Annotated in this window: 97 protein-coding genes, 1 tRNA gene and 1 pseudogene (2 of these 99 cut by a window edge); 47 read left to right on the top strand and 52 right to left on the bottom strand. The window is 75.9% G+C overall.

The genetic code is table 11. The annotated features are described in order from the left end of the window. Window positions 1–530: the end of a protein kinase gene (locus ACIGW2_RS15045; protein ID WP_399843875.1), read on the top strand. It extends 1,372 nt beyond the left edge of the window; only the last 530 of its 1,902 coding nucleotides appear in the window; its start codon lies off the left edge, out of view; it ends in the stop codon at window positions 528–530. A gap of 106 nt (window positions 531–636) precedes the next feature. On the opposite strand, the gene ACIGW2_RS15040 is transcribed toward ACIGW2_RS15045, so the two are convergent. Then, window positions 637–1,668, bottom strand: a complete 1,032-nt coding sequence (locus tag ACIGW2_RS15040) for a LacI family DNA-binding transcriptional regulator (RefSeq protein ID WP_391654920.1) — start codon at window positions 1,666–1,668, stop codon at window positions 637–639. A 145-nt stretch (window positions 1,669–1,813) separates the two neighbouring features. On the opposite strand from ACIGW2_RS15040, the gene ACIGW2_RS15035 reads away from it, so the two are divergent. Together ACIGW2_RS15035 and ACIGW2_RS15030 are read left to right on the top strand one after the other, a co-directional pair. Beyond that, a complete protein-coding gene (locus tag ACIGW2_RS15035; RefSeq protein ID WP_399843873.1) occupies window positions 1,814–2,761 on the top strand; it encodes an ROK family protein in 948 nt (315 codons plus the stop codon). Window positions 2,762–3,882: 1,121 nt separating this feature from the next. Continuing rightward, window positions 3,883–4,974, top strand: coding sequence for an NUDIX domain-containing protein (locus ACIGW2_RS15030; RefSeq protein ID WP_399843871.1), 1,092 nt, complete (start codon window positions 3,883–3,885; stop codon window positions 4,972–4,974). A 27-nt stretch (window positions 4,975–5,001) separates the two neighbouring features. Here the strand turns inward: ACIGW2_RS15030 and ACIGW2_RS15025 are convergent, their stop codons facing one another. From ACIGW2_RS15025 to ACIGW2_RS15015, 3 genes are all read right to left on the bottom strand, one after another. Beyond that, the gene (locus tag ACIGW2_RS15025; RefSeq protein WP_399843869.1) at window positions 5,002–5,553 is read right to left on the bottom strand and encodes a hypothetical protein; all 552 of its coding nucleotides are present in this window, start codon (window positions 5,551–5,553) and stop codon (window positions 5,002–5,004) included. A 55-nt stretch (window positions 5,554–5,608) separates the two neighbouring features. Further along, window positions 5,609–6,346: an MBL fold metallo-hydrolase gene (locus ACIGW2_RS15020; RefSeq protein WP_399843867.1), complete on the bottom strand. Its 738-nt coding sequence runs from the start codon at window positions 6,344–6,346 to the stop codon at window positions 5,609–5,611. 99 nt (window positions 6,347–6,445) lie between these two features. Next, window positions 6,446–7,810, bottom strand: coding sequence for a dipeptidase (locus tag ACIGW2_RS15015; RefSeq protein WP_361582805.1), 1,365 nt, complete (start codon window positions 7,808–7,810; stop codon window positions 6,446–6,448). A 170-nt stretch (window positions 7,811–7,980) separates the two neighbouring features. Between ACIGW2_RS15015 and ACIGW2_RS15010 the strand changes: the two genes are divergently transcribed. After that, window positions 7,981–9,354 carry a geranylgeranyl reductase family protein gene (locus tag ACIGW2_RS15010; protein WP_391654925.1) on the top strand — a complete coding sequence of 458 codons (1,374 nt, stop codon included), beginning with the start codon at window positions 7,981–7,983 and terminating at the stop codon, window positions 9,352–9,354. Window positions 9,355–9,427: 73 nt separating this feature from the next. Here ACIGW2_RS15010 and ACIGW2_RS15005 read toward each other — a convergent pair whose 3' ends face one another. Next, complete coding sequence (locus tag ACIGW2_RS15005) at window positions 9,428–9,913, bottom strand: nitroreductase family deazaflavin-dependent oxidoreductase (RefSeq protein WP_391654926.1); 486 nt, start codon at window positions 9,911–9,913, stop codon at window positions 9,428–9,430. Window positions 9,914–10,110: 197 nt separating this feature from the next. Between ACIGW2_RS15005 and ACIGW2_RS15000 the strand changes: the two genes are divergently transcribed. The 3 genes from ACIGW2_RS15000 (at window position 10,111) to ACIGW2_RS14990 (ending at window position 13,037) form a co-directional block, all read left to right on the top strand. After that, a complete protein-coding gene (locus ACIGW2_RS15000) occupies window positions 10,111–10,815 on the top strand; it encodes a TetR/AcrR family transcriptional regulator (RefSeq protein WP_399843864.1) in 705 nt (234 codons plus the stop codon). Between the two features lie 87 nt (window positions 10,816–10,902). Then, window positions 10,903–12,231: a sensor histidine kinase gene (locus ACIGW2_RS14995; RefSeq protein WP_399843863.1), complete on the top strand. Its 1,329-nt coding sequence runs from the start codon at window positions 10,903–10,905 to the stop codon at window positions 12,229–12,231. 140 nt (window positions 12,232–12,371) lie between these two features. After that, window positions 12,372–13,037, top strand: a complete 666-nt coding sequence (locus ACIGW2_RS14990; protein WP_391655120.1) for a response regulator — start codon at window positions 12,372–12,374, stop codon at window positions 13,035–13,037. Between the two features lie 4 nt (window positions 13,038–13,041). Here ACIGW2_RS14990 and ACIGW2_RS14985 read toward each other — a convergent pair whose 3' ends face one another. Together ACIGW2_RS14985 and ACIGW2_RS14980 are read right to left on the bottom strand one after the other, a co-directional pair. Further along, window positions 13,042–13,800, bottom strand: a complete 759-nt coding sequence (locus tag ACIGW2_RS14985) for a maleylpyruvate isomerase family mycothiol-dependent enzyme (protein WP_399843861.1) — start codon at window positions 13,798–13,800, stop codon at window positions 13,042–13,044. Window positions 13,801–13,808: 8 nt separating this feature from the next. Beyond that, on the bottom strand, window positions 13,809–15,167 hold the full coding sequence (locus ACIGW2_RS14980; protein WP_399843859.1) for an MFS transporter: 1,359 nt from the start codon (window positions 15,165–15,167) through the stop codon (window positions 13,809–13,811). Between the two features lie 148 nt (window positions 15,168–15,315). On the opposite strand from ACIGW2_RS14980, the gene ACIGW2_RS14975 reads away from it, so the two are divergent. From ACIGW2_RS14975 to cpt, 3 genes are all read left to right on the top strand, one after another. Further along, window positions 15,316–16,548, top strand: a complete 1,233-nt coding sequence (locus ACIGW2_RS14975; protein WP_356064956.1) for an ROK family protein — start codon at window positions 15,316–15,318, stop codon at window positions 16,546–16,548. Between the two features lie 113 nt (window positions 16,549–16,661). Then, window positions 16,662–17,462, top strand: coding sequence for an SAM-dependent methyltransferase (locus ACIGW2_RS14970; RefSeq protein WP_399843857.1), 801 nt, complete (start codon window positions 16,662–16,664; stop codon window positions 17,460–17,462). 276 nt (window positions 17,463–17,738) lie between these two features. Then, window positions 17,739–18,263 (top strand): chloramphenicol phosphotransferase CPT, encoded by a 525-nt coding sequence (cpt, locus tag ACIGW2_RS14965; RefSeq protein ID WP_391655121.1) that lies wholly within the window; start codon window positions 17,739–17,741, stop codon window positions 18,261–18,263. Window positions 18,264–18,275: 12 nt separating this feature from the next. Here the strand turns inward: cpt and ACIGW2_RS14960 are convergent, their stop codons facing one another. Then, complete coding sequence (locus ACIGW2_RS14960) at window positions 18,276–18,860, bottom strand: DUF4865 family protein (RefSeq protein WP_399843855.1); 585 nt, start codon at window positions 18,858–18,860, stop codon at window positions 18,276–18,278. Between the two features lie 23 nt (window positions 18,861–18,883). After that, entirely contained in the window at window positions 18,884–19,456 is a 573-nt protein-coding gene (locus ACIGW2_RS14955; RefSeq protein WP_399843853.1) for a TetR/AcrR family transcriptional regulator, read from the bottom strand. Window positions 19,457–19,655: 199 nt separating this feature from the next. Between ACIGW2_RS14955 and ACIGW2_RS14950 the strand changes: the two genes are divergently transcribed. From ACIGW2_RS14950 to ACIGW2_RS14940, 3 genes are read left to right on the top strand one after another with little or no spacing between them, the layout of a single operon-like run. Beyond that, window positions 19,656–19,961, top strand: coding sequence for an SHOCT domain-containing protein (locus tag ACIGW2_RS14950; RefSeq protein WP_391654934.1), 306 nt, complete (start codon window positions 19,656–19,658; stop codon window positions 19,959–19,961). Continuing rightward, window positions 19,958–20,767, top strand: coding sequence for an ABC transporter ATP-binding protein (locus ACIGW2_RS14945; RefSeq protein WP_399843850.1), 810 nt, complete (start codon window positions 19,958–19,960; stop codon window positions 20,765–20,767). Before ACIGW2_RS14950 ends, ACIGW2_RS14945 begins: the two co-directional genes overlap by 4 nt. Further along, window positions 20,764–23,349 carry an FtsX-like permease family protein gene (locus tag ACIGW2_RS14940; RefSeq protein WP_399843848.1) on the top strand — a complete coding sequence of 862 codons (2,586 nt, stop codon included), beginning with the start codon at window positions 20,764–20,766 and terminating at the stop codon, window positions 23,347–23,349. Before ACIGW2_RS14945 ends, ACIGW2_RS14940 begins: the two co-directional genes overlap by 4 nt. A gap of 111 nt (window positions 23,350–23,460) precedes the next feature. On the opposite strand, the gene ACIGW2_RS14935 is transcribed toward ACIGW2_RS14940, so the two are convergent. Beyond that, window positions 23,461–23,982: an ATP-binding protein gene (locus tag ACIGW2_RS14935; protein WP_399843846.1), complete on the bottom strand. Its 522-nt coding sequence runs from the start codon at window positions 23,980–23,982 to the stop codon at window positions 23,461–23,463. 197 nt (window positions 23,983–24,179) lie between these two features. Further along, window positions 24,180–24,470 carry a hypothetical protein gene (locus tag ACIGW2_RS14930; protein WP_391654937.1) on the bottom strand — a complete coding sequence of 97 codons (291 nt, stop codon included), beginning with the start codon at window positions 24,468–24,470 and terminating at the stop codon, window positions 24,180–24,182. 215 nt (window positions 24,471–24,685) lie between these two features. Between ACIGW2_RS14930 and ACIGW2_RS14925 the strand changes: the two genes are divergently transcribed. After that, a complete protein-coding gene (locus ACIGW2_RS14925; RefSeq protein ID WP_391654938.1) occupies window positions 24,686–25,804 on the top strand; it encodes a PLP-dependent cysteine synthase family protein in 1,119 nt (372 codons plus the stop codon). On the opposite strand, the gene ACIGW2_RS14920 is transcribed toward ACIGW2_RS14925, so the two are convergent. From ACIGW2_RS14920 to ACIGW2_RS14910, 3 genes are read right to left on the bottom strand one after another with little or no spacing between them, the layout of a single operon-like run. After that, the gene (locus ACIGW2_RS14920; protein ID WP_399843843.1) at window positions 25,764–26,264 is read right to left on the bottom strand and encodes an SRPBCC family protein; all 501 of its coding nucleotides are present in this window, start codon (window positions 26,262–26,264) and stop codon (window positions 25,764–25,766) included. The genes ACIGW2_RS14925 and ACIGW2_RS14920 overlap by 41 nt on opposite strands. A gap of 52 nt (window positions 26,265–26,316) precedes the next feature. After that, entirely contained in the window at window positions 26,317–26,754 is a 438-nt protein-coding gene (locus tag ACIGW2_RS14915) for an SRPBCC family protein (RefSeq protein ID WP_391654940.1), read from the bottom strand. Continuing rightward, window positions 26,751–27,629 carry a DeoR/GlpR family DNA-binding transcription regulator gene (locus tag ACIGW2_RS14910; protein ID WP_399843841.1) on the bottom strand — a complete coding sequence of 293 codons (879 nt, stop codon included), beginning with the start codon at window positions 27,627–27,629 and terminating at the stop codon, window positions 26,751–26,753. Before ACIGW2_RS14910 ends, ACIGW2_RS14915 begins: the two co-directional genes overlap by 4 nt. 197 nt (window positions 27,630–27,826) lie before the next feature. On the opposite strand from ACIGW2_RS14910, the gene ACIGW2_RS14905 reads away from it, so the two are divergent. Next, window positions 27,827–30,241, top strand: a complete 2,415-nt coding sequence (locus tag ACIGW2_RS14905) for a hypothetical protein (protein WP_399843839.1) — start codon at window positions 27,827–27,829, stop codon at window positions 30,239–30,241. Here ACIGW2_RS14905 and ACIGW2_RS14900 read toward each other — a convergent pair. The 5 genes from ACIGW2_RS14900 to ACIGW2_RS14880 form a co-directional block, all read right to left on the bottom strand. Continuing rightward, window positions 30,211–32,643, bottom strand: coding sequence for a right-handed parallel beta-helix repeat-containing protein (locus ACIGW2_RS14900; protein ID WP_391654943.1), 2,433 nt, complete (start codon window positions 32,641–32,643; stop codon window positions 30,211–30,213). The two genes, ACIGW2_RS14905 and ACIGW2_RS14900, sit on opposite strands and share 31 nt — an antisense overlap. A 149-nt stretch (window positions 32,644–32,792) precedes the next feature. Then, window positions 32,793–33,401, bottom strand: a complete 609-nt coding sequence (locus ACIGW2_RS14895; RefSeq protein WP_391654944.1) for a hypothetical protein — start codon at window positions 33,399–33,401, stop codon at window positions 32,793–32,795. 171 nt (window positions 33,402–33,572) lie between these two features. Further along, a complete protein-coding gene (locus ACIGW2_RS14890) occupies window positions 33,573–34,418 on the bottom strand; it encodes an MOSC domain-containing protein (protein ID WP_391654945.1) in 846 nt (281 codons plus the stop codon). Window positions 34,419–34,455: 37 nt separating this feature from the next. Continuing rightward, window positions 34,456–34,995, bottom strand: coding sequence for a DUF6643 family protein (locus ACIGW2_RS14885; RefSeq protein ID WP_361582740.1), 540 nt, complete (start codon window positions 34,993–34,995; stop codon window positions 34,456–34,458). 396 nt (window positions 34,996–35,391) lie between these two features. Then, window positions 35,392–36,567 carry a glycosyltransferase gene (locus tag ACIGW2_RS14880; RefSeq protein ID WP_399843836.1) on the bottom strand — a complete coding sequence of 392 codons (1,176 nt, stop codon included), beginning with the start codon at window positions 36,565–36,567 and terminating at the stop codon, window positions 35,392–35,394. A 58-nt stretch (window positions 36,568–36,625) separates the two neighbouring features. Between ACIGW2_RS14880 and ACIGW2_RS14875 the strand changes: the two genes are divergently transcribed. The 6 genes from ACIGW2_RS14875 (at window position 36,626) to ACIGW2_RS14850 (ending at window position 43,674) form a co-directional block, all read left to right on the top strand. Beyond that, window positions 36,626–37,414 (top strand): glutamate racemase, encoded by a 789-nt coding sequence (locus tag ACIGW2_RS14875; RefSeq protein WP_399843834.1) that lies wholly within the window; start codon window positions 36,626–36,628, stop codon window positions 37,412–37,414. A gap of 59 nt (window positions 37,415–37,473) precedes the next feature. Beyond that, entirely contained in the window at window positions 37,474–38,049 is a 576-nt protein-coding gene (locus tag ACIGW2_RS14870) for a hypothetical protein (protein ID WP_391654949.1), read from the top strand. Between the two features lie 153 nt (window positions 38,050–38,202). Continuing rightward, the gene (lnt, locus tag ACIGW2_RS14865; RefSeq protein WP_399843831.1) at window positions 38,203–39,846 is read left to right on the top strand and encodes an apolipoprotein N-acyltransferase; all 1,644 of its coding nucleotides are present in this window, start codon (window positions 38,203–38,205) and stop codon (window positions 39,844–39,846) included. A 69-nt stretch (window positions 39,847–39,915) separates the two neighbouring features. Further along, window positions 39,916–40,398, top strand: coding sequence for an NUDIX domain-containing protein (locus ACIGW2_RS14860; RefSeq protein WP_391654951.1), 483 nt, complete (start codon window positions 39,916–39,918; stop codon window positions 40,396–40,398). Between the two features lie 81 nt (window positions 40,399–40,479). Beyond that, entirely contained in the window at window positions 40,480–42,369 is a 1,890-nt protein-coding gene (locus ACIGW2_RS14855) for a helix-turn-helix domain-containing protein (RefSeq protein ID WP_399843829.1), read from the top strand. A gap of 102 nt (window positions 42,370–42,471) precedes the next feature. Continuing rightward, on the top strand, window positions 42,472–43,674 hold the full coding sequence (locus ACIGW2_RS14850; RefSeq protein WP_391654953.1) for a CaiB/BaiF CoA transferase family protein: 1,203 nt from the start codon (window positions 42,472–42,474) through the stop codon (window positions 43,672–43,674). A gap of 226 nt (window positions 43,675–43,900) precedes the next feature. Here ACIGW2_RS14850 and ACIGW2_RS14845 read toward each other — a convergent pair whose 3' ends face one another. Further along, window positions 43,901–44,845: a serine/threonine dehydratase gene (locus ACIGW2_RS14845; RefSeq protein WP_391654954.1), complete on the bottom strand. Its 945-nt coding sequence runs from the start codon at window positions 44,843–44,845 to the stop codon at window positions 43,901–43,903. A 156-nt stretch (window positions 44,846–45,001) separates the two neighbouring features. On the opposite strand from ACIGW2_RS14845, the gene ACIGW2_RS14840 reads away from it, so the two are divergent. Then, window positions 45,002–47,431: an MFS transporter gene (locus ACIGW2_RS14840; RefSeq protein ID WP_399843826.1), complete on the top strand. Its 2,430-nt coding sequence runs from the start codon at window positions 45,002–45,004 to the stop codon at window positions 47,429–47,431. Window positions 47,432–47,460: 29 nt separating this feature from the next. Here ACIGW2_RS14840 and ACIGW2_RS14835 read toward each other — a convergent pair whose 3' ends face one another. From ACIGW2_RS14835 to ACIGW2_RS14815, 5 genes are all read right to left on the bottom strand, one after another. Then, window positions 47,461–47,829: a BlaI/MecI/CopY family transcriptional regulator gene (locus ACIGW2_RS14835; protein ID WP_391654956.1), complete on the bottom strand. Its 369-nt coding sequence runs from the start codon at window positions 47,827–47,829 to the stop codon at window positions 47,461–47,463. A gap of 751 nt (window positions 47,830–48,580) precedes the next feature. Then, window positions 48,581–49,372, bottom strand: a complete 792-nt coding sequence (locus ACIGW2_RS14830) for an NUDIX hydrolase (RefSeq protein ID WP_399843824.1) — start codon at window positions 49,370–49,372, stop codon at window positions 48,581–48,583. Continuing rightward, complete coding sequence (locus tag ACIGW2_RS14825) at window positions 49,369–50,142, bottom strand: hypothetical protein (protein ID WP_391654958.1); 774 nt, start codon at window positions 50,140–50,142, stop codon at window positions 49,369–49,371. The genes ACIGW2_RS14830 and ACIGW2_RS14825 overlap by 4 nt, the downstream gene beginning before the upstream one ends. A gap of 133 nt (window positions 50,143–50,275) precedes the next feature. Next, complete coding sequence (locus tag ACIGW2_RS14820; protein WP_399843822.1) at window positions 50,276–50,737, bottom strand: hypothetical protein; 462 nt, start codon at window positions 50,735–50,737, stop codon at window positions 50,276–50,278. Beyond that, window positions 50,734–51,537 (bottom strand): YqjF family protein, encoded by an 804-nt coding sequence (locus tag ACIGW2_RS14815; RefSeq protein ID WP_399843820.1) that lies wholly within the window; start codon window positions 51,535–51,537, stop codon window positions 50,734–50,736. Before ACIGW2_RS14815 ends, ACIGW2_RS14820 begins: the two co-directional genes overlap by 4 nt. Window positions 51,538–51,740: 203 nt before the next feature. On the opposite strand from ACIGW2_RS14815, the gene ACIGW2_RS14810 reads away from it, so the two are divergent. The 7 genes and pseudogenes from ACIGW2_RS14810 (at window position 51,741) to ACIGW2_RS14780 (ending at window position 57,734) form a co-directional block, all read left to right on the top strand. Further along, window positions 51,741–51,828 (top strand) — tRNA-Leu (locus tag ACIGW2_RS14810). Window positions 51,829–51,994: 166 nt separating this feature from the next. Beyond that, window positions 51,995–52,807 (top strand): annotated as a pseudogene (locus ACIGW2_RS14805) (Tat pathway signal sequence domain protein); the annotation flags it as partial. After that, window positions 52,790–53,227: a discoidin domain-containing protein gene (locus ACIGW2_RS14800; RefSeq protein ID WP_391655122.1), complete on the top strand. Its 438-nt coding sequence runs from the start codon at window positions 52,790–52,792 to the stop codon at window positions 53,225–53,227. The pseudogene ACIGW2_RS14805 and the gene ACIGW2_RS14800, both read left to right, overlap by 18 nt. A 69-nt stretch (window positions 53,228–53,296) precedes the next feature. Continuing rightward, window positions 53,297–54,118: an arylamine N-acetyltransferase gene (locus ACIGW2_RS14795; protein WP_399843818.1), complete on the top strand. Its 822-nt coding sequence runs from the start codon at window positions 53,297–53,299 to the stop codon at window positions 54,116–54,118. Between the two features lie 189 nt (window positions 54,119–54,307). Then, window positions 54,308–54,685: a hypothetical protein gene (locus ACIGW2_RS14790; protein ID WP_399843817.1), complete on the top strand. Its 378-nt coding sequence runs from the start codon at window positions 54,308–54,310 to the stop codon at window positions 54,683–54,685. A 41-nt stretch (window positions 54,686–54,726) separates the two neighbouring features. Then, on the top strand, window positions 54,727–56,481 hold the full coding sequence (locus ACIGW2_RS14785) for a cation acetate symporter (protein ID WP_399843815.1): 1,755 nt from the start codon (window positions 54,727–54,729) through the stop codon (window positions 56,479–56,481). After that, the gene (locus ACIGW2_RS14780; protein WP_391654964.1) at window positions 56,478–57,734 is read left to right on the top strand and encodes a sensor histidine kinase; all 1,257 of its coding nucleotides are present in this window, start codon (window positions 56,478–56,480) and stop codon (window positions 57,732–57,734) included. Before ACIGW2_RS14785 ends, ACIGW2_RS14780 begins: the two co-directional genes overlap by 4 nt. A gap of 28 nt (window positions 57,735–57,762) precedes the next feature. Here the strand turns inward: ACIGW2_RS14780 and ACIGW2_RS14775 are convergent, their stop codons facing one another. From ACIGW2_RS14775 to ACIGW2_RS14765, 3 genes are all read right to left on the bottom strand, one after another. Further along, window positions 57,763–60,804: a hypothetical protein gene (locus ACIGW2_RS14775; RefSeq protein ID WP_399843812.1), complete on the bottom strand. Its 3,042-nt coding sequence runs from the start codon at window positions 60,802–60,804 to the stop codon at window positions 57,763–57,765. Then, a complete protein-coding gene (locus ACIGW2_RS14770) occupies window positions 60,804–62,690 on the bottom strand; it encodes an HSP90 family protein (protein ID WP_356073746.1) in 1,887 nt (628 codons plus the stop codon). The genes ACIGW2_RS14775 and ACIGW2_RS14770 overlap by 1 nt, the downstream gene beginning before the upstream one ends. Before the next feature lie 90 nt (window positions 62,691–62,780). Beyond that, a complete protein-coding gene (locus ACIGW2_RS14765) occupies window positions 62,781–63,755 on the bottom strand; it encodes a hypothetical protein (RefSeq protein WP_399843809.1) in 975 nt (324 codons plus the stop codon). 279 nt (window positions 63,756–64,034) lie between these two features. On the opposite strand from ACIGW2_RS14765, the gene ACIGW2_RS14760 reads away from it, so the two are divergent. The 3 genes from ACIGW2_RS14760 to ACIGW2_RS14750 all read left to right on the top strand — a co-directional run bounded on the left by ACIGW2_RS14760 (window position 64,035) and on the right by ACIGW2_RS14750 (window position 66,796). Continuing rightward, window positions 64,035–65,708 (top strand): sigma-70 family RNA polymerase sigma factor, encoded by a 1,674-nt coding sequence (locus ACIGW2_RS14760; protein ID WP_399843807.1) that lies wholly within the window; start codon window positions 64,035–64,037, stop codon window positions 65,706–65,708. Window positions 65,709–65,786: 78 nt separating this feature from the next. Further along, window positions 65,787–66,404, top strand: a complete 618-nt coding sequence (locus ACIGW2_RS14755; RefSeq protein ID WP_399843805.1) for a DUF998 domain-containing protein — start codon at window positions 65,787–65,789, stop codon at window positions 66,402–66,404. A gap of 38 nt (window positions 66,405–66,442) precedes the next feature. Further along, the gene (locus tag ACIGW2_RS14750; RefSeq protein WP_356073757.1) at window positions 66,443–66,796 is read left to right on the top strand and encodes an MmcQ/YjbR family DNA-binding protein; all 354 of its coding nucleotides are present in this window, start codon (window positions 66,443–66,445) and stop codon (window positions 66,794–66,796) included. Between the two features lie 85 nt (window positions 66,797–66,881). Here ACIGW2_RS14750 and ACIGW2_RS14745 read toward each other — a convergent pair whose 3' ends face one another. Beyond that, window positions 66,882–67,688: an aminotransferase class IV gene (locus ACIGW2_RS14745; RefSeq protein ID WP_391654969.1), complete on the bottom strand. Its 807-nt coding sequence runs from the start codon at window positions 67,686–67,688 to the stop codon at window positions 66,882–66,884. A 119-nt stretch (window positions 67,689–67,807) separates the two neighbouring features. Between ACIGW2_RS14745 and ACIGW2_RS14740 the strand changes: the two genes are divergently transcribed. Beyond that, window positions 67,808–69,247 carry an amidase gene (locus ACIGW2_RS14740; RefSeq protein WP_391654970.1) on the top strand — a complete coding sequence of 480 codons (1,440 nt, stop codon included), beginning with the start codon at window positions 67,808–67,810 and terminating at the stop codon, window positions 69,245–69,247. Continuing rightward, on the top strand, window positions 69,237–70,022 hold the full coding sequence (locus ACIGW2_RS14735; RefSeq protein WP_391654971.1) for a crotonase/enoyl-CoA hydratase family protein: 786 nt from the start codon (window positions 69,237–69,239) through the stop codon (window positions 70,020–70,022). Before ACIGW2_RS14740 ends, ACIGW2_RS14735 begins: the two co-directional genes overlap by 11 nt. Before the next feature lie 541 nt (window positions 70,023–70,563). Here ACIGW2_RS14735 and ACIGW2_RS14730 read toward each other — a convergent pair. From ACIGW2_RS14730 to ACIGW2_RS14695, 8 genes are all read right to left on the bottom strand, one after another. Then, a complete protein-coding gene (locus ACIGW2_RS14730; RefSeq protein ID WP_391654972.1) occupies window positions 70,564–71,772 on the bottom strand; it encodes an NADase-type glycan-binding domain-containing protein in 1,209 nt (402 codons plus the stop codon). A gap of 5 nt (window positions 71,773–71,777) precedes the next feature. Further along, complete coding sequence (locus ACIGW2_RS14725) at window positions 71,778–72,347, bottom strand: phage tail protein (RefSeq protein WP_391654973.1); 570 nt, start codon at window positions 72,345–72,347, stop codon at window positions 71,778–71,780. Continuing rightward, window positions 72,344–74,359: a putative baseplate assembly protein gene (locus ACIGW2_RS14720; protein ID WP_391654974.1), complete on the bottom strand. Its 2,016-nt coding sequence runs from the start codon at window positions 74,357–74,359 to the stop codon at window positions 72,344–72,346. Before ACIGW2_RS14720 ends, ACIGW2_RS14725 begins: the two co-directional genes overlap by 4 nt. A gap of 10 nt (window positions 74,360–74,369) precedes the next feature. Then, a complete protein-coding gene (locus tag ACIGW2_RS14715; RefSeq protein WP_356073778.1) occupies window positions 74,370–74,768 on the bottom strand; it encodes a GPW/gp25 family protein in 399 nt (132 codons plus the stop codon). Between the two features lie 10 nt (window positions 74,769–74,778). Further along, window positions 74,779–76,593 carry a VgrG-related protein gene (locus tag ACIGW2_RS14710; protein WP_399843801.1) on the bottom strand — a complete coding sequence of 605 codons (1,815 nt, stop codon included), beginning with the start codon at window positions 76,591–76,593 and terminating at the stop codon, window positions 74,779–74,781. Then, entirely contained in the window at window positions 76,590–77,330 is a 741-nt protein-coding gene (locus tag ACIGW2_RS14705; RefSeq protein WP_391654976.1) for a LysM peptidoglycan-binding domain-containing protein, read from the bottom strand. The genes ACIGW2_RS14710 and ACIGW2_RS14705 overlap by 4 nt, the downstream gene beginning before the upstream one ends. Before the next feature lie 2 nt (window positions 77,331–77,332). Then, a complete protein-coding gene (locus ACIGW2_RS14700; protein ID WP_361582646.1) occupies window positions 77,333–77,770 on the bottom strand; it encodes a phage tail protein in 438 nt (145 codons plus the stop codon). Window positions 77,771–77,853: 83 nt separating this feature from the next. Continuing rightward, the gene (locus tag ACIGW2_RS14695) at window positions 77,854–78,039 is read right to left on the bottom strand and encodes a hypothetical protein (RefSeq protein ID WP_391654977.1); all 186 of its coding nucleotides are present in this window, start codon (window positions 78,037–78,039) and stop codon (window positions 77,854–77,856) included. A gap of 91 nt (window positions 78,040–78,130) precedes the next feature. Here ACIGW2_RS14695 and ACIGW2_RS14690 point away from each other — a divergent pair, with 91 nt between their 5' ends. Continuing rightward, a complete protein-coding gene (locus ACIGW2_RS14690) occupies window positions 78,131–78,577 on the top strand; it encodes a hypothetical protein (protein WP_399843799.1) in 447 nt (148 codons plus the stop codon). Between the two features lie 2,285 nt (window positions 78,578–80,862). Here ACIGW2_RS14690 and ACIGW2_RS14685 read toward each other — a convergent pair. The 4 genes from ACIGW2_RS14685 to ACIGW2_RS14670 form a co-directional block, all read right to left on the bottom strand. Further along, window positions 80,863–81,018, bottom strand: a complete 156-nt coding sequence (locus tag ACIGW2_RS14685) for a hypothetical protein (protein WP_361582637.1) — start codon at window positions 81,016–81,018, stop codon at window positions 80,863–80,865. After that, window positions 81,015–81,473: a hypothetical protein gene (locus ACIGW2_RS14680; RefSeq protein WP_391654979.1), complete on the bottom strand. Its 459-nt coding sequence runs from the start codon at window positions 81,471–81,473 to the stop codon at window positions 81,015–81,017. The genes ACIGW2_RS14685 and ACIGW2_RS14680 overlap by 4 nt, the downstream gene beginning before the upstream one ends. Before the next feature lie 4 nt (window positions 81,474–81,477). Continuing rightward, a complete protein-coding gene (locus tag ACIGW2_RS14675) occupies window positions 81,478–81,921 on the bottom strand; it encodes a phage tail protein (RefSeq protein ID WP_356075924.1) in 444 nt (147 codons plus the stop codon). Between the two features lie 121 nt (window positions 81,922–82,042). Next, the gene (locus ACIGW2_RS14670; RefSeq protein ID WP_399843796.1) at window positions 82,043–83,689 is read right to left on the bottom strand and encodes a phage tail sheath family protein; all 1,647 of its coding nucleotides are present in this window, start codon (window positions 83,687–83,689) and stop codon (window positions 82,043–82,045) included. A gap of 306 nt (window positions 83,690–83,995) precedes the next feature. Here ACIGW2_RS14670 and ACIGW2_RS14665 point away from each other — a divergent pair, with 306 nt between their 5' ends. Continuing rightward, window positions 83,996–85,594, top strand: coding sequence for a peptidoglycan-binding protein (locus ACIGW2_RS14665; RefSeq protein ID WP_399843794.1), 1,599 nt, complete (start codon window positions 83,996–83,998; stop codon window positions 85,592–85,594). Between the two features lie 75 nt (window positions 85,595–85,669). On the opposite strand, the gene ACIGW2_RS14660 is transcribed toward ACIGW2_RS14665, so the two are convergent. Genes ACIGW2_RS14660 through ACIGW2_RS14650 form a run of 3 tightly spaced genes read right to left on the bottom strand, consistent with a single transcriptional unit; the run spans window position 85,670 to window position 89,111 of the window. Beyond that, on the bottom strand, window positions 85,670–87,766 hold the full coding sequence (locus tag ACIGW2_RS14660; protein ID WP_399843792.1) for an ATP-binding protein: 2,097 nt from the start codon (window positions 87,764–87,766) through the stop codon (window positions 85,670–85,672). Next, window positions 87,763–88,383, bottom strand: coding sequence for a DUF4255 domain-containing protein (locus ACIGW2_RS14655; RefSeq protein WP_356075916.1), 621 nt, complete (start codon window positions 88,381–88,383; stop codon window positions 87,763–87,765). The genes ACIGW2_RS14660 and ACIGW2_RS14655 overlap by 4 nt, the downstream gene beginning before the upstream one ends. Then, the gene (locus tag ACIGW2_RS14650; protein WP_391654983.1) at window positions 88,383–89,111 is read right to left on the bottom strand and encodes a response regulator transcription factor; all 729 of its coding nucleotides are present in this window, start codon (window positions 89,109–89,111) and stop codon (window positions 88,383–88,385) included. Before ACIGW2_RS14650 ends, ACIGW2_RS14655 begins: the two co-directional genes overlap by 1 nt. 295 nt (window positions 89,112–89,406) lie before the next feature. Between ACIGW2_RS14650 and ACIGW2_RS14645 the strand changes: the two genes are divergently transcribed. Beyond that, window positions 89,407–90,030: a TOPRIM nucleotidyl transferase/hydrolase domain-containing protein gene (locus tag ACIGW2_RS14645; RefSeq protein ID WP_399843789.1), complete on the top strand. Its 624-nt coding sequence runs from the start codon at window positions 89,407–89,409 to the stop codon at window positions 90,028–90,030. 62 nt (window positions 90,031–90,092) lie between these two features. Here ACIGW2_RS14645 and pucL read toward each other — a convergent pair whose 3' ends face one another. Further along, complete coding sequence (gene pucL / locus ACIGW2_RS14640) at window positions 90,093–91,013, bottom strand: factor-independent urate hydroxylase (RefSeq protein ID WP_399843787.1); 921 nt, start codon at window positions 91,011–91,013, stop codon at window positions 90,093–90,095. 394 nt (window positions 91,014–91,407) lie between these two features. Here pucL and ACIGW2_RS14635 point away from each other — a divergent pair, with 394 nt between their 5' ends. The 4 genes from ACIGW2_RS14635 to ACIGW2_RS14620 all read left to right on the top strand — a co-directional run bounded on the left by ACIGW2_RS14635 (window position 91,408) and on the right by ACIGW2_RS14620 (window position 97,824). Beyond that, window positions 91,408–92,004, top strand: coding sequence for a PadR family transcriptional regulator (locus tag ACIGW2_RS14635; protein WP_391654986.1), 597 nt, complete (start codon window positions 91,408–91,410; stop codon window positions 92,002–92,004). 123 nt (window positions 92,005–92,127) lie between these two features. Beyond that, entirely contained in the window at window positions 92,128–93,852 is a 1,725-nt protein-coding gene (locus ACIGW2_RS14630; RefSeq protein ID WP_399843785.1) for an acyl-CoA dehydrogenase family protein, read from the top strand. 123 nt (window positions 93,853–93,975) lie between these two features. After that, window positions 93,976–96,087, top strand: a complete 2,112-nt coding sequence (locus ACIGW2_RS14625; protein ID WP_399843783.1) for a hypothetical protein — start codon at window positions 93,976–93,978, stop codon at window positions 96,085–96,087. 336 nt (window positions 96,088–96,423) lie between these two features. Then, window positions 96,424–97,824 (top strand): APC family permease, encoded by a 1,401-nt coding sequence (locus ACIGW2_RS14620; protein WP_391654989.1) that lies wholly within the window; start codon window positions 96,424–96,426, stop codon window positions 97,822–97,824. A 69-nt stretch (window positions 97,825–97,893) separates the two neighbouring features. On the opposite strand, the gene ACIGW2_RS14615 is transcribed toward ACIGW2_RS14620, so the two are convergent. Further along, window positions 97,894–100,362, bottom strand: coding sequence for a SpoIIE family protein phosphatase (locus tag ACIGW2_RS14615; protein ID WP_399843781.1), 2,469 nt, complete (start codon window positions 100,360–100,362; stop codon window positions 97,894–97,896). Continuing rightward, window positions 100,359–102,587, bottom strand: a complete 2,229-nt coding sequence (locus ACIGW2_RS14610) for a SpoIIE family protein phosphatase (protein ID WP_391654991.1) — start codon at window positions 102,585–102,587, stop codon at window positions 100,359–100,361. Before ACIGW2_RS14610 ends, ACIGW2_RS14615 begins: the two co-directional genes overlap by 4 nt. 155 nt (window positions 102,588–102,742) lie before the next feature. Here ACIGW2_RS14610 and ACIGW2_RS14605 point away from each other — a divergent pair, with 155 nt between their 5' ends. Both ACIGW2_RS14605 and ACIGW2_RS14600 read left to right on the top strand, forming a co-directional pair. After that, window positions 102,743–103,489, top strand: coding sequence for a hypothetical protein (locus ACIGW2_RS14605; RefSeq protein WP_391654992.1), 747 nt, complete (start codon window positions 102,743–102,745; stop codon window positions 103,487–103,489). Between the two features lie 98 nt (window positions 103,490–103,587). Beyond that, window positions 103,588–104,373: a hypothetical protein gene (locus tag ACIGW2_RS14600; RefSeq protein ID WP_399843780.1), complete on the top strand. Its 786-nt coding sequence runs from the start codon at window positions 103,588–103,590 to the stop codon at window positions 104,371–104,373. 98 nt (window positions 104,374–104,471) lie between these two features. Here the strand turns inward: ACIGW2_RS14600 and ACIGW2_RS14595 are convergent, their stop codons facing one another. Further along, window positions 104,472–105,566: a chemotaxis protein gene (locus ACIGW2_RS14595; RefSeq protein WP_399843778.1), complete on the bottom strand. Its 1,095-nt coding sequence runs from the start codon at window positions 105,564–105,566 to the stop codon at window positions 104,472–104,474. Window positions 105,567–105,715: 149 nt separating this feature from the next. Further along, window positions 105,716–106,276 (bottom strand): RNA 2',3'-cyclic phosphodiesterase, encoded by a 561-nt coding sequence (gene thpR, locus ACIGW2_RS14590; protein WP_391655123.1) that lies wholly within the window; start codon window positions 106,274–106,276, stop codon window positions 105,716–105,718. Window positions 106,277–106,513: 237 nt separating this feature from the next. Between thpR and ACIGW2_RS14585 the strand changes: the two genes are divergently transcribed. The 4 genes from ACIGW2_RS14585 (at window position 106,514) to ACIGW2_RS14570 (ending at window position 110,729) form a co-directional block, all read left to right on the top strand. Then, window positions 106,514–107,434 carry a Rieske 2Fe-2S domain-containing protein gene (locus ACIGW2_RS14585; RefSeq protein WP_399843776.1) on the top strand — a complete coding sequence of 307 codons (921 nt, stop codon included), beginning with the start codon at window positions 106,514–106,516 and terminating at the stop codon, window positions 107,432–107,434. Window positions 107,435–107,559: 125 nt separating this feature from the next. Then, a complete protein-coding gene (locus ACIGW2_RS14580; RefSeq protein WP_391654996.1) occupies window positions 107,560–107,850 on the top strand; it encodes a hypothetical protein in 291 nt (96 codons plus the stop codon). A 343-nt stretch (window positions 107,851–108,193) separates the two neighbouring features. Next, on the top strand, window positions 108,194–109,828 hold the full coding sequence (abc-f, locus tag ACIGW2_RS14575) for a ribosomal protection-like ABC-F family protein (RefSeq protein ID WP_399843773.1): 1,635 nt from the start codon (window positions 108,194–108,196) through the stop codon (window positions 109,826–109,828). A 148-nt stretch (window positions 109,829–109,976) separates the two neighbouring features. Then, entirely contained in the window at window positions 109,977–110,729 is a 753-nt protein-coding gene (locus ACIGW2_RS14570) for a D-Ala-D-Ala carboxypeptidase family metallohydrolase (RefSeq protein ID WP_391654998.1), read from the top strand. Here ACIGW2_RS14570 and ACIGW2_RS14565 read toward each other — a convergent pair. The 3 genes in view from ACIGW2_RS14565 to ACIGW2_RS14555 are tightly spaced (each overlapping or abutting the next) and all read right to left on the bottom strand, a layout consistent with a single transcriptional unit that may run on beyond the window. Next, on the bottom strand, window positions 110,699–111,535 hold the full coding sequence (locus ACIGW2_RS14565) for an ABC transporter ATP-binding protein (protein WP_399843771.1): 837 nt from the start codon (window positions 111,533–111,535) through the stop codon (window positions 110,699–110,701). The genes ACIGW2_RS14570 and ACIGW2_RS14565 overlap by 31 nt on opposite strands. Continuing rightward, complete coding sequence (locus tag ACIGW2_RS14560; RefSeq protein WP_391655000.1) at window positions 111,532–112,563, bottom strand: FecCD family ABC transporter permease; 1,032 nt, start codon at window positions 112,561–112,563, stop codon at window positions 111,532–111,534. Before ACIGW2_RS14560 ends, ACIGW2_RS14565 begins: the two co-directional genes overlap by 4 nt. Beyond that, window positions 112,560–113,505: the 3' portion of an ABC transporter substrate-binding protein gene (locus ACIGW2_RS14555; protein WP_391655001.1), read on the bottom strand. The gene runs 137 nt beyond the window's last position; 946 of the gene's 1,083 nt are visible here — the last part of the coding sequence; its start codon lies off the right edge, out of view; its stop codon occupies window positions 112,560–112,562. The genes ACIGW2_RS14560 and ACIGW2_RS14555 overlap by 4 nt, the downstream gene beginning before the upstream one ends.

Raw genomic sequence — 113,505 nt, 5'->3', positions numbered from 1 at the left:
ATCCCGGCCGGGTCCTCGACCCGGGCGCGCCCGGCGGGGGAGCGAGCACCGCGGGGAGCCCGTCGGCGACCGCGACGCCCTCGCGGGACGGCGCCCGCCCCACACCCTCCCCGTCCACGCCCGCGGACTCCGCGCCGCCCGCCCCCTCGGCCCGGCCCGGCACCGGGACGACCGCGGCCCCGGCCCCCGGTCGGACCGCGGGCGGCACGAGCGGCGGTGCGACCACCGCACCGCCCGCGACCGCGGGAGGCGGCTGCACCCCGAAGGGCGGCGGGAAGTACGACTGCCAGGTGTGGCGCACGGAGAAGACGTACCGTCACGACGGCGGCGAGATGGGCGTCCTGAACGCCGGCACGAACTACTTCTACTGCCAGGTCGACCTCGGCCGCCGCGAGACCTACGGCCAGTGGACCAACACCTGGTGGGCCAGGACCGACGACGACAGCGGCAACACCAACGTCTACTTCAGCGTCGTCTACATCAAGGGCGGGGACAACGACCAGCCGGTTCCCGGCCTGCCGGTCTGCTGACCCGGCCGCCGTCGGCCGCGCCGCGCCGGCGGAACCACGCCCGGGCCGGCGGCCGGCGGCCGGCTCACCGGCCCGCGGGTCCAAGGCCGCGGACGCCGCCGCGGCCTCAGGCCGGGGGAGCGATCTCGCCCGAGCCCCGGGCGATCAGCCGGGTCTCCAGGACCACGGTCTCCGGCGCCCCGGCCACCCCGTCGAGGCGCCGGAAGAGACGCTCCGCCGCCGTGCGGCCCAGCGCCGCCGCGTCCTGCGCGATGACCGTGATGCCGAGCAGGTCGGCCAGCTCGATGTCGTCGAACCCGACCAGGGCGACCGGCCGTTCGCGCCCCGCGAGCTCCCGGACCGCCGTCACCGTCACCCGGTTGTTGCCCGCGAACAGCGCCGTCACCGGCTCCGGTCCCGACAGCATCTCCGTCACCGCCGCCGCGACCCGCTCCGGGTCCGTCGGCCCGAGCGACACCCACGCCTCGGCCACGTCGAGCCCCGCGTCCTCCATCGCCGCCCGGTAGCCGCGCAGCCGCTCCTTCGCGGTGTGGATGCGCGGCCGGTCGCCGACGAAGCCGATCCGGCGGTGTCCGTGCGCGATCAGGTGCGCCACGCCCGCACGGGCCCCGCCGAAGCTGTCCGAGAGGACGGTGTCCGCCTCGATCCGGCCGGCCGGGCGGTCCACGAAGACCGTGGCCACGCCCGCCCGCATCTCCGGCTCCAGATAGCGGTGGTCGCCGCCGGCCGGGATGACGATGAGCCCGTCCACCCGGCGCGCGCACAGCGCGAGCGCCAACTCCTGCTCGCGGTCCGGGTCCTCGGCGCTGGACCCGTTGATGAGCAGGGCGCCGTGCGCCCGCGCCACCTCCTCGACGGCCCGGCTCAGCGGCCCGTAGAAGGGGTCGGCCAGGTCCTCCAGGACCAGGCCGACCGAGGCGGTGCGGCCCTTGCGCAGCACCCGCGCGCTGTCGTTGCGGCGGAAGCCGAGGGACTCGATGGCCTCCTGGACCCGCCGCTCGGTGTCGGGGGTGACGCCCGGTTCGCCGTTGACGACCCGCGAGACGGTCTTGAGGCCCACGCCCGCGCGGGCGGCGACGTCCTTCATGGTGGGCCGATTGCCGTAACGGTGCTCGGGGCGGCGGGCGATGTCGGCCACGGTGCGCGGATCCTCCGTCAGGTGTGCGATCGGGCGCTCAGGTGCGTCTCGATCTCGTTGCTGACGAGCATAGGCCCTGGACAACGTTGTCAGAGGCGGGAAGACTGTAGGTCGCAACCACCGTCCCCACGGAGATCCGGAGCCCATGCGCACTGACCTCGTCGTCGCCCTCGACATCGGCGGCACCAAGATCGCCGGAGCGCTGGTCGACGCCGGGGGCCGGATCCGGCTGCGCGCCCAGCGGCCGACGCCCGCGCGCGAGGACGGCGAGACGGTGATGAAGGCCGTGACGGCGGTGCTCGACGAGCTCGCCGGGTCCCCGCTGTGGGCCGCGGCGGGCGCGGTCGGCATCGGCAGCGCGGGCCCGGTCGACGCCTCGGCCGGCACCGTCAGCCCGGTCAACGTGCCCGGCTGGCGTGCGTTCCCGCTGGTCGAGCGGGTGCGGCAGGCGGTCGGAGGCCGGCCCGTCACGCTGGTCGGCGACGGCGTGGCCATGACCGCCGCCGAGCACTGGCAGGGCGCCGCGCGCGGCCACGACAACGCACTCTGCCTCGTCGTCTCCACCGGCGTCGGCGGCGGCCTCGTCCTCGACGGCCGGCTCCACACCGGCCCCACTGGCAACGCCGGCCACATCGGCCACATCAGTGTGGACCTGGACGGCGAGCCCTGCGCCTGCGGTGGACGCGGCTGCGTCGAACGCATCGCCAGCGGCCCGCACATCGCCCGCCGCGCCCTCGCGGCCGGCTGGCGGCCCGGCCCCGACGGCGACGCCACCGCCGCCGGAGTGGCCGCCGCCGCCCGGGCGGGCGACCCGGTGGCCGTCGCCTCCTTCGAGCGCGCCGCCCAGGCCCTGGCCGCCGGCATCGCCGCGACCGCCTCCCTGGTCGAGATCGACATCGCGGTGATCGGCGGCGGAGTGGCCGGCGCCGGCGAGGTCCTCTTCGCCCCGCTGCGCCGCAGCCTCCGCTCGTACGCCACGCTCTCGTTCGTCCGCGACCTCACGGTCGTCCCCGCCCTCACCGGCACCGACGCCGGCCTCCTCGGCGCGGCAGCGGCAGCGGCCCCGCGCGGGGCGGAGGGGGAGGTCCTGTAGGGGCGCGGAGGGCCGCGCCCCCCGGCAGCTGCCGGCCTGGCCGCCGACGACCGCGGTCGGTCCGTTCCGCGCGGCCCCTGCCCGCGCTGCCGGGCGCCCTGTCCGACCCGAACTCGGCCCGCTCGCCACTGCGTTCGGCGCCACGGCATCGCCGTGCGGGCCTGCGGCCCGAGGGCGGCGGGGGTGGGGCCGGGAAGATCGACGTCCCGTGCACGGCCCCCGCGCCGAAGCCGGCGCGATGCGGCGCCGGTGCGGTACGGCTCCGGGTGGTGCCGGGCCCGCCTGGGGCGGGGTCCTGGAGGGCGCTGCGGCGCGGCGGCTTCGTCCGGAGGAGAGGGGGTGGCGACCGCCGGTGCACGGGCCCGCGCCGGTGCGGTACGGCTCCGGGTGGTACCGGGCCCGTGTGGGGCGGGGGCCTGGAGGGCGCTGCGGCGCGGCGCTTCGTCCGGAGGAGAGGGGCGGTGGCGACCGCCGGTGCACGCGGGCCCCGCGAAGCCCTGCCCGCCCCGGGACGGGTATGCCCGCGCGGACGCCGTTGCGATGCGGCGCCGGTGCGGTACGGCTCCGGGTGGTACCGACCCCGCGCGGGGCGGAGGGTCGGGAGGGGACCACCTCGTAGGGCGCTGCGGCGCGGCGCTTCGTCCGGAGGAGAGGGGCGATGGCGACCGCCGGCGCACGCGGGCCCCGCGAAGCCCTGCCCGCCCCGGGACGGGCATGCCCGCGCGGACGCCGTTGCGGTACGGCTCCGGGCGCACCGGGCCCATGGGTGCGGCGCGCGCCGGCGGCGGTTGCCGGCGGGGCGGGCCCCCGGGGGCGTACGCGGGGCGCACGGGCTGTGCGCGGGCGCGGAGTGGGCCCGGAGGCGCGCCCCCGGTCCCGTACCACCGGCGCGTCCGGCGAGGTCCGGCGAGCCGTGCCGCGCGATGGCCGGGCGCGCATCGGGTGGCCGGGCATCGCGCCCGCCGTGCCGGCGGCGGCCGGCCGTGCGGCGGCCCGCGAGGGTCCGCGCGCGGGCGTGCCACGGTTCACCGGGGGCGGCGCCCCCGGGCCCCCGCCGCCCGGGGGTTTCCGTGGCAGGGTGGTGCGGGCAAGCCACCTGGGGCCGACGATGAGGGGGAATCGTGATCATCTGGATCAACGGGGCGTTCGGCGCCGGGAAGTCCAGCACCGCGCGCGAACTGGTCGAGCTGATCCCGGACAGCACGCTCTACGACCCCGAGACCACCGGTGGCGCGCTGCGCCGGATGCTCCCGCGCAAGCGCCTCGCCGAGGTCTCCGACTTCCAGGACCTGCCGATCTGGCGCCGCCTCGTGGTGGACACCGCCGCCGCCCTGCTCGCCGAGCTGGGCGGGGGCCTCGTGGTGCCGATGACCCTGCTGCGGCAGGAGTACCGGGACGAGATCTTCGGCGGCCTCGCCGCCCGCCGGATCGAGGTGCGCCATGTCGTCCTCACTCCCGATGAAACGATCCTGCGCAACCGGATCGAGGGCCGCGCCGCCCTCGTCGGCGCCGCCGACCTCGCCGAGGCGAGCGCCACCGCCAAGGTCACCGGCGAGACCCCGGCCCAGGCGGCGGCCCGCGCGGGCCACTGGTGCCTCGGCCAGGTCGACCGCTACCGCGCCGCCCTCGACGGCTGGCTCGCGGCCGACGCGTACCCGGTCGACAACTCCGTGCTCACCGCCGCCGAGACGGCCCGGCTCGTCGCCGACGCCGTCCGCAGCGGCCGCGCCACCCCCTGCGGCATCGTCCAGACCCCCGAACCGACCGGCGAGACCCTGGCCGCCGGGGTGCTCCTCTTCGACGAGGACGACCGCGTCCTGCTCGTCGACCCCACCTACAAGCCCGGCTGGGAGTTCCCCGGCGGCGTCGTCGAACCCGGCGAGGCACCCGCCCGGGCCGGCATGCGCGAGGTCGCCGAGGAGATCGGCCTGCACCTCGACACCGTGCCCCGGCTGCTCCTGGTCGACTGGGAACGCCCCCAGCCGCCCGGCTACGGCGGCCTGCGCCTGCTCTTCGACGGCGGCCGGCTCCCCGCCGCCGACGCCGGGCGCCTGCTGCTGCCCGGCGCCGAACTCCGCGCCTGGCGCTTCGTCACCGAGACCGAGGCCGCCGACCTGCTCCCGCCGGTCCGCTACGCCCGCCTCCGCTGGGCCCTGCGGGCCCGCGAACGCGGCACCGTCCTCAACCTGGAGGCCGGCGTCCCGGTGGGCTGAGACCGGCGGGGCGCGGCCACCCGGCCGTCAGCGCCGCCCGTGCCCGCGGGCGGCGATCCGGGACGCCACCAGCCGTACCGTCTCGGGCATCCCGGAGTCCCCCGCGGTCTCCAGGACCGCGAGCACCGCGCCCCCGCTCAGCACCCGCAGCCCCGGGCCGTCCGCCTCCAGGACCACGCGGTCATAGGGCCGCTCCCACAGCAGGCCGGTGCCCTCCCAGAGCTGCAACCGCCGGGTGGTCGTGCGCAGGAGGCACGGGGCCGCGTCGGGCCGGTTGGCGCGGCTCGGCGGCGGGGCGGGCGCGGGCCACACCCCGTACTCGTTGAGCACGGTCTCGCCCGGCTCCAGGGAATCCGCGCGCACCCGGTGCTCACGGCCGAGCCGTGCCCCGCCCCATGCGCCGGCGACGGTGGCGGCGACCGCGAACGGCGCCACCGACCACCAGGGGAAGCCCCCGGCAACGGCGTTCGCCGACTCGACGCCCATGACCACGCAGCCCACCGCGGCCCCGATCACCCCGCCGGCCATCCCGGCCCGGCGGACCCGCCGCGCCCGCTCCTCGTCGCTGGACTCGATCATGTCCACCGTCCTGTTCCCCCTCGTCCCACCGGAACGGACGCCCAACCGGCCCCCGTCAGTTCCCCGAGGTGAAGACCGGTACGGCCGGGGCCAGTTCCGCCGCCTTCGCGAGGCGGGCCGCCGTGTCCCGCGTCACCGGCTCGCCGTGGCCGCAGCACAGCACCGAGGGCCGCAGCGCCGCCAGCCGGCGCATCGAGGCGAGCGCGCCCGCCCGGTCGACGTGCATCACGCCGAACATCACGTCCGGCACCGAGGCCACCGTGTCCCCGGCGAACAGCACGCCGTGGCGCGGCAGATGCACCCCGATCGAACCGGGCGTGTGACCGGGCGCGGGCACCACCACCGCGCCGTCGCCGAAGTCGAGCGCCTCGCCGTCGGCGAGCTCCCGGTCCACCCGGGTCGGCGGCGCCTCCGGGGTGGTGAGCCCGTGCGCCATGATCGGGCGCTCCCAGTCCAGCAGATCGGGATCGGGGACGGGGAGTTCGCCCCGCACGTACGGGGCGTCGAGGGCGTGCGCCAGGATCTCGGCGCCGTGCCGCTCGGCCAACTCCCCGGCCGCGCCCACGTGATCGCGGTGGCCGTGGGTGAGCACGATCCGGCGGATCCGGGCCGGATCGAGGCCGCCGCCCCGCAGGGCCGCCTCGATCCCGTCCGCCGCACCGGCCCAGCCGGCGTCGACCAGGGTGAGGTCCTCCCCGTCCCGCCAGACGTACGCCTGGCCGACGGGGAAGCGGAGCATGTGCAGGCGGGGGCCGATCTCCACGAGTTCCACGGCGGTGTCCACGAGGTCCATGCCGCGAACGTACGCCCGGCACCCCGCCCCGCGGACCGGACTACGCTCTGGGCGAGTTCCGCCCAGAGCGTGACCGGGGAAGCCGTTCCCGAACGACCACTACGCCTTGGAGCGCGCGTAGTTGACCAGGAAGTGCGCCTCGGCCACCGACAGGCGCTCCAACTCGTCCGGCGACACCGACTCGTTCACCGCGTGGATCTGCGCGTCCGGCTCGCTCAGGCCGATCAGCAGGATCTCCGCCTCCGGGTAGAGCGAGGCCAGCGTGTTGCACAGCGGGATCGAGCCGCCCATGCCGGCCGTCTGCATCTCCTGGCCGGGGTACGCGATCCGCATCGCCTCCGCCATCGACGCGTACGCCGGGCTGGAGGTGTCCGCCTGGAACGGCTGGCCCTGGCCGACCTGCTCCACGGAGACCCGCGCGTTCCACGGAGTGTGGTTCTCGATGTGCGCGATCAGCAGCTCGGTCGCCTTCACCGCGTCCTGGCCGGGCGGCACCCGCAGGCTGAGCTGGGCGCGGGCACCGGCCGGGATGGACGGGGTGGCGCCGGCCACCGGGTGGGCGTCGATGCCGATGACGGTCACGGCCGGGCGGGCCCAGATCCGGTCGGCCACGGTGCCGTTGCCCGGCAGGTCCACGCCGTCGAGCACCTTCGCGTCCTTGCGGAAGTCCTCCTCCGGGTACTGCAGGCCCTCCCACGAGGCGTCCGCCGGCAGCCCGTCGATCACCGTGGAACCGTCCTCGGCGCGCAGCGAGTCCAGGATCCGGATGAGCGCCGCCAGCGCGTCCGGCGCGGCACCGCCGAACTGGCCCGAGTGCAGATTGCCCTGCAGCGTGTCGACGGTGACCCGCACCATCGTCATGCCGCGCAGGGTCGCCGTCACCGTCGGCAGCCCGACCCGGAAGTTGCCGGCGTCGCCGATCACGATCGTGTCCGCCGCCAGCAGCTCGGGGTGCGCCTCCGCGTACCGCTCCAGGCCGCCGGTGCCCTGCTCCTCCGAGCCCTCGACGATCATCTTGACGGTGACCGGCACGCCGCCGTTCGCCTTCAGCGCGCGCAGCGCGAGCAGGTGCATGATGAAGCCGCCCTTGCAGTCCGCCGCGCCGCGCCCGTACCAGCGCCCGTCCTCGCGCTCGGTCAGCTCGAAGGGCGGGGTCAGCCACGCCGACTCCACCAGCATGGGCTGCACGTCGTAGTGCGCGTAGAGCAGCACGGTCGGCGCGCCCGCCGGGCCGGGCAGCACGCCGTACACCGACTGGGAACCGTCCGGAGTGTCCAGCAGCGCCACGTCCTGGAAGTCCTCGGCGCGCAGCGCGTCGGCCACCCAGTTCGCCGCGGCCTCGCACTCGCTGCGCGGGGCGACCGCCTCGTCCGCGACCGACTGGAAGGCCACCAGCTCCGTGAGCTCCGCCTTGGCGCGGGGCATCAGGGATGCGACGGTCTCGGCGATCGGATTCGCGGTCATGGGCACGCTCCTGGTGGGTGCGACGTTGTAGGGACGGCGCCGTGTGTCGGTGGTACGGCGAACGCACGGTCGATCCTACGGCTCGGGGCGGCCCGGCCGGGCCTCGCTACCGGGCCGTAGGATGCGGGCAGAGCAGGAACCACGGGTCGGATCAGGAGCAGAAGCACATCGTGAGCAGCGAGAACGCAGACGCCGGAGCGGCAGAGGGCACACCGGAGGCCGGTCCGGAGCCGGTGGGCCCGGGCGGGGAGCGGCAGGTCTGGGACGTGGTCGTGGTCGGCGCCGGCCCGGCCGGCGCCTCGGCGGCCTACGCGGCGGCCGTGTCCGGCCGCCGGGTCCTGCTCCTGGAGAAGGCCGAGCTGCCCCGCTACAAGACCTGCGGCGGCGGCATCATCGGCCCGTCCCGCGACGCGCTGCCGCCCGGTTTCGAACTGCCCCTGCAGGACCGGGTGCACGCCGTCACCTTCCAGCTCGACGGGCGCTTCGCCCGCACCCGCCGCTCCCGGAAGATGCTCTTCGGGCTCATCAACCGGCCCGAGTTCGACGCCCGCCTCGTCGAGCACGCCCAGAAGGCCGGCGCCGAGCTGCGCACCGGCGTGACCGTCAGCCGGGTCGAGCAGCACGGGCCCTCCGTGCCCGACCGGCGCACGGTCGCCGTGGTCCTCGCCGACGGAGAGACCGTCCTCGCCCGCGCGGTGGTCGGCGCCGACGGCAGCGCGAGCCGGATAGGGGCGCACGTCGGGGTCAAGCTCGGCCAGGTCGACCTCGGCCTGGAGGCCGAGATCCCGGTGCCGGCCTCGGTCGCGGAGGACTGGAAGGGCCGGGTCCTCATCGACTGGGGCCCGCTGCCGGGCAGTTACGGCTGGGTGTTCCCCAAGGGCGACACGCTCACCGTCGGCGTCATCTCGGCGCGCGGCGAGGGCGCCGCCACCAAGCGCTATCTGGAGGACTTCATCGCGGGCCTGGGGCTCGCCGGCTTCGAGCCGGCGATCTCCTCCGGCCATCTGACCCGCTGCCGCACCGACGACTCGCCGCTCTCCCGCGGCCGGGTCCTGGTCTGCGGCGACGCGGCGGGTCTGCTGGAGCCGTGGACCCGCGAGGGCATCTCCTTCGCGCTGCGCTCCGGGCGCCTCGCGGGGGAGTGGGCGGTGCGGATCGCCGAGGCGGGCGACGCCGTGGACGCGCGCCGGCAGGCGCTCAACTACGCCTTCGCGGTCAAGGCCGGCCTGGGCGTCGAGATGGCCGTCGGCCGCCGGATGCTCGCGGTCTTCGAGCGCCGCCCGGGGCTGCTGCACGCGGCGATCACCGGTCTGCGCCCGGCCTGGCGGGCCTTCGCGGACATCACGCGCGGCGCGACGACGCTGGCGGGCCTGGTCCGGGGCAACGGACTGGCGCGCCGCGCGCTCGACCTGCTCGACCGCTCGATCGACACCTCCGTGGGTGTGGGTCCGGCGGGGCGCGGCGTGACGCCGGCCAAGGGCGGCGAGCCGGCGGCCACGCCCGCGGGCGAGCCGGCAGGTGAGCCGGCGGGCGACGCGTCGTAGCGCCGCGCGAGGAGTTCGGGGGCGGGGTCCGGCCGGGTGGCCGGGCCCCGCCCCTTCTCGTACGGCAGGGTGCTCAGGCGCCCGACGCGGCCCCCGGGCCGCCGGTGACCGGGGTGATCCGGAAGACGGGGTGCCGGGGCGCGACGGCGCGCAGCTCCGCGTCCGTCGAGTCCGGGCCGACGCCCTGGAAGAACACCCCGACCTCGGCCTTCCAGCGCTTGAGGTAGGCGCGCAGCAGCGCCGGCTTCTCGTCGTCGCCGATCTCGACGGCGGTGAAGGGCTGCGCGTGCCGGCCGAGGTGCAGCTCGCCGCCGCCGGCCGCGCGCATGTTGTGGGTCCACTGGACGTGCCCGCGCGGGGCCACGAGGTACTGGGCGCCGTCGACCGTCAGCAGGTTGACCGGGGTGCGGCGCCACTCGCCGCTCTTGCGGCCGCGGACGGCCAGCACCCGGGAGCCCCAGACGCTGATGCCGCGCCGGGTGAGCCAGGCGACGAAGGGGTTCATGACGCGGACGGTGAACCAGCCGGGCTTCATGACGTGGGTGGTGTCGGCGGACATCGGAGCCTCCTGGCTGGCCGGTGGGGCGGGCGGGGACGTACGGGACCGGGTCGTGAGCGCCGATCCGAAGTGTGAGCGGTGCTCTCGCTTGACATCAGTGTGCACGGGTCGGTGCTCCCGAGCAAGAGCGATGCTCTCGTTTTATCTCGGCGCTCTCTTTTCAGTGCGGTGCTCCGATTCATGGCACACTGCTCTCCATGACCACCGTTCGAGGAGTCCGCGCCCGCGCCCGGATCGAGATCACCGCCGCCATCAAGGACGAGGCCAGACGGCAGCTGGCCGCCGAGGGTGCCGCCAAGCTCTCGCTGCGCGCCGTCGCCCGCGAGCTCGGCATGGTCTCCTCCGCGCTCTACCGCTACTTCCCGAGCCGCGACGAGCTGCTCACCGCGCTGATCATCGACGCCTACGACTCCGTCGGCGCCGCCGCCGAACGGGCCCGCGACACCGCCCGGGCCGCCGCCCCAGGCGACCACCTCGCCCACTGGACCGCCGTCTGTCGCGCCGTCCGCGCCTGGGCCGTGGAGCACCCGCACGAGTACGCCCTGATCTACGGTTCCCCGGTCCCCGGCTACGCCGCCCCGAAGGACACCATCGGCCCCGCCTCCCGGGTCGGCCTGGTCCTGGTCGACCTCGTCCGTGCCGCCTTCCGGGACCGGGGCGTCGCGCCGCCGCCGCTCCCGGAGCCGCTGCGCGCCGAGGCCGAGAGCCTCGCCGCCGACCTGGCCCCGGACCTCCCGCCGGCCCTCGCCGCCGCGCTCGTCGCCGGCTGGTCCCAGCTCTTCGGCCTGGTCTCCTTCGAGGTCTTCGGGCAGTTCGACAACATCGTCGAGGCCCGCGAACCCTTCTTCGCCGCGGCGGCGGAACGCCTCGGCCGCGACGTGGGCCTGCTCCGCAAGCCGTGAGCCCCGCACCCGTACTCCCCCGGGAGTACGGGTGACCACCCCGCCCGGCGGACGCCGGCGCGGGCCCGGCGCGTCTAGCGTGGCGGCATGGACGAACAGCCGAGCAGCGGGACGGGCGGCGCGACGGGTAAGGAGGCGCCCGCAGGGCGCGGCCCCCGCCCCGGCGGGACCTGGCCCGGCGACTCCCGGCCCGGACGGCCCGGACGGCCTGGAAGGCCGGGCCGACCGCACGGGCCCGGCTGGGCGCACACGTACGGCCGGGCGGGCTGGGACGGGCACGGCCTGCCCTGGCGGTCCACGCTCGCCGTCGGGGTCTTCGTCCTCGTCGGCTCGGGGTTCGCCGCGCGCGAGCAGCCCGAACGGGTCGCGCTCGACGGGCTCGGCCGGACCCTGCTCGTGCTCGCCGTGCTGCCGCTGCTGCTCCGCCACCGGCGGCCCGTGCCCGTGGTGTTCGGCGTGGCCGCGGTGACCCTCGGCTATCTGGCGGCCGGCTACCCCTACGGGCCGGTCTTCGTCCCGGTCGCGGTGGCCTGCTTCGCCGCCGTCGTGCAGGGCCGCCGCCGCGCCGCCCGGTGGGCGCTCGGGCTGCTCTGGGCCGGGCACCTGCTCCTCGCGCACTGGCTCTACCGGTATCTGCCGCCCGCCGGTGACGGCCCGGCCCCCTGGGGACAGGAACTCCCCATCGCCGCCTTCGTCGTGGCGATCCTCGCCGCCTCCGAACTCGCCCGGACCCGGCGCGAGCAGTGGGCCAGGGAGCGGGCCGAGCGGGCCGCGGCCGAGCACCGCCGGGCCGACGAGGAGCGCCTGCGGATCGCCCGCGAGCTGCACGACGTCCTCGCCCACTCCCTCTCCGTGATCAACGTCCAGGCCGGCGTCGGCCTCGCCCTGCTCGACTCCGACCCGGCCCAGGCCCGCACCGCGCTCACCACCATCAAGGCCGCCAGCAAGGAGGCCCTCGGCGAGGTGCGCCAGGTGCTCGACACCCTGCGCGCCCCCGGCGCCGCGCCCCGCACCCCCGCGCCCGGCCTCGACCGCCTCCCGGAGCTGGTGGAGCAGGCCGCCGCGGCCGGCCTCACCGTACGCACCGAGACCGAGGGGCGGCCGAGACGGCTTCCGCCGGGGACGGAGCTGGCCGCGTTCCGGATCGTCCAGGAGGCGCTCACCAACGTGGTCCGCCACTCCGGCTCGCGCACCGCCACCGTCGTCCTCGGCTACCGCCCCGACACCCTGGAGCTGAGCGTGGACGACGCCGGCCCGGCCACCGGCGGCGACGCCGGCGGCAGCGGCAACGGACTCGCCGGAATGCGGGAGCGGGCCGCCGCGCTCGGTGGCACCATCGAGGCGGGCACCCGGCCTGACGGCGGCTTCCGGGTGCACGCCAGCCTCCCCGTCCGCCCCGAGGAGCCGACCCCGTGAGCCCCGAGACACCGGCGACGCCCGGCACCCCCGGACCAGCGGGAACCCCCGGAATCCCAGGACCGGCAGGAACCTCCGCAATCCCCGGCACCCCAGGACCGGCAGGAACCCCCGGAGTCCCGGAGACCCCGGCCGCGCCGGTGATCCGGGTGCTGCTCGCCGACGACCAGTCCCTCGTACGGGCCGGGTTCCACGCCCTGCTGGCCGCCCAGCCGGACATCGAGGTGGCCGGCGAGGCCGCCGACGGCGCGGAGGCCGTGGACCGGGTGCGGGCGCTGCGCCCCGACGTCGTCCTCATGGACATCCGGATGCCCCGGCTCGACGGGCTCGCCGCCACCCGCGAGATCACCGGCGACCCGGAACTGCGCGCGGTGAAGGTGGTCATGCTGACCACCTTCGAACTCGACGAGTACGTCTTCGAGGCGATCCGCTCCGGTGCCTCGGGCTTCCTGGTCAAGGACACCGAGCCCGAGGAACTGGTGCGCGCCGTGCGGGCGGTGACGGAGGGCGACGCGCTGCTCTCCCCCGGGGTGACCCGCCGGCTGATCGAGGAGTTCGCGGCCCGTTCCAAGGCCCCGGCCGGGACCGTCGGCCTCGGTGAACTCACCGAGCGGGAGCGGGAGGTGATGGCCCTGGTCGGCCTCGGTCTGTCCAACGAGGAGATCGCCCGCCGGCTCGTCGTCAGCCCGCTGACCGCCAAGACCCACGTGAGCCGCACCATGGTGAAGCTCGGCGCCCGCGACCGGGCCCAACTCGTCGTCCTGGCCTACGAGTCGGGCCTGGTCCGCCCCGGCTGGCTCGGGTGAGGCGCTACGACCAGGTGATCGCCGAGGTCTCCCGCCACAGCCGGGCGAGCGCCGGGTCACCGGCCGTCTCGACCGCGTCGAGCGGCAGCCGGTTCCACAGCGTCAGGTAGAGGCGGTCGGCGGGGGCGCTCAGTTCGCAGTCGGCGGGGCCGGCGCCGGGCGCGTTCCGCTCGGTGCGAGGGGCGTCAGGGGACAGGCGCACGTCCCAGACGTCACCGGTGTCCGTGGCCCGGACCCGCAGCAGTGCGGGCCGCTCCGTGCGCACCCGGCTCTTCTCCCGGGCGTGCATGCCGCGCAGCAGCTCGTCCACGCCGTCGGCCGCGAGCCCCGGGTCCACCGGGCCGGGCCCGCCCGGGAGCGCCGACTCGGCGTCCGCCCGGTGCACGGTGGTCTCGTGGGCCTGGCGGCGCGCCCAGAAGGCGAGCGGCGACGGCGCGGGCAGGAAGGTCCAGCACTCCAGGTCGGCCGGGGCCGAGCGCAGCGCGCTCACCAGGCGCTCGTGCCCCTCCTGTACGTACGCGAGGAGCGCGTCGCCGTCGAGCTCGGGCTCGCCACCGTCCGGGTGGTAGGAGGTGTGGCCCTCGACGACGAAGGCGGTGGCCCAGCGGTGCACCGTCGTGGTGTGCCGCAGCAGGTCCCGTACGCGCCAGCCGGGGCAGGTGGTGACCTCGGCGTCGGGCCCGGCCGCCGCGGCGGCCGTCAGGAGCGCCTTGCCCGCCGCGTCGAGCGCGTCGATGTGCCGGTCGATGCTGAATGTGTCCATGCCGTGGATTATGACGAGCGGTGGGTTCCGGTGCGGCCGGGCCGCCCGGCCGCCGTCACCGGCTCCACCGGCGCCACCGGCTCCGCCTCGGACGCCCGCCGGGAGCGGCCCCGGTCGTGGTCCTGCTCGCCGTCGTGGTGCCGGTGCCGGTCCCGGGCCGCCCAGCCCATCACGGCGGCGCCCGCCGCGAGCGCGGCGACCGTGGTGAGGGCGACCGGGAGCGAGAACCAGTCGGCGAGGAAGCCGATGGTCGGCGGTCCCAGCAGCATGCCGCCGTAGCCGAGGGTGGACGCGGTGGCCACGCCGCTCGGCCCGGCGAGGGCGCCGGCGCGGGCCACGGCCACCGGGAAGATGTTGGCCAGGCCCAGACCGGTCACGGCGAAGCCGAGCAGGGCCGCCCACACGGTCGGCGCGAGCGCGCCGAGCAGCATCCCGGCGGCGGCGGTGAGCCCGCCCGCGACCAGGGTGCGGGTCTGTCCGAGGCGTTCGAGCAGGGCGGTGCCGGAGAGCCGGCCGGCGGTCATGGTGAGGGCGAAGAGCGAGTAGCCGGCCGCCGCCGTGCCCGGGTGCGCGGACAGGTCCTGCGCCAGGTGCAGGGCGCCCCAGTCGGCGAGGGCGCCCTCCCCGTACGCCGTGCAGAGTGCGATCACGCCGAAGACGACCACGGTCCGGCGGGCCCCGGCGGCCCCGACGGCCCCGGCCGGACCGCCCGCGGCCCGCGGGCGCGCGGGCAGCGTCTCGGGCGGGGCGGGGGAGGGGTGCCGCAGGAGTACGGGGCCGGCGGCGGCCGTCAGGAGCAGTCCGGCGACCGTGAGGCCGAGCAGATGGGCGGTGGGGGAGAGGGAACCGGCCACCAGTCCGCCGAGTCCGGCGCCGAGCATGCCGCCGAGGCTGAAGGCGGCGTGGAAGCTCGGCATCACCGGGCGGCGCAGCGCGGCCACCAGGTCGACGGCGGCGCTGTTCATGGCCACGTTGATCCCGCCGTACGCGGCGCCGAAGACCAGCAGGACCAGGCCGAGGGCGAGCGGGGAGCGGGTCAGCGGCGGCAGGGCGATCGAGAGGGAGAGCAGGGCGCCCGTCACCACGGTGACGAGGTGGCTGCCGTACCGCCGGCACAGGCGCCCGGTGAGCGTCATGGTGACCACGGCGCCCGCGGACACGCCGAGCAGGGCGAGCCCGAGGTCGCCGGCGGAGGCGCCGGTCTGCTGCTTGATGGCCGGGATGCGGACCACCCAGCCGGCGAAGAGGAATCCGTCGAGGGCGAAGAACAGGGTGAGGGCGGTGCGGAGGCGGGTCAGGGGGAGGGTGGCGGTGTCTCCGCGGGTTCCCCCCGATACGGCCGTCCGTACTTTGTTTAGTAGCGGCACAAACTCAGGATAGGGGCGACCGCCCCCCGGATTCAACCCGCGGCTCCGCGCCCGGCCCGGGGCCCCGCGGCGCCCCCGGGGCGTGCGGAGCCGGCCAAAGAGGGACGGCGGCGGTTCCGGGGCGGGCGATCATGGGACACTCGGGGCCATGAACGGCAAGGCGACGACGACCCGGACACGACTGGACAGGGGGCGCAGCGCGCTCGGACCCGCGCTCGAACTCGTGCACACGGGCCGGGCGCCCACGCGTGCCGTGCTCACCGCCGAGCTCGGTGTCACCCGCGCCACCGCCGGCGCCGTCGCCGCCGAGCTGGAGGCCCTCGGCCTGATCCGGGTCGACTCCAACCCGGGCGCCGCCGCCGGCTCCCAGGGCCGGCCCTCGCACCGGCTCACCATCGACGAGAAGGGCCCGGTCGCGCTGGCCGCCCAGGTGCACGCCGACGGCTTCCGGGCCGCCCTGGTCGGCCTCGGCGGCACCATCGAGGCCACCGTCCCCGGCTGCGTGACCGTCTCCGCCGACCCCGCCCAGGTGCTCGGCGCCGTCGTCGAGGCCGGGGCCGCGATGCTCCGCGCCAGCGGACGGCGCTGCGTCGGCGCCGGACTCGCGGCGCCCTCCGCCGTCGCGGAGCCCGAGGGGACCGCGCTCAACCCGCTGCACCTCGCCTGGCCGGCCGGCGCGCCGGTGCGCGAGATCTTCGCCGAACAGGTCCGCGCCGCCGGCATCGAGGGCCCCGCCCTCACCGGCAACGACGTCAACCTGGCCGCCCTCGCCGAGCACCGGCACGGCGCCGGCCGCGGCGCCAAGGACCTGCTGTGCGTGGCCACCGGCCACCGCGGCGTCGGCGGCGCCCTCGTCCTCGACGGGCGCCTGCACACCGGGAGTTCGGGCCTCGCCCTGGAGGTCGGCCACCTCACCGTCAACCCCGAGGGCCGCCCCTGCCACTGCGGCTCGCGCGGCTGCCTCGACGTCGAGACCGACCCGCTGGCCTTCCTCACCGCCGCGGGCCGCGAGCCCGGCCCCGAGGTCTCCCTGCTCCAGCAGGCCCGCGACCTCCTGCGCGACCACCCCGACGACCCCGGAGTCCGGGTCGCCACCGGGGAGTTGATCGACCGCCTCGGCCTCGGCCTCGCGGGGCTCGTCAACATCCTCAACCCCGACCGCATCATCCTCGGCGGCCTCCACCGCGAACTCCTCGACGCCGACCCGAGCCGCCTGCGCGCCGTCGTCGCCGACCGCAGCCTCTGGGGCCGCAGCGGCGGCGTCCCGATCCTCCCGTGCACCCTCGACCACAACAGCCTGGTCGGCGCCGCCGAACTCGCCTGGCAGCCGGTCCTCGACGACCCCCTGACGGCTCTGGGCGGCGCGGCGGAAGCGAGCTAGCCGGCGTCCCGCCGGGCTCCGGGTCTCAGGCGTCCGAAGCCGCGCCCCGTCAATGTCGCGGGCGGCATTAATGCCTTGGGCGACGCCCCCGGCGCCAGCTAGGGTCGCGGCCCATGACCGACACCGACGCCACCACCACCCGCCGCACCGCCGAGCCCGTCGACGGGCCGCCGGCGCTCGCTTCCGGGCTCACCTTTCACGGGCCGCTGTCCGAGGAACGTGCCGATGCCATGATCAGCCGGCTGGCCGCGGCCTCGCCCGGCACGGTTCTCGACATCGGTTGCGGGTGGGGGGAGTTGCTGCTGAGTCTGGTCGCCGCCGTGCCCGGGGCCACCGGGGTCGGGATCGACATCAACGGCGACGACCTCGCCCTGGGGCGGCAGCTCGCCGCCGAGCGTGGTCTGTCCGGGCGGGTGGAGTACGTCGAGGAGTCCGGGTACCGCACGAGCCGCGGGCCCGCCGACGCCGTGCTCTGCCTGGGGTCGGGGCAGGCGCTGTGCGATCCCGAGGGTGGGTACGACCTCGGGACCGTGCTGCGCGAACTGCGTCGGCTGGTACGGCCCGGGGGGCGGGTCCTGCTCGGGGAGGGGTTCTGGGAGCGCGTCCCGACGGAGGACGAGCTCGCCCGCATGTGGCCCGGCGCCCGCGCCGACGACCACCCCACCCTCGACGTCCTCGTGGACCTCGTCATCGAGGCGGGCTTCCGGCCGGCGTGGATCGAGACCGCGAGCCGGGAGGAGTGGGAGGCCTTCGAGTCCGGCTACCGGCACGCCGCCGAACTCTGGCTCGCCGCTCACCCCGAGCACCCGCTCGCCGCCGAGACCCGGGCGAAGGTCGACCGGCAGCGCGGGCAGTGGCTCGGCTACCGCGGCCTCCTCGGCATCGCCTACCTCACCCTGGTTCCGGTCGGCTGAGGCTCCCGGCGGCCCGGCCGAAAGCCACTGGGGCTGGGCCCCCGAGGGACCCTGGTGCGGGTCGGCTGAGCCCCTTCGGCGGCCACCCGAAAACCATTGGGGATCGACCCCGAGGCACCCTGGTCCCGGGCTGCTGTGCCCCTTCGGCGGCCCCCGGCGGCCCGCCCGGTCCCGCGAGGGACCCCGGTCCCGGGCGGCTGAGGCCCCCGGTGGCCCGCCCGAAAACCACTGGGGCGGTTCCGGGGAACCCCCTAGGGTGACCGCGTGACCACCCGGATGATCATCCTCAACGGCGGCTCCAGCTCCGGCAAGACCGGCATGGTCCGCTGCCTCCAGTCCGTGCTGCCCGAACCCTGGCTCGCCTTCGGCGTGGACGACTTCGTCGACGCCCTGCCCGCCCGGCTCGAAGGCACGCCCGGCGGCATCGAGTTCGACGCCGACGGCTCGGTTCGGGTCGGGCCCGAGTTCCGTGCCCTGGAGGCCGCCTGGACCGAGGGCATCGTGGCGATGGCCCGCGCCGGTGCCCGGATCCTCGTCGACGACGTCTTCCTCGGCGGCGCCGCCTCCCAGGGGCGCTGGCGCGCGGCGACCGCCGGGCTCGACGTGCTGTGGGTGGGGGTCCGCTGCGCCCCCGAGGTGGCCGCCGCCCGCGAGATCGCGCGCGGCGACCGGACCGGCGGCATGGCGGCCCAGCAGGCCGAACTGGTCCACCGGGGCGTCACGTACGACCTGGAGGTGGACACCACCCGCGCCGAGGCGCTGGACTGCGCCCGGACCGTCGCCGCGCACGTGCGCCGCTGAGCCCCGGGCCGGCTACCAGGTGCGGCCGGGCCGGATCGCGGACCGGCCCGGGGCCGACAGGTGCAGCACCTGGAAGCGGTCCGCGTTCGGCTCCACGGCGGCGCCGTCGGCCCACAGGGTGAAGGTGAGCAGCTCCCAGTGGCGCGGATCCACCGCGACGGCACGCGCCACCACGCCGTCGGCCCGGACCTCGGCGGCGTGCCGTTCCAGCGCGCGCTCGACCGCCTCCGCCGGGGTGAGGCGGTCCGGGATCGCCTTGCGGCGGCGCGTCGCGGCGCGCGGCACCTCCGCGGTCGCCGGGCCCTCGTCGTACGCCAGCGTCGTCCAGTGCTGGACCACCGGCCGGCCGAAGTCCTCGACGATGCCCTGGAATCCGGGTCCCCACAGGAAGGCGTTCATGCCGGCCGGCTCGGCCCACAGATAGAAGGGCGCGTACTGGTTCACGGGCGAGCCGTCCGCCCGCTCGCGCATCAGATAGGCCTTCAGGCCGAGGCCGGGGAAGGCGTCGAGCAGGTGCCCGCGGGTCGCGACCCGCTTGCGGATGATCTCCATGTCGTAGTCCGCGGGCAGGGTGATCTCGTACTGCAGGGCGTGCACGGTCCGTGCTCCTCACATCGTGGTCAGCGGGCGGTACGGGGCGCGAGCAGCGCGAGCAGTCCGCGGACCGCCGTGTCGAAGGCGGCCGGGGAGCCGGTGGCCCGGGCGAGGACGTAGCCGCCCTGGACGGTCGCGACGACCGTGGCGGCGAGCTCGGCCGGTTCCGGCGCGGCGGGGAACTCCCCGGCGTCCAGGCCCTCCTGGACGATCCCGGCGAGCCGGCCGCGCAGCCAGTCGAGCGTCTCGTCGACCGGCGCGCGCAGCTCCTCGTCCGCCACCACCTCGGGGTCCATCGTGAGCCGCCCGACCGGGCAGCCGCGCAGCACGTCCCGCTCGCGCAGCAGATACGCCTCGATCCGGGCGTACGCCGTGCCCTCGGCGCCGAGCACCCGCTCGGCCGCGGCGCGCAGCTCGGCCGCGCTGCGCCGGATCGCGGCGAGCGCCAGCTCCCGCTTGCCGTCGAAGTGGTGGTACATGCTGCCCTGGCCCGCCCCGGCGGCCTGCTGGATCGCCTTCGGGCTGGTGCCGACGTAACCCCGCTCCCACAGCAGCTCGCGGGCGGCCTCGATCAGACGCTCGGACGCGTTCGCGCTCATGCCGCTCACTGTACATACCAGTAGGTACAGAGTGCATCTCCGCAGGTACGGGGCCGAGGAGCAGCCTCCCGGACCGCGCCTACTCCCGCCGGCGTACGCCCGAAGCCGCTGGCCGTACGACGACCCGGGGGCCCTCGCGGAGCGAGTCTCGAAGCATCACCGAAGGCATCGAGAAGGACGCACGAGGAGCTGACCGACGATGAACACCCTCGCCCACGCGGGCCCCGGCCCGTGGATCCTCTTCTTCCCGCTCGTCTGGGCGGCCGTGATCGTCACCGCGATCACCCTGGTGCGCCGCTTCGGCGGCCGTAGCCGGCGCGGTCCGGGCGGTTTCGGCGGCTTCGCCGGCCCCAGTGCCTCCCGGGTCGACGAGCACTCGCCGATCGCGCTGCTCGGCCACCGCTTCGCCGCCGGCGAGATCGACGAGGACGAGTACTGGCGGCGGCTGACCGTCCTGGAGGAGCAGTTCGGCCGCACCACCGAGGAGAAGGGGCGCCGCCGATGACCACCGCACCCGCCCGCACCGCCGCCGCGCGCGTCGTGGACGCCGTGAAGGTCTACGGCGCCGGCGACACCGAGGTCCGGGCCCTGGACGGGGTGACCGTCGGCTTCCCGGCCGGCCGCTTCACCGCGATCATGGGCCCCTCGGGCTCCGGCAAGTCGACCCTGATGCACTGCGCCGCCGGACTCGACACCCTCACCTCCGGCTCCGCCCTCATCGGCGACACCGACCTGTCCGCCCTCGACGACCGCGGGCTCACCCTGCTGCGCCGCGAACGGATCGGCTTCGTCTTCCAGGCCTTCAACCTGCTGCCCACGCTGACCGTCGCGGAGAACATCACCCTGCCCCTGGACCTCGCCGGGATCGCGCCCGACCGGACCCGGCTCGACGCCCTGATCGACACCGTCGGCCTGCGCGACCGGCTGCACCACCGCCCGAGCGAGCTCTCCGGCGGCCAGCAGCAACGGGTCGCCGTCGCCCGGGCCTTCGCCGGTGCCCCCGACGTGGTCTTCGCCGACGAACCCACCGGCAACCTCGACTCCCGCTCCGGCGAGGAGGTGCTGCGCCTCCTCGCCGACACCGTGCGCGGCACCGGCCGCACCGTCGTCATGGTCACCCACGACCCGGTCGCCGCCGCCCACGCCGACGAGGTGGTCTTCCTCGCCGACGGACGTCTGGTCGACCGGATGGCGGCACCGACCGCCGAACGGGTCCTCGACCGCATGAAGTCCCTCGACACGAAGCCCCTCGACGGCCGCCCCGCGGACGCCGCCACCGCCGCCACCGCCCGGAGAGGAGCACGCACATGACCGCCACCGGGCGCCCCGCCGCCCCCACCACCCGCACCGCCCTGCGACTCGGCCTCGCAGCGCTGCGCACCCACCGGCGCCGCTTCCTCGGCACCTTCGCCGCCGTCCTGCTCGGCGTCGCCTTCCTCACCGGCACCCTGGTCATGGGCGACACCCTGCGCGCCGGCTTCGACACCCTCTTCACCGACGCCAACCGCGGCACCGACGCCGTCGTCCGCAGCGCCGAGGTGGTGACCGCGGCCGGCGAGAGCCAGGGCACCCGCGGCCCCGTCGACGCCACCCTCGCCGCCCGGATCGCCCAGGTACCCGGCGTCGCCGCGGCCGTCCCGCGCGTCGAGGGCGCCGGCCAGCTGGTCGGCGCGAACGGGAAGCCGGTCGGCGGCCAGGGCCCGCCCACCCTGGCCGGCACCTGGATCGCCGATCCCGAACTCAACCCGTACGCCCTCGCCGAGGGCCGCGCCCCGCAGAAGTCCGGCGAGGTCGTCGTCAACCGCGGCGCCGCCGAGGCCGGCGGCCTCACCCTCGGCTCCACCACCGTCCTGCGCACCCCCGACCCGGTCCGCGTCACCGTCGTCGGCCTCGCCACCTTCGGCGGCGCGGACGGCATGGGCCAGGTCACCTACACCGGACTGACCCCGGCCGACGCCGAGAAGTACCTCGCCGCCAAGCCCGGACAGGCCACCGACATCCTCGTCCGGGCCGGCCCCGGCACCTCCCAGGAGGAGCTGGTGAAGGCGCTCGCCCCGGTGCTCCCCGAGGACGTCGAGGCCATCACCGGACAGACGGCCACCGACGAGAGCAACGCCTCGGTATCCGGCCGCTTCCTCGGCCTCTTCACCACCCTGCTCCTGGTCTTCAGCGGCATCGCCCTGCTGGTCTCCGTCTTCTCCATCCACAACACCTTCGCCATCGTCGTCGCCCAGCGCACCCGCGAGAACGCGCTGCTGCGCGCGCTGGGCGCCGAGCGCCGCCAGGTCGTCGGCATGACCGTGGCCGAGGCGGTCGCCGTCGCCGTGCTCGCCTCCGCGGCCGGACTGCTCGGCGGCGTCGGCGTCGCGGCCGGCCTCCGGGCCCTCTTCCCGGCGGTCGGCTTCCCCTTCCCGGACGGAGCCCTGGTGATCGACCCGGTGTCCCTGCTGCTGCCCTTCGGCGTCGGGCTCGCCGTCTGCGTCGGCTCTGCCCTGCTGCCCGCCGTGCGGGCCGGGCGCACCGCCCCGCTCGCCGCGCTCCGCGAGACCGCCGTGGACGCCTCCGCCGCCTCGCGCCGTCGCACCGCGCTCGGCGCCGGGCTGCTGCTGCTCGCCGTCGGCCTGGTGCTCACCGGCGTCCTCGCCGTGCCGTCGCTGTGGCTCGCCGGCACGGGCGCGGTGCTCGCGCTCGCCGCGTTCGTGGTCCTCGGGCCGGTGGCCGCCTCGACCGCGGTACGGGTCCTGGGCGGCCCGCTGCGCGGCACCAACCGCGGCCTCGCCCGCCGCAACGCGCTGCGCAGCCCCCGCCGTACCGCCGCGACCGCCACCGCCCTGATGATCGGCGTGGCCGTCGTCTCCCTCTTCACCGTGTTCGGCGCGTCCCTCAAGGCGACCATGGACGACACCGTGTCCCGCTCCTTCGCGGGCGACGTGGCCGTGAGCACGCCGTCCTTCGGCGCGGGCGGCAGCGGCCTCAGCCCCCGGCTCGCGCCCGCCGTGGCCGCGCTGCCCGAGGTCGAGACGGCCGTCGGCCTGGGCCGGGGCGTCGCCGAGGTCGACGGGCGCGGCCGGGCCCTGACGGTCACCGACCCGGCGGCGCTCTCCCGGGTGCTGGACCTCGGGGCCGTGCGGGGTTCGCTGACCGGGCTCGGCGCGGACGGGATCGCGGTGGCCGAGGACGAGGCCGTGCGGTACGGACTCGCGCCCGGCCGCACCGCCGAGCTGGCCTTCACCGACGGCACCCGGGGGACCTTCACCGTACGGGCCGTGTACGAGCGCGCCGACCTGGCCGGCGACTATCTGCTCACCCGTCAGGCCTGGGCCCCGCACCGGGGTCAGGACGCGGACCGGCTGGTCGCCGTGGCGTTCCGGGACGGGGTCTCCACCGGTGCCGGCGAGACCGCGGTGCAGCGGGTCGCCGAGGACTACGGCAACCCCGAGGTGCAGACCCGGGAGGAGTACGCCGGGTCCTCGGCGGCCGGCGTCGACATGATGCTCACCCTGGTCTACGCGCTGCTCGCGCTCGCCGTCCTGATCGCCCTGCTGGGCATCGCCAACACGCTGACGCTCGCGGTCCACGAGCGCACCCGTGAACTCGGCCTGCTGCGCGCGGTCGGCCAGACCCGGGCCCAGCTGCGGGCCATGGTCCGCTGGGAGTCCGTCCTGGTCGCCGCCTTCGGCACGGCCGGCGGGCTGCTGCTCGGCGGCTTCCTCGGCTGGGTCCTGGTGCACGCCTCCGACGGCGCCTCGGACGGAGCGTTCAGCTTCGCGCTGCCGCCCGGGCGGCTCGCGCTGGTCGCCCTCGTCGGGCTCGCCGCCGGTGTGGTCGCGGCCTGGCGGCCGGCCCGCCGGGCGGCCCGGCTCTACGTGCTCCGGGCGATCGCCACGGAGTGAGCCGCTGAGTGAGCCGCGGATCGTGCGGGTGCCGCGGGGCAGAGGTGCCGCGCGGCACGGCGGGGGAGCGGCGGTCAGGGCCCCGCCCGACGCGGATCCCCCGGACCGACCCTAGCGGGCCGCCGACTCCACCAGGCCCGGCACGTCGAGCGGAACGCCCGCCAGCGGGCCGTCGGTGGTGGCGCCGTGGACGGCGTGCAGCCGCGGGAGGCCGGCGACCGGGGAGGACGGCGCCTGGAGGGTGAACCAGACGCACTTGCCGGTGTCGCCGTCCGGGCGCGCGCCCCAGCTCTCGCTCATCGCCTCGATGATGGCGAGGCCGCGGCCGGAGGTCGCGAACTCCTCCCCGGAGGCGCCCGGTTCGGCGACGTCGGGCATCCGCGGATCGTTGTCGCGGACGGAGACGGTGAGGCGGTCGAGCAGCAGCGCCAACTCGACGGTGCACGTCTTGTCGGGCCGCGCGTGACGGTGGACGTTGGTGAGGAGCTCGGTCACGCCGAGCGCGGCGAGATCGATCAGGGAATCGAGATGCCAGTGGCGCAGCTGCGCCGTCACGATTCTGCGGACCTGACCGATCCGCGCCGGCAGGGCCTGAAGCTCCACCGTGCAGTACCTGCTGGGCTCGCTGATCACGGCTGCGACTCCCCGAAGTAGGTCCGGAAGAACACGGAGATTCGGATCTGTCATGCGGTGTAGCAGGCGGTGGACTGGATCTCAGCGTCACCGCCGGTCAACCCTCGGTGAGGTGGTTCCAGCGTGAACCAGCCGTGACCGGGCCGCAACTCGCGGCGATCCGCCGCAGCTCAGCGGGGGTGACCGGCGGGCGGAGGTCAGCGGTGTTCGGTGGCCTTCTTCAGGGCCTCCAGGAGCCGCCCGGAGCCCGAGAGCCGGTAGCGCGTGCCGTTGACCGTCGCCACCGCCTCGTCGTCCTTGGCGAACCAGGGGCGGCCGGCCCGGACCGTACCGAGCGGCGCGCTGTCGATCTCGCTGCCGTAACTCGTCAGCAGCGACAGGCGCCCGTCCTCGATCCGCACCTCGCCGGCGCGGGTCAGCGAGCGGGGCCATCGGTCGATGCGCACCCCGGTGGCCGTGAACTCGGGCTCCGACTCCGCCTCGGACATGGTGCTCCGCCCCCTTCGCGCAGGCTGCCTGCCCCCAGTGTGCCGGGCCGCGCCGCGCGGCACCAGCAGGCCGTCCACAAGGCATTGCTATGGACTCTCAAAGGGAACGTTTGCCCAGGTGAGAGCGGTATTGTCGGGTGTGGGGAACCCCCGTGCACATCCGCCGCGAGCCTTCCCGCGCACCCCGCGGGCACCGTGAGAAGAGGCAGACACGCATGACCAGCACCATCGGCCCCATGGCCACCGTCGATGTCGACCGCAGCGACGCCGGCTACCGGTCCTGGCTCAAGGAGGCCGTGCGCAAGGTGCACGCCGACGCGAACCGCTCGGCCGACACCCATCTGCTGCGCTTCCCGCTGCCCGAGAGCTGGGGCATCGACCTCTACCTCAAGGACGAGTCGACCCACCCGACGGGCAGCCTCAAGCACCGGCTCGCCCGCTCGCTCTTCCTCTACGGCCTGTGCAACGGCTGGATCCGCCCCGGCGCGCCCGTCATCGAGGCGTCCAGCGGCTCGACCGCCGTCTCCGAGGCGTACTTCGCCAAGCTCATCGGCGTCCCGTTCGTCGCCGTCATGCCCCGCACCACCAGCCCCGAGAAGTGCCGGCTCATCGAGTTCCACGGCGGGCGCTGCCACTTCGTGGACGACTCGCGCACCATGTACGAGGAGGCCGCCGCCCTCGCCGAGCGCACCGGCGGCCACTACATGGACCAGTTCACCTACGCCGAGCGGGCCACCGACTGGCGCGGCAACAACAACATCGCCGAGTCGATGTACCAGCAGCTGAGGCTGGAGCGCTATCCGGAGCCCGCGTGGATCGTCGCCACCGCCGGCACCGGCGGCACCTCGGCCACCATCGCCCGCTACGTGCACTACATGCAGTACGACACCCGGATCTGCGTGGCCGACCCGGAGAACTCCTGCTTCTTCGACGGCTGGGTGCGCGAGGACCCGGCCGCCACCGCCGACTGCGGCTCGCGCATCGAGGGCATCGGCCGGCCGCGCATGGAGCCCAGCTTCGTGCCGGGCGCCGTCGACCGCATGATGAAGGTCCCGGACGCGGCCAGCATGGCCGCCGTCCGCGCCCTGGAGGGCGCCATCGGCCGCAAGGCGGGCGGCTCCACCGGCACCGGCCTGTGGAGCGCGCTGAAGATCGTCGCCGAGATGGTCGCCGACCGGCGCACCGGCAGCGTGGTCACCCTGATCTGCGACCCGGGCGAGCGCTACCTCGACAAGTACTACTCGGACGAGTGGCTGGCCGCCCAGGGCCTCGACATCGCGCCGTACAGCGCCGCTATCGACCGGTTCCTGACGACGGGAGCCTGGCCGGAGTGAGCCGCCGGTCCAGATTGCGCATCGCGTCCCGGAAGGACCTGCCGACGCCCGGCCGGGCGAGCCGCAGGGCCAGCCTGCAGGGGCCGTTGCCGTCCACGGCCATGGTCCAGCGCACCCGGGTGCCGTCCGCCGCGGGGGAGAGCACCCACTCCTCCAGGAGCGCGGTCAGACCCGGGGCGTTGGTCCGGTCGATCCGGTACGCGTAGCGCGCGGCCGGGTCGCTCGCCAGGATCGTCTCGCGGAACTCGATCCCGCCGCGCAGCCGGACCGTCCGCCCGGCGCCGCCGTCGGTCGGCGCCGCGGCGGCCACGGCCGTGAACCACGCCGGGGTGCTGCCGAGTTCCACCGCGAGCGAGCGGTACACCGCAGCGGGCGGCGCCGACAGTTCGGCGGAGAACACCAGGCGCAGGGGCGCGGACTCGGCGAAGTCGAGCTCCACCGGCCGGAGTCGGCGCTGCATGGGCGTGCCTCCCGTCTCGGGGTCGTGGCCCACCACCGTAACTGACCGCCCGTCAGTCGGACAGCAGTCCGTCGAGCGCACGCCCGAACACCCGGCGCCCGGCCGCCGCGAGCAGCGGATCGGCGAGGGCCGGCACGCCCCGCAGCCGCAGCTCCTCGTCCCACACCACCCGGCTGCCGCCGGCGTCCGTCCCGGTCACCTCGAACGCGGCCCGCCCCCGCACCACACGGCCCCGCTTCTCGAGGCGGCACAGCCCCGGGCGGCCCGGCGCGGGCGGCTCGAAGACCACGACCTCCATCGGGTCGTCGAAACCGAACCGGCCGAGCCCGGTCCGCGCCGTGAACCGGGTGCCGACACCGTTCGGCCCGGTCGTGAGGACCCTGGTCCGGGTGAGCGGAACCAGGGCGCCGTGCGCGGGCCAGTCCGTGAGCCGCCGCCACACCTCGTCCGGCGCGAGGGCCACCGTCCGCCCGATCCGGAACCGGCTCACTCCGGCCCGTCCCCGTACGCCGCCCCGTCCCGCTCGGACTCCTCCGCCTCCGGCTCCGCCTCGCCCGCCACCACGAGCCCCGGCAGGTGCTCCGCCATCTCGGCCCGCACCCGCGGCGACACCCCGCGGTCCGTCACCAGCGCGTCCACCTCGTCCAGGGAGGCGAACGAACTCAGGCCCACCGTCCCCCACTTGGTGTGGTCCGCGACCACCACCACCCGGCGGGCGGCCCGCACCAGACGCCGGTTGGTCTCCGCCTCCGCCAGATTGGGCGTGGACAGACCGGCCTCCACCGAGATGCCGTGCACCCCGAGGAACAGCGCGTCGAAGTGCAGCGAGCGGATCGCCTGGTCGGCCACCGGACCCACCAGCGCGTCCGACGGGGTGCGCACCCCGCCGGTCAGCACCACCGTCGCCGCGCCCGGCCGCGCCTCGCCGCCCGCACCGGACTGCTGCGCCTCGTGGAACACGTCCGCGACCCGCACCGAGTTCGTCACCACGGTCAGCTCCGGCACGTCGAGCAGCTGCCGGGCCAGCGCGAAGGTCGTCGTCCCGCCCGAGAGGGCGATGGCCGTGCCGGGCCGCACCATCCGCGCCGCCGCCCGCGCGATCTCCTCCTTCGCGCCCAGTTCGAGCACCGACTTCGCCTCGAAGCCCGGCTCGTGGGCGCTCGCGTCGACCACCGGCACCGCCCCGCCGTGCACCTTGGCGACCATGCCCTGCCGGGCGAGCGCGTCCAGGTCCCGGCGCACCGTCATGTCCGAGACGTTCAGCCGGCGGGTCAGCTCGTTCACCCGGACGCCGCCGCGCCGGCGCACCTCGTCGAGGATCAGCGCGCGCCGCTGTTCCGCCAGCAGGTTCTGATGGTCACTCACCGCCGGGCCGGTCCTTTCGGAGGGAAGGGGGGAAACACGGGAGGAAGGGCGTCGGATTCGGTGAGAGCGCTGCGCCGGGCCGCGGCCGTCCGCGATCCTGGTCGCCACCGAACCCTCACGCCCGGTGCTCCACCGTCCGATCCTCCACCCGAGATCCTGCCATCCCGATCCTCCCACCGAGAGAGCGAGTCACCGAAGTGTCCCCTGCCACACCCGACCCGAAGGGCGGGGGTGCGGCGCTCGAACTGCTCGTCCACGGCGTGGGCGGAGCCACCCCGGCCGACATGCTGGACGACCCGCGCACCGTACGGGTCACCGGCGACAGGACGGCCGCCGTGTTCCGCCGCGGGGACGACGTCGACGCCGAGGAGCACCCCGAGCGGTACGCCGACCGCCCCGTCCCCGAGGCCTACTGCTGGTCCAACCTCACCTCCGGCAACGGCACCCGCGCCCTGTGGCTGCTGCTCCTGCCGTTCATGGTGGCCAACCTGGCCCACTGGATGCGCCCGCCCACCGAGGGCCGCGCGCGGCTGGTGCGCCTCTACGGCGTCCTCGTCCGGCTCGTCGCGCTCACCCTCACCGTCCTGCTGACCGCCGCCGCCTGCGAGGTCGCCCTCGACCTGACGGCCTGGCAGTGCGCGGGCTCCGCCGCCTGCGCCGGGCAGCGCTCCTGGCTCGGCTTCCTCTCCGCCGAACGCGCCGGCTGGTGGTCCGGGCCCGGCCGCCGCCTCGCCCTCGCCGCCCTCGTCCCCACCGCCCTGGTCGGGCTCCTGTGGTACCTGTCCAACCGCACCTGGAGCGCGTACGAGGCCCAGCGCCCGCCGATGGGACACGACGCCGACCCGGAGGACGCCGACCCGGCGCCCGCCCCGGTCCTCGGTGGCGACACCGAGGCCGCTGACGGCACCACCCCCGCCCCGGCCACCCCGGTCGAACTCCGGCCCGCCCTCGGCCGCCCCGGCTTCTGGTACGGGCGCCGCCTGGTCGCCCGCCTGCGCGCCGCGCACACCGCCGCCGGCTTCCTCACCGTCGCCGCCGTCCTCGCCGCCGCCGCGGCCGGCCACGACCACCGGGCCGGCGGCCCGCAGCAACCCCTCGGCCGGCTGCTTCAGGGCGCGCTGGCCGCCCTCGCCCTCGTCGTGCTGTGGGTGGTCTGCCGCCGGGGCCGCAGCGAGCACCGGCTCGACCTGCGCATCGAACGCGCCCTGGTCTCCTGGCTCCCGGCCGGCGCCCTGCTGTTGCTCGCCCTCACCGCCGTCCACACCGGCTGGTCCCGGCCCGGCTGGACCTCCGCCGGCACCCTGCCCGGCACCGGCGTCTTCGGCGCCCTCACCCTCGCCCAGGGCGGCCTGGTCGTCGCCCTCGCCGCCGTCGCCCTGCTGCTCCACCGCCCCCGGGCCCCGCGCACCGCCCTGTACGGGCTCGGCGGCCCCGCCACCGCCATGCTGGCCTGCGCCCTCGGCGGCGTCATGTCCGGCGGCGTCGCCCAGCGCGTCGCCGACTGGCTCGACGGCTCCGGCACCCCCGGCACCGGCGACGGCCCCATCACCGGGCCGCCCGTGCTGCTCTCCTGGCAGGCCTCCGTCATCCCGGTCCTGCTCCTGCTGCTGCTCGCCCCCGCCGTGCTGCTCGCCTTACGGACCGTGCTCGCCGGCCGCAGGCTCCGCGCCGCCGTCGACGCCGCCTACGGGGCGAGCGACCCCGACCGGCTGCGCACCGACCAGATCGCCGCGGCCCGGGCCCGCGCGGCGCTCACCGACTCCGCCCCCGGGCTCGTCGGCGTCGTCTCCGGCGCCACCCTGCTGCTCGGCGCGGCCTCCGTGGCCGGTGCCTGGGCCAGCGGAAACGTCCCCGGACGGGCCTTCGACGGCGCCCACCCGGCCATCGCCTCGGCCGCCACCGCCGCCCAGGCCCTCGGCTCCTGGATGATCGGCTTCGGCTTCCTGCTCTTCGTCACCCTCGGCCGGCGCGCCTACAAGGACCGCTCGGCGCGCCGCACCATCGGCATCCTCTGGGACGTCGGCACCTTCTGGCCCCGCGCCGCCCACCCCTTCGCCCCGCCCTGCTACGCCGAGCGCGCCGTCCCCGACCTCACCTGGCGGATGAGCTCCTGGACCGCGTGCACCGGCGGCCGGCTCGTCATCTCCGGTCACTCCCAGGGCAGCGTCCTCGCCGCCGCCGCGGTCTGGCAGCTGCCGCCCGCCACCCGCGGCCGGGTCGCCCTGCTCACCTACGGCTCGCCGCTGGAACGCCTCTACGGACGCTGGTTCCCGGCCTACTTCGGCCCCGAGGCGCTGCGCGGGCTGCACCGCACCGTGCACTTCTGGAGCAACCTCTACCGGGCCACCGACCCCATCGGCGGCCCCGTCCGGGTGCCCGCCGAGGGCGGCCGGCCGGCCGTCGACCGGCCCGAGCTGCTCGACCCGGTCGTCTACGGCCGCACCCGCGAACACCCCCTGCCGGAGCCGATCCTGGGCCACTCCGACTACCAGGCCGACCCCGCCTTCGCCGCCGCGCGCGCCGCGCTGCTCGACCGGCTGCCGCCCGCGCTGCCCCGGCAGCGCGACAACACCGGGGCCGTTCAGGGCAGTTCGGGAAGGTCCTCCGGATAGAGCAGGGTCAGGTCGTCCGTGCTCGGGGAGTCGAGCGCGGCGACCCGGCCCGCGTGCCGCTCCACCATCGCCTCGAAGGTCTGGCGCGCGGTGCGCCCGTTGCCGAAGGTGGGGCCCTTGGGAAGCTCCGCGAAGTACTTCACCAGGGCCTCGCCGCAGCCGTCCGCGAGCCGGTACTCGTGCTCCTCGGCCTGCTGCTCCACGATCCGCAGCAGCTCCTCGGGCACGTAGTCACCGAAGCTGATGGTCCGTGAGAAGCGGGAGGCGACACCGGGGTTGACGGTGAGGAAGCGCTCCATCTCCGCCGTGTACCCGGCGGCGATCACCACCACCGCGTCCCGGTGGTCCTCCATCAGCTTGACCAGCGTGTCGATCGCCTCGCGCCCGAAGTCCCGCCCGGAGTCCTCCGGCGCGAGCGCGTAGGCCTCGTCGACGAACAGCACTCCGCCGCGCGCCCGTTCGAAGGCCTCCTGGGTGCGGATGGCCGTCGAGCCGATGTGCTCGCCCACCAGGTCGACCCGGGACACCTCGACCAGATGGCCGCGCTCCAGGACCCCGAGGGCGGCGAGCACCTCGCCGTAGAGGCGCGCCACCGTCGTCTTGCCGGTGCCGGGATTGCCGGTGAAGACCAGGTGGCGGCGCGCGGAGACGGCCTTCAGGCCCGCCTCCTGGCGGCGCCGCCCCACCTCGATCATGTTGGTCAGCGTGCGCACCTCGTGCTTCACGCTCTCCAGGCCCACCAGCGCGTCCAGTTCGCCGAGCACCTCCTGGGGGGAGCGCGCGGCCGCCGGCTCCGGCGCGGCGGGCGCGGCCGGGGCGGCGGGCGCCGGCGCCACGGCGGCGGCCCGCGCGGTGGGCACCGTGCCCAGCAGCCCGCCCGTCGACCGGGTGGCGGTGAGGACCCCGCCCGGCTCCGGCGCGGCCGGGGCGCGCAGCTGGCTCTCGTCGCTGGTGCAGTCCTCCGCGACGGGCCCGTCCTCGGGGAACTCGTAACCCCCGCGCGCACAGCGCTCCGTACGGCACCGGCGCAGCGTCGTGCGGCAGCCGTCCATCACGTGGAAGCCGTAGCCGCCGCTGCCGGTCACCCGGCAGCCCAGGAACGAACCGCGGCCCTCGGCCGACACGTAGAACCCGGCCTCGGCGGGCGAGGTGACCGTGCACCGCTCGATCGTCGGGTCAGCGCCCTTGGTGACGATGACCCCGGTCTGCACCGCGTCGATGGTGCAGCCGCCGAGCGTGCCGCCGCTGCCGTGGTCGCGGAACCAGGCGCCCGTGGACGCCTCCCGGATCCGGCAGTCGTCGAGCTGGGCCGTCCCTCCGTCGCTGACCGACACGGCCGTGTTGCGCACCTGCGAGAGGTCGCTGTCGACGACGTCCGCGCGCGAGCCCCGGTCGAGGACGAACAGCGCGTCCGGCACGTCGTGCACCCGGCAGGAGTCCAGCACCGCCGTCGCGCCGTCGCTGACCCACACCGCCGGGTAGTCCCCGGTGCTGTCGTGGATCTCGCACTGGTTGGCGTCCACCCGCGTCCCCGGGTCCCACACCGAGAGCCCGTTGCGCCCGAACCGCCGCACCGTGGACCGGGTCAGCGTCAGGACCGAGCGGGAGCGCAGGTCCACCGCGTTCTCCGGCACGTCGTGGATGTCGCAGTCGGACAGCGTGAGCACCGCGTCGGTGTCCAGGGTGATGCCGTCGGCCGAGGTCCGGTGCACCGACGAGTCGGTGAGGTGCGCGGTCGCCCGGGACGCGATCTGCAGCCCGGCGCCCTTGATCTCGTACACCTCGCAGCCGATGCCCTCCAGGCCGCTGCCCTCGCCGTTGACCGTGATCCCGGCGCCCGAGGCGTGGTGCACCCGGCAGCGTTCGAGCCGCGGATGCCCGCCGCCGCGCACCGAGACCCCGGCCTGCCCGGCGGACACGATCTCGCACTCCTCGAACACCCCGCCCGCGCCGTCGAGTACGGCCAGCCCGACCCCGGCCGGATTGTCGACGCTGACGCGGCGCACCGTCGGCCGGGCCGCGCCGCGCACCTCCAGGCCGGCCGCGGACCGGGTGAGGATGCGCAGGTCGAGCAGCTCGGGCGTGCCGTCCTCGACGAGCAGCGCGGGCGCCGCCGCGTCCTGTCCCTCGATGTGCAGGTCCTGCACGGTGGCCGAGGCCCGCACGGTCAGCGGCACGCCGTCGGCGGGCGCGATCCGCACCGGGCCGGCCGACCCGTCGCCGCCCCGGAGCGTGACGGCCCGCCGGATGACGAGGTTCTCCCGGTAGGTGCCGGGAGCCACGGTGAGGACGTCCCCGTCGCCCGCGGCCTCCAGGGCGGCGGCGAGGGAGGGGTACTCGCCCGTGCGGCGCCGCCACCGCGACGTGCCGGTGTGCGTCACCTGGACCGTGCCCTGTGCCATGGGTGTGCTCTGCCCCCACCTCGTGCGTCGACGCCTGGAACCCGCTGCCGGAACGGCCGCGCTGAGTCCTGGGCCTGGAACCGATGCCCCACCGTAGCGCGCGCGGCGCCGCGGGGTTGACGGGTCGCCCGGGTCCCCGCCCCCGCTCCCTAGCTGCCCGTACCCGTGCGCCCCCAGTCCGGGCCGACCTGGGCCCAGGCGCGGTCGAGACGCCCGTACCGCCGCTGCGTGAGGCGGTGTACGACCAGGCGCCGGGCGGACTCGATCAGGAAGGCGGACAGGAGCGCCACGGTCAGTCCGGCGATGAGGGCGTGCGCGCGGGCGGTGTCGGGGTGCATCGGCGGGGTGACCGCCCGGCCGGTGCGGTCCGTCCACATCGGGAAGACGGCTCCGGTGTGCGCGTGGTTCCGGGAGGTGGGGACCGTGCCGGTGCGGCTGCTGCCGTCGGGCGCCGTCCACCGTGCCACCACGGTCGGCCGCAGCGGCTCCTCCGCGCCCGGCTCCGCGCTGCCGTCGGGCTCGGCGGGCGGTTCGGCCGGGCGCACCACCCGGGCCACGGTCGGCACCCGCTCCTGCTGCTGGAGGCGTACGGAGCGCTGCAGCGAGGTGTTCGCCGAGACCCCGGCGGCCCAGCCGGCCGCGGGGACGGCCAGGCACAGCAGCAGCGCGGCCACCAGCGCGACCCACGCCTCGACCAGGTCGGTGGTCCGGCGCAGGGGATTGTGCCGCCAGCGCCAGAGCCCCATGGCTGCACGCACGCTCCGCACCCCCTCGTCTCGTCGACGGCCCGCGCGGGGCCGCTCGGCGGTGTTGCCGCTCTTCCAACGAGTGTCCCCCGGGGGTGGGTTCCGCGCCTGTCGGGAGGAATTCGGGGGGAATTTCGCCGGACCGGGTTCGCCGGGCGGGGGTGCGGTGGCGTGCGGTGCGGCTCAGTCCAGGATCTTCACCGGGTCGCCGACCCGGACCACGCCCCGGTGCTCGGGCACCAGGTTCTGCCCGAAGACCAGCCGGTTGCCCTCGGCGCGGTGCCGGGCGAGGGTGCGCAGCGGCTCCTTGCCGCGCTCGCCGGTGAGCTGGTCGGTGGTGGTGACCACGCAGCGGCCGCAGGTGCGGGCGACCCGGAAGACGACGTCGCCGACGGCGAGCCGCCGCCAGCCGTCCTCGGCCCAGGGCGCGGTGCCGTCGACGACCAGGTTCGGCCGGAAGCGGTTCATGGGCAGCGGGCCCTCGTCGGGGTGGTCGCCCTGGGCGATCAGCGAGTTGAGGGCGTCGAGGGAGGCGGTGGTGGTGATCAGCAGCGGGTAGCCGTCGGCGAAGCTGACGGTCTCTCCGGGCAGCGCGTAGTCGGGGTCGACGGGCCGGCGCCGGGCCGGGTCGTCCATGTGGACCAGGCGTACGGGGCCGTTCAGATAGGTGCTGAACCAGGCGTCGGCGTCCGGCCCGGCGGGCACGGCCCGGACGGTGGTGCCGAAGACCTCCACGGGGATCGTCGCGGTGTGGTCGGCCTCCGCGGCCGGCGCCTCCGGCACCGCCACGGTGAGCGGTTCCATGCCGGGGGCGGTCAGCGTGACGGAGCCGTCCGGCAGCAGCTCGGCGGCGGCCAACGCCAGCCGTGCGTGCTGGCGTTGGGTCACGACCTTGCCGGTGGCGTCCACCGCGGTCCAGCGGCGGTCACCGGCCAGTCCCCAGGGCTGGACCTCCGCCTCCGCGGGGGAGAACCCGCGCAGTGCCTTGACCGGATGGACATGGACGGAGCGCAAGACAGGAATCGGCATGCCCTCATCCTGCCAGTCGCCCCGTCCGGTCCGGGCGTCAGTATCCGCGGCTCTGGTACGGGCGGTTGTACGGGTCGTCGTACGGCGCGGGGGCCGGAGCCGGCGCGGGGCGCGGCGCGGCCGGTCGCATCGCCTCGTACCCGCCGGCCATCGGGCGCGGCTGCTGCTGCGCCTGCGGGCCCGGGTAGCCGCGCGGGGCGGCGGGCTGCTGAGGGATGTACGGGGTGGGCGCGGGCTGCAGCGGCACCGGGGCCATCAGCTGGGTGGCCGGGGCCTGCTGCGGCGCGGGCTGGGGGTAGCCGTAGCCGCCGGCGTGGCCGTGACCGTGGCCGTTGTAGGCCGGGGCGGGGGGCTGCGGGGAGGGCGCCGCCGGGAGGGCGGGCAGGGCCGCGGGCAGCGCCGGCAGATAGCTGCTGCTTCCGGAGTAGCCGTTGCCGGTGTCGTACGCGGAGGGCACTCGGATCGGGGCGATCTGAGGCGTGCCCCGTTCTGCGACGAGCGAGTCGTAGATCGGGGTGTCGGGGAACGACGGCGCGGTGTAGTAACCGCCTCCGTAGGTGGAGCGCGGGGAGGTCATGGCCATAAGTTAAGCCCACGATGTGCTGGATGGGGAGCCCGATAAGCGGGTTGTTTGACGGGTTCGTTGAGACCGTCGATCGGCAATGTGAGCGAATCTGGCAAAAACGGTCGCCCGGCCGGTCCAAGATCCGGAAAAACCCGAGCTGAGAAGGGGTTACCCACGGGTCCGAGAAGGCGGGGAGGCGCTCCCTCCGGGGCGCGCGTCAAGGAATCCTGACGCGGGCGGAGCCGGCTGTTCCGCGGAAGACATGTGCGCAACACAAGGAATTGGTGCCGCGTTCGGGAACGCCCCGGCGGGAAATGTCGTGCACCGGTCACCGAGCCGTCGCGGTGCGTACCGGAAAAGGCTGGACGGGGCACCGAGTTAGCCCCCCCCGCGGCCGACGCGGAGGACTCAGCGGTCCGGGGCCGCCTCCGGGCGCGCGTACGTCCGCCCCTTCCAGGCCGCGCCCCGGCCCCGGTGGTGCTGGACGGCCGAGTCCACCGTCATCAGCAGATAGAGCAACGCGGTCAGCGGCAGCAGCGGCGCGAGCCAGGGCGGCTGCCGGTAGTAGCGCAGCATCGGCAGATACGTTCCCGCCATCACCGCCCACGCGAGCCCGCCCGCCCAGGCGGCCGGAGCGTCCCCGGTGAGCAGCCCGGCGACCAGCGCGCCCGGCGGCACCAGATACACCAGGACCAGTCCCGCCACCGTCCCGGCGAGCAGCGCCGGGTTGTGCCGCAGCTGCGCGTAGGCGCTGCGCGCGACCATCCGCCACAGATCGGCCAGCCGCGGATAGGGGCGGATGCTGTCCACCCGGTCGGCGAGCCCCAGCCACACCCGGCCGCCCGCCCGCCGCACCGCCCGGGCCAGCGACACGTCGTCGATCACCGCCTGCCGGATCGCCGCCGGCACCCCGGCCCGCTCGGCCGTCTTTGCCCGCAGCAGCACACAGCCCCCGGCCGCCGCCGTCGCCCGGGGCTGGCGCCGGTTGATCCAGCGGAAGGGATAGAGCTGACAGAAGAAGTAGACGAAGGCCGGCACGATCAGACGCTCCCAGCCGCTCGCCACCCGCAGCCGCGCCATCTGCGACACCAGGTCCAGCCGGTGCCCGGCCGCCGCCTCCACCAGCAGCCGCAGACTGTCCGGCTCGTGCGCGATGTCCGCGTCCGTCAGCAGCAGGAACTCGGGTCCCCGCGCGCGTGCCAGCGCCATGCCGTGCCGCAACGCCCACAGCTTGCCCGTCCAGCCCGGCTCGGGCTCGCCCGGCGAGACCACCGTCAGCGGCAGCCCGCCGTGACAGGCGGCCAGCTCGGCGGCCCGTTCCCCGGTGCCGTCCGTGCTGCCGTCGTCCACCAGGATCACCTCCGCCGGCCCCGGATAGTCCTGGGCGAGCAGCGAGGGCAGGCTCAGCGGCAGCACCGCGGCCTCGTCCCGGGCCGGGACCACCACCACGACCCCCGGCCACGGGGCCGGCGCCCCGGCGGGCGCGGGCAACCGCTGGTCGGTGCGCCAGAAGAAGCCCTGGCCCAGGAGCAGCCACCCCCAGACGGCCAGAGCGGCGATCGCGATCCACGCAAGCGGGCTCATTCGCCGCAGTCTGCCCCAGATCGCCGGGGAATCAAGGGGCGTCGGCTAGGGTGACCGGGTGAAGATCGCACTGATGGACTCCGGAATCGGCCTGCTCCCGGCTGCGGCGGCGGTCCGCCGCCTGCGGCCCGACGCCGACCTGGTGATCTCCTCCGACCCCGACGGCATGCCCTGGGGGCCGCGCACCGCCGAGGACCTCACCGAGCGGGCCCTCGCGGTCGCCCGGGCCGCCGCCGCGCACGGCCCGGACGCCCTCGTCGTCGGCTGCAACACGGCCTCCGTGCACGCCCTGCCCGCGCTGCGCGCCGCCCTGGAGCCCCGCATTCCGGTCATCGGCACCGTGCCCGCGATCAAGCCCGCCGCCGCCGGCGGCGGCAGGGTCGCCATCTGGGCCACCCCCGCCACCACCGGCAGCCCGTACCAGCGCGGACTGATCCGCGAGTTCGCCGCGGGCGCCGAGGTCACCGAGGTGCCCTGCCCCGGCCTCGCCGACGCCGTCGAGCACGACGACGCCGAGGGCGTGCGACGGGCCGTCGCCGCCGCGGCGGCGCTGACGCCCCCCGACATCCGGGCCCTCGTCCTCGGCTGCACCCACTACGAGCTGGTCGAGGAGCAGATCCGGGCCGCCCTGCCGCGCGCCGCGGGACAGCCCGCGCTCGTTTTCCACGGCTCCGCCGGGGCAGTCGCCGCACAGGCACTGCGCAGGATCGGCGCCGAGGCCGACCCCGCCGCGGCCCCCACGGGCACCCTGACCGTGCTGCACAGCGGCCGGCCGGGCACGCTCACCCCGGCCGCGCTCGCGTACGCCGAGGGCCGCGCGCTCGGAGCGACGGCCGTCGCGCACTGAGGGTGTCCGAACGGCTCCGCCGGGGCGCCGCCCTCGCGGAGAGTGCGTAGGCTGTCACCATGAGGGACCACTCCCAGAACCAGGGTCCCGAGGGACCCGCACCCCCGGTCTGGACCGGTCGCGCGACCAACCGGCTGCAATGGCTGCCGGCCATCGGCGGGGTCGCCTGCATGGCGCTGGGCGTCCTGCTCGCCGTCGAGTCGCCCTGGACCTCGGGCATCGCCCCGCTCCTGATGGCCGTGATCGGCTGTCTCGCCGCCGGCCTGCTCGTGCTCTTCGGCACGCTCGCCTTCGTCCACGTCGCCGTCCGGGTCGACCACCGGGCCATGGAGGTGCGCTGCGGGCACATCGGCGTCCCGCGCCGCCGCATCCCGCTCGCCCACGTCGTCGGCGCCGACTTCGCGCCCTCCGTCACCCCGCGCCAGTGGGGCGGCTGGGGCTACCGCTGGCGCCCCGAGAAGGGCACCGCCGTGGTCGTCCGGCGCGGCGAGGGCCTGGTGCTGCGCCTCGGCGACGGCCGCACCTTCACCGTCACCGTCGACGACGCCGAGTCCGCCGTCCTCACCATCCGCGCCCTGCTCCGCCGCGCCGCCCCGCCGTCGCCCGCCGCGCCGACGGGTCCGGCCGGCGCCTGAGCGCCCGGCGCCCCGCTTCCGCCGTCGTCCGCCGTGTGGTCGTCCCTGCCCCCGCCACCCTGGTGGCCGGGCGAGGGCGCACCCCGCGCCGAAGGGGCGCGGGGGACGGGCCGCACTCCTGATGGGCGCGCCCCGCGCCGTAGACTCCGGCACGTGAGCACCGCCATCGCCTCAGCCGACGCCCCCGCGCCCGAGTCCACCCCCGCCGAGGAGCGGGCCCGCGGCCCGCGGCGGCTGCTGCGGCCCGGCGCGGCCCTGCTGTCCGGGGCGCTGCTCTATCTCAGCTTCCCGCCCCGGCCCCTGTGGTGGCTCGCGCTGCCCGCCTTCGCGCTGCTCGGCTGGACCCTGCGGGGCCGCCGGCCGCGGGCCGGCTTCGGCCTCGGCTTCCTGGCCGGTCTCGGCTTCCTGCTGCCCCTGCTCGTCTGGACCGGAGCGGAGGTCGGTCCCCTGCCGTGGCTCGCGCTCGGCGCCGTCTCCGCGCTGTTCATCGGCGCCGTCGGCCTCGGCATCGCGGCGGTCTCCCGGCTGCCCGCCTGGCCGCTGTTCGCCGCCGGCGTGTGGGTGCTCGGCGAGGCGGCACGCGCGCGCGTGCCGTTCGGCGGCTTCCCCTGGGGCAAGATCGCCTTCGGCCAGGCGGACGGGATGTTCCTGCCGCTCGCCGCCGTCGGCGGCACCCCGGTGCTCGGCTTCGCCGTCGCCCTGTGCGGCTTCGGCCTGTACGAACTGCTGCGTCAGGTCCTCGCCCGGCGGGCCGAGGCGGAAGCAGCGGACCAGGACCAGGACCAGGCCCCGGCCTCCGTACCGGCGCGCGGACCGCTGCTCGCCGCCGCGCTCGCCGTCCTGGTACCCGTCACCGGCGCGCTCGCCGCCCTCCCGCTGGTCTCCGACGCCCCCGAGGACGGCACCGCCACCGTCGCCGCCGTCCAGGGCAACGTCCCCCGCCTCGGCCTCGACTTCAACGCCCAGCGGCGCCAGGTCCTCGACAACCACGCCGCCCGCACCCGCGAGCTCGCCGCCGCCGTCCGGGCCGGCAAGGAGCCGCGCCCCGACTTCGTGCTGTGGCCGGAGAACTCCTCCGACATCGACCCGTACGCCAACCCCGACGCCTACCAGGTGATCGACGAGGCGGTCCGCGAGGTGAACGCACCGACCGTGATCGGCGCCGTCATCGCCCCGCCGACCGGCACGCTGCGCAACACCCTCATCGAGTGGAACCCCGGCAAGGGGCCCGTCGCCGAGTACGACAAGCGGCACGTGCAGCCCTTCGGCGAGTACATCCCGATGCGCTCCTTCGTGCGCCTGTTCAGCAGCGACGTGGACCGGGTCCGCCGCGACTTCGGTCCGGGCCACAAGGTCGGCGTCTTCGACCTGGCCGGTACGAAGGTGGGCCTCGCCACCTGCTACGAGGCGGCCTTCGACTGGGCCGTACGGGACACCGTGACCCACGGCGCCCAGCTGATCACCGTGCCCAGCAACAACGCCACCTTCGGCCGCAGCGAGATGACCTACCAGCAGCTCGCCATGTCCCGGGTGCGCGCCGTCGAGCACAGCCGCAGCGTGGTCGTCCCGGTCACCAGCGGCGTCAGCGCGGTCATCCGCCCGGACGGCACGCTCGTCGCGAAGACGGAGATGTTCACCCCGGACGTGCTCGTCGAGAAGGTCCCGCTGCGCTCCTCGCTGACCCCGGCGACCCGGATGGGCACCCTGCCCGAGGCGCTGCTCGTCGCGCTCGCCGCGGCCGGTCTCGCCTGGTCGGCGACCCGCTCCGTGCGCGCCCGGCGCGGCCGCACCGCCTGAGCACGGCGCCGTCCGGCGCCGGGCCTCGCCGCCGTCCGGGCCGGAACGCCGATGATCTAGGGTCGGGTCATGGGCACCCCTGACTTCATCCGCGACCTCCGCGCCTCGGCCGGCCACCAGCTGCTGTTCCTGCCGGGCGTCTCCGCCGTCGTCTTCGACGACCGGGGACGCGTGCTGCTCGGGCGCCGCGCGGACACCGGCATGTGGGCGATCGTCGGCGGCATCGTCGAGCCCGGCGAGCAGCCCGCCGCCTGCGCCGTGCGCGAGGTGTACGAGGAGACCGGCGTGCACTGCGAGGTGGAGCGGATCGTGCTCGTGCAGACCCTGCGCAAGCCGGTCGTCTACCCCAACGGCGACCAGTGCCAGTTCCTGGACGTGTCCTTCCGCTGCCGGGCGGTCGGCGGCGAGGCCCGGGTCAACGACGACGAGTCCCTCGAGGTCGGCTGGTTCGAGCTGGACGCCCTGCCCCCGATGAAGCGCTTCTCGCACTTCCGCATCGAGCAGGCCCTCAAGGACGAACCCACCTGGTTCGACCCCGGCCACCAGGGCTGAAAGGCGTCCACAGGCCGTTGTCCACAGGCGCTTGTCCACAGGGCTGGTGTGAGCCCCGGTCCGGCAGGTATCCCTGTGACCATGACCCACGCACAGGCCGTCTACCTGGAGCTCCTCGCCCGCGGCGCCGCCACCGAGGCGTACGACCGCCCCGTGCTGCTCGCCCGCGCGAGCGGCACCGGGCCGGACGAGCTGGCCGAGCTGGAGCGGACCAAACAGCTCGCCCTGCGGGTCCGGGCCGAGCTGGAGGGCCGGCGGCGCCGCGAGGCCGAGCTGTCCGCGCTCTTCGAGACCGCCCACGACCTGGCCGGCCTGCGCGACCTCGACGCCGTGCTGCGCGCCATCGTGCAGCGCGCCCGCTCCCTGCTCGGCACCGAGGTCGCCTACCTCAGCCTCAACGACCCGGTGCGCGGCGACACCTACATGCGGGTCACCGAGGGCTCCGTCTCGGCCCGGTTCCAGCAGGTCAGGCTCGGCATGGGGGAGGGCCTCGGCGGACTCGTCGCGCAGACCGCCCGGCCCTACGTCACCGACGACTACTTCCGCGACGAGCGCTTCCAGCACACCGAGGCCATCGACAGCGCCGTCGGCGACGAGGGCCTGGTCGCCATCCTCGGCGTCCCGCTCACCCTCGGCAGCCAGGTCATCGGGGTGCTGTTCGCCGCCGACCGGCGCGCCCGGGTCTTCGAGCGCGAGCAGGTCGCGCTGCTCGGCTCCTTCGCGGCGCACGCCGCCGTCGCCATCGACACCGCCAACCTGCTCGCCGAGACCCGCTCCGCGCTCGCCGAGCTGGAGCGGGCCAACGACATCATCCGCGAGCACAGCGGCGTCATCGAGCGCGCCTCCGAGGTCCACGACCGGCTGACCGAACTCGTCCTGCGCGGCGGCGGCGTCCACGACGTGGCCGCCGCCGTCTCCGAAGTCCTCGGCGGCACGGTCGAGTTCGTCGAGCAGCCGCCCGGCCCCGGGACCCCCGCCGAGGGGCGCGCGACCCGCGACGGCGACGACTGGAGCGCCGCCGTCGCCGCGGGCGGCGAGACCTTCGGCGCCCTGGTGCTGCGCGACCGGCCCGGCCTCGACCCGGTCGACCTGCGCACCCTGGAGCGGGCCGCCCTCGTCACCTCCCTGCTGCTGCTCGCCCGCCGCTCCGCCGGAGAGGCCGAGCAACGGGTCCGCGGCGAGCTCCTGGACGACCTGCTCGACGCCCCCGACCGCGACCGGCGGCTGCTGCGCGAGCGGGCCGCCCGGCTCCGCACCGACACCGACGCCCCGCACGTCGTCCTGGCCGCCCGGATCGACCGCGGCGGCGCGGGCGGCGAGACCGAGCCCGGGGGACAGGAGAGCGCCGACCGGCAGCGGCTCCGCTCCGCCGCCTCCCACCTCGCCGCCACCCGCCACGGCCTGGCCTCCGCCCGCGACGGCGGCACCGTCCTGCTGCTGCCGCTCCGCCCCGGCGAGACCGCCGCCGAGCTCGCCCGGCAGACCGCGGCACACCTCGGCGGCGCCCTGCGCGAGCCCGTCACCGTCGGCGCCTCCGCCCCGGTCACCGCCCCGCTCGCCCACCCCGACCGGGTCGCCCCGGCGTACGAGGAGGCCCGCCGCTGCCTCGACGCCCTGCGCCTGCTGCACCGCCAGGGCGAGGGCGCCGCCGCCGAGGACCTCGGCTTCCTCGGACTGCTGCTCGCCGACACCGGTGACATCGAGGGCTTCGTCGAGCGCACCATCGGCCAGGTCGTCGGCTACGACCGCCGCCGCGGCACCGACCTGGTGCGCACCCTGGACGCCTACTTCGCCAGCGGCATGAGCCCCGCCCGCACCAAGGACGACCTCCACGTGCACGTCAACACCGTGGCCCAGCGCCTGGAGCGGATCGGCCGGCTCCTCGGCCCCGACTGGCAGGCGCCGGCCCGCGCCCTGGAGATACAGCTGGCCCTCCGGCTGCACGCCCTCGCCCCGGCCGTCATACGCTGACCCCGCCCCGCCCCGCCCCGCCCCGCCCTTCCGCCGCCTTCCGCCTCGTTCCGCCCTTCCGTCCAGCCCCGCCCGCTCCGTGCCGTCCCAGGAGGTCGCCCGATGACCGGACGCCTTGCCGACCCGCCGCCGCTCGCCGGCATCACCGTCGTCAGCCTCGAACAGGCGGTGGCCGCCCCCTTCGCCACCCGCCAGCTCGCCGACCTCGGCGCCCGGGTGATCAAGGTCGAGCGGCCCGGCGACGGCGACTTCGCCCGGCGCTACGACACCACCGTGCACGGCGAGTCCAGCTACTTCGTCTGGCTCAACCGCTCCAAGGAGTCGATCACCCTCGACCTGAAGACGGACGCCGGCCGCGAGGTCCTGGAGCGGCTGCTCGCCCGCGCCGACGTCTTCGTGCAGAACCTCGCCCCCGGCGCCGCCGACCGCCTCGGGCTCGGCCCGGACGCACTCGCCGAGCGCTTCCCGTCCCTCATCCCGGCCGGCCTCTCCGGCTGGGGCACCAGCGGCCCCTGGTCCGGGCGCAAGGCCTACGACCTGCTCGTGCAGTGCCAGACCGGCCTGGTCTCCCTCACCGGCAACGAGCACGGCACCGCCCGGGCCGGGATCTCCGTCGCCGACATCGCCGGCGGCATGTACCTCTACAGCGGCATCCTCACCGCCCTGTTCACCCGCGCCACCACCGGCAGGGCCCGGGCCGTGGAGGTCTCCCTCTTCGAGGCGCTCGCCGAGTGGATGCACCAGCCCGCCTACTACACCCGCTTCGGCGGCGCCCAGCCGCCGCGCATCGGCACCCGGCACGCCACCATCGCCCCCTACGGCGCCTTCACCGCCGCCGACGGCAAGGACGTGCTCTTCTCCATCCAGAACGAACGCGAATGGGCCGCCCTCTGCGAGCGGTTCCTGGGCCGGCCCGAACTCACCGACGACCCGCGCTTCGCCACCGGCTCCGACCGGGTCGCCCACCGCGACGAGCTGGACGCGCTGGTCGCCGCACGGTTCACGGAGCTGGACAGCGCCACCGCCGGCCGGATCCTCGACGAGGCCGGCATCGCGAACGCCGGCGTCAACGACATGGCCGCCTTCCTCGACCACCCGGTGCTCGAAGCCCGCGAGCGCTGGCGCGACGTCCGGATACCCGACGGGACGCCCGTGCCCGCCCTCCTGCCCCCGGCCGACCTGGCGGGCACCGCACCGCGCATGGACCCGGTCCCCGCCGTCGGCGAGCACACCGAACCGCTCCTCGCCGAACTCGGCTACGCAGCCGCCGAGATCGCCGCGATGCGCGCCGCCCACGCGATCTGACCGCGTCCGGTCCGGTCGTACCCGCCGACCTCCGCGCGGGACCGCACGGAGACGGGCGGCCGCTCGCGGAACCACGCGCAGACGGCGCGGCCGTACGGAGGACCTTCCAGACCGGGGTCCCGAGTCCGGCCGCACGTGCTCGACACGCCGGCCGGCCCCGGCACGCGACGCCCCCGCCGCCGTGTACCCCCGGCCGCCCGCTCCCGGCCCCGGGCCGGGCCGCTCGTCACACCACCAGGTCCGAGGGGTCGGTGTTGGCCCCGCACAGCACCACGCACACCTTCTCGCCGCGCTCCGGCCGGTAACCGCCGCCCGACAGCGCCGCGTACGCGGTCGAGGCGGCGTGCTCGACCACGAGCCGCCGCTCCTCCCACAGCGCCCGCCGGGCGCGGACGATCTCCGCGTCCGGGACCAGCAGCGTGCGCACCCCGTCCTGCCGGGCCGCCTCCAGGGCCGCCGCCGAGACCCGCCGGGCCCCGAGCGAGTCCGCCGCCACCGAGTCCACCGGCACGTCGACCGGCGCGCCCGCGCCGAGCGCCGCGTCCAGCGCCCGGCAGTGCTCCGGCTCCACCGCCACCATCCGCACGCCGTGCTCGCGCGCCGCCGTCGCCATCCCGGCGAACAGCCCGCCCCCGCCGACCGACACCACCACCGTGTCCACCCCGGGGACCCGCGCCCGGATCTCCTCCAGAAGGGTGCCCGCGCCCGCCGCGATCAGCGGGTGGTCGTAGGCGTGCGAGGCCAGCGCCCCGCTCTCGGCCGCGAAGGACCCGCAGGCGGCCAGCGCCTCCGCGTACTCCCGGCCGGCCAGCCGCACGTCCGCCCCGTACCCGCGCAGCCGCTCCACCTTCACCCGCGGCGCCGTCTCCGGCAGGAACACCGTCGCCCGGACGCCGGCCCGCCGCGCCGCCCACGCGCAGGCGAGCCCGGCGTTCCCGCCGGAGGCGATCGTCACGCCCGCTTCCGGCAGGGTGCCGGCCTCCCGGTGCGCCTGGAGGAAGTTGTGCGCGCCGCGCGCCTTGAACGAGCCGGTGTGCTGGAGGAACTCGAGCGCGAGGAAGAGCTCGTGGCCCCCCTCCCCGGTCTCGGCGGGGGCGATCGCGACGGGCCGGACCCGGTCCGCGACCCGCTCGACCGCCGCCTTCACGTCTCCGTAACTGAGGGTCTGCACGGTGCTGCTCCTGGGACGAGGGAGGAAGGGACATCCACTGCCGTGCCGACGATCATCGCACCGCCCGTGCCCGCCCCGGCACGGACGGGCCGATGGGGCAGCCCGATCCACCCAACCCCCCACCGCCTCGCGGCCGTTGCACTATCTTCCTCAGTCGTGGACCAGTTGACCGCGGAAGACCCCAGCCACATCGGCCCCTACCGGCTCATCGCCCGCCTCGGCGCGGGCGGCATGGGACTCGTCTACCTCGGGCGCTCCGAGGGCGGGCGGACGGTGGCCGTGAAGGTCGTCCAGGCCGAGTACGCGGGGAACGCGGAATTCCGGCGGCGCTTCGCACGCGAGGTGGCCGCCGCCCGGCGGGTCGGCGGGGACTGGACCGCGGCCGTGCTCGACGCCGACCACGAGGCCGCCGTGCCGTGGGTGGCCACCCAGTACATCCCCGGGCCCGACCTGCACTCCGTCGTCGCCCGGGACTTCGGCCCGCTCCCGGAGCACTCGGTGCGCGCCCTCGCCAACCGGCTCGCGCTCGCCCTCGGCGCCGTCCACGGCGCCGGGCTGATCCACCGCGACCTCAAGCCGTCCAACGTCCTCGTGACCGTGGACGGCCCCCGCGTCATCGACTTCGGCATCGCCCGGGCCATGGACAGCCTCGCCGGCGACAGCCTGCACACCCGCACCGGCATGCTCATCGGCTCGCCCGGCTTCATGTCCCCGGAACAGGTCCGCGGCCTGGAACTCACCCCGGCCAGCGACGTGTTCTGCCTCGGCGCGGTCCTCGTCCACGCCGCGACCGGGCGGATGCTCTTCGGTGCCACGGACTCCGGCCTCAACGCCCACCTCTTCCGGGTCGCCGAGGAGGAGGCCGACCTCACCGGCGTGCCCGACGCGCTCGTCGACCTCGTCCGCGCCTGCCTGGAGAAGGACCCGGCCCGCCGGCCCACCCCGCGCGAGATCGCCGAACGCACCGCCACCGAGGACACCGAGGAATGGCTGCCCGGCCCCGTGCTCGCCCAACTGGGCCGCCACGCCGCACGGTTGCTCGACTTCGCCCCGGCCGCCCGGCCCGGCCCCGCCGTGCCCGCGCAGCCGGACCCGCGACTCGCCCTCGCCCACCAGGCCGCCGCCCCCGGCGCGTACACCCCGACGGCACCCGCGCACCCCGCACCCTCCGACCCCGCGGGCCCGGTGGCCGCGCCGCCCGCCGCGCCACCGGACGGCGGGGCACCCGGCGGCGGCCGGCGCCGGTGGACCCTCGCCCTGGCCGCCCTCGTCCAGCTCCTCGTGGTGATCGACGCCGCCGTCTTCGCCCTCTCCGCCCCGTACCTCCAGCGGGACCTGGGCCTCCCCGACGCCTTCATGAGCCCGCTGTTCCCGGCGTACGCGGCCGGACTCGCCGCCCTGCTGCCGCTCGGCGGGCACCTCGTGGACCGGGCCGGGCCCAGGGCCGCCGTACTCGCCGGACTCGGGGCCCTCGTGGTGGCGGCCGTCGTCGAAGGGTTCATGATCGACGCCGTGGCCGCCGGACGGTCCACCGTGACCGTGCTGGTCGCCGCCCGCGTGCTGCACGGACTCGCCGCCGCCCTCCTCACCCCCGGCGCGCTCGCCCTCGTGGCCCGCTCCGCCACCGACCCGCGGCAGCGGCGGGCGGGCATCGGCGTGTACGCGGCCGTGACGGCAGGCGGCGGGGCCGCGGCCGCGATCGCCGCCGGCAGCCTCATCGAGTTCCTCAGCTGGCGCCTCGCCACGTACGCCGCGATCCCCTGCGCCCTGCTCGCCCTGATCGGCGCGGTACGGCTCCGGACCGGGCGGGCCTCCGGGCCCGGCGGGCCCATCGACCTGACCGGGGTGCTGCTCGGCGGCCTCGGCCTCGGCGCCCTCGCCTACGGGCTCGCCGCCGTCAACGACGTCCACCGCGGCGAGATGGACCAGGTCGCCGCGGTGACGGGCCTGATCGGCCTGGCGCTCACCGCCGCCTTCCTGCGGCAGCAGCGCACCGCGCCCGCCGCGCTCCTCGGCCCGGACGCCCTCAAGGACCGGGCCCGCTGCGGCGCCTACGCCGGTCTGGTCCTGCTCGGGGTCGCCCTCTTCGGCCTGTACGACGGGACGAGCATGCGTCTCTTCCGCGAACTGGGACTCGCGCCGTTCGTCGCCGGCCTGTTGGTGCTGCCCGCCCTCCTGGCCGCCTTCGTGGGCGCACGGCTCGCCGTCGCGCGGATCGCGCGGAACGGGCAGGTCCGCTCCTTGATCGTCCTCGGGGCGCTGCTCACGGCGGTGGGCCTCGGCCTGCTCGGCGCCCTCCCGTTCCACCTCGGCTACGCCGTCGCCGTCCTCCCGGCCCTGCTCCTCGCCGGCCTCGGCGCCGGTCTCGCCGCCGTCCCGCTCTACGCCCTCGCCGTCCCGGACGCGCCCGGTGTCCGGACCGGTGGCACGGCGGCCCTCGCCGGGTACGGCACCCCGCTCGGCACCGCACTCGGCACCCTGGCGGCCGGCGGGGCCCTCCTCGCCGGGGCCCTGGCCGGGGCGGTCGCCGCCCTGCTCGCCGCGCTGGTCGCCGGGCTGACGGCGGGCCGGACCGAGCTCCGCTGAGCCCGGGCCCCCCTCCGCGCTTGGGTTGGTCAGTCCTCGGCAGCGCGGCCGGCCGCACGCAGTGCGGTCCGCAGCGCGGCGCGCCCGCCCTCGTCGAGGTTCGCCACGAAGGCGGCCAGGACGGCGGGGCGGTCCTCGCCCGCGGCCAGGCCGTCCTCCATCAGCGCGGCGGCATAGGCCTCCCGGGTGGCGGCCGCCCGGTAGACCCAGATCCGGCCCTCACGGGCCCGGGTGAGATAGCCCTTGTGGAACAGGATCGTGGTCACCGTGGTGACGGTGGTGTAGGCGATGTCCCGGTGCTGGTTGATGTCGTCGACGACCTCGCGGACCGTGGCGGGCCGGTTCCACTTCCAGAAGCGGTCCATGATCTCCGCCTCCAGGTCCCCCAGCCTGCGCATCGTCCCCCCGTGTGCTGCCCGCTGCGTCCACTCCGGCGGGCTTCATAGTAGACGCGCGGCACCGGCCCCGGGCCGGGCCTGAGCCGTCCCTTCCGGATCTTGCCAGGCTCTCGACTCCCCCTGGACTTCGCCCGGGTGAGCGCCCCCGGCGGAGCGTGGGGAGTGCCCCGGCACCGTGCCTCGCGGCGTTGTCGTCGGTCGCCGACGGCCTCTGGGCTGCGCCCGGGCACCCGTCGCGACCGCCCTGCCGGCCGTCGGCCTGGCGGCCTGTCGGCCCGGGGCGCCGCCACCTCCGCCTTGTGATCCTTCCCCTGGGCCTTGGCGGGCCGGGGGAGGCCCCACCCTCGGCCCTGGCGGGCCTGGGGAAGCGCCAACCCTGGGACCCGGCGGGGCGGGCCCGGGAAGGCCCCGTGCCCTGGGCGCCGCTCTCGCCCGTAGCCCTTCGGGTACGGGAGGCACCCCGGATCCGGCCCGATCCGGCCTGACCCGGAGGAAGCGACCTTTGGCAGTGGCGTGATCGCGCCGGTGCGTGTTCACGCAGCCGGGCAACCCTGGCCGGGCTGCGGCGGGTTGGACAGGATGGGAGCACGGCGCGAGCCCCCGCGGCACGGGGAGGAACTCGCGTCCACGGCACGGACCGGGCGGTGTGCTGGAGGAGTCGCCACGACGGGAGAACCCTCCCCCCGTCCCCGTCGAGGGCGCGGCACCGCCCGGTCCGGCCGTCCGGCATCTCCCGGACGGCCGGGACGGTTCAACGGAGCTCCGCCCGGTAGCGGGCGAGCAGCCCGGGCAGATAGTCGGCGTACGGACCGGAGGCGGCCGGACCGGAACGGCGGGCGTCGGCGGCGGGCCCCGTGAAGGCCAGCACGTCGAGCTCCGGCACCAGACCGCGGGACCGCTCCTCCGCCACCAGCGCCGCATGGCACCGGCGCACCCGCGCCGCCGGGACTTCGGGTGCCAGGAAGTGGAAGCCGATGCTGCCGAAGCGCGTCCCGCGGGTGAGCCCCCACAGCCGCAGCGCCGACTCCGCCACCACCAGGCCCACTTCCTCGGCGAGCTCGACCGCCGCGTGCCGGCGCAGCAGCGACAGCTCCAACGGGCTCCCGGGCCCGGGCGGTTCGGCGCCGCCGCCGGGCAGGCTCCAGCGGCCCGGCGCCGCCGTCGTGTGCGCGCCGCACCCGAGGACCAAGCCCTCCTCCGTGGGCTGCAGCACCGTCACGTACACCGAGCCCGGCACCGCCGCGGCCGGCCGCAGCTCCCGCAGCGCACGGTGCCGGTAGCTCATCCGGGCCCAGCGCAGCGCCGTACGGCCGGGCGTCGATCGGTCGAGGCCGAGGGCCGCGACGACGGGGCCGTCGAAGGTGGCCGGGTTGGCGGCGGTGGCGGCGGCCCAGTGGCGGTCGACGGCGCGGCGCTCCTCGGCGGAGAGCGGGGGCGGCGGGCACTCGACGAAGTCGATCCGGGCGGGGGCGTCGGCGGCGGGGTCGTGGAGGTCGAGGAACTCGACGGCCGGGGTGCCGCCGTGGACCGGACCGGCCGTCATGCGGGGAGCCGGCCGGCGGTCTCGGCGGCCGCCGCCTCCCACGCCCGGGTCAGCCCGTCGAGCCAGGCGGGCGGCAGCTCGGCCGCGTCCCACTCGACCCGCAGCTCGTCGGGCGCGGTGAGCAGGCGCTCCAGGACGGCGATGCTGGTGGGCGAGTGCAGGAGCGAGTAGCGGCCGTGGATGGCGATCGCGCTGCCCGGGCCGTGCTCCGCGTACATCCGGGCCACGCGCCCACGCCGGTCCTCGGCGAAGCGCGTCAGCGTCCCCGCGTACGCCGCTCGCTGACGTGCCGTCATGGTGCCGAGCACGGCCGTGAGGACCTGCTCGGAGACCTCGGGGTCGAGGTCGGAGACATCGGTGAAGGAGAGGTAGAGCGGCAGCACGACCACCTTGGCCCGCTCCAGCTCCATCCGGCCCACCGGCGGGCGCGGTCCGGCGGCGGAGTCGTCCCCGGAACCGTCCCCCGTGTCGCGGCCGACGGCCTCCCGCAGGGTCCGCTCCGCGCGGGCGGCGAGCCCCTCGGCCGTGGCCCGCGCGCCGTCCCGCCAGCCCTCGGCGTAACTCCCGGGCCGGTCGCCGGGCGCGTCGGCGGTCAACTCGTCCAGCTCCCGCCGGGCCAGGGTCAGGGCGCCGGCCTCGACGAGCCCGATGAGCTCCTCCGCGTCGCCGGAGTAGACCCCGGCCCGCGCGAGGAGCTGGACCAGCGTCGTCTTCGCGTTGCGGACGTCGGCCTCGTCCAGTCGGGGCCGGTCTTCCTCGCTGGCGTTCAATGGGTCCTCCTCGTCGCAGAGCCGCGCCGTCGCGAGCCTACGTCGCCGGGGCCCGGCGACGCCGACGGGGACACGGACGAGTGGACGCGGCCACCCCCGTACCCCTCCTGTCCTGCCGACGCGCGGCACGGCGTCAGTCCGGCCGCGCCGGGACCGTCGTCCCCGCCGGGCCGGCCGGCGGCGCCCCCGCGGTGCGTTCCCGCGGCACCGCCACCACCTGGACCTCGTCCTCGTACACGATCCGGCCCGGATCGGCCGACTCCAGCCGCTCGTACGGGACGCCGTGCGCGTCCAGCAGGGCCAGATAGGGCGGCACCCGGGCGAGCAGATGGCCGGCGGTGCTCTTGAACCAGGCCACCGCGCCCGGGTTCACCACGGGGTCGTAGACCAGGGGGTCGGTGTCGGAGGGATTCGGGTAGGCGGCGTCGTACCAGTCGTTGGCGGCCCGCCAGAAGTGGTGCTCCGGTGCGGTCAGGAGTCCCTGCCGGGCGAGGCCGTTGGCCAGCGCGAAGACGCCCGGGAAGTGCCCTCGCGGGCTGCGCCGCGTGCCCTGGAAGCGGATGTACCGGACGGCGTCCGGGGCGACGGCGGTCACGAGGCCGGGCCCGCGGGACGCTGGACCGGGATCCGGGTCGGGATTCGGGCCGGGGTCCGGGCCGGCGGGCCGAAGCGGACCGGGACGCCGGGGGAGTGCAGGACGCTCACCGGTTCGCCCGGCGGGCGGGTCAGGCCCGCCGCGGCGACCAGGTCCTCGTCGTACGCGAGCAGTTCGGCCCGGTGCAGCGGCCAGCGCGGGTGCGCGTTCGGCAGCAGGCGCGGGCGGCCGAAGGCGGTGGTGTGCAGGCCCCAGCGGGCGGTGAGGAAGTGCTCCAGCGGGGTCGGCTCCGTGACCGGAGCGCCGATCCGCACGGTGAGGTCGCCGCGCGCGCCGCGCGGTCCCGGCCAGCGCCGGCGGCTCGTGTACGTCAGGGTGTCGCCGTCCCGGCGGACGGTCATCCGGGACCAGACGTACGGGATGCGGAAGGCCCACCGGCCGATCGCCACCGGCAGCAGCCGCGAGGCGTCGAGCGAGCGGAAGACGACACCCCGGCGCCCGTGCTCGTCGACCGAGTACAGCCGCACGTTGGTCTCCGGGAAGCTCCCCAGGTACGGCACGCCCGGGAGACCGAACCAGCCGACCCGGTGCATCCGGAACGCCACGAGCCCGACGTGCGCGGCCCCGTCGAAGGTGTCCGGGACCGTGCCCGGCGGCAGCAGCGGCGCGACGTCCGCCGGGTCCACGGCCCAGTGCACGAAGGCGAGATCGAGCCAGGACTGGGTGAGCAGGGTGGGCCCGGTGAGCACCGGAGGGTCGGCGGATATCGGCTCCGGGGCGGTGCGCGGCGTCGACGGCATCGCAGCAGTATGGCAAGCGCCCGCGCCCGCCGTCCCCGACGACCCGCCCGCCGTCCCCGACGACGGACCGGTAGACCGGCCGGCCGGGCCGGTCGCCCCGGGGTGCACGGCGCTGACCACCGGAAACGTGGTGAACACGAGCTCGAACACCTGGTAGATTGATCCATGTCGCCGCGGGCCGCAGGGCCCGGGACGGCTCACCTGTCCGGGTGGCGGAATGGCAGACGCGCTAGCTTGAGGTGCTAGTGCCCTTTATCGGGCGTGGGGGTTCAAGTCCCCCCTCGGACACCACGGTTCCTCGGGAACATCGCGCGGTGGGGTGGCAGGATTTCGGTCCGGCCACCCCATCGTCGTTTTTCGTGCGAAGACTGTCAGGAACCTTTACTAACGGCTGTCGTGGCGGCAGCATGTCGTGCATTCCTCACGCCCGTCCCTTCCCCCCACCCGGAGGTGGCGCATGGCACGACCCGCACACGCGTTCCGGCGGCGCACGCTCCCCACCGTCCTCGCGGCGGCCCTCGGGGCGCTCGCCCTCGCCCTGCTCGGCAGCCTCACCGCGCCGCCGCAGGCCCAGGCCGCGCCCGTCTGGACGCTGCGCTGGTCGCCCGATCCGACCGTCCAGGGCCTCGGCGCCTTCGAGACCGTCGAGGACGACCGGGCCGACTCGCACACGAGTTTCGGGCCGCACATCAAGGTCTCCGGCGACGCCTACCGCTTTGACATGCACATGGTCGACCGCGACTCCTCGGACGACCGGCAGCGCCAGGAGGTGACCGGAAACCGCACCTCTTCGACGAGTTACCTGTCCTGGAAGCCCGGCGAGACCTGGCGCGTCACGTACTCGATGTACATCCCGAGCTCGCTGATGGCGACCACCACCTTCACCCACATCATGCAGACCAAGCAGCCCGGCGACGGCTCCTCGCCGATCACCGTCACCTCGCTGCGCCGGGTCAACGGCAAGCAGACCATCGAGCACAAGATCTTCGCCGACAACATCCTCGTCGGCCGCACCGACCTCGAACCGCTGCAGAACAAGTGGATCGACATCGAGTACGAGATGAAGATCGGCGACGGCACCAGCGGCTCGGTGCGCTGGGTCGTCAAGAGTGCCGGCACCACGATCGTGGACGCCACCAAGACCGGCGTCGACACCTTCCTCGCCGACCGGGTCCGCCCCAAGTGGGGCATCTACCGCTCCCTCGGCGACACCTCCGGCTCCCTGCGCGACACCTACCTCCTGCTGCGCAACATGCGCGCCTACCAGCTGACCGACTCCGGCACCCCCGCCCCCGACGCCCTGCTCTCCCAGGGCCGGCCCGCCACCGCCTCCTCCGTCGAGGCCGCCGGACTCGAGGCCGACAAGGCCGTCGACGGACAGTCCACCAGCCGCTGGGCCTCCGCCGAGGGCGTCGACCCGCAATGGCTGCGCGTCGACCTCGGCGCCCCCGCCGCCCTCTCCCGGATCCGCCTCGACTGGGAGGCCGCCTACGCCCGCTCCTACCGCCTCCAGGGCTCCCTCGACGGCACCACCTGGACCGATCTCCACAGCACCACCAGCGGAGACGGCGGCACCGACGACGTGACGGTGACCGGCACCGCCCGCTACGTCCGCGTGTACGGCACCCAGCGCGCCACCCCGTACGGCTACTCCCTCTACGAGTTCAAGGTCTACGGCAGCGCCACCTAGAGGGGCCCTTCGGGGCCCCGGCAGGAAAGCCGAGGCGGCGGACCCGCGCCGCCGCCTACGGTGGGGATCATGACTATCGATCTCGACGCCTATCTCGCCCGCATCGGCTGGTCCGGGGAGCGCCGGCCCACCCTGGACGTACTGCGCTCGGTGCACCGCGCGCACCTCACGGGCATCCCGTTCGAGAACCTCGACCCCGTGCTCGGCACGGCGCCCTCGCTCGCCCTGCCCGACCTCGAGGCCAAGCTCGTGCACGGCGGGCGCGGCGGCTACTGCTACGAGCACAACACGCTGTTCGCCGCCGCGCTCACCGCCCTCGGCTTCCGGATCACCCGGCTCACCGCACGGGTCCTGGTCGGCGCCCGGCCCGGCGACATACGCCCCCGCACCCACATGACGATGCTGACCGAGGTGCCCGGCGAGCCCCTGCCGTACCTCACCGACGTCGGCTTCGGAAGCATCGGCTGCCTGATCGAGCCGGTGCCGCTCGCCACCGGCACCGAGACGCACGCCGCGTCGCGCCGGCACCGGCTCGTGCACGCCCCGCACGACGGTCCGCTGACGCTGTGGAAGCTCCAGGCCCACGGCGCGGAAACCGACGGCTGGGACGACCAGTACTCCTTCACCGTCGAGCCCTTCGAGGCCCCCGACTACGAGGTCATCAACTGGCACATCGCCACCAACCCGCGCTCGCCGTTCTCCCGCGGCGTCTACGCCCAGCGCACCACCGCGGCCGGCCACCACCTGGCCCTGGCCGGCCGCCGTCTCACCGGGACCGGACCCGACCGCACCCGCGAGGAACGCGAGCTCGCCGACGGCCAGGAGGTCCTCGCCGTGCTGCGCGCCGACTTCGGCATCCGCCTCCCCGACGGCACGGTGCTGCCGGAGTAGCGGGCGGGCCCCGAGCCCTCGGGTCCGCCGCAGGTCCGCCCGCGGGCCCGGTCGTTGTCCCTTACAGGCGGAATGATCCGGGACCCTGGTCGTGCCCCGGCCCGCTGCGTACACTCCACCCTCGATGCGGACGGCTCGACGCGGACCCGGCGTGGTGATCCCCGTCGAGGAGCGGGAGGGGGTGCGGAGATGGCGGCGGAACCGGTTCCCCGGCGCGAGGTGGTCACCCGCCGCCCCGCCCCCGGTGCCACCGCCGCGCCCGTCGCGTACCGCCCCGTCACCGCACCACCCGGCCGCCTCCCGCCCGCCGCGCGGGGCGAGGTGCGGCGGCTGATCCGCGCCCAGCTGCGGGCCGGGCTGGCCGTCGGCGGCACCCTCGCCGTCCTCGTCGCCGCCCTCCCGCTGCTGCTGCGCCAGGGCCACGGCGACGGGCCGGTGCCGCCGCTCGTCGTCTGGGCCGTGCTCGGCGTCGCCGTGTACCCGCTGTTCCTCGCCCTCGCCGGCTGGTACGTGCGGCGCGCGGAACGCAACGAGCGGGCGTACCGCCGGGCCGCCGGAGGGAGCTGAGCGGTGGCCCGCAGCAGAACGGCGGCCACCGGGGCCGCCGAGTGAACCAGCCCTACGGCGTGGTCGCCGTGTCCGCCGTGATCGTCTCCACGGTCGCGGTCGGCGCCCTCGGTCTGCGCATCTCCCGCACCACCTCCGACTTCTACGTGGCCTCGCGCAGCGTGCCCGCCCGCCTCAACGCCGCCGCCATCAGCGGCGAGTACCTGTCCGCCGCCTCCTTCCTCGGCGTCGCCGGACTGGTCCTCGCCCAGGGCGTCGACATGCTGTGGTTCCCCGTCGGCTACACCGCCGGCCACCTCGTGCTGCTCGCCTTCGTCGCCGCCCCGCTGCGCCGCTCCGGCGCCTACACGCTGCCCGACTTCGCCGAGGCGCGACTGGAGTCCCGGGCCGTGCGGCGGGTCGCCGGCATCCTGGTCGTGATCGTCGGCTGGCTCTATCTGGTGCCGCAGCTCCAGGGCGCCGGCCTCACCCTCGGCGCCCTCACCGGCCTGCCGCGGTGGTCGGGCGGCCTCCTCGTCGCCTTCGTGGTCGCCCTGTCGGTCGCCGCCGGCGGCATGCGCTCCATCACCTTCGTCCAGGCCTTCCAGTACTGGTTGAAACTCACCGCCCTGCTGGTGCCGCTGCTCTTCCTGCTGTTCGCCTGGTACGCGGACGGGCGGCCCGCCCCCGCGCTCGACGAACCGCCCGGCTTCCGCCGGCACAGCCAGGTGCGCGTCGACGACACCGTCACCCTCGGCCTCGCCGCGCCGCTCCGGGTCACCGTCACCGGCACCGTCGACGGGCACCGCCACGAGGCCGAGGAGGTCGACCTCCCGGCCGGCCGGCACCGCGTCGAGGCCGGCACCGTCCTCGGCTTCCCGGCCGGCAGCCCGGTGCCCGAACGCGCCGCCGCCGCCGACGGCGGCACCAGCACCGGCTGGGCCGAACCGCGCGGGCAGGCGGGCGAGGAGCACCCGCTCTACGCCACGTACGGACTGATCATCGCCACCTTCATGGGCGCCATGGGACTGCCGCACGTCGTCGTGCGCTTCTACACCAACCCCGACGGGCGGGCCGCCCGCCGCACCACCGTCGTCGTCCTCGGCCTCGTCGGCGCCTTCTACCTGCTCGCGCCGGTCTACGGGGCGCTCGGCCGCGTCTACGCGCCGGACCTGCTGCTCACCGGCAGCACCGACACCGCCGTCCTGATGCTGCCGGACCGGCTGGTCGGCGGCACCGCGGGCGATCTGCTCGGCGCGCTGCTCGCGGCCGGCGCCTGCGCCGCGTTCCTGTCCACCGCGTCGGGGCTGACCATGGCCGTGGCGGGCGTCCTCACCCAGGACTTCCTGCCCTCGCCGCGCGGGGTGCGGCACTTCCGGCTGGCCGCCGCCGTGGCCGTCGCCGTGCCGGCCGCCGCCCACGTCGTCGTGCAGGGGCTGTCCGTCGCCAACGCCGTCGGCCTCGCCTTCGCCGTCGCGGCCTCGTCCTTCTGCCCGCTGCTGCTGCTCGGCATCTGGTGGCGCCGGCTCACCGCCGCGGGCGCCGTCGCCGGACTCGTCACCGGCGGCGGCGCCGCGCTCACCGCCGTCCTCGCCACCGTCGCCGGGTGGCCGGGCTCCGGCTGGCCGCGCGCCCTGCTCGCCTGGCCGGCGGTGTGGAGCGTGCCGCTCGGCTTCCTCACCATGATCCTCGTCTCGCTGGCGACCGCCCGGAGCGTCCCGGCCGGCACCGACGCGATCATGGCCCGGCTGCACCTGCCCGAACCACCGCCCGTCGCCCCGCCGTCGCCCGCCGGAAGCCGGAAGTCCCGCCGATGACCCTGCTGTTGCTGCTGCTCTGCTGCGCCGTCGTCGGAGCGGTCTGCTTCGCCGCCGGCGCCGCCTACGTCCGGGGCGCGGGATACGTCCTCGGCGCCGGGTACGTCCGGGGCGCGCGGCGCCGCGGACGCGGCGCGGGCCAGGGACCCGACTCCGACACCGTCGAACGCGCCACCTTCCAGACCCTGCACACCGCCTCCCTCGCCGCCCCGCCGCTGCGCGCCGGGCTCGCCCCCGACACCGCCCGCAAGGCGGTCCGCCGACTGCGCCCGCTGCTCGGCACCCAGTCCCTCGCGCTCACCGGGCTCGACGGCGTGCTGGCCTGGGAGGGCACCGGCGAGCACCACGCCGAGCAGCTCGCCGGCCACGTCGCCAAGGCGGTCCAGGCCGGCCGCACCCGCAGCTTCTCGGTGGACTGCGACCGCGCCGACTGCGCCGTACGCTTCGGGGTCGTCGCCCCGCTCACCGCGGGCGGGCGCGCCAAGGGCGCCCTCGCCGCCTTCGGCTCCCACGACTCGGCGGCCGTCGCCCGCGCCACCGAGGAAGTGGCCCGCTGGGTCTCGGTCCAGCTGGAACTCGCCGAGCTCGACCGGGCGCGCAGCAGCCTCATCGAGGCGGAGATCCGCGCCCTGCGCGCCCAGATCTCGCCCCACTTCATCTACAACTCGCTGGCCGCGATCGCCTCCTTCGTCCGCACCGACCCCGAGCGGGCCCGGGAACTCCTGCTGGAGTTCGCCGACTTCACCCGCTACTCGTTCCGCCGGCACGGCGACTTCACCACCCTGGCCGAGGAGCTGGGCTCCATCGAGCAGTACCTGGAGCTGGTCCGTGCCCGCTTCGGCGACCGCCTCCAGGTCACCCTGCAGATCGCCCCCGAGGTGCTGCCGGTCGCCCTGCCCTTCCTCTGCCTCCAGCCCCTGGTGGAGAACGCCGTCAAGCACGGCCTGGAGGACTCCGTCGACCGCAGCCTCATCACCATCGCCGCCGTCGACGAGGGCTCCGCCGCGCGCGTCAGCATCGAGGACAACGGCGTCGGCATGGACCCGGAACGGCTGCGCCGCATCCTGCACGGCGAGGGCGGCCCCACCACCGGGATCGGCCTGCGCAACGTCGACGAACGGCTCCGCCAGGTCTACGGCCCGCACGAGGGCCTGGTCATCGAGACCGCCGTCGGCGCCGGCATGAAGATCACCCTGCGCATCCCCAAGTACCACGCCGGGGTGCACGCGGAGGCGCCGGCCACCCCTCGGTGACCGGCGCCCCCGCCGCGACGAACGCCGTCTACCGCTCCTGGAAGTCCTGCCGCAGGCCGTCCAGGATGTCCGCCGCCTCCGTGAGGCCCGCGGTCCGGCAGCGGGCCGCGGCGGCCGCGAGCCGGGTGACGGCGGCGGCCCGCCGCTCCAGACCGTTGCCCTCGATCAGGGCGGCGATGCGCACCGCCTCGGCGCGCGGCACCTCGCCCTCCTCGCCGCCCCGCTCGTGCGCGGCGATCGCGGCCTCGACCGCCTCCAGGGCCTCGGAGAAGCGACCGCCCTCGGCCAGGACCCGGGCCCGCCGGTAGTGCACGGAACCCTGCTCGTACCAGAGCGCGAAGTCCAGGTCGTCCCCCTCGGGCACGGCGGCGAGCAGCGCGTCGGCGGCGGCCAGCTGCTCCAGGGCCGCGTCCACGCCCTCCTCGCCCCGGGCCGCCACCGTGAGCCGGGCGAACTCGCGCATCATGTGGGCGAGCATCGGAGGGTTCGGTGCCTCGGCGTGCGCGGCGACCGCCCGGTCGTGGGCGGTGGCCGCCGCGTCCCAGCGGTCCGCGAGGGCCAGCGTGATCGCGGCCTCCGCCGCCACCAGCGTGAGCACCGCGCGGTCGTCCTCCCAGCCGGCGACGGTGTCCGCGAGGCGCAGGAACTCCTCGGCCGCGGGCAGGAACTCCTCCAGCTCCCGCAGCCCGCGCGCGAGCGTCAGCCGGGCCTGGGCGAGCATCCGCTCGTCGAGCCCGGCGGCCGCCTCGTCGGCGAGCACCGACTCCAGGACGGCCACCGCGTCGGCCTGCTGCCCCGAGCGGGCCAGCACGTCCGCGAGCTGGAGCCGCACGTCCGTGGCCTCCTCCCGCTCCCCGTCCTGGTCGTGGCGGGCGGCCGCCTCCGACAGGTGGCGGACGGCGCCGCCGAAGTCGCCCAGGTGCGAGCAGGCGTGCCCGAGCATCGCGTACGTCGGGGCCATCGGGAAGTCGACGTCGTCGTGGCGCACCGCGTCGCCGATGGCCTGGTGCAGCAGCTCCGTCGCCTCGGCCGGCTCGTGCCGGGCCAGCAGGATCTGGGCGAGCAGACAGCGCGGCCGGGTGCCGCGCCAGGGCCGGCCGGACTCCTCCACGTCGGCCAGGGCGGCCCGCAGCTCCGTCTCGGCGGTCTCGAAGTCGCGGCGCCGTCCGGCCAGGTCCGCCGCGTACTGCCGCGCGTTGGCCGCCTGGTGGGGCACGGACAGGCGCCGGGCCTCGGCGAGCAGCCGCTCGCGGAAGCCCTCGTAGCGGGCGACCGCCGTGCCGTCGGGCTCGGGCAGGCCGCGCAGGACCTCGTGGTAGCCGGCGAAGGCGGCCGCGTTGAGCACCATCAGATAGTGCAGGACCCGTTCCCGGCCCACTTCGTTGCCGGAGTGCGCGGACGAGGCCGTCTCCCCGGCCCCGGGCCGCTCGCCGGTGAACGGGGCCTCCTCCTTGAGTCGTTCGGCCTCGGCGAGGACGGCCTCCAGCGCGGCGGCGGTCTCGTCGGCCGTCGCCGCGGCCGTGTCCGCCCGCGTGGTGCCGTCCGCGCCCTCGTCCGTCTCGGGGGCGTCGGTGCCCCAGGCCAGGGCCCGGGCCCGGGACGCGAGGGCGTGCCAGGGCATGCCGGCCCGGCCGAACAGCTCGGCCGCGCGGCCGAGCTCGGCGGAGAACTCGGCCTTGCGCTCCGCCACCCCGTGCCGGTCGGCGCGGTGGTCGGCGAGCTCGGCGTCCAGGAGCTCCCGGGGGCCGAGCCGGTGGTCGTGCGGGTCCGGCGCACTGCCGTCCGCGAGCCGTTCGGCGATCCGCTCCCACAGGCGGCGCGCGGACGGCCGCCCCGCGCCGGAGAGCCGGCGGGCCTCGTGCACCAGCTCCACGAAGTCCTCCGGGACCGTGACCGCGACGGCCGGCGCCGCGCCGGCTCCGGCGGGTGTCTCCGGGGCGCCGGGGGCGGCGGCCGGGCGCACCACGGCCGTGCGCAGCCCGAGCGGCAGCGGCTCGGCGAGCAGCGGCTCGCGCTCCAGCCGGGCTCGCCGGCGGTCGCCGACGGCCGTGGTGCCGTTGCGCCGGTCGAAGGCGGCGGCCAGCGGCTCCGCCTCGGCCCGCACGTGCTTCAGGAGCGCGTCCGCCGTCCAGGTCCGGCCGGGCGGGCCGGCCACCGTCGCGTCCCCGTGCCCCTGGGCCGCGATCCGGGCCAGCAGCACCTCGACGCCGGTGAGGAAGTGGAGCCGGGCCAGCGGCGCGCCGGTGGCCTCGAACAGGGCGCGGTTCTCCGCGAGGATCTCCAGGCCCCGGCCCTCGTTGCGGGACAGGGCGCAGAACTCCAGGTGCAGGCCCACCTCCTGCTGCATGCCGGTGTTGCCCCGCACCCGGCGGTAGCCGGCGAGGTGGTGGGAGCGGGCCTCGTCCGTGCGGCCGGTGCGCAGCAGCGGCAGCAGGGCGCGGGCCTGACTCGACTGCGGCTCCTCGGAGCAGCTCTGGGCGCCGCCGAGCACCGGCGCCCAGGCGTCCAGCGCCGCCGCGTCGTCACCGGACGCCACCAGGTGGCCGGCCATGTTCCGGGTCTCGCAGGCCTCGCAGTCGCTCAGGTCGGTGCGCGGCCGGGTGATCCACAGGTCGTACGTGTCGGCGGCGCCCTCGCCGGTGTGCGCGGCGAGGTGGTGGCGCATCGCGGCCACCGGCTGCGGGCCGTGGCCGCCCGCCTCGTACCGCTCGCGCATCCGGTCGATCCAGCCGCCGATGGTGGCCAGCGGCACGTCGGGCACCTGGATCAGGGAGGTGGTGACCCACTTGAAGCGCCAGTAGACCTGGTGGGCCTCCCACTCGCTGAAGGACTCCGGGGCGGTGTCCCACAGCTTGAGGAGCCGGGCGAAGACGACCGGCGCCTTGCGGTGCTCGCCGGTGAACTCGTACGAGGTCATCAGTTCGAGCAGCGCGGTGACGAGGACGTCAGGCTTCTCGAAGGCCTCGGCCGCCTCCGCCAGCTCCTCGGCGGTGACGGTGCGCGGCAGGCCGTGCGGGCGCTCGTGGTTCTCCCGCAGCGCCTCGAACACGGCCTCGGGGGTGTCCAGCATCAGATGTCCTTCCGGGGCTCGGTGCCGGTGGTGTCCGCACCGGGGGTGCCCGGGCCGGGGTGGTGCATGGCGTGGCTCAGCAGGCCCATGAAGGCCCGGTTGAGCAGGGCGCTCTCGCTCGCCCGGAGCGGGCGGCGGCTCAGCAGCAGCGCCTGCCCGTACAGCGCCTCCGCGGTGGTGACGGCGAGGCCCCGCTCGGTGATGGTGACGGCCTGCCGGACCAGCGGGTTGAGGTGGTTCAGGACCAGCTGCGCGCGCGGCGTGCCGCTCTGCAGGGAGCCGAGGATGTCGGCCCACAGGCCGTCGCTGTCGGCGGCGAGCCCGGCCCGGGTGCGCTCGTGCCGGGCCTCGCGGTTGTCGAGCAGCAGCGCGGGCGCGGTCACCGGCTGGAAGTCGCGCAGCACCACGTCGCAGTCGTGCGCGCCGATGGTCTCCCGGGCCACGGCGAGGAAGCCCGCGGCGCGCAGCTCGGCCGTCGGGTCGACGGCGTCGAGGTGGGCGGTGACGGTGGCCGGGTCGAGGTCGGTGACGGCGGTGCCCGGACGGATCTCCGGCAGCCGGTGCACCAGGTCCCGGTCGTAGGTGTAGCCGCCGTTGACGACGCCGAGTCCGGCGGCCGAGGCGATCGGCGCCACCTGCCGGAACTCCTCGACGCTGCGGGTGACCAGCAGCGTCGGATGGGTCCGGGCGAACTCCTCCAGGGTGACGTTGCCGTCGGTGGTCTCGAACGGCAGCCACGGCAGCACGATCCGCAGCAGCTCGTCGTCGTAGCGCGCGAGCGCCTTCACCGCGAGGTGGTGGGTGTCGATGAAGCGGTGCAGCAGCGCGGGGTCGCTGGCGGCGAGGCCGGTGAGCCAGTCGCGGATCCGCTCCCCGAGCGCGTCGCGCACCGCCGACAGCGTGCCGTCCTCGTACAGCGACTCGCGCGAGGCGGTCGGCCGCAGACTGGTCGTGTCGACCACGCAGCGCACGAAGAAGGCCCAGTCCGGCAGCAGTTCGGGCGCCTGGTCGGTGAGCAGCATGCCCTTGAGGTGCACCCGGTGGCCGGCCCGCTGGGCCGGGCTCACCGCGGTCGGCAGCACATAGGCGACACCGCGCAGCCCGGCCGCCGGCAGGTCCAGCTCGATGGTGTCGAGCGGGGTGAAGTCGAACAGCTCGCGGCAGTGCGCCGTGAGCGCCTCCTTGCGGGCCAGCGGCGAGCGGTGGCTGCGCTCCCACGGCGGCGCCTCGTTGATCCGGTGGCTCTCGCCGCCCCGGTCGATCACGGTGACCTCGTGCCGCAGCAGCCCGCCGTAGTGCCGGGCCAGCGAGACGACCCGCTCCGGGGCCGTCCACTCGGCGTTGTCGGCGCGCGGGGTGAGCCGCACGGTGGTGCCCGGCTCGGGCACCTCGGAGGCCGGCAGGGTGCGCAGCGTGTAGCGGCCGTCCGAGTGCCCGCGCCATTCGACGGCGGGCGCGGCCGGGTCGGCCGCCGAGCGGCTGAGCACCGTGATCTCGTCGGCCACGACGAAGCAGGCGAGCAGACCGATGCCGAACTGCCCGATGAACTCCCCGCGCGCCGCGTCGAGTCCGGCGCCGTCGAAGGCGCCGTCGGCGGTCCGCTTGGAGCTGCGGCCGATGGTGGCGAGGAAGCGGTGCACGTCGGCCTCGGTCAGACCGACGCCGGTGTCCGTGACGGTGAGCGTGTCACCGGTGCGGACGGTGATCCGGCCGGGCGCGCCGGGCGTGAGCGCCTGCCGCGCGGTGATCGCGTCGACGGCGTTCTGCAGCAGCTCGCGCAGATACACCCGGGGGCTGGAGTAGAGGTGGTGGGAGAGCAGGTCGACCAGGCCGCGCAGGTCGACCTGGAAGGTGTGGGCGGTCTCGGTCCGATGCGAGTGGGACACCTGGATGACGTCTTTCTGACGGTACGACGGTACGGAGGAGGAGGCGGGCGGCCCGGAGGGCCGGGCGGCGCCGGGGGCGCCGGGCCCGGCTCAGCGGCGGGCGGCCGAGCGCTGCGTGCGGTAGGCCGCGACGGGATCGTTGTCGAGGTACTGCCAGGGGAACTCGGTGACCCGGCCCCCGGTGGCCTCGAAGCACTCGCGGGCGGCGTCGCGCTCCCCGGCCAGCGAGAAGGCCATGGCGAAGGTGTTGAGTATCTCCAGCCGCCCGGTGCGCGGGGCGAAGTCCGGATGCCGGTAGGAGTGGTCGGCGGCGCGGTGCAGCTCCTCCGCCACCCGCGGGCCGCCCATGTAGGCGGCGTCCGGGCCGGATTCGAGGTCGAGCCAGTGCTCCACGTGCGCGAGGGCGACGAGCTGGCCCAGCGGCGTGCCGGCGGGCGCGCCGAACGCCGCCTCGCGGGCGAAGGCGTGCATCTCCTCGTGCGAACCGCCCCACTTCGCGCAGACCTGCTGCAACTGCTGCCGGTGGACCCCCGGGTGGTGCGGGTCGCGGCGGACGGCCGCCTCGAACCGGCGCCGCGCGGTGACCTGCCCGACCTCCAGGCCGCGTCCGCTCATCTGGAGCCCGTACCACGGCGAGACCCAGGACGGCTCGCGCTCCGCCACCTCGTACAGCAAGGTCTCGGCGGTGCGCAGCCGCTCGTGGAACACCTCGAACTGCTCCCGCGAGACGTGCCGGGCCCGGAGCGCGGACCGGGCCTCCCAGCCCCAGCTGACCTGGCGCAGTCCGGCGACCAGCTTCGGCAGCGGGGCGTCCGGCTCCGCCTCGACCACCCGGCCGATCCACCGCTCCACACCGGCGGTGTCCGCGACGGCCATCAGCAGCTCCGTGCGGTCCGCGCTCTCCGGCCGCGCCTCCATGACCGCGCGCACGGCCGTCCAGTCGCCCGCCTCGGCGGCCTCCCGGGCGCGCGTCACCTCCGGATCACCCGAGTCCCGCTCCAGGACCGGCGCCGGCCGGCCGGTCCACTTCCCGAGCGTGAGCCCCCACTCACGGAGCAATGCCATGTCCCCACCCCTTGCCATGTCGAACGGGCAGGTCAGACAGCGCCCCGCCCGGTGGACAAGTGAGTATCACGCCCGGATGACATTCGCACAGCAGTATCCACAGGCCCCGGCCGGCGCGGTCGCCGGGCCGCCCCCGGCAGCCCTCCGGAACCGGGGCTTCCCCCTCGCCCGGAAGTCCGGGAGGATTCCCCGGCGGATTTCCGTTATCCGGCGCGGCGCTCCCGGTCTCCCAAGGTGTCGGGCATCGGCAACAGGCAGGACGACAGGATGAGGCAAGGCATGCACGCACCGCACGGGACCGAGCTGGTGAGGGCCGCGCAGGCCGGCGACCCCCGGGCGCAGGACCGGCTCGTCGCCGACCATCTGCCGCTGGTCTACAACATCGTGGGCCGCGCGCTGAACGGGCACCACGACGTCGACGACGTCGTGCAGGAGACCATGCTGCGCGCCCTCGACGGCCTCGGCACCCTGCGCGCCCCGGACGGCTTCCGCTCCTGGCTGGTCGCCATCGCCATGAACACCCTGCGCTCCCACTGGCAGCGCCGGCAGGCCCGGTACGCGGCCGGCGCGCTCGACGAGGCCCGCGACCTCGCCCAGCCCGGCAGCGACTTCGTCGACCTCGCCGTGGCCCGGCTCCAGCTCTCCGGACAGCGCCGCGAGACCGCCGAGGCCACCCGCTGGCTCGAACCCGAGGACAGTGCCCTGCTCTCGCTGTGGTGGCTGGAATGCGCCGGCCAGCTCACCCGGCACGAGGTCGCCGCCGCCCTCGCGCTGACCCCCGAGCACACCGCCGTACGCGTCCAGCGCATGAAGGCGCAGCTGGACATCGCGCGCGTGGTGGTGCGCGCCCTGTCCGCCCGGCCGCTCTGCCCCGACCTGCGCGACGCGCTCGCCGGCTGGGACGGGCACCCCTCCGCGCTCTGGCGCAAACGCATAGCCCGGCACGCGCGCGCGTGCCCCCACTGCGCCGGCTTCGGCCACGGGCTCGTCCCCGCCGAGGGCCTGCTCGCCGGACTCCTCCTCGTGCCCCCGGCCGCCGCCCAGCTCGCCGCCCTCCGGAGCGGCACCCCCTTCGGCCCGGCCGCCGCCACCGCACCCCTCGACGCCGTGCCCGCCGCATCCCAGACCCCCGCCCCCGGCGCGGGCCGGGCCCGGCACGCCGCCCACTCCGCCGCCGCACCGGCCGGCCGCGGCGCCCGCCGCCGCGAGCGGGAACGCCGGCGCGGCCGGCGCCGCGCGGCCGCCGCCGCGGGCCTCGCCGTGGTCGCCGTCACCGGCGGCGCCTTCGTCCTCACCACCGGCCCCGACACCGCCGAGCCCGACCCGGCCGACGTCACCGCCGCGGCCGCCCCCGACACCGCCACCGGCGCCGTCGTGAGCCCCGACGGCGCCGACCCGGCCACCACCTTCGGCAGCCCGAGCGCCACCCCCACGGCCCGCCCCTCCAGCCGCCCGCCCCGGCCCACGCCCACCCGCACCACCCCCCGGCCCACCCCGCCGCGCACCACCGCCCCCGCGCCGCGCCCGCAGCCCACCCGTCCCACCGGCACCACGGCCACCGGCGAGCCCGACGCGAGCGAAGCCCAGCAGGTCATCGACCTCACCAACGCCGAACGCGCCAAGGCCGGCTGCGGCCCCCTCACCGCCCATCCGCTGCTCACCCGCGCCGCCCAGGGCCACTCCGACGACATGGCCGCACGGAACTTCTTCGACCACACCAATCCCGACGGCGCAGACCCCGGCGACCGCGTCACCGCCACCGGCTACCAGTGGTCCACCTACGGCGAGAACATCGCCAAGGGCCAGCGGACCCCCGCCGAGGTCATGGACGCCTGGATGAACAGCCCCGGCCACCGCGCCAACATCCTCAACTGCTCCTTCAAGGAGATCGGCATCGGCATCCACGACGCCGGCGGCCCCTACTGGACCCAGGTCTTCGGCGCCCGGCGGTGACCTCCGGTCGGCGGATCGCGCCGCGGACGCGGCGCGCCCCCGCCGGCCCGGTGCGGCCCGGCCGCCTACCGTGATCCGATGCGACGCGTTCCGAGATGGGCCCTCGTGCCGTCGGGCACCGCGCCCGTCGTCCTGGCCGCCGGCTGGACGACCGCGGCCGCCCTCGAGGGCCCGGCCTACGACGCCGTGCGGCAGACCATCAGCGTCCTCGCCGCCTACGGCGCCGCGGGCTTCTGGGTCATGACCGGCGCCCTCTTCGCCGTCGGCCTGTGCTACCTCGTTACCGCCTGGGCGCTGCGCCCCGCGGCGCGCGCCGGACGCGTCGCACTCGCCGCCGGCGGCCTGGCCGCCATGGTCGTGGCGCTGGTCCCGGCCCCCACCAGCGGCGGCTCGCTGCGGCACGGCTCCGTCGCCGCCACCGGCTTCGCGTTCCTCGCCCTGTGGCCGCTGCTCGCCGCCGTCCGGGGCGCCCGGCGGGCCCCGTGGGCGCTGCGACCGGTGCCCTCCCTGCTCGCCACGGTGTCCATGGGCGCGGGCGCCCTCTGGTACGTGGTGGCCACCGACGGCGACGGCCCCGCGGGCGTCGCCGAACGGCTCGTCACCACCCTGCAGTCGCTGTGGCCGCTGATCGTGGTCGTGTCCTGCCTGTGGCACCAGCGCCGCCCGACGGGCCCACCGGCAACGCCCGGGCCGTGAACCGGCCGTTGTCGGTGCCCCGTCGTAGGGTCGGCCGCATGAGCACTTCCGACGACGTCCGCGCGCTCGCGCTCGCCCTGCCGGAGACCACGGAGAAGGAGGCCTGGTCGATGCCCACCTTCCGGGTCGCCGGCAAGATGTTCCTGACCATGCCCGAGGAGGAGACCTCGATCGCCGTGCGCTGCCCGAAGGAGGAGCGCGGCGAACTGGTCCTCGCCGAGCCGGAGAAGTTCTGGGTCGCGGACCACGAGGCCTCCTTCGCCTGGGTACGGGTGCGGCTCGCCGCCGTGGACGACGCGGACGAGCTGCGGGCGATCGTGGTCGACTCGTGGCGGCAGGCCGCCCCGCCCCGCCTCCTCAAGGAGCACCCGGAGCTCGCCGCCCCGGCCTGAGGCCGGTCTGGGCCTGCGCCGCTGCCGCAGCCGCGGTCTGAGCCTGCTCCTCAGCCGCGGCCGTCCGGGGCCGGGCGCCGCCGGCTCAGTCCGCCAGCGGTTCCGCCGGGAGCGCCGCGTAGGCCGCCCGGAGCTCCGCCAGGACCGGGTCGTCGGCCGGGAAGCGCAGCCCGTCCACGGCCCGCACGGCACGGACGCCGATCGCCGCGTTCGTGGCGAAGACCGCCCGCATCGCGGGCAGTTCCCCCACGGACACCGGCCGGACGAGCGCACCCGGACGCGCCTCCTTCAGCAGCCGCATGGTGATCCCGGGCAGCACGGCCGCCTCCGGCCACACCACGCCCCCGTCGGCGGCCACGAAGCCCACGTTCCAGGTGCAGCCCTCCGAGACCAACGTCTCCCCGTCGGGCCCCGGCTCGGTGAACAGCACGTCGTCGAAGCCGGCCGCGCGCGCCGCGCGCCGCAGCGCCAGCTGCCCGAACAGCGCCACGTGCTTCACGGAGGGGACGTCGCGCCGGTACGGCCGGGCCGACACCCGCAACGGCGGCGGGAACAGGCCACCGGCCGGCCGCACGGTCACCAGCACGTGCGGGTCGCCGGCCGGCTCCGCCGGGCGCCCGATGTCCAGCGCCGGGTCGAAGACCGTCACCCGCACGTTCAGCGGCCGGGGCAGCCCGGCCACCGCCTCCCGTACGTACGCGACGACCCGCCCGGGATCGAGCGCCGCCCCGAACACGGCGGCGCAGTCCCGCACGAGCCGGTCCAGGTGCGGCCCGAGGCCGCGCACCCCGCCGCCCTCCTCGACCCGCAGGGTGGTGAAGTGCCCGTAGTTGGTCAGGGCGAGCGCGGCCAGCTGCGCGGTGGACGCGGGGACTCCGTCGACGGTTGCCATGCGCACAGTCTGACGAACGGCGAGAATCGAGCGGATGATCCCCTCGCGTGTTACCCGCGGGTACGCAATGATGGGGCCACCAGGCACAGGCATGCGGACGGGCGGGGGCTGAGGCAGCGGTGACGACTTCCGAGGAGCGGACCAGGGTGCACGTCTTCCGGGACGACGCCCTGGGCGAGCACGACGCGGTCGGGCTCGCCGCCGCCATCCGCAGCGGCGAGATCGGCGCGGCCGAGGCCGCCCGGGACGCGGCGGCCCGGGTCCGCGAGGCCGAGGCCCGGCTGCACGCCGTCCAGACCCACGCCGAGCTCCCCACCACCTACGCCACCCCCGGCCAGGGCGCCTTCGCGGGCGTGCCCACCTTCGTCAAGGACAACACCGACCGGCGCGGACTGCCCACCGGCCACGGCAGCGCGGCCTTCACCCCGCGCCCGGCCCGCCAGGACGCGCCCTTCGCCCGCCAGTTCCTCAGCACCGGCGTCACCGTCCTCGGCAAGACCCGGCTGCCCGAGTTCGGCTTCAGCCCGACCACCGAGTACGACGGCGCCGAACCGGTCCGCAACCCCTGGCACACCGACCACTCGGCGGGCGGCTCGTCCGGCGGCAGCGCCGCCCTCGTCGCCGCCGGCGCCGTGCCGATCGCCCACGCCAACGACGGCGGCGGCTCCATCCGCATCCCGTCCGCCGCCTGCGGACTCGTCGGCCTCAAGCCCACCCGCGGCCGGGTCGTCGCCAACGCGCAGAGCCGCCAACTGCCCCTGGACCTCGTCACGGACGGCGTCGTCAGCCGCTCCGTGCGCGACACCGCGGCCTTCCTGGCCGCCGCCGAACGCCACTGGCGCAACCCCGCCCTGCCGCCCGTCGGCCTCGTCGAGGGCCCCTCCGGGCGCCGGCTGCGGATCGGCCTGCTCCTGGACTCGCCCAACGGCGTGCGGCCCGACGCCGTCACCCGCGCCGCGGTCACCGAGACCGCGACCGTCCTCGAAGGGCTCGGCCACACCGTCGAACCGGTCACCCCGGCCATCGACCCCCGCTTCACCGAGGACTTCCTCACCTACTGGGGCCTGCTGTCCTTCCTCATCGGTGCCACCGGCCGCACCCTCGGCGCCGGCTTCGACCGGCACCGCATGGACCCGCTCAGCCGCGGCCTGCGCGCCCACTACGTGGAGAACTGGCACCGCACCCCCGCCGTGCTGCGCCGGCTGCGGCGCACCAAGGAGGCGTACGCGGCGGCCTTCCGCGGCCACGACCTGCTGATGTCCCCGGTGCTCGCGCACACCACGCCACCGCTCGGCCACCTCAGCCCCTCGGTGCCGTACCGCACCCTGGTGAAGCGGATCCTCGCCTACGTCGCCTACACCCCGGTCGACAACGTGGTCGGCACCCCGTCGATGTCGCTGCCCGCGGTCTCGGCGACCGCGGCCGGACTGCCGGTCGGCGTGATGTTCTCGGCCCGCCCGGGCGGCGAACGCACCCTGCTCGACCTCGCTTTCGCGCTGGAGGCCGAGCGCCCCTTCCGCCGGATCCAGGACGCCCCGGAGGCGGCCGGTGCCTCCTGAGCCGGCGCCCGCCGTACGGGTCGAGCGGGCCGGGGCGGTGACGACCGTCGTGCTGTCCCGGCCCGCGGCCCGCAACGCCGTCGACGGACCCACGGCACGGCTGCTGGCCGACGCCTTCCGGGAGTTCGAGGCCGACGACTCCGCCTCGGTGGCCGTCCTGTGGGGCGAGGGAGGGACCTTCTGCGCCGGTGCCGACCTCAAGGCGGTCGGCACCGAGCGGGGCAACCGGGTGGCCGCCGACGGGGACGGGCCGATGGGGCCGACCCGGCTCCGGCTCACCAAGCCGGTCATCGCGGCCGTCGCCGGACACGCCGTCGCCGGCGGGCTCGAACTCGCCCTCTGGTGCGACCTGCGCGTGGTGGAGGAGGACGCCGTGTTCGGCGTGTTCTGCCGCCGCTGGGGCGTGCCGCTGATCGACGGCGGCACCGTGCGGCTGCCCCGGCTCATCGGGGAGAGCCGCGCCATGGACCTGATCCTCACCGGCCGGCCGGTCCCCGCCGCCGAGGCGCACGCCATCGGCCTCGCCAACCGGCTGGTGCCGCCGGGGGAGTCCCGCGCCGCCGCCGAGGAACTCGCCCGGACGATCGCCGGGTTCCCGCAACTGTGCCTGCGGCACGACCGGATGTCCCTCCTCGAACAGCACGGGCTGCCCGAGGACGCGGCCCTGGCCGCCGAACTCCGCCACGGCACGGTCCCCTTGACCGCCGGGGAGACCTCGGCCGGCGCGGCCCGCTTCGCCTCCGGAGCGGGCCGCCACGGCAGCTTCGCCGACTGAACCCGGCGCCGCTGGAGCCTGTCCGGCGGATCATGGCCGGGTCCGCCGCCTTCCCCGGAGCTTCGCCTGGGTGGGGGTGCCCCTGGCGGAGCCTGGGGGGTGCCCCCGGCACGACGCCTCACCGCGTTGCCGGAGCGTCCGATGGCTCCGTTGTCGAGACGCTCCGGCGCCTTGCGAGGCCCCAGCCCTGAGCTTTGGCGGGCCTTGCGCGGCCCCAGCCCTCGGCTCTGGCGGGCCTGGGGAGGCCCCGGCCCTCGGCTCTGGCGGGCCTGGGAGGCACCGACCCTGGGCCCTGGCGGGCCTGGGGAGGCACCGACCCTCGGCTCTGGCGGGCCTGGGGAGGCCCCAGCCCTCGGCTCTGGCGGGCCTGGGAGGCACCGACCCTCGGCCCCGGCGGGCCTGGGGAGGCCCCAGCCCTCAGGCCCTGGCGGGCCTGGGAAAGCCCCAGCCCTCGGCCCTGGCGGGCTTGGGAAAGCCCCATGCACCAGACGCCGCCGTCTGTCCGACGCTGATTCGCCGGACAGGCCCCAGGGCCGTGGGGTCAGGTGACCGAGCGGCCGAAGAACTCCAGCTCCGCGACCGCGACCTGACGGCGCGGGTCCGCCCGCCACGCCGTGCCCAGGACCAGGCGCACCGAGAGCGCGTCGCGGACCCGCAGGTCGAGCCGCTGGGTGCCGCCGTCGTTCAGCCGGTGGTGGGTGACGTGCGTGGTGCCGGAGGAGTCGGTCACGGCGAGGTCGAAGGTGCGGGGCGCGGCCTGCCCGTCCGCCTGCGTGGTGTTCCTCGAACTGCCCGGTGTGATCAGCACGTTCAGCAGGTCGGTCGGCTCGGCGAAGCGCGCCTCCAGGAACTGCCCGGCCGAGTCGCCCCCGTACCCGGTGCCCCACCAGGTGTCCGCGTAGCCGTCGCCCGCGAGCTTCGGGTCCCGCTTCGGGGCCGCGTGGGAGGCGGTCCAGGCGACCGGGTGCACCGGGACGCGGGTGGCGAAGTGGTCCTGCACCGCCCGGACCGCCGGCGGGCCGCCGACGATTCCGCCCACCACCACGGCCACCACGCCCGCGGCGACCAGCGCGCGCACGACCCAGCGGCCCCGGTCGCGTGCCAGACCGGGGCGCCGTCCCGCGTACGGGCCGTCCGCCGTGTCCAGTTCCTCCGGCACCATAGGCGTCGCACAGGACCGGCAGAAGTGCCGGCCCCGCTCGTTGAGGCTCGCGCAGGCCGGGCACGGAAGGCCGTCCCGCACCGGCGCGGGCGCGGCGGCGGACCGCGCCACCGGCGCCGGCGCCCCGGGCCGGGCCGGAAGCACGGGCGCGGCGACCGGCGGCGCCTCGTCGTCCGTGTGCTCCGGCACCGGAACGAGCAGCGAGCGGGCGACGGTGTCCCCGGCCCCGCCCCCGGCCCCGGGCCCCGCCCCGGCCCGCGGGGGACCCGGCTCCTCGGCGGCCTCCGGCTCCGCCGAGTCGGCGGGCTCGGACTCCGGTGCGGCCGCCGGGGTGGCCGGCAGCGGGGCCGTGTCGTCCTCCGCACCGGCGGCGGCCGGAGCCGGCGCCGGTGCGGGATCCGGCGCAACAGGGCGGGCCGGGTCCGGGTCCGGGGCGGCCGACGGGCCCGAGGCCGGGGTGTCCCAGCGCAGGAACGCCCCGCAGCCGTCGCAGAAGGACTGCCGGCCCTCCCGGACCGGACTCCCGCACTCCGGGCAGGCCCGCGAGGCGGAGGAGGCGGGGGCGGGGGACGAGGACGCGTCGCTCATGGGGGTCAGACTCCTTCGGAGGTACGGGACGGGGTCACGGCGACCGTGAACGGCAGGTGTGCCGGGCGCGCCGCGGCCACCACCGCGCGCAGCCGGTGCGGGTCCACCGCGGCCGGGTCGGCGACCCGCAGGACGACGTGCACCCCGGGGACGGGGCTGCCGGGGAACGGGCCGAGCGGCCGGGCCGACCAGCTCGCGCCGCCGCTCTCGGTGATCTCGGGGTCGGCCCCGAACGCCAGGCGGACGGCCGCCGCGAGCCCCTGCCGGGTGCCGCGGACCCGGTGCAGCGCCATCGCCGAGGCCACCGCCTGCCGGCGCAGCGCGAGCGGCTCGTCACCGGTCAGCTCCGTGCCCACCCAGCCCGCCAGGTAGTCCACGAAGTCGGCGGGCGCCAGCCGGGGCGAGAAATAGGCCTCCAGGGAGTCCAGGACGTGGAACAGCGGCGCCAGGACCACGTCGAGACCGGCGACGAACCGCTGGCCGAAGTCGTCCTCGGCGTACACGGCCGGCAGTGCCGCCCCCAGCGGGTGCGGGGTCGCCAGCCCCGGCACTGTGCCCCGCGCGGAGCCGCTCACCGGGCCTCGACCACCCGGACGCGGTGGTCGAAGGGGAAGAGCAGCGCCGACGGGGCCAGCTCGATCCGGTCGGTCGCGTCGCCGCGCCGTCCGCTCAGCGGGTCCGCCGGGTGCAGCAGTACCTCGTCCACCAGCTCCACGCCCGGCACCCGCTGGAGCGCGGCGAACACCTCGCCCGCCCGCAGCGGCCGGCCGAACGGCCAGCCCTCGCCGTGCGCCCCGCCGGTCAGCGGATCCAGGTACGCGTAGAGGGTGTCGAGCGCGTCGGCCCGCACCCGCTCCGCGTCCGCCGCCCGGAAGGCGTGCAGCGTCGCGACCACGGTCACGCCCTGGTAGTACGGCGGCCCGACGGCGAGCCGGGTGCCCAGTGGGCGCCGCTCGTCCAGGAAGCCCGTCACCCGGGCGAGCAGCTCCTCGCCCGGCACCAGCTGCTCGAAGCGCAGCCGCCCGCCCCGGTCCGGCACCGCCTGCGGCACCACCAGGACCCGCACCGCGTTCTCCCCGGCCCCGGCCCCGGCCCCGGCCCCGGACTCCGTGCCCGCGTCCGCCGCCAGGCACGCGATCCGCGCCGTCTCCGGCGCCGCGCGGCGCGCCAGCTCCTCGTAGTCACGGGCCGTCACCGCCCGCTCCTGGGCGCGCAGCGTGATCGGCGCCCGCGCCTTCGCCTCCTCCACGGTCTCCCCGTCCACACCCCCGCGCGCCGCCTCCCGGTTCTCCACGCGCGCGATGTACGGGATGGAGGAGCGCAGCACGGTGATCGTGCCCCGGGCCACGTTGCCCGCCCGGCCGCCCCCGGTGCCGTACCGGACCGCCCGGATCGCCGCGCCCTTCGGCGGCACGGCGCCGAACTGGCGCACCGAACCGTCCGGTTGGCGGACCGCCGGGCCGAAGGCCAGCTCGCCCGTGGTCGCGTCCAGGGTGAAGTGACGGTCGCCGGGGCCGGAGGCCGCGAAGTCGGCCACGGCCGTCCACTCCTGCCAGCCCGCCTCCGGGTCCTCCCCGTCCGCGCTCCCACCCGCCCGCTCGGCCACCTGGAGCAGCAGCGGAGGCCGGTCCACGACCGGTGCGTGCGCCAGCCGCAGCCGCTGCCCCGGCACGCCCTCCGAGACGCCGAGACCCTCGTCCCGCACGGTCTCCGCGTGCGCCGCGCGCACCGTGCCGCCGATGGTGAACGCCCGGGCCGCACGCACCGTCGGCGACTCGCTGTACGCGGGCAGCCCGGCCGGGGCCTCCACCACCCGGCAGCGCACCCAGCCCGCGTCATGGCCGCCGAGCCGCGAGACCGCGTGCCCCGACGGCATGTGGAGCACCACCTCGCCCGGCCGGTTCAGACCGCCCGTGGTGTCCTCGTCGACCTCGACCGCCGTCCAGCCGGCGCCGGTCGTCCACGCCTCCCACACCAGCGGCGGCCGGCGCGGGTCCACGCCGACGCCGTCCACCCGGCTGTCCAGGTCGAGCACCAGCACACAGTCCGGGACGGCGGCCGAAAGACCGAACAGGAGCGCGTCGCCGACCTGCGGCAGAGCGGAGAACGCGGGCACGTCACGCCCGCCCAGCACGTCCTGGGAGCGCTCCTCGGGCGTGCCGCCCGACCCGTGCCGCAGCACCCGGTCGAGCGTGCAGGGCACCACGGTCAGATCGGCCGTGGTCGCGAACACCACCGCCTCCTCCGTCTCCGTGCGCCCGGTCGCCACCTCGGTGCCGGCCGGCAGCAGCACCGGCTCGGGCTGAGGCGCGGACAGCCGGAACGTGACGTCGGCCCGGGCCGCCGCCGGCGGGAACAGCGTCACGCCCAGCAGGTCCAGGAAGGCCAGATGGTTCTTCTCCGGCACCCTGTTGAGCCGGTAGACCAGCTGGTCCGCCATGTGCGCGACGGCCTCGATCAGGGTGACGCCCGGGTCGGAGACGTTGTGGTCCGTCCACTCCGGACACGCCTGCTGGACATAGCGCTTGGCGTCGTCGACGAACTGCTGGAACCGCCGGTCGTCGAGATGGGGTGAGGGCAGGGCCATGACGGTTCTTTCAGTCCTCGGAGGGGATGACGTAGAAGGGGAAGACGAGGTTGCGCGGGTTGTTGGCGCCGCGCACCCGGTAGCGCACGTCGATGTGCAGGGTCGTCGGCTCGCCCGGCGCGGGCGCCACCGTGACCTCCTCCACCTCGATCCGCGGCTCCCAGCGGTCCAACGAGGACATCACCTCGTAACGGATCCGGCCCATCGTCGCGTCGTTGACCGGCGCGAACACCAACTCGTGCACCGCGCAGCCGAATTCGGGCCGCATCGGGCGTTCGCCCGGCGCCGTCGCCAGCACCAGCCGCATCGACTCCTCGATCTCGCGGTCCCGCCGCACCAGGGCGATCGCCCCGCCCGGACCGGTGCGCAGCGGGAACGCCCAGCCCGCGCCGACGAAGTGCTCACTCACCAGGGCCTCCTCAGAACGGCAGGTTCGCCGCGACCGGGTTCGGCACCGGCACGGTCGTGGTGATCAGGGCGGGCGCGTTGATCACGGCCTGGGTCAGCGCCGCCGCCTTGAACTTCGCCCCGGCCTTGATGTCCACGCCGAGCTTCGCGTCCATGCTGATCCGGCCCCGCGCCGACAGCGTCAGGTCACCGCCCGACGCGATCGTGATGCCCCGGGCCCCGGTGATGGTGACCGTCCCGTCGCTGTCGATCGTCAGCGTCGTCCGGGCCTCGTTCAGCTCGACGCTGAGCTTCCCCTGCCCGGTGCGCAGCCGCACCCCGTGCGAGGCCCGGGTGCGCCCGGCGTCCTCGCGCAGCTCGACCGTGTGCCCGGAACGCGAGGTCAGCGACCGCCACTGCACCCGGCCGCTCGTCGGATCCACCGGCGCCGCCCCGTCCCCGGCCGGCGTGGGCCGGTCCACCCCGTTGTAGAGCCCCGCCAGGACGTACGGATGCTCCAGCGAGCCCCGGTCGAAGGCGCACAGCACCTCGTCGTCGACCTCGGGCAGCATCAGCCCGCCGCCGCCCCGGCCGCCCAGCTGCGCCACCCGGCACCAGCCGCTCTCGTACGTGTCCGACAGCCACGGGAACCGCAGCCGCACCCGGCCCAGGTTCAGCGGATCCTTGGTGTTGGTCACCAGCGCCACCGCCACCCCCGGCATCGCCGGCGCCGGCTCCCCGCCGCCCGCGGCCGTCCCGTACAAGGAGCGGAACTGCCGCCCCGACACCGTCAGCCAGGTCGCGAACTGCCGTCCCGACGCGAAGACATGACGTACCCCGGTCGCCGTGTAACGCCCCTCGAAGGGGAAACCGGCACCCTTCACCGCGACCGGTTGGCCCGGCTTCAGCGCCGGGTTGCCCGTGACCGCCACCTCCAGCTCCGCGAACGAGCCCGTCACGTCGTCCGCGAGCGCCGCGGCCGCCCGCGCCACCTCCGACTGCGTCGTGAACGGCGTGCCGGTGGCGGTGAGTTCGGCCGGACCGAACGGCGCCGCCAGCTGCGCCGGCGTGATGTCCGAGACGATCTCCCGGCTGGCCACCGACGGCGTCGGCGCGGACAGCGCCTGCTTGGTGCGCGGGTCCCAGCCCCGCACGTCCACCTGGCGCACCTGCCCGGCCGCCGTCACCGACACCCTGGAGTGCAGGGTGTTCGCCCCGAAGTCCAGGACGTACGGGCTCTGCGCGGCCGGCGTCGTGTCCGACGGCGCGCCCGAGGCCGGCGGCAGCGCGGCGAACACCAGCCGGCCGGCCGGGTCCAGGGACAGCCGCACGTCGTTCTCCCGGGCCAGCCGCGACAGGAAGTCCCAGTCGGTGGTGTTGGGCTGGGTCGCCAGCTCGTACACCGTCGGCGTCGCCTCGATCCGGCCGACCGGGATGCCGTTCAGCGCGGCCAGCTTGCGCGCGATGTCCGAGGCCGTCATGTTCGGATAGCCCTCGACCCGCCGGTTGCGCAGCAGCCGGTGCCCCGGGTCGTAGCCGCGCAGGATCAACTGGCGCCCGTGCCCCGGCGCCGCGTCCGCCTCCACCGCCGTCACCTCGCCCGTCAGCATCGGCTCGCCCCGCCGGCCGTCGGCGAACGGCGAAAGCACCGCCATCGCACCGACCTTCAGGAAGGGGAACTTCTCGGTCAGCCTGCCGTCCTTGTCCGCGAACGTCAGCTGGAACGCCGACGGCACGTTCACGCTGGAGTCCACCCAGCCCTCGGTCAGCCGCGCCGCCAGCGGCTCCGGCAGCGGGGTGCCGTCGAGCTGGACGTGGAGGACGGTGGTGAAAGTCTTCTCGCTCATGAAGTGCCCTCGGTTTCCGGCGTGTCGGTGGTGGACGGCAGCAGCAGTTCCGTGCCCGGGCGCAGTCGCATCGGGTCGTCGATCCCGTTCGCCTCGGCGATCAGCCGCCAGCGCGTCGCGTCCCCGTACTCCCGCCAGGCCAGCGAGGCCAGCGAATCGCCGGCCACCGCACGGTGCACCCGGCGCGCCGACAGGGCGCCGGAGGTGGGGTTCTGACGCTTCGTCGCGGCCGCGATCTCCGTCAGCGACAGCGAACACGTCGCCCGCAGCGGTACTCCGCTCGGGCTGAACAGGGTGTACGTCGCCGACACCGACGTCACGTACGCGACCAGCCGCACCGTCGAGAACGACCCCCACGAGAACGCCACCCACGGCGGCGACGGCGCCTTCGCGTCGATGGACTGACGGGTCACCTCGCAACAGGACAACAGCAGTTCGACCTGCTGCTGCACCGCGGTCGAGGACGGCGTCCCCGACGCGTCGAGGAACACCTCGACCTCCATCGACGCCGGCTCGGCCCCGGTGAACTTCGGCGGCGCGCCCCGGTCGTACGCCACGTTCGGCTCGGTGCGCCAGTGCGCCGAGCGGCTCAGCCGCAACTGGTCCGGATTGAACTGGAACCGGACTTCGCCCAGCTTCCCGCCGAGCCCGCCGTCCAGGTCCGTCGGCGGCTGATGGATCGCCAACGAGGCCCGGGACAGCCCGCGCGCCGCCTTCCCGCCCGTCACGGCCGCCATCGCTACAGACCCCCCGCGTCCGTGAACCCGTGGTGCGCGATCTCCAGCGTCTCCGTCGCCACCGCCGGATTCACCGGATCCAGCGTCGGCCCCGTCCACCGCACCGGCAGCACCTCCACCAGGCCCCACTGCGCGACCACGGAGGAGTCCGCGCGGAGCGCGGCGATCTGCGCGGTCGGCCGCGTGATCCCCGTCGCGAGCGACGAGATCCACGCGGCGACCCGCGCGGTGTCCGCCGTCAGCGGCCGGGTCAGCCGGATCGTCGAGAACGTCACCCGCGTCGGCAACTGCCAGACGAAGCCGTTGTTCCCGCCCTCCTGCCGCTGCTCGACCTCGACCTCGGAGGACAGCCCGTCGCAGCCGTTGAACAGCCCGAGGTCCTGGCCGTCGATCGTCAGCCGGAAGAAGACGGTGGAAGCGGGATCCTGCTGCTGCGGCATGGTGGCGGTCTCTCGTCAGACGGGTGGGTGGGGTTACGGGTACGGGGCGGGGTACGGGAGTGCGGCGCGGGTACGGGTGCGGGTCAGTGGTGGTGGTCCCGCAGCCGGCCCACCCGCTCACGGTCCGCCCGCAGCTCGGCCCGGAGCAGCCGCGACAGCGGCGTGACGAGCCGGCGGGCCAACTCGTCCAGCTGCGCCGGGGATTCGGCGGCGGGTGGGGCGACGGGGGCGGTGGGTGGGGTCGGTGCGGCGGCCCGCTGGACGGGCACGGCGGTACGGGGGAGTGGCGCGGGTGCGGGCCCCGCCTCGCGTGGGACTGCGGGTGGTGGGGGCGACGGCGGCGGTGCGGGCGGGAGCGGCATGGCTGCGGGCTCGGCCCGGCGCTGGACGGTCGGGACGACGGGCGGTGTGCGCGGTGGCGCGGCGGCGGCCGGTCGTGGCAACGGCGCCGCCTCCGGCACGCTCGGCACCAGCGGCCGTGAGGTGGCCAGCGGCCGTGCGACGGCCGCCCGCTGGACGACGGGCGCGGTGGCACGCGGCACGTCCGTGAGGGTGACGAGGGGCAGCGGCGCGGCCGGCTCCGGCGCCGGGGCCTTCTGCACCGGCGCCGGGGGCGCGGGGGCGGGGGCCGGCGCGGGGCTGGGTGCCGGAGCCGGTGCCGGTGCCGGTGCCGGGCCCGGGGCAGGGGTGACCGGCGCCCCGATCGCCGACCGGCGCGCCACGGGCTTCGTGGTGTTCCAGTCCGCCCCCGGCGCCCGCCGCGACCTCCGCACGGCGGGCCCCCGCCGCACGCCACCACTCTCGTGAACCCCGGGCCCGGCGGGGGAGTCCGGGCCCGGGGAGCTCTGGGGCGCCGCGTCCTCGGGCGCCGGGACCGGCGCACGGCTCAGCCGTGGCTTCGCCCCGACCGGGGCGAGCAGACGAGCCGGGGGCGCCGTCGGCGCGGAGAGGAGCGGCGAGCGCGGGGTGGTGAGCGGGCGTACGACGGGGGCGGGCGTGGCGGGTTCGCCGAGGCGCTGGACCGCGGGCCCGGGGGTGATGGCGTGGGGGCGTGACGCGGTGGTCCGGTCGGCAGGGGAGCCTGCCCCCGGGAGCGGCGGAGTCTTGCCCGACGCTGCCCGCTGGACGGCGGGCGCGGGCGTCGGGTGGCCGGACAGCGGGCCCGTGACGCCTGCGGGTTCGCGGGCGGACGACTGCTCGGCCGAGGAGCCGGCAGCGGCCGGCGCGGGCCGCGCGGACCTGCTCCGCGCGGCCTTGGCGGCTTCGACCGTCCGCTGGACCGGCGCCTGCGGCGCCGAGCCCGGGGCGTGTGCGGCCGTGGGCCACTGCTGGCCGGTGATGTGGTGCGGGGCTGTGCGCGGGGTCGGTGGTTCGGAGGCGGCGGGGCCGGGCCGCACGGCCCGGGACACCGGCTGGATCCGCGCAGGCTGCCGGGCGGGTGCGGCGGGCGTCGCGTGGTCGCTCTGCGGTGCCCGCCGGGCCCGGGCCCGGTCCGAGGCGCCCTCGGTGGCCGGGGCGACCGGCCCGGGACGGCCCGGCTCGGCCACCGGCCGCACGGGCTGTTCGGGCGCGGCGGCTGCCGGGTCCGGGGTGGGAAGGCGGTGTGACGTTGCGCGCTGGAGGGGTGCCCGAGGAGCGGTGGCGCCGGTCGACCGCGTGACGCCGGAGCCCGTCGGGGCAGACGCCTCGGGTGCGGCGGCTGCCGGATGGGTGGTGGTGCCCTCAGCCGGCATCGGGAGCCCAGGTTCCGTTGCCGCCCGGGCGGGCGTCGGCCGGCCGGGTCGGGCTGCACGCTGGACGTCCGTGCGGTGCGGGGGAGCCGGTACGGGATGGCTTCCCGTGGTCGTCCGCCCGGCGTCGGCCCGGGACGCCCGCTGGACCTGCGCAGGCTGCTGGGCGTTCTCCGGGGCGGCCGTGGCGGCCGGCCGGGGCGCGTCCGCCTGTGGCGTGGTGGGCGGTGTCGCGGGCCCGTCCCCGGGCATCGGCTGGATGTCTGTCCGGGGCGTGGTGGTCGGGTTCGGGGTCGCTCGGAGTGCGACCGGCCCGGGACGGCCCGCCTCGGCCACCGGCCGCGCGGGCTGTTCGCGCGCGGCGGCTGGGTCCGTGGTCGCCGGGCGGGTGTCCGCCTGCGGCATGGGTGCCGCCGCGGGCCGGTTCCCCGGCATTCGCTGGACGTCCACCGGGGACGCGGCGGCCGGGGCCGGGGGCGTCCGGCGGGCGTCCGCCTGGGGCCCAGTGGGCGGCGTCGCAGGCCTGCTCCCGGACATCCGCTGGACGTCGGTCCGGGGCGCGGCGGCCGGGCTACCAGGGGCAGCCGCCGAACGGCCGTCCGGGTGAACGGACTGCACCCGCTCGGAGGTTGCCGGTCGGGACGCCTCGGAGGCGCCTCGTACGGCCGCGGGCCGATCGGGGCGGGGCGTCTCGGCCGAAGGCCGGTCGGACCGTGTCCGCGGCACCGCGGTGCTCGCCCGGCGGGTCTCCGGTGCCGCGCCTCGGGAGGTGGCGGAGACCGTGCCCGGCCGGTCCGTGACCGCACGCTGGACGGTGCCCGGTGCGGCCGCGCCAGGGTTCCCGCCCCCGGCTTGCGGCCGCTCGCCTGCGCGAGCCGCGCCCGCGCCCCGTACCCCGGAAACCCCGGCCGCTCCGGCACCGGCCTCCGCCGACGCCGGACGTACCGCCGGGAGCCGTACGCCCGGCGGTTCCGTAGCCGTCGACGAGGACGGGGGGACCGGGCGGACCGCGTCCAGGAGGAGACCGGCGGGGGCGTCGGGGACGGCGCCGTGGCCGAGGTGGGAGTGGAAGGAGGGGTCCCAGTGGGTGGCGAGGGAGGCGGCGAAGCCGTGCTCCGCGATCGGGGTCGGGGACGCGAGGACCCGCTGGACCGGCGGCAGGGCCTGCCAGGCCGTGCCGGAGGCCGACGGCGCGGCCTGGGGCGCGGGCGCCGTGACCGTCTCCTCGTGCGTGCGCGGCGCCGGGTGCTTCCGCCGGCCGCGCCATCTGTCGAACACGCCCATTCCCGTCAACCTCCTTTCTCCGTAAGCCCGTAAGCCCGTAAGCCCGTGAACCCGTGAACCCGTACGTCCGTACGTCCGTCAGCCCTGTGCCGTCCGCTCCACCAGCGCCGCCGCCCGCGCCACGTACCCGCGCCGGTCGGCGTGCTCCAGGTCGAGGATCGCGTCCATGTCCCAGTGGAAGTGGAAGGCGAGGTACGCGGTCTCCTCCTCGATGAGATCGGCCGCGTACGTCACGATTCCCCCAGGCGGCTCCCGGCCAGCTCGACCTCGAACGACTCCTCGCAGTGCGGGCAGGCCACCGCGGCCCGGGTGTGGCCCTCCGCGTTGATCTGGCGGTAGAAGTCCTGGAGGAACGCCAGGTCGGAGGCGAACATGTTCTCCACCGTCCCGTCGTGCACCGACGGGAGCGAGCCGAGCCGGGTGATCACCCGGCCCAGCAGGACGACCGACAGATAGGCCGGGTTCTCGCGGACCCGGACGTCCCGCAGCGGCACGAGCTCGTCCCGGGCCGTGGCCAGGCGCATGGCGCCCCGGCGGTGCACGGTGCCCGACTCGTCGACGTATCCGCGCGGCAGCTCGAACTCGAACTCGGTGCGCAGCGGCTCCTGTCGGGGCTGCTCGGCAGCGCCGTCGAAGGCACCCGCCGGCAGTCCCAGTCCCGCGCCCGCGCCCGTTCCCTCGCGTCGCACCGGATCAGCCGAGGGTCAGTTCTTCGAAGGTGATGGTGACCTGCTCGGTGAGCGCGGCGGCGTCACCGGCCTTGGTCCCGCTCAACTCCACCTTCGTGCACCAGGCGTTGCGCAGGTTGTAGCGCTTCACCTCGCGCAGCTCGTAGTCCATGAAGATGATCGAGGCGTCCTTGCGGGCCTGGCCCATGTTGCCCGCGATGGAGGCGGCGATCCACTCGGTGAAGGCCTGGGACTGGGTGGCGCCGCGGGTCACCGTGCACTCGCCGGCCTTCTTCACGCCGGGGAGCTTCTTGATGATCGGCTTGCCGTCCGCCGAGACCTGCTGGTACTCGATGACGTCCTGCTCCATGGAGAGGCTGCTGATCTCCTGGAGGGTCTCGACCATGACGCCGTCGATCTGCAGGCCGAAATTGTGTGTGGTGAGCGCGTCACCGGTGTCCAGAGCCATGCTCGGTCACTCCTGTCGTACGGGAGGGGATGAACGGGAAGGGTGGGGTGAGGGGGTGCGAGGGTTCGGGAGATCGGGGAAACCGGGGAATTCGGGCGCGGTGGCTCGGTGGCTCGGCGGCCTACTCCTCCAGCTCGCCGCCCCCGCCCTGGAACTGCGCCAGCCGGAAGACCACGAACTCGGCCGGCTTCACGGGCGCGATGCCGATCTCGCAGACCACGCGGCCGAGGTCGACCGACTCCGGAGGGTTCGTCTCGGCGTCGCACTTGACGTAGAACGCGTCCTCCGCGCGCTGGCCGAACAGCGCGCCCTGGCGCCACTCGTTGACCAGGAACGCCGAGATGTTGCGGCGGATCCGCGCCCACAGGGACTGGTCGTTGGGCTCGAAGACCACCCACTGGGTGCCGACGAGGATGGACTCCTCGAGGTAGTTGAAGTAGCGGCGGACGTTCAGGTAGCGCCAGGCGGGGTCGGAGGCCAGGGTGCGGGCGCCCCACACCCGGATGCCGCGGCCCGGGAAGGCGCGGATGCAGTTGACGCCGACCGGGTTGAGGAGGTCCTGCTCGCGCCGGGTGATCTGCAGCTCCAGGTCGACCGCGCCGCGCACGATCTCGTTGGCCGGGGCCTTGTGGACGCCGCGCTCGGCGTCGTTGCGGGCCCACACGCCGGCCATGTGGCCGGACGGCGGCACGGTGCGGGTCTGGCCGGTGGCCGGGTCGAAGGACTTGATCCAGGGGTAGTAGAGCGCCGCGTAGCGGGAGTCGTAACCGGCCGTCTCCTGGCGCCACTTCCGCACGTCGCGCGCGCCCAGGCCGGGCGGCGGGTCGAGGATCGCCATCCGGTCGCCCATGAGCTCGCAGTGCGAGATCAGGCCCAGCTGCACGGCCTTGACCTGCTCCGCGTCGATCAGCCCCTGCTGGTACGCGCCCATCAGGTCCGGCACCGCGACCATGCTGATCTCGTCGAAGGCCTCCAGGCCGCCGAAGCCGGTGCGGTCGGCCGAGTCGCCGATGAACCGGGCCGTGTCCAGCGCGACCGTGTTCTGCGGGGCCGTGGCGACCGCGTCCGCGCCGGTGCGGGCGGCGGTGGCGGGCAGCGCGGCGGGCGGGGCGAGCGTCACGGACTGGGCGTCCGGGCGGGCGAGTTGCCCGCCTGCTGCCGCCTCATCGACCACGATCGTCTTGGAACGCTGCCGGACCTGCGTGACGAGGTAGGTCCGCGTGCCCTTCTTCGCCGAGGCCTCGAAGCTCTCGACGACCTTCTCGCCGTCCTTCACGAGCAGCTTGAAGCGCTCGCCGTCGCCGCCTTCGACGTCCTGCACCTCGACGGTCAGCGCACCGCCCGCCTCCGTGCCGGCCGTGATCGCCGCCACCGTGAAGCCGCCGAGCGCGACCGCCTCACCGGCCGTCCGCTCGGACGTCGCCCCGTCGCCTGCGGCACCGGCCCCTGCCCCGGCCGCTCCGGCGCCGGCCGCCGTGCCCGCCGTCCCGTCGCCCGGTGCGTCGCCGCCGCCGACCCGGACGACATACGCCGCCGTGCCCCCGTTGTCGAAGAAGCCGTACACGGAGTGGGCCAGGTAGCAACCCTCCGTGAACTCGCCGAACGAGGCCACGTACTGCGACCAGTTGGTGACGAGCACCGGCTCGTTCAGCGGGCCGGTCGGCGCGAGACCGACGAACGCGGCGACGGAGGTGCCCACGCCCTCGATGGGGCGGGAGCCGCTCGCGACTTCCTCGACGTAGACACCGGGGGACAGATAGGTGGGCATGGGCGATCGCTCCTAGGGGAAGGACGTGCGGGTGCGGGCCGGTGGCCGGCCGGCCCCGTGACCGTCGTCGGGGTCCGCCCGGCGCTCGTGCGGCACTCGGGTGGCATCCGTTCGGCATCCGTGACGCGTACGCCGTCGACTCTTCCCGTCCGCCGGGTCCGGGACCAGGGGAGCGAGGGCCGTCGAGGGGGCAGGCGCGGCTGCCCGCCGTGCGCCGGGCGCGGGCCCGCGGGGGCAGCCGGGAGTGCCCGTGACCGGGGACCTTCGGGCAACCGCCAGGGCCCTTCGGGCCCTTAGCCTGCGCCCATGACCATGTGGACCTCTCTGGACCCGGCCGACGTGACCGTCGAGCCAGGGACCCGGACCTCCGCTCGGCTGCGTGTGCGCAACACCGGGGACACCGTCGAGGAATACCGGCTCTCCCTCGTCGGCAAACCCTCGGGGTGGTCCCGGGTGGAGCCGGACGTCCTCCGCCTCTACCCGGGCAGTGAGGGGACCGCCGAGATCTCGTTCGCCCCGCCGCGCTCACCGGACGTGGCCGCCGGGCCGCTCCCGTACGGCATCCGGGTCGAGCCCCGCGAGAACGCCGCCGCCCGCGACGTCGTGGAGGGCCGGCTGACCGTCACGCCCTTCACCGAGGTGCGCGCCGAGCTGCTGCCGCCCGCGCTCACCGGCCGGTTCCGCGGGCGGGCCCGCGTCGCCGTCGACAACCTGGGCAACACCCCGCTGACCGCCTCGCTGCTGGTCCGCGACGAGGCGAACCGGCTCTCCTTCGACCTGCGGCCCAACGCCGTGCAGATCGCCCCGGGGCGGGCCGCGTTCGGCGAGCTCGTGGTGCGGCCGCAGTCGGTGCGCTGGACCGGCGGCGAGGAGGCGCACCGCTTCACCCTCGCGGTGCGCCGCTCCGGGGACGACACGTCCCTCGACCTCGACGCCACCTTCGACCAGCGTCCGGTCTTCGGCGCCTGGCTGATGGCCGCGGCCGGCCTCCTGGTCGCCGCCGCCATCGCCTTCGTCGTGCTGTGGACGGGCTTCTCGCCGAAGATCACCAGCGCCGCCAAGGAGACCCGGGCCACCGGCGCCCCGGCGCCGCTGCCGCAGGGCGACGGCGACAAGCTCCCCGATGCCCCGCCCCCGCCGAGCACGGCCGGCGTCCCGCCGGGCGACGCGAGCGGGTCCGGCGGCGGCGCCCAGCCGCCCGGCGACGGCGGCGCCCAGCCCGGAGGCCGCGGGGGAGACGGCGGCGGCTCAGCCGCCGGCGGGGGGAGCGGCGGCGGGTCCGGCGGTGGCAGCGGAGGCGGCGGGCAGGCCCCCCCGCCCCCGAGCGCCCCGCGCGAGGTCCCGCCGTGGGGCCCCGGCTACCCCAAGGACGTCGTCGTCGAGTTCGCCCAGCAGCGTCTCGCCGCCCTCGGCAGCAAGAACGACTGCACGCTGAAGGGCAGTTGGAGCCCCGGCGTGATCGACGCCCCGACCCGTGCCTCCCTCGTCTGCTATCAGCGCAAGGTCGTCGCCGTCGGACAACGCGACGGCACCAACTCGGCCGCGATCTTCGCCACGGACGCCGAGGGCATGCTCGGCCGTGCCACCCTCACCTCCCTCTGGGCCCAGGGCATCACCCCCGACGAGGTGAAGGCGGGCAGCAACACCTGGGAGAACACCGCCCTGATGGGCGCCTTCTGGTGGGCCGTCAACCGCGACTTCACCCAGCCCGGCGACATGGACCGGGTCCGCTCCTACGCCCGCCTCGGCATCGACCACTTCCGCTCCGGCAAGGACACCACGAGCACCTACAACTCCAACGTCGCCGACCACATCCGCACCTACCAGCAGGCCGTCGGCCTGCCGGCCACCGGCACCGCCGACTGGCAGACGCTGAACGCGATGGTCGGCGGCAGCGTGAAGTGACGCGGCAGGAGACGACGTCGGGGGCTGTCCGGTAACTCGGACAGCCCCCGACGCGTTCCCTTCCCGGGCGTGACGTCACGGAGACCAGGGTGCCGACGCGTCCGTGACCAGGCGGCCCGCCTTGAGGTATTCGCGGCGGGCGCCGGATCGGAGGTCGTCGGCCGTCACCGTCGCGGTCGGGCCCCGGGAGGCCGCCAGGTAGGCGGCCGTGATCGCGGCCGAGCGGATCGCGCCGCCGGCCAGGTCGAACTCCTCGGCGACGGCCTTGATCTCGGCGGTGAGGTCTTCCGCCCTCGGCACACCCGTGAGGCAGGCCTGCCAGAGGGCGAGCCGTTGGGCGGGGTCCGGGAAGGGGAAGTCGACCACCAGGTCGAGGCGGCGGGTGAAGGCCTCGTCGATGTTGGCGCGGAGGTTGGTGGTGAGGACCGCGATGCCGTCGAAGGCCTCCAGGCGCTGGAGGAGATAGGCGCTCTCCAGGTTGGCGTACCGGTCGTGCGAGCTGCGGACCTCCGAGCGTTTGCCGAAGACGGCGTCCGCCTCGTCGAAGAGCAGCACGCAGTCCGTGCGGTCGACCTCGGCGAAGATCCGTTCCAGGTTCTTCTCGGTCTCGCCCACGTACTTGTCGACCACCGCCGACAGGTCCACCACATAGAGGTCCAGGCCGAGTTCGCCGGCCACCACCTCCGCGCCGAGGGTCTTCCCGGTGCCCGACTCACCGGCGAACAGCGCGACGACCCCGCGGCCGCGGCCGCCACCCGTCCGCAGCCGCCACTCGCCGAGCACCCGGTTGCGGTGCCGGGCCCGGCCGGTCAACTCGTGCAGCAGGGACAGGGGTTCCTCGGGCAGCACGATGTCGGCGAAGCCCACCGCGGGCCGCACCCGCCGGGCCCGGCTGTCCAGCACCGGCGCCGACACCAGCCGGGCGCCCCGCTGGACGTGCGCCCGGGTCAGGGCGCCGCCCTCGAAGGCCGCCAGGGCCCGGGCCGCGCCCGCCGCCCGCCGTATCTGCTCCCCGCCGAGCCGGTACGGTGCCACGGCCTCGGCCAGGTCGAAGGCGTCCCCGACCGGCTCGGAGCAGGGGTCGGCGTCGCTCCCGTCGGCCCCGGCCCCGGCGCCCGCCAGCTCGCGCCGCCACCGTTCCACGGACGCCCCGGCGGCACCCGGGGCCTCCAGGCACACCAGCGGCGCCGCCGGCGTCCACGCCGGGTCGGGCGCCTCGGTGCCCGCCAGGACCACCGTCGTCGCCCCGGCCGCCAGGGCCCGCACCAGCGGGCCCGGGTCAGCAGGCAGCGGCTCGACGACGATCGCGGCGCCGCGCAGCCGGGCCTCGCGGAGCAGCACCCGGCCCGTCTCCGCGTCCCCTGCCCCCGGGCGGTGCCGCAGCACCGGTCGTCCGGACGCCCGCAGCGCGGTGACCACCGTGTCCGTCGTGGCCCCGGGCACCCGCTCGCGCAGGTGCACGGTGATCGGACCGGCCGCCGCGATCCGCGCGGCGAGCTCCTCGTCGGCCCCGCCCTCCTCGCCGTACGGCCCGTCGACGGGCGCCAGCAGCTCCACGCCCGCTCCCGTCAGCACCGGATCGAGGCGCCCGTCGTCGCCGAGCAGGTGCGCGACGACCCGTTCCGGCACGCGCAGCGCCCGGCCGGGCAGCGGCCGGTCCTCGTCCTCGACGTGCAGCAGGCCGCCCGCGCGGAGCGGAGCGGACGGGTGGAAGCGGTCGCGGGCGGCGGGGTCGGCCGGGCCGGTGCCCGCCAGGTCGAGGGCCAGGCCCACCGTGGCGCGCCGCCGCCCCACGTCGTCGTTGAGATAGCCGTACAGCGCCTCGAACCCCCGGTCCACCTCGGGCGCGAGCGCGGCGAGGAGGATGCTCAGGTCGAGCGAGGAGAGCCCGAAGGCCCGCGCGAGCGCGGCCGGCCGATCCGTCCCACCCGCCTGAACCGTCCCGCCCGTCCCACTCTCCTGAACCGTCCCGCCCGTCTCGTACGGATCCGACGGCCCCGCCGGAGCGGCCTCCGGCCCGCCCGCGGTCGCGATCCGCAGGGCGGTCTCCCCGGTCACGTACAACCCGCGCAGCGGATCTCCCGCCGTCGGGTCGTCCGCGCCGCGCGCCTCGACGAGAGTGGCGGCCCGGGCCCGCAGCGCGGCGACGAGCTCCAGCACCTCCCCGCTCACGCGCGGCCCCCGGAGCCCCGGCGCAGCATCCGCGGCGCCGAGTCGTCCGGCACGCCGTCGATGCCGCGCACCACGAGCTCGGCGCCCTCGGTGACCGGCGGCGCCGCCCCGTACACCGGGGTGACCGGGAAGGGGGTGGTGATCACGACGTCGAGCGAGGGCTTGAGCTCGCCGCCCAGCGCGGACCAGATGTCGGCGAGCGAGCGCGACTCGGCCGGCGGCACCGCGACGCTGAGCGGCAATGTCGGACTGATCGCCCGGACCGACTCCGGGACGGCGTCGCCGGACAGCACCTCGTGCGGCAGCAGCAGCGCCAACGCGCCCGAGAGCAACCGGTGTTCGTCCTCAGGCCGGGAGGTCCAGGCCGTCACCAGGTACGACAGGCGGAACCAGCGCGGCGGCTGGCGGCGGCGGGTGACCACGCCCCGGGCGTCGCGCTCGGGGACGGCGCCGCGTTCGCGCCGGGCCGTGTCCTCGCGGATGTCGTAGAGATACGCGTTCAGGGTCGGCGCGTTGCGCCGGGCCGCCCAGTCGCGGGTCGGCGCGTCGAAGGCGACGTCGGCGGTGACGGCGGGCGCCAGCAACCGGCGCAGCGCCGCGTCGATTTCATGGATCATCAGATGTAGCCCTCGCGGAGCGCGTACGCCACGGCGTGCGCCCTGTTGGTGAGTTGGAGCCGGGTCATCAGTGCGTGCAGGATGTTTTTGACAGTGCGCTCCGAGTAGGCGAGCTTCTCGCTGATCTGCCGTGTCTCCAAGCCCTCGGCGAGCAGCCGCAGCACGTCCACCTCGCGCGGTGCCATGCCGAACAACGGCACGGTGCCGCCCGTGCCCGCCCCGCCGGTGGTGGCCCGCTGGAGCCGCCCGACCTGGTCGAGGAGCCGGCTGACCAGGTCCGGCGGCAGTTCCCCCTCGCCGCGGGCGGCGCTGTGCACGGCGCTCAACAGGCGTTCCTCGGTGGCCTGGTGGCGCCAGATGATGGCCCGGACCCCGTACTCGACCACCGTCAGGAGGTCCGGCTCGCGCAGCTCCCCGGCGACCAGGACGACCCGCTGGTCGCTGCCGGCGCGCAGCAGCCGGCGCAGCTCGGCGGTGGTGGGCTCGTCGATGCGGTCGGCCAGCATCACGGCCACCGCCGGCGCCTCCGCCGCCCCCCGTCCGGCGTCGAGCCCCTCGGACCCCGAGCCGGGCCCGGAACCGGGCCCGGAACCATAACCGGAACCGCATCCCGCCCCCGGCCCGGCCAGCACGTCGAGGCTCGGCTGGTGCCTCAAGTGGCTGATCAGCCCGGCCCTGCTGAGCGGATCGGTTGCGTGGACGGTGACCGTCACGCGTTTGGTGAGCATGTCCCCTACCTGCTCTCTCACTCGTCTCGGCGGCCCGCGCGCCGGCCGCTCGGGGCACGTGGTGGAGGCGCCGGTCGAGCGGCCGTCACGTGTCCCCGTGGCCGGTGGCGCGGGACGCGAGCCCCCCGTGGTCCGTGGTCTTCCGGTCCGTGGCACGCGTCGGCCACGGTCGTCGCCCCACGCTCGCAGTCCGCACTCACGTTCCACTGCCGTCGCGCTAACGTCGCCCTCCCGCCGGCCGGGGGGAGGGGGAAAATGCGTGGCGCGGACGGGCGCGGGGCCGGAGACTCGACCCATGACGGACATGGCGGCGTTCCGGGAAGCGGTCACCGACTGGGCGGCGGGCGGCCCCGGCGAACCCGCGCGGCGGCTCGCCGCGCTGCTGCCGGTGCGGACCGTGGTGCTGCTCGAAGGCCCCAGCGACGTCGCCGCCGTCGACGCCCTGGCCGCCGCGCGCGGCCGTGACCTCGCCGCCGAGGGCATCTGCGTGCTGTCCATGGGCGGTGCGATGAACATCGCGCGCTACGCCGGACTGCTCGGCCCGCCCGGTCTCGGCCTGCGTCTCACGGGCCTGTGCGACGAGCGCGAGCGGGAGTACTACGCGCGCGGCTGGACCCGCGCCGGACTCACCGAGCCCGCTCACGACTTCTTCGTGTGCGCCGCCGACCTCGAGGACGAACTCATCCGCGCCCTCGGCCCCGACCGGGTCACCGAACTCGTGCGCGCCGAGGGCGACCACCGCTCCCTGAGCACCTTCCTCCGCCAGCCCGAACAGCGCGCCCGCACCCCGCGCCAGCAACTGCGCCGCTTCCTCGGCACGAAGAAGGGCCGCAAGATCCACTACGGCCGGGTGCTGACGGAGGCCCTGGCGCCGGACGCCGTCCCGGAGCCCCTGGAGGCACTGCTGGCCGCCGTCTGACGACGGCGGCCGAGCACGCGCTTCTCAGGACTCCCGGCACGGGACGCCCCTCGCGGGTCCGGTCAGGTGGTGATCCAGTCGCTGGTGGCGATCACCGGCTGCACGCCGTCGCGGTGGATGGTGCCCTCGATCAGGCCGTACATCCGGTCGGCCGCGTAGTAGACCTCGTTGTCGTTCTTCAGTCCGAACGGCTCCAAGTCCACCAGGAAGTGGTGCTTGTTGGGGAGGTTGAGCCGCACCTCGTTGACGCTCCGGCAGTGGTCGAGGACGCGCTCGGCCATCGCGTTGAGGGTCTGCTGGAGGGAGTAGCTGTAGGTCTCCGCGAAGGCCTCCAGCAGGTGCCGGCGGGCGGACTTGTACGAGCGGTCCCAGTCGAAGTCCCCGTCCGTGGCGGCAAGGGCGGAGTGCGCCCAGCGGGCGGTGACCTTGGTGGCCAGGATGCGGTCGTACGCCTCCTGGAGCGTCGTGTACGTGTCCTTGATGAAGCCGTGGAACTCGGAGTTGGTCGAGTTCATCACCGTGAGCTCCTTCAGGCCGGAGATGACCTGGAGCTGCCCGGTCTGGCCGCTGTAGGTGACCTGGGCGGTGCGCACCTCCTGGCCCTTGCGGACGAAGGAGTGCTGCTCGGCGCGGGTCGGCACCGAGACGCGGTCCCAGGCGAACTCCTCGACCCGGATCTGCGCCTCGTGGATCACCGGCTGTGAGTGCACGAAGTGCTTCGCGAGCAGGATCGCGAAGGCCTCGGGGGAGGCGATGCCGTGCTCCTTGGCGAAGGCGTAGACCGTGTTCTTCGTGGTGTCCGTCGGCAGACAGTTGCCGTTGTCGCCGGTCAGGTGGACCTCGCGGAACTCGCCGCGCAGCGCGACGGAGACGTTCAGGTCGCGGATCTCGTGCCAGGCGCCCTCGTTGCCCTGACGGGTGATCTTGACGATGCGGTTCTCGGCCTTGCCGTACTGGTTCTGGGCCAGGACGTGCTTGCTCATGGCGTTCGCTCCTGCGGGTACGTGGATGCGTTGTCCCCGTACGCCCGGCGTCCAGCGCCGGGACCAACCGCCCCGCGCTCCCCGCCGTCCGGCCCTCGCGCCCTGGACCGCCCCGGGACTGACGAGCATCCCGGTCCGTAGGTGTTCGCCACGGATTGCAGCACAGGCCCGCGCCGGTCGACAAGGGGTCCGGCCGCGCCGACGGTGAATCGGGGGTCGACCGGGCGTGAATTGCCGGGGATGCCCGGACCGCCGCGGGGCACACCCGCGACAGCCGTCGGCCGCCCTCGGCCCCCGTCGGTCACCCTCGGCCGCCACCCCGCGAGGGGTGAGCCGCGTCTCACCGGGCCCGCCCGCCTTGCTATGCAACTCGTTGCATAGCAAGATCGGCGGCATGGCGCTCGAACACGCGATCCTCGTCTCGCTCCTTGAGCAACCGGGCTCCGGATACGAGCTGGCCCGGCGCTTCGAGCGGTCCATCGGCTACTTCTGGACCGCCACCCACCAGCAGATCTACCGGGTGCTCAAGCGCATGGAGAACGACGGCTGGGTGGCCGCCCGGGACGTCCCGCAGCAGGGCCGGCCGGACAAGCGCGAGTACTCCGTGGCCGACCTCGGCCGCGCCGCCCTGTCCTCCTGGCTGCACGACCCCATCGAGCCCGAGTCGGTCCGCCACGACCTGGCCGTGAAGATCCGCGGCGCCGCCTTCGACGACCCGGCCGGCCTCATCCACGAGGTGGAGCGCCACCGCCAGGCCCACCGCGACCGGCTCGCCCACTACCTCGCCGGCGAGGCCCGCGACTTCGGCACACCCGAGGACGCGGCCCCGGCCGACGGCCCGTCCGGCGCCCCCGGCCCCACCCTTCCGCCCGACGCCGAGCGCGAGCTCCAGCACGTCGTGCTGCGCGGGGGCATCGCGTACGAACGCATGATGATCGCCTGGCTGGACGACGTGCTCGCCACGCTCGCCCGCTTCGGCCCGGCCCGCTGAGCGCCGCCCCGACCCGGCGCTCGCCCCCTCTCGTCCTCCGTTCCACCCCTGTCCGCCCCCTAGCCACCCGCCTCTCCACCCACCCACCCACCGACCGTCCGACCGCCGAAGGGCATCCCCACCATGGCCGACCAGCTGCTGTTCAACCCGCACACCTACGACCCCGCCCACTTCGACCCGGAGACGCGCCGGCTGCTGCGCGCCACGGTCGACTGGTTCGAGGAGCGCGGCAAGCGGAAGCTGATCGAGGACTACCGCACCCGCGCCTGGCTCGCCGACTTCCTCGCCTTCGCCGCCAAGGAGAACCTCTTCGCCACCTTCCTCACCCCGGCCGCCGCCGCGGGCGAGGACGAGAGCGACAAGCGCTGGGACACCGCCCGGATCGCCGCCCTCAACGAGATCCTCGGCTTCTACGGGCTCGACTACTGGTACGCCTGGCAGGTCACCATCCTCGGCCTCGGCCCGGTCTGGCAGAGCGACAACGCCGCCGCGCGCGAGCGCGCCGCCGAACTCCTCCGCCAGGGCGAGGTGTTCGCCTTCGGCCTGTCCGAGAAGACGCACGGCGCCGACATCTACTCCACCGACATGCTGCTCACCCCCGACGGCGAGGGCGGCTTCCGCGCCACCGGCTCCAAGTACTACATCGGCAACGGCAACGCCGCCGGCCTCGTCTCCGTCTTCGGCCGCCGCACCGACGTCGAGGGCCCCGACGGCTACGTCTTCTTCGCCGCCGACAGCCGCCACCCCGCCTACCGCCTGGTCAAGAACGTCGTCGACTCCTCCAAGTTCGTCAGCGAGTTCCGCCTGGAGGACTACCCCGTCGCCGCCGAGGACGTCCTGCACACCGGGCGCGCCGCCTTCGACGCGGCCCTCAACACCGTCAACGTCGGCAAGTTCAACCTGTGCACCGCGTCCATCGGCATCTGCGAGCACGCGATGTACGAGGCCGTCACCCACGCCCACAACCGCGTCCTGTACGGCCGGCCGGTCACCGCCTTCCCGCACGTGCGCCGCGAACTCACCGACGCCTACGTGCGCCTGGTCGGCATGAAGCAGTTCAGCGACCGCGCCGTCGACTACTTCCGCACCGCCGGCCCCGACGACCGCCGCTACCTCCTCTTCAACCCGATGACGAAGATGAAGGTGACCACCGAGGGCGAGAAGGTCATCGACCTCATGTGGGACGTCATCGCCGCCAAGGGCTTCGAGAAGGACAACTACTTCGCCCAGGCGGCCGTCGAGATCCGCAGCCTGCCCAAGCTGGAGGGCACGGTCCACGTCAACCTCGCGCTGATCCTCAAGTTCATGCGCAACCACCTCCTCGCCCCCGTCGCCCATGAACCGGTGCCGACCCGCCTCGACGCCGCCGACGACACCTTCCTCTTCCGTCAGGGACCGGCCCGCGGTCTCGGCGCCGTCCGCTTCCACGACTGGCGCCCGGCCTTCGACACCTACGCGCACCTGCCGAACGTCGCCCGCTTCCGCGAACAGGCCGACGCCCTCTGTGCGTTCGTCACCACCGCCGCCCCCGACGAGGAGCAGAGCCGCGACCTCGACCTGCTGCTCGCCGTCGGACAGCTCTTCGCGCTCGTCGTGCACGCCCAGCTGGTCCTGGAGCAGGCCGCGCTCACCGCACTCGACGAGGACGTCCTCGACGAGCTCTTCGCCGTCCTCGTCCGCGACTTCTCGGCCCACGCCGTCGAACTCCACGGCAAGGACTCCGCCACCCCCGCCCAGCAGGACTGGGCCCTCGGCGCCGTCCGCCGCCCGGTCGTCGACGAGGCCCGCACGGACCGCGTCTGGCAGCGGGTCGAATCCCTCTCCGGCGCCTACGAGATGGCGCCGTAGCACCCCTGGTCCCCCCGGCCCGCCCGGACCACCCCCCTGGGCGGGCCGGAGGCCGCCCCCGGCCCCCGGGCCGGAGGCCGCCCCCGATCCCGGGCACGCGTCCCCACCTGGCATGATGCCGCAATGGTCTCCTCCCTGGTCGAGTCGTGGATGCGCGGGATCGCGGGCAACACCGCAGCTCCCGCCGAGGTGTTGCTCCGCCTGCTCGACCCCGGCGCGAGCACCGCGTGGAGGACGCTGTGCCAGGAGCGGACCCTGCCCGAGGCCGTCGTCGAGGCCGTGCTCCGCCACCCGCGCCGCGAGGTGCGGCGGGCCTTCGCCCGCAACGGGCACGTGCCGCCGGAGCTCCGGGGACGGCTGGTGCACGACCCCGACGCGCTCGTCCGGGCCGCGGTCGCCGCCGGGCCGGTACCGCGCCGGGAACGCCCGGCGCCGCTGCCCGACGACGTGGTGGAGGCCCTGCTCACCGCCCGCGACGAGGACCATCCCGGCGCCCGGCTCACCGTCGGCGAGATCAAGGGCGAACTCCTCTCCTCCGGGCAGATCTCGGCCGCCTACCGGCGGGCCATGGCCGCCCACCCGGACCCCGACCTGCGGTCCCTCGCCACCGACGGCTGGTCCTCGCTCCCGCCCGAGCGCCGCGCCGCGTTCCTCGCCGACCCCGACCCCCGGGTCCGCGCGTCGGCCCGCCGCAACGAGCGCCTCCTGGACCCGGCCGCCAACGCGGCCGACCTGCCGGACCGGGACTGCCACGCCCGGACCGGCCTCCTCGTCAACCACGCCCTCGCCCGCACCGTCGTCGACGCCTGCCTCACGACCGGCCGCGACCTCTGGGCCCTCGCCCACAACCCGCACACCCCCGCCGACGCCGTCGCCCGCCTCGCCCGCGACCCCGACCCCGCGATCCGCCGGCGCGTCGCGAGCCGCGTCGACCTCGACCCCGAGGTGCTCGCCGCCCTGCTCCAGGACCCGGACGAGGGCGTACGGGACCGGGCGCGCGTCCAGCCGTACCAGCGCACCTGGGAACAGCGCTTCGCCGTCGACCGGGTCGCGGGCGGCACCGCCGACTCCCTCGGGCCGCTCCGGGAGCTGCCGGTCGATCCGTACCCCGACTGGTACGCCGAGTGCGCCCGCTCCGAGCACGTCCTGCTGCGCCGGGTCGCCGCGACCTGCGGCGCGCTCCCCGCCGGCCCGGTGGAACGGCTCGCCGCCGACCCGGACCCGGACGTCCGCCACCTGCTCGCCCTCCACCACCCCCTCGCGCCGCCCGCCCTCCTCCTCGGCGCCTTCCTCGCCGCGCCCCGGCAGCGCGGGCATCTGCTGGGCCTGCCCCGGATGCCCAGGACCGGCCTCGGGCACCTGCTCGACCACGAGGACCCCGAGGTCCGTGCGCTCGCCGCCGCCGACCCCACGCTCGACCGGCCGCCCGCGCACCTGCTCGGCGACCCCGACGCCCGGGTCCGCCGGGCCGCCGCCGCCAACCCCCTGATCCCCGCGCAGGTCCTCGCCGGTCTCCTGGAGGACCCGGCCGCGCCGGAACTCGCCGAGGGAGCCGCCGCCAACCCGGCCCTGGCCGTCGACGCGCTCCACGCCCTCCTCGACCGCTGCGGCCTCCCCGGCTCCCCGGCCGCGGGCCCGGCCGGCACCCCGCACCCGCTCGCCGAGGACGCGCTCGCCGCCCGCGAGGTCACCGAGGCCTGGCGGCGCATCACCGACTGGCTCCGGCAGCACGCCCCCGCCTCCCTCGCCGCGCTCCGTCCGGGCGCCACGCCCGCCGAGACCGAGGCCGTCGAGCGGGCCCTCGACGGCGTGCGCGTACCCGCCGCCCTGCGCGCCCTGTGGGCCCTGACCTCGGGCGACGACGGTGCCGTCGCGGCTCCCGGATCCGGCCCCGTCGGCTGTCTGCCGGGCCACCGGGCGCTGATCCCGCTCGACGCCGTCGCCGCCGAGCACCGCCGCCGGTCCGGCACGGCCGGCTGGCGGCCCGGCTGGATCCCGGTGATCTCCCGCGGCCCCGCCGACCGCGGCTCCGGCCTCTTCCTGGACGCGGAGACCGGCCGGCTCGGCCGCTGGAACGGGCAGGACACGCAGCTCGACGACGACCTGCCGGACACCCTCGGCACCTATCTGGAGGGGATCGCCGACACCCTGGAACACCCGGCCCTCGCCACCGGCGACCGGCCCGGGCCCGTCGAGGGCGGCACGCTCGTCTGGACGAGCCGGCTCGGCGACTGAGCCGCCCGCCGCCCAGGGAGACGGGGCCGCGGGCCGTCTCAGGGGATGGTCGGAACGCCCGCCTCCGGTAAAGCGCGGGAAAAGTCCTGCCCAGTGGGCTGCGGTTCCCGTACGGAGTATTCACGCCGTCTTGACACGCCGTTAACGCCGAACCGGTCCGTCGATCAGTCCCCCAGCGACGGATTCCGCAGCCATCGGGCCATTGACCTGCGGTTCCGTGCGGGCTTCCATTCAGCCCGGGAGCCACCGACACCCGTCACCCCCACATCACCGGCCGCCTCGGAGGCGATACCGCTCCCGCTCGCACACACCGCACGCATCGATCGGAACCGCCTGATGACCGACACCCTCAGCGCCCCCCACGCCCTGGCCCCCCAGACCGGCCCCGTGCCCCAGAAACTCAAGCGCTCCATCGGTGTCGTCGGCGGCACCCTGCTGACGCTCTCCTGCGTCACCCCGGCCTCGACCCTCTTCGTGGTCGTCCCCGACCTCTTCGGCAGCGTCGGCACCTTCACCGCCCTGACCATCGCGATCGGCTCGCTGCTCTGCATCGGCGTCGCCTTCGTCTACTCCGAGCTCGGCACCCTCGTCCCCAGCGCCGGCGGCGAGTACGCGATCGTCTCCACCCTGGCCGGCCGGCTCGCCGGCTGGCTGGTCTTCGTGCTCTCCCTGCTCGTGGTGATGATCGTGCCCCCGGTGATCGCCATGGGCACGGCCGACTACCTCGCCCCGCTCGTCCAGGTCCCGGCCCCGGCCGCCGGCGCCGGCGTCATGCTCCTGGCGACCCTCGCCGGCCTGCTCGACCTGCGCGCCAACGCCTGGATCACCGGCATCTTCCTGGTCCTGGAGGTCGTCGCGGCCGGCCTCGTCGCCGTCCTCGGCTTCACCCACGCCGAACGCGGCGCCGGCGCCCTGCTGCACGGTCAGGTCGCGGGCGAGGGCGGCACCCACGCGCTCGTCACCGGAGCCCTCGTCGTCTCCGGCCTGGCCATCGCCCTCTTCGTCACCCAGGGCTTCTCGACCGCCGTCTACCTCTCCGAGGAGCTGGAGAACCCGCGCCGCAGCGTCGCCCGCACCGTGCTCGCCACGCTCGCCATCTCCACCGCCGTCATCCTCGTCCCCGTCGTCGCCATCACCCTCGGCGCCGGCGACCTGGAGACCCTCACCGGCGGCGACATCAGCGCCATGATCACCGCCTGGTCCAACTCCGCCGTCGGCACCTTCATCAGCCTCTGCGTCGCCCTCGCCATCATCAACGCCGGCATCGTGATGGTCATCCAGAACTCCCGCGTGCTCTTCGCCTCCGCCCGCGACAAGGCCTGGCCCGAGCCCGTCAACAACGCCCTCTCCCGCCTCGGCCGCTTCGGCTCGCCGTGGGTGGCCACCCTGGTCGTGGGCGTGCCCGGCGCCGCCCTCTGCTTCGTCAACCTCGACACCCTCTACGGCGTCACCGGCGTCTCCGTCACCGGCATGTACCTGCTGGTCGCCGTCGCCGCCCTGTTCAGCCGCCGCGGCGCCCACCGCGAGGTCGCGGCCTGGCGGATGCCGCTGTGGCCGGCCGTCCCCGTCCTGCTCATCGGCGTCCTCGGCTACGTCCTGTACATGCAGGACACCGAGTACCTGCTGTGGACCGGCGGCATCACCGCCGTCGCCACCCTCTACTGGGCGCTCTACCTGCGCCCCCGCCAGGACACCCGCTGGCTGGTCAGCGTCCCGGAGGACGCGGACCACGCCTGATCGGACCGGTGGGCAGCGGGAGGCCGGGGCGGCGCAAGCGGCCCCGGCCTCCGCCGTCGCGCCCCGCCGTCACCCCGCCCCCGGCGCCGGCAGCTCCTGCTCGCCCCAGATCGTCTTGCCGGTACGGCTGTAACGGCTGCCCCAGCGCGTGGTCAGCTGCGCGACCAGGAACAGCCCGCGCCCGCCCTCGTCGGTCAGCCGGGCCCGCCGCATCCGGGGGTGCGTGGCGCTCGGGTCGGAGACCTCGCAGATCAGCCGGCCGGCCCGGATCAGCCGCGCCTCGACCGGCCCGCCCGCGTACCGGATCGCGTTGGTGACCAGCTCGCTCAGCACCAGCTCGGTGGTGAACACCAGCTCCTCCAGGCCCCAGGCGCGCAGCTGCGCCGCCGCGGCCTCCCGCACCGCGCCGACCGCCGCCGGATCCGCCTCGACCTGCCAGGTCGCGGTGGCCTCCGGGGGCACCTCGCGGGTACGGGCGAGCAGCAGGGTCACGTCGTCGGCGAGCCCGTCGGCGGGGCGGCCCGCGACGATCTCCCGGCCCAGCTCGCGCAGCGGCAGCTCCACCGCACCCGGCCGGCCGAGCCGGGCCGTGAGCGCGGCCATCCCGGCGTCCAGGTCCCCGTCGGCCCCCTCGATCAGCCCGTCCGTGTAGAGCGCGAGGACACTGCCCGGGGCCAGCTCCACCTCCGTCGTCTCGAACGGCAGCCCGCCCACGCCCAGCGGCGGACCGGGATCCACCCGCAGATAGGCGACGGAGCCGTCCGGGCCCGCGACGGCGGGCGGCGGATGCCCGGCCGAGGCCACCGCGCAGCGCCGGGTGACCGGGTCGTACACCGCGTACGCGCAGGTCGCGCCGGTCGGCGACGAGGGGTGGCGGACCCGCCAGGACTCGGCCCGGTCGCCCTCCGGATCGTCCCGCGCGTCCTCGTCCTCCTCCCCGGTCTCCTCCGGCTCGGCGAGCAGCTGGCTCACCAGGTCGTCGAGATGGGCCAGCAGCTCGTCCGGCTCCAGGTCCAGGTCCGCGAGGGTCCGCACCGCGGTGCGCAGCCGGCCCATCGTGGCGGTGGCCGCGAGCCCGTGCCCGACCACGTCGCCGACCACCAGCGCGACCCGCGCCGAGGACAGCGGGATGACGTCGAACCAGTCGCCGCCGACACCCGTCCTGGTCTCCGCCGGCAGGTACACGCCCGAGGTGGTCACCGCCGGGGTCTCGGTCTGCGTCGGCGGCAGCATGCTCCGCTGGAGCCCCACCGCCGCCCGGTGCTCCCGGGTGAAGCGGCGGGCGTTGTCCAGGGCCAGCGCCGCCCGGTCGGCGACCTCCCGCAACAGGTCGCGGTCCGCGTCCGCGTACCGCCCGAGCGCCGCCCGCCGCCCCACCGTCAGCCGGCCGAGCAGGGTGCCGCGGGCCCGCAGCGGCGCGGTCATCCGCACCGGGTGCCCGTCGGCCGGGGCGGTCTCGCCCTCGTCCACCGCGACCAGCACGACGTCCGGCGCGGGGGCCCGCCGGTGCGGGCCGCGTCCGTTGCCGGGCTCGCCCGCGACGGCGGTACGGCGCAGCAGCAGCCGCCCCTCGGCGTCGGGCACCGGTTCCTCGCCCAGCGGGACCGCGTCGGCCAGCTCGACCACCGCGAGGTCGCCGAGTCCCGGCACCAGGGCGCCGGCCAGCTCGCGGGCGGTGTCCGTGACCGAGAGCGAGCCGCCGACCCGGGCCGTGGCGCGGTGCAGCAGCGCGAGCCGTTCCGCGGCCCGCCGGGTCTCGGTGACATCGGTGAACAGCGCGGTCACGCCGAGCACCCGGCCGCTCGGGTCCTGGAGCCGGAAGGCCGAGATCGCGATCGTCACCCCGCCGCCGGGATCCTCCAGGGTCCGCAGCAGCTCCTCGGCCTGCACCAGCGGCAGCCCGGTGGTGAGCACCCGGCGCAGCTTCTCCTCGACGGCCGCCGCGTCCTCGGGCCACAGGAAGTCGGAGAGGCGACGGGCCCGCAGATCGGAGGGGACCCCGGTGTACGGCAGGAGGTGGGTGTTGGTGCGCAGCAGCCGCAGCTCCGGGTCGAGCACCGCGAGCCCCACCCGGTCCTGGAGGAACAGCTCCCGGATGAAGGCGTGGTCCTGGAACCAGCCCGCCGCGAGCCGGGCCGGGGCGACCAGCACGAAGCAGCCCGGTCCGCCGTCCTCCGGCGCGCCCCCGCCGGCCGCCGCGCCGGTCCCGGGGCCCGCCGTCGTCTCCGGGCCGGACCCGGCCTCGCCCAGACCGAAGGTCTGGAACACCACCGGCACGTCCTCGCCGCGCCCCGAGCGCAGCACCGCCTCGCCCTCGCGCGCGCCGTGCGCGTTCCGCCGCACCAGCTCGCGCCAGGCCGCCGGGTCCGCGAGCAGCGCCCGTACCGGACGGCCCACCACCTCGGCGGCGGTCCGGCCGAGCAGCTTGCGGGCCTCGGGCGTCCAGGCGGCGACCCGCCCGCGGCCGTCGACCAGAGCCCCGGCGATGCCCTCGGTGAAGGGCAGGATGCGGGCGGCCGGTTCCGGTGCGCCGTTCACGCGGCTCCCTCCTTCCGGCCCCCGTGCGGCCCGTCCGAGGACCCCTCCCGAGGGCGGGCCCGGGCGATGAGGAGGGCGACGTCGTCCGGGGCGTCCGGCTCGCGCAGGGCGTCGAGCAGCAGGTCGCAGGTCTCCTCCAGGGACCGCGGCGGCCCGGCGAGGAGCGCGGTGAGCGCTTCGAGCCGTACGTCGATGTCCTGGTCGCGGGTCTCCACCAGGCCGTCGGTGTAGAGCACCAGCGCGTCTCCGGGACGGAAGGGGATCTCCTCCGTCTCGAAGGGGACGCCGCCGACGCCGAGCGGAGCGCCGGCCGGCAGGTCGAGCAGGCGCGGCAGGCCGTCGGCCGGGACGAGCACGGGCGGCGGATGCCCGGCGTTGGCGATCCGGCAGGTGCCGGCCTCCGGGTCGTACACCGCGTACAGGCAGGTGGCCATCTCGTCGAGGCCGGCGACCGTGCGGTCCAGCTCGGTGAGCACCACCGAGGGCGCGAGGCCCAGTCCGGCCAGCGTGCGGGCCGCGGTCCGCACCTGCCCCATCGTCGCGGCGGCGTTGATGCCGCTGCCCATCACGTCCCCGACCACCAGCGCCGTCCTCCCGCCCGCGGCGCCGCCCGGGGCGCCGGCCGCACCGGGGCCGTCCCCGGGCAGCGGGATGGCGTCGAACCAGTCGCCGCCGACCTCCACCGCCGCCGACGCGGGCTGGTAGCGGTAGGCGGCGTCCAGCCCGTGCAGCCGGGTCGGGCCGTGCGGCAGCAGGTGCCGCTGCAGGGCGAGCGCGGTCCGCTGCTGGTGCCGGTACCAGCGCGCGTTGTCGATGGCGACCGCCGCGCGGGCCGCCAGCTCCATGGCGAGCAGCAGGTCGTCCCGGTCGAAGGGCACGGCGTTCCGCGCCCGCTTCAGGTCCAGCACGCCGAGCACCACCCCGCGCGCCCGCAGCGGCACCGCGAGGTAGGAGTGGACGCCGGCCTCGCGCAGCAGGCCCGCGGCGGTCGCGTCCCGCGCGATGTGCGGCAGGTCGGCGTCCGTGACGTGCGCGACGAGCACCGGGCGGCCGGTGCGCGCGCACCGGGTGACCAGGCGCTCGGCGCCGTACCGGGCCGCGGTGCCGACGGGGTCGGCGGCCTCGCGCGCCACCGTCGGATAGGCGGTCTCCACGGCGAGCGCCCGGAACACCGCGGGTCCCGAGCCCTGCGCCGCGCCCGGCCGGGGGCCGGTGAGGACGTCCTCCAGGACGTCCACGGCGGCGATGTCGGCCAGCTCCGGCACCACCAGCTCGGCCAGTTCGTGCGCGGTCAGGTCCAGGTCGAGGGTGGTGCCGACGCGCTCGGAGGCAGCCGCGATCACGGCCAGCCGGTTCCTGGCGAGGGCCGCCGCCCGCTCCGCCCGGTGCTGCTCGGTGACGTCCACGACGGCCGCGGCGACCCCGACGACCCGCCGCCCGGTCGTCTCCAGGCGGTACAGCGACACCGACCAGACCGGCTCCGTCCCGTCCGCCTCCGGCCGGTCCGGGCCCGCGGCCGCGTCCTCCGGCCGCTCCCGGTCCCGTACCGGCCCGCGCACCTGGCGGGACAGCACCGGCACGCCCGACCGCAGCACCTCGCGCAGCGCCTGCTCCACCGCGGGCGCGTCCGGCGACGGCACCGCCTGACCGAACGAGCGCCCCAGGTGCCCGGCGGCCGGCAGCCCGGTGATCCGTTCCAGGGCCGGGTTGACCAGCACGAACCGGAGGTCGAGATCGAGCACCGCGAGTCCGATGGGGGAGTGGGCGACCAGCCGTGAGGACAGCGCGAGGTCCTGTTCCACCCGGCGGACCGTCGCCCGGTCGGTGGCGAGCCCCAGGGCGTACGGCCGTCCCTCGTCGTCCTCCAGACGGGTGTTGCGGAACTCCACGGGGACGGTCCGCCCGTCCCGGTGCAGTACGGGAAAGACGCCGGCCCAGGGGCCGTCGCCCGCCATCACCCGGGCGAACAGGGCCAGCACCTCCTCCCGGTGCGGCTCCGCCACCAGCAGCCGTACGGCGGGCCGGCCGAGTGCCTCGGCCGCCGAATAGCCGAAAACGGTCTCCGCCTGAGGGCTCCACAGCACGATCCGGCCCCGGGCGTCGAGGACCACGGCGGCCACCCCGAGCACATCGAGGAGTCCACCGGGCTCCATGGCGAACGCGCCGCTCACCGGAGCCGGTCCGCTCACCGGGGCCGGGCCGGCCGGCAGGTCCGCCGTGCTCATCCGGACCGCATCCCTCCTCCGCGTCGCCGCTCGATTCCTCCGGGCCGAGTCCTCCGGGCCCGGTCCCTCCGGGGTCCCTCCATCATCCCGGCGGGGCATCCATCGCGCGACGCGTACGACGCGCCGGGACCGGCCCGACGGAGCAGAGTGGGGACGTGGACGTGGAGCGGATCACCCAGGAGCTGTACGGGCTGCGGCCGGCCGAGTTCGCGGCGGCGCGGGACGCGTACGTGGCCGAGGCGCGCCGGCGCGAGGAGCCCGAGGCGGCGAAGGCACTCGCGGCGCTGCGCCGGCCGGTGCTCGCGGCGTGGGCGGCGAACCTGCTCGCCCGGGAGCGGCCGGAGGAGGCGGAACGCTTCCTCGCCCTGGGGGAGACCCTTCGGGTGGCCCACCGGATGCTCGACGGCGAGCGCCTGCGCGAGGCCGCGCGCAAACAGCACCAGCTCGTCGCCACCCTCGCCAGGAACGCCGCCGAACTCGCCGCCGAGGCGGGCCAGCCGGTGAGCGACACCGTCCTCGCCGAGCTCGAACAGACCCTCCACGGCGTCCTCGCCCACCCGGACGTCGCCCGGGAATGGGCCCGCGGCCGGCTGGTCAAGGTCCCCGAGGCCGCCGTCGACTTCACCGCCGTCGCCCCCGAGGAGGGTGCCCTGCCCGCCCCGGACCGGACCCGTGAGGCGCGCCGCACGGCGGAACGCGCCGCCGCCCGCGAGGCCGAACAGGAGGCCGCCCGCCAGGCCGCCCGCCGAGCCGCCCGCGAGGCCCGCGCCGCCGCGACCGCGCGCGCCGAAGCAGCCCGTGCCGAGGTCCGCCGCCTGGAGAAGGCCCTGACCGAGGCCCGCCGCGAGGCCGCTCGCGCCACGGACGACCTGGCGGCCCTGCCGGAGCCGGACGAGGACTGAGGGGCCGGGCCGGTCCGTTGCCGGACCCCCGTCCGCAACCACGGGGTGTGCGCGGTAGGTTCACGGGACCTTCACAACGGGAATGTCAGAGAGGGACCATGAGCCAGCAGTACCCCGGGCCGCAACAGCCTCCCCACCACCCGGCCCCGCAGACCGGCCCGTGGGGCCCGCAGCCCCCGAAGAAGCGCCTGTCCACCGGCGCGATCGTCGGCCTGTCGATCGGCGGCGTGTTCGCCTTCCTGGTGATCCTCGGCGCCGCGGTCGGCGAATCCAAGCAGGACGACGGCAAGCCCACCGCCAAGGAAGTGCCGGCCGCGCCGTCCACCCCCGCGCCGACGACCTCGCCGGCCCCCACCACGGCACCGGCGGCGCCCGCCACCGCCGCCCCGAGCAAGAAGCCGGAGACCGGCAGGTTGCCGAACTTCGTCGGCAAGGGACTGCAGTTCGCCCAGGACGAGGCCCAGTCCCTCGGCTTCTACGGGCTGCGCTCGCACGACGCCCTCGGCCGGGACCGCCACCAGGTCCTCGACCGCAACTGGAAGGTCTGCTCCCAGACCCCCGCCCCCGGCACCCACGGCACGGACGTCGTCATCGACTTCGGCACGGTCAAGCTGGAGGAGGACTGCCCCGCGAAGGACGTCGCGGCGCAGCCCGAGACCGAAGCGGGCGGCACCATGCCGGACTTCAGGGGCAAGTCGGTGAACGTGGCCCGCTCCGCCCTGCCCGACAACGCGAGCATCACCGTCACCGACGCCTCCCAGGACCGCATGGTCCTCATGGAGTCCAACTGGAAGGTGTGCACCCAGACTCCGGCCCCGGGCACGCGGATCGACGGCCGGCCCGTCACCTTCGAGGCCGTGAAGTTCGAGGAGACCTGCCCCTAGGGCAGGGGCCGAAGGGCGGTGCCGCCGGATGTCCGGTGGCACCCGGGGGACGGGGGACCCGAGCGGGACCGGGGGAGCGGCCCGCGCCCGGGCCGCCGTCAGTAGCGCAGCGCGCCCGCGATGTGGCCGGCGTCGGCCAGCACCTCGTCCGGGAGGAAGCGCACCTCGGCGCCCCGTTCGAGGGCCTGCTCGACGATCTCGTCGACCATGTCGTCGCGGGTGTCCGGCGCGGCCTCCTCCGCCGGTTCGAGGTGCCCGCCCTCGTCCCGTACCAGCGTCCGGTAGTGCTCCTCCACGGCGAGCAGCCGGATCCGGCCGTCCTTCACGGCCTGCCACACCTCGTCGATGCCGCCGGCGAACTCGCGCCGCCCGCGCGCGGTGTCCAGTTCGGCGACGACCGTGGTCGTCGTGGCCGCCTCGCGGGCGGTGCGCAGCGGTTCGACGGCCCGGTGCACCGCCTCGGCCGGGCCGGCCGCCAGACCGCCGTGCTCGATCGTGAAGGCGTCCCGCGACAGCGGCCCGAACTCGGCGAGCGCGGCGAGCGCCGCCGAGGAGCCGATCACGTACAGCGGGCGCGCCTCGGACGCGAGCACCGCCCGCGTCCGCTCGTACGCCTCGCGCAGGAACCGCCGGGTCGCCTCGTCCCGGAAGGTGCCGGGCACGTCGCCGACCCGCTGCTCGCGCTCGACGTCGGGGTCCGCCAGGCTCCGGGTCAGCGGGAAGCCGTCCCCGGTGCGCTCCACGGTCCGCTCCGGATCGCCGTTCCAGAGCGACACCCGGTCGGCGGCCACGACCAGCGCCCAGTACGGCTGCTCGGCGGCGTGCGCGGCGACCAGGTTGCGGGTCAGGAAGGTGTCGGCGAGCACCACCCGCTCGGGCACGGTCCGGGCCACCGACCACACGTGGTGCTCCCCCTCGGCCACGAGGATCACCAGTCCGTCCTCGGCGTGGCGCGGGTCCACCTCCGCCGCCGCGCGGCGCAGCCGGTCGACGAGCTCCGCCCGCCGCCCGCGGGACACCGCGGGATCGTCCCGCACGGCCCGCTCCGCCTCGGCGAGGAGCGTGCGCAGCCGCACCGCGTCCTGGGCGTTGTCCGGCTCCCGGCGATGCGTCGGCATCAGGAGCGAGACGGCGGGGTAGGGCCGGGGCTGCCGCAGCTTCGCGAGCACGTCCGGGGTGAGCACGGGGTCCATGACACGGCCTTCCTGACGCGGGGCGGCGGCAGGGCGGCCGGCGGGGCGGTGGCCACCCGGCGGGTGGGCGCGGAAGGGGCCCACGAAAGACCATCGTGGCCCGGCCCCCGGCGTTCCGCGACTCGTCCGCCCGCGCCCGGGGGACCGCGTCAGCCGCGTGACCGGTGCCCCTCGAAGGCCCAGGACTCGAGGTCGCGGTAGCGGATCGGGCCCGGACCGCGGCCGATGTTGCTGGCGACCAGGTGCAGCCGGGCGGTGGGCCAGCGGAGGCCGGTGAAGCCGGCGAGGGCCGCCGCCGTGCCGGTCACCGGGCCGGTGTCGCCGCGCCGGGCGCGGGCCAGGGTCAGATGCGGGTTGAGCGGGCGGTCCTCGAAGGGGATGCCGCACTGCCGGACCACGTCCCGCACGTCGGCGGCCAGCCGGCGCAGCCCCTCCACGTCCCCGTCGATCCCGCTCCACAGCACCCGCTCGTCGAAGTGCCCGGCGCCGCTCAGGCCCAGTTCGAGCGGCGGGCGGGCGGCGGCGAGCGCCGCGAGCGGCGCCCGCAGCGGCGGCACGGCCCCGACCGGCAGCTCGCCCAGGAACGCCAGCGTGATGTGCCAGTCCTCGATGCGGTTCCAGCGCAGCGAAGGGTATGCGTCGAGCGCGGGCCGCAGCTCCCGGGCCAGCTCCTCCTTCGCGTCGTCGGGCGGGGCGAGCGCGATGAACACCCGAGTCGTGGCCGGGGCCGCGCCGGCGGCGTCGGCGGCATCCGGTGCGCCGGGGGCGGGGGCCGGAGCGGTGTCGAGGGCGGTGTCGAGGGGCTGGTCTCTCACGCCGTTCTTCGTACCTCATCCGGGCGTGTCCGGTCATCTTCGAACGGAACCGGCCACGGCGGGCCGGTCGCGGGACCCGGTCACCGGACCCGCCGTGGGTTTCGGCGGGCGCGGGCGGGACACCCGCCGGGCATGACCAGCTTCCAGGGACTCCCGCGGCCCGGTCCGCCCCCGGACCGCGGGCCCGGCCCCGCACTCAGGGCGATGGACCGGCTCGCGGCCTCCTCGCGGGCCGACGGCGTGATCGACGCGGTACGGGACGCGGTGCGCCGGGTGCCGCTCGGCGCCGCCCGCGACGTGCTCCACGGCCGACCGCTCGGGCACCCCGCGCACCCGCTGCTCGTCCAGCTGCCCCTCGGGGCGTGGCTGTCCGCCGCCCTCCTCGACCTCACCCCGGGCGGGCGGCGGCCGGCCCGGCTCCTGGTCGGCGCGGGCCTCGCGGTCGCCGGCCCCGCCGCGGTGTCCGGCTGGGTCGACTGGGCCGAACTGCGACGCCCGCAGCAGCGCGTCGGACTCGTGCACGCCGCCGCCAACATCACCGGGGTGCTCTGTTACGCGGTCTCCCTGCGCCACCGCTGCCTCGGCCGGTACGTGCGGGGCCGGCTCTGGGGCTTCGGCGGTCTGGCGGCGGTCGGCGTGGGCGGCGCGATCGGCGGGCACCTCGCCTACCGGATGGCCGCCGGCCCGGACCACGCCGAGCCGGTCGCCGTCCTCGTACCGCCCGGCTGGCACCGGGTGGAGGAGCTGCCCGAGCCGCTCGACCTGCCCGAGGGGCGCCCCGCGCCGGCCCGGGTCGGCGGGATGCCGGTGGTCGTCGTCCGGACCGGAGCGGACGACACGGCGCCCGCCGTGCTCGCCGGCCGGTGCGCCCACCAGGACGGGCCGCTCGCGGACGGCGAAGTGGTGGACGGCTGCCTGGTCTGCCCCTGGCACGGCAGTCACTTCCGGCTCGACGACGGCTGGAACGTGACCGGCCCGGCCACGGCGCCGCAGCCGGCCTTCGACACCCGCCTCGTCGACGGCCACCTGGAGGCCCGGCTCCGCACCCCGTGACGCCCGAGTCCCGCTCCGCACCCCGTGACGCCCGGCGCCCGCCGTTCCGCTCGGATGCCGGGGCGAGCCGGGCGTGATGTGCTGGCTGGAGGGGGTGAACCAGCCTCGCGAGGAGGAGAACCGCCATGGCGATCTTCGTCCACGCCGTCCTCGACGGCATCACCACCGACCAGTACGACGCGCTGAACGCCCGGCTCCAGACCGTGCCCGGCATCTTCGAGGGGTGCGTCTCCCACACCTGCACCACCACGGACAAGGGCCTGGAGATCTTCGACACCTGGGAGAGCGAGGAGCACATGAAGGCCTTCGGCGAGAAGATGATGCCGATCGCCGCGGAACTGGGCCTCCCCGAGATCCCCTCGGAACCGCGTGTCCTTCCCGTGCACAACCAGTGGACCCCCGGCGGCGCCGGCTGACCGCCCGCCCGCGCCCGGCCTTCCGCACCACCCCTGACGGACCGTCACCGGCGCGAGGGCCGGGGCCCGCGGCGGGAAATTCCCGTGCGGCCGGGCGCGGCGCTGGTAGACTGGCGGACCCCGATCCCTCGACGAGGAGCACAGACATGGTGGTGGACGACGACATCTCCGGGTGATACCCGGACCCGGCAGACCACCGGCCCGCGGCACGACGCGCGCCGAGGTGGTCCCCTCGTCGTCCCCTTCCGCCCCTGTCTGCCCGACGGGCCGGCCGCCTCCCCCGTGCGTCGACGCCGGGGTCGAGGCGGCGCGCCCGTCCTCCCGTACCACCGAGAGGTCGCCCATGTCCGCCGCATCCGTCATCTGCTCCCAGCTGTCCTTCTCCTGGCCCGACGACACCCCCGTCTTCCAGGACCTGTCCTTCACCGTCGGCGCCGGCCGGACCGGACTCGTCGCGCCCAACGGCAGCGGCAAGAGCACCCTGCTCAAGCTCATCGCGGGCGAACTGCGGCCCACCGCGGGCAGCGTCGTCGTCGACGGCACCCTCGGCCACCTGCCGCAGAGCCTCCCGCTCAGCAGCGGCACCACCGTCGCGCAGGTGCTCGGCATCGACGCGATCGTCCGGGCCATCGACGCCGTCGAGTCCGGCGACGTCGACGAACGGCACTTCACCACCATCGGCGACGACTGGGACATCGAGGAGCGCACCCGCGCCCAGCTCGACCGGCTCGGCCTGGGCGGGCTCGCCCTCGACCGGGTCCTCGACACCCTGAGCGGCGGCCAGATCATCACCCTCGGCCTCGCCGCCCAGCTCCTGCGGCGGCCCGACGTGCTGCTCCTCGACGAGCCGACCAACAACCTCGACCTCGACGCCCGGCACCGGCTCTACGAGGTCCTCGACGACTTCAACGGCTGCCTGCTGCTCGTCAGCCACGACCGCGCGCTGCTCGACCGGATGGACCGCATCGCCGAGCTCGACCGCGGCCAACTGCGGCTCTACGGCGGCACGTTCACCGCGTACGAGGAAGCCGTGCGGGCCGAGCGGGAGGTCGCCGAGAAGAACGTCCGCAACGCCGAGCAGGAACTCAAGCGCGAGAAGCGCGAGATGCAGCAGGCCCGCGAGCGCGCCGAACGGCGGCAGAGCAACGCCGCGCGCAACCTCAAGAGCGCCGGACTGCCCAAGATCTTCGCCGGCACCATGAAGCGCGGCGCCGAGGAGTCCGCCGGACGGGCCGGGCAGATGCACGCCGCCCGGGTCGGCGAGGCGAAGGCCCGCCTCGACGAGGCCGAGCGCGCCCTCCGGCAGGAGCAGCGGCTCGCCCTCGACCTGCCCGACACCCGGGTGCCCGCAGGCCGCACCCTCTTCCACGGGGAGGAGCTCCGGGTCCGCCTCGGCGACCGCGAGCTCTTCACCGCGCCCGGCGCCGGCCTCGACATCCGCGGCCCCGAGCGCATCGCCCTGACCGGCCCCAACGGCGCCGGCAAGAGCACCCTGCTCAAGCTGGTCGCCGGTGCCCTCGACCCCGACGGCGGCACCGTCAGCCGCGCCGACGGGCGGGTCGCGTACCTCTCGCAGCGGCTCGACCTGCTCGACCCGGACCGCACCGTCGCCGAGAACTTCGCGGACCGGGCCCCCGAGCGCCCCGAGGCGGAGCGGATGACCCTGCTGGCCCGCTTCCTCTTCCGCGGCGCCCGCGCCCATCTGCCGGTCGGCGTCCTGTCCGGCGGCGAACTCCTGCGCGCCACCCTGGCCTGCGTCCTCGGCGCCGACCCGGCCCCGCACCTGCTGCTGCTCGACGAGCCCACCAACAACCTGGACCTGGTGAGCGTCGCCCAGCTGGAGAGCGCCCTCAACGCCTACCAGGGCGCCTTCCTGGTGGTCAGTCACGACGAGCGCTTCCTGCGCGAGATCGGGGTGGGGCGCCGGCTGCACCTCGCCCACGGAGAGCTGAAGGAGACGGCGCTGCCGGGGGAGTAGCCGGGAGTCCGTGGCGGACCGGTGAGGTTTCACCGGTCCGACCTCTGGCGGTCATGCGGCGTGGTTGACGCGCGTCGACCCGGTCGGCGAGCCTCGGGGGCGGCCCGGTTCACGGGCCGCCCCAGGCTCGTTCGGCGATGGAGGTCCGATGCCCAGATCCAGCGCTCAGTCCCGCCCCGTACGCCTGCTGCTCTCGTTTGTCATGCTCCTGTCGTCAGCGGTGCTCGGCGTGCTCGCCACGGCCGGCCCCGCCCAGGCCGACGCCTGCTACACCTGGTCCCGCACCCTCTCCCAGGGCGCCGGCGGCGCCGACGTGACCGCCCTTCAGATCCGGGTCGCCGGCTACCCCGGCTACGGCGGCGTCCTCGACATCGACGGCTCCTACGGCCCGGCCACCGCCGCCGCCGTCAAGCGCTTCCAGTCCGCGTACGGCCTGGCCGCCGACGGCGTCGCCGGCCCCGCGACCTTCAGCAAGATCTACGCCCTCCAGGACGACGACTGCACCCCGGTCCACTTCTCGTACGCCGAACTCAACACCTGCAACACCACCTGGGCCGGCGGCGCGGTCAGCGCCACCACGGCCAAGGCCAACGCCCTGCGCACCATGTGGAAACTGGAGGCGCTCCGGCACGCCCTCGGCGACGCCCCCATCCGGGTGACCAGCGGCTTCCGCAGCTACAGCTGCAACTCGGCGGTCGGCGGCTCCAGCACGAGCCGCCACCTCTACGGCGACGCCGCCGACCTCGGCGCCGGCTCGCACTCCCTGTGCACCCTCGCCCAGCAGGCCCGCAACCACGGCTTCAACGGCATCCTCGGCCCGGGCTACCCCGACCACGACGACCACACCCACGTCGACCACCGCCCCAGCCGCTACTGGTCCGCCCCGACCTGCGGCATCTGAGCCCCACCGGACACCCGGGCACCGACGACCGGGCCCAGGAAGCGGATGTGCGGGCGCCCGTCCGGCTCCGGCCGGGACACGGCCGCCCGCACCCCGTACACCTCCGCGATCAGCTCCTCCGTCAGGACCCGCTCCGGCGGGCCGTCCGCCACCACCCGGCCGGCCCGCAGCACCACCAGGTGATCGCAGTACATCGCCGCCAGGTTCAGGTCGTGCAGCGCGATCACACTCGTCAGCCCCAGCCCCGACAGCAGCGCCAGCAGGTCCAACTGGTGCTGGATGTCCAGGTGGTTGGTCGGCTCGTCCAGCAGCAGCTCACGCGGCTCCTGGGCCAGCGCCCGCGCGATCTGGACCCGCTGGCGCTCCCCGCCGGAGAGCGTGCGCCACGCCCGGTCCGCCCGGTCGGCCAGCCCCGTGCGGGCCAGCGCCGAACGCACCGCCGCCGCGTCGCCCGCCGAGGCCGGGGCCCAGGCCCGGCGGTGCGGGACGCGCCCGAGCCGTACCACGTCCGCCACCGTCAGATCGACCTGCGTGTCGGCGTGCTGCTCGACCGTGGCCAGCCGCCGCGCCACCGCCCGGCGCGGCAGCCCGGCCAGCGGATCGCCGTCGAGCGTCACCACCCCCGCGTGCGGGGCCAGCACCCCCGCAAGGACCCGCAACAGGGTCGACTTCCCCGAACCGTTCGGCCCCAGCAGCCCGGTCACCTGACCCGGGCGCGGGGCCAGGCACACCCCGTCGAGCAGCACCGCACCGCCCGCCGTCCGCGACACGCCCTGCGCGCGCAGCCCCTCCCCGGCGCCCGTCACCGGGCCGTCCCCCGCGCCCGGTACAGCACGAGCACGAACGCCGGCACGCCCACCAGCGAGGTCACCACACCCACCGGCACCTCCTGCGGATCGAGCACCGTACGCGCCAGCGTGTCCGCCCACACCAGGAACACCGCCCCCGCCAGCGCCGTCAGCGGCAGCAGCCGCGCGTGCCCCGGCCCGGCCAGCAGCCGCACCGCGTGCGGCAGGACGAGACCGACGAAACCGATCGCCCCCGCCGACGCCACCAGCGCGGCCGTCAGCAACGCCGTCACGCACAGCAGCACCACCCGGGTACGGGCCACCGCCACCCCGAGCGAGGCCGCCGCGTCCTCGCCGAACGCGAAGGCGTCCAGCGTCCGCGCGTACCCGCCGCAGACCACCAGCGCCACGGCCAGCACGGCCGCGCACACCGCGACGTCCGTCCAGCCCGCCCCGGCCAGCGAGCCGAGCAGCCAGAACAGCACGCCCCGGGTCGTCTCGGCGTCCGCCGCCGTCATCACCACGAACGAGGTCAGCGCCGAGAACAGCTGCATCGCGGCCACCCCGGCCAGCACCACCCGGTCCGTCGAACCGCCGAGCACCTGGCTCAGGAACAGCACCAGGGCGAAGGAGAACACCGCGCCCACGAACGCGCCGGCCGACACCGACACCGCCCCGCCGCCCACCCCCAGGACGACCACCGCCACCGCCCCCGTCGACGCGCCCGACGACACCCCGAGCACGAAGGGATCGGCCAGCGGATTGCGCAGCAGCGACTGCATCACCGCACCGCAGACCGCGAGCCCCGCGCCGCACACGGCCGCCAGCAGCGTCCGCGGCAGCCGCAGGTTCCACACGATCCCGTCCCGGATCGGACTCACCGGCGCCGCGCCGCCCCCGCCGAGCCGGTCGAGCAGCACCGACCACACGTCGGCCACCGAGATGTCGGCCGGTCCGATCGTCACCGCGACGGCGACCGACAGGACGAGCAGCGCCGAGCCGCCCGCCCCGGCGAGGAGCGGCAGGCTCCGCGGGGACCGGCTCACGCGGCCGGGCCGAGGGCCCGCAGCGCCGCCGCGAGCTTCTCGACGCCCTCGACCGTGCGGATCGTCGGGTTCATCGCCTGCCCGCTGAGGATCACGTACCGCTTCTTCCGCACCGCCGTCATGTTCTTCGTGACCGGATGCGACTGAAGGAACTCGATCTTCTTCGCGGCGCTCTCCGCCGACTGCGCCCGCCGGGTCAGATCGGCGATCACCAGCACGTCCGGATCGCGGTCGGCGACCGTCTCCCAATTGATCTGCGGCCACTCCTCCTTGGTGTCGTCGAAGACGTTCCGCACCCCGAGGGTCCGGCTCACGATCCCGGGCGCCCCGCAGCAGCCGGCCATGTAGGGACCCTGCGCGTCCGAGAACCAGTAGAGGACGGACCGGCCTCCGAAGTCCGCGCCCTCGCGGGCCTTCGCCACCCGCGCCCGCAGCTCGCCGATCAGCTTCTCGCCGCGCTCCGGCACGCCGAACACCCGGGCCAGGTCCCGGATCTCGCCGTACACCGTGTCCATGGTCAGCGGCCGGGTGCGCACCCCGTCCCCGTCCCCGCTGTTGTCCTTGCCGACGCAGTCGGCGGGGGAGACGTACGTGGGCACGCCGAGCTGCGCGAAGCGCTCGCGCGGGGCCACGCCGCCCTTGCCGAGGGTGTAGAGGAAGGAGGCGCTGACGAAGTCCGGCTCGGTGTCGAGCACCTTCTCGAAGGAGGGGTAGCGGTCGGCCAGCCGGGGCACGGAGGCGTTCGCCTTCTCCAGGCCCTTCAGGACCGGGTCCGTCCAGGTCGCGGTGCCCACCATCCGGTCCGCGAGGCCCAGCGACAGCAGGATCTCGGCCGAACCCTGGTCCAGGGCGACGGCCCGGCGCGGCGGCGCGGCGACGGTGACCCGCTGCCCGCAGTCGTCGTCGAGGACCACGGGGAAGCCGCCCTTTCCGCCGCCCTTG

It is taken from the genome of Streptomyces sp. NPDC053541, assembly GCF_044544705.1.
Classification (GTDB): Bacteria; Actinomycetota; Actinomycetes; order Streptomycetales; family Streptomycetaceae; genus Streptomyces.
This window is presented reverse-complemented; position numbering and strand designations above follow the sequence as displayed.

Excerpts from the sequence above, each read along its gene's own strand:
- ACIGW2_RS14585 (WP_399843776.1), top strand. The coding sequence starts at position 106,514 with ATGACCAGCTTCCAGGGACTCCCGCGGCCCGGTCCGCCCCCGGACCGC.
- ACIGW2_RS14645 (WP_399843789.1), top strand. The coding sequence starts at position 89,407 with ATGACGGACATGGCGGCGTTCCGGGAAGCGGTCACCGACTGGGCGGCG.
- ACIGW2_RS14995 (WP_399843863.1), top strand. The coding sequence starts at position 10,903 with ATGGACGAACAGCCGAGCAGCGGGACGGGCGGCGCGACGGGTAAGGAG.
- ACIGW2_RS14655 (WP_356075916.1), bottom strand. The coding sequence starts at position 88,383 with ATGATCCATGAAATCGACGCGGCGCTGCGCCGGTTGCTGGCGCCCGCC.
- ACIGW2_RS14900 (WP_391654943.1), bottom strand. The coding sequence starts at position 32,643 with ATGGCACAGGGCACGGTCCAGGTGACGCACACCGGCACGTCGCGGTGG.
- pucL (WP_399843787.1), bottom strand. The coding sequence starts at position 91,013 with ATGAGCAAGCACGTCCTGGCCCAGAACCAGTACGGCAAGGCCGAGAAC.
- ACIGW2_RS14870 (WP_391654949.1), top strand. The coding sequence starts at position 37,474 with ATGAGGGACCACTCCCAGAACCAGGGTCCCGAGGGACCCGCACCCCCG.
- ACIGW2_RS14670 (WP_399843796.1), bottom strand. The coding sequence starts at position 83,689 with ATGCCCACCTATCTGTCCCCCGGTGTCTACGTCGAGGAAGTCGCGAGC.
- ACIGW2_RS14955 (WP_399843853.1), bottom strand. The coding sequence starts at position 19,456 with ATGAGCGCGAACGCGTCCGAGCGTCTGATCGAGGCCGCCCGCGAGCTG.
- ACIGW2_RS14625 (WP_399843783.1), top strand. The coding sequence starts at position 93,976 with ATGGTCTCCTCCCTGGTCGAGTCGTGGATGCGCGGGATCGCGGGCAAC.
- ACIGW2_RS14835 (WP_391654956.1), bottom strand. The coding sequence starts at position 47,829 with ATGCGCAGGCTGGGGGACCTGGAGGCGGAGATCATGGACCGCTTCTGG.
- ACIGW2_RS14730 (WP_391654972.1), bottom strand. The coding sequence starts at position 71,772 with ATGAGCGACGCGTCCTCGTCCCCCGCCCCCGCCTCCTCCGCCTCGCGG.
- ACIGW2_RS15035 (WP_399843873.1), top strand. The coding sequence starts at position 1,814 with ATGCGCACTGACCTCGTCGTCGCCCTCGACATCGGCGGCACCAAGATC.
- ACIGW2_RS14750 (WP_356073757.1), top strand. The coding sequence starts at position 66,443 with ATGAGCACTTCCGACGACGTCCGCGCGCTCGCGCTCGCCCTGCCGGAG.
- ACIGW2_RS14970 (WP_399843857.1), top strand. The coding sequence starts at position 16,662 with ATGACCGACACCGACGCCACCACCACCCGCCGCACCGCCGAGCCCGTC.
- ACIGW2_RS14800 (WP_391655122.1), top strand. The coding sequence starts at position 52,790 with ATGCGCGCCTACCAGCTGACCGACTCCGGCACCCCCGCCCCCGACGCC.
- ACIGW2_RS14620 (WP_391654989.1), top strand. The coding sequence starts at position 96,424 with ATGACCGACACCCTCAGCGCCCCCCACGCCCTGGCCCCCCAGACCGGC.
- ACIGW2_RS14795 (WP_399843818.1), top strand. The coding sequence starts at position 53,297 with ATGACTATCGATCTCGACGCCTATCTCGCCCGCATCGGCTGGTCCGGG.
- ACIGW2_RS14720 (WP_391654974.1), bottom strand. The coding sequence starts at position 74,359 with ATGGCCCTGCCCTCACCCCATCTCGACGACCGGCGGTTCCAGCAGTTC.
- ACIGW2_RS14765 (WP_399843809.1), bottom strand. The coding sequence starts at position 63,755 with ATGGCATTGCTCCGTGAGTGGGGGCTCACGCTCGGGAAGTGGACCGGC.
- ACIGW2_RS14855 (WP_399843829.1), top strand. The coding sequence starts at position 40,480 with ATGACCCACGCACAGGCCGTCTACCTGGAGCTCCTCGCCCGCGGCGCC.
- ACIGW2_RS14635 (WP_391654986.1), top strand. The coding sequence starts at position 91,408 with ATGGCGCTCGAACACGCGATCCTCGTCTCGCTCCTTGAGCAACCGGGC.
- ACIGW2_RS14890 (WP_391654945.1), bottom strand. The coding sequence starts at position 34,418 with ATGCCGATTCCTGTCTTGCGCTCCGTCCATGTCCATCCGGTCAAGGCA.
- cpt (WP_391655121.1), top strand. The coding sequence starts at position 17,739 with ATGATCATCCTCAACGGCGGCTCCAGCTCCGGCAAGACCGGCATGGTC.
- ACIGW2_RS14745 (WP_391654969.1), bottom strand. The coding sequence starts at position 67,688 with ATGGCAACCGTCGACGGAGTCCCCGCGTCCACCGCGCAGCTGGCCGCG.
- ACIGW2_RS14665 (WP_399843794.1), top strand. The coding sequence starts at position 83,996 with ATGACCATGTGGACCTCTCTGGACCCGGCCGACGTGACCGTCGAGCCA.
- ACIGW2_RS14690 (WP_399843799.1), top strand. The coding sequence starts at position 78,131 with ATGGCTGCGGGCTCGGCCCGGCGCTGGACGGTCGGGACGACGGGCGGT.
- ACIGW2_RS14630 (WP_399843785.1), top strand. The coding sequence starts at position 92,128 with ATGGCCGACCAGCTGCTGTTCAACCCGCACACCTACGACCCCGCCCAC.
- ACIGW2_RS14985 (WP_399843861.1), bottom strand. The coding sequence starts at position 13,800 with ATGGACACATTCAGCATCGACCGGCACATCGACGCGCTCGACGCGGCG.
- ACIGW2_RS14860 (WP_391654951.1), top strand. The coding sequence starts at position 39,916 with ATGGGCACCCCTGACTTCATCCGCGACCTCCGCGCCTCGGCCGGCCAC.
- ACIGW2_RS14940 (WP_399843848.1), top strand. The coding sequence starts at position 20,764 with ATGACCGCCACCGGGCGCCCCGCCGCCCCCACCACCCGCACCGCCCTG.
- ACIGW2_RS14650 (WP_391654983.1), bottom strand. The coding sequence starts at position 89,111 with ATGCTCACCAAACGCGTGACGGTCACCGTCCACGCAACCGATCCGCTC.
- ACIGW2_RS14830 (WP_399843824.1), bottom strand. The coding sequence starts at position 49,372 with ATGACGGCCGGTCCGGTCCACGGCGGCACCCCGGCCGTCGAGTTCCTC.
- ACIGW2_RS15025 (WP_399843869.1), bottom strand. The coding sequence starts at position 5,553 with ATGATCGAGTCCAGCGACGAGGAGCGGGCGCGGCGGGTCCGCCGGGCC.
- ACIGW2_RS14975 (WP_356064956.1), top strand. The coding sequence starts at position 15,316 with ATGAACGGCAAGGCGACGACGACCCGGACACGACTGGACAGGGGGCGC.
- ACIGW2_RS14570 (WP_391654998.1), top strand. The coding sequence starts at position 109,977 with ATGCCCAGATCCAGCGCTCAGTCCCGCCCCGTACGCCTGCTGCTCTCG.
- ACIGW2_RS14950 (WP_391654934.1), top strand. The coding sequence starts at position 19,656 with ATGAACACCCTCGCCCACGCGGGCCCCGGCCCGTGGATCCTCTTCTTC.
- ACIGW2_RS14920 (WP_399843843.1), bottom strand. The coding sequence starts at position 26,264 with ATGCAGCGCCGACTCCGGCCGGTGGAGCTCGACTTCGCCGAGTCCGCG.
- ACIGW2_RS14775 (WP_399843812.1), bottom strand. The coding sequence starts at position 60,804 with ATGCTGGACACCCCCGAGGCCGTGTTCGAGGCGCTGCGGGAGAACCAC.
- ACIGW2_RS15000 (WP_399843864.1), top strand. The coding sequence starts at position 10,111 with ATGACCACCGTTCGAGGAGTCCGCGCCCGCGCCCGGATCGAGATCACC.
- ACIGW2_RS14595 (WP_399843778.1), bottom strand. The coding sequence starts at position 105,566 with ATGGACCCCGTGCTCACCCCGGACGTGCTCGCGAAGCTGCGGCAGCCC.
- ACIGW2_RS15020 (WP_399843867.1), bottom strand. The coding sequence starts at position 6,346 with ATGGACCTCGTGGACACCGCCGTGGAACTCGTGGAGATCGGCCCCCGC.
- ACIGW2_RS14580 (WP_391654996.1), top strand. The coding sequence starts at position 107,560 with ATGGCGATCTTCGTCCACGCCGTCCTCGACGGCATCACCACCGACCAG.
- ACIGW2_RS14815 (WP_399843820.1), bottom strand. The coding sequence starts at position 51,537 with ATGCCGTCGACGCCGCGCACCGCCCCGGAGCCGATATCCGCCGACCCT.
- ACIGW2_RS14945 (WP_399843850.1), top strand. The coding sequence starts at position 19,958 with ATGACCACCGCACCCGCCCGCACCGCCGCCGCGCGCGTCGTGGACGCC.
- ACIGW2_RS15015 (WP_361582805.1), bottom strand. The coding sequence starts at position 7,810 with ATGACCGCGAATCCGATCGCCGAGACCGTCGCATCCCTGATGCCCCGC.
- ACIGW2_RS14790 (WP_399843817.1), top strand. The coding sequence starts at position 54,308 with ATGGCGGCGGAACCGGTTCCCCGGCGCGAGGTGGTCACCCGCCGCCCC.
- ACIGW2_RS14600 (WP_399843780.1), top strand. The coding sequence starts at position 103,588 with ATGAGCCAGCAGTACCCCGGGCCGCAACAGCCTCCCCACCACCCGGCC.
- abc-f (WP_399843773.1), top strand. The coding sequence starts at position 108,194 with ATGTCCGCCGCATCCGTCATCTGCTCCCAGCTGTCCTTCTCCTGGCCC.
- ACIGW2_RS14610 (WP_391654991.1), bottom strand. The coding sequence starts at position 102,587 with ATGAGCACGGCGGACCTGCCGGCCGGCCCGGCCCCGGTGAGCGGACCG.
- ACIGW2_RS14675 (WP_356075924.1), bottom strand. The coding sequence starts at position 81,921 with ATGGCTCTGGACACCGGTGACGCGCTCACCACACACAATTTCGGCCTG.
- ACIGW2_RS14710 (WP_399843801.1), bottom strand. The coding sequence starts at position 76,593 with ATGAGCGAGAAGACTTTCACCACCGTCCTCCACGTCCAGCTCGACGGC.
- ACIGW2_RS14925 (WP_391654938.1), top strand. The coding sequence starts at position 24,686 with ATGACCAGCACCATCGGCCCCATGGCCACCGTCGATGTCGACCGCAGC.
- ACIGW2_RS14760 (WP_399843807.1), top strand. The coding sequence starts at position 64,035 with ATGCACGCACCGCACGGGACCGAGCTGGTGAGGGCCGCGCAGGCCGGC.
- ACIGW2_RS14705 (WP_391654976.1), bottom strand. The coding sequence starts at position 77,330 with ATGGCGGCCGTGACGGGCGGGAAGGCGGCGCGCGGGCTGTCCCGGGCC.
- ACIGW2_RS14880 (WP_399843836.1), bottom strand. The coding sequence starts at position 36,567 with ATGAGCCCGCTTGCGTGGATCGCGATCGCCGCTCTGGCCGTCTGGGGG.
- ACIGW2_RS14850 (WP_391654953.1), top strand. The coding sequence starts at position 42,472 with ATGACCGGACGCCTTGCCGACCCGCCGCCGCTCGCCGGCATCACCGTC.
- ACIGW2_RS14755 (WP_399843805.1), top strand. The coding sequence starts at position 65,787 with ATGCGACGCGTTCCGAGATGGGCCCTCGTGCCGTCGGGCACCGCGCCC.
- ACIGW2_RS14780 (WP_391654964.1), top strand. The coding sequence starts at position 56,478 with ATGACCCTGCTGTTGCTGCTGCTCTGCTGCGCCGTCGTCGGAGCGGTC.
- ACIGW2_RS14885 (WP_361582740.1), bottom strand. The coding sequence starts at position 34,995 with ATGACCTCCCCGCGCTCCACCTACGGAGGCGGTTACTACACCGCGCCG.
- ACIGW2_RS14930 (WP_391654937.1), bottom strand. The coding sequence starts at position 24,470 with ATGTCCGAGGCGGAGTCGGAGCCCGAGTTCACGGCCACCGGGGTGCGC.
- ACIGW2_RS15005 (WP_391654926.1), bottom strand. The coding sequence starts at position 9,913 with ATGTCCGCCGACACCACCCACGTCATGAAGCCCGGCTGGTTCACCGTC.
- ACIGW2_RS14700 (WP_361582646.1), bottom strand. The coding sequence starts at position 77,770 with ATGCCGCAGCAGCAGGATCCCGCTTCCACCGTCTTCTTCCGGCTGACG.